Below are 114,941 nucleotides of genomic sequence, written 5' to 3'. Positions count from 1 at the left end.
CACCTTGGCGTGCAGATCGAGGTCGCCGAGGTCGCGGGCCAGGATGGCCTCCGAGATCGACGAGTAGTAACGTCCCTCGCCGGCAGCGCCCTCAATGTGATCTGTCAGCGTGAACAGACCGATGACCATGTCCTGTGAGGGCAGGGTGACCGGGCGGCCGTCTGACGGCTTGAGGATGTTGTTGCTCGAGAGCATCAGGATGCGGGCCTCAGCCTGCGCCTCGACGCTCAGCGGCAGGTGCACGGCCATCTGGTCACCGTCGAAGTCGGCGTTGAAGGCCGAGCAGACGAGCGGGTGCAGCTGGATGGCCTTGCCCTCGACGAGCAGCGGCTCGAACGCCTGGATGCCCAGACGGTGCAGCGTAGGTGCGCGGTTCAGCAGCACCGGCCGATCTTTGATGATCTCTTCGAGAACATCCCAGACGTCGGGGTTCGAACGCTCGACTTTACGCTTGGCTGCCTTGATGTTCTGCGCGTAGCCCAGCTCGATCAGACGCTTGATGACGAACGGCTTGAACAGCTCGAGCGCCATCTCTTTCGGCAGACCGCACTGGTGCAGCTTCAGCTGCGGGCCGACCACGATGACCGAACGGCCCGAGTAGTCGACGCGCTTGCCCAGCAGGTTCTGACGGAAACGACCCTGCTTGCCCTTGAGCATGTCGCTCAGTGACTTGAGGGCGCGGTTGCCGGTGCCGGTGACCGGGCGGCCACGGCGGCCGTTGTCGAACAGTGCGTCGACGGCCTCCTGCAGCATGCGCTTCTCGTTGTTCACGATGATCTCGGGAGCACCGAGGTCGAGCAGACGACGCAGACGGTTGTTGCGGTTGATCACGCGACGGTAGAGGTCGTTGAGATCTGACGTCGCGAAGCGACCGCCGTCGAGCTGGACCATCGGACGCAGCTCCGGCGGGATCACCGGGACCACGTCGAGCACCATCGATGCGGGCGACGTGCCGGTGTGCAGGAACGAGCTGACCACCTTGAGTCGCTTGATGGCGCGGATCTTCTTCTGACCGCGGCCCTCTTCGATCTGCAGACGCAGGCTCTCTGCCTCGGACTCGAGGTCGAAGTCCTGCAGACGACGCTGGATCGCCTCGGCGCCCATGTGCCCCTCGAAGTACTCGCCGAAGCGGTCTTCGAGCTCGTGGTACACGGCGTCTTCGGGAAGGAGCTGACCGACCTTGAGGTTGCGGAAGACCTCCCAAGTCTGGTCGAGTCGAGCGATCTGCTCGTCGAACGACTTGCGGATGCGGGCGATGTCTTTCTCACCGGCATCACGCGTACGGCGCTTGGCGTCGGCCTTCGCGCCCGACTCCTCCTGTGCGGCGAGGTCGTTCTCGAGCTGCTTCATGCGCTCGGCGATCTCGGACTCACGAGCCTGTTCGAGCTCCTGAGCCTCGAGTCGAAGCTCGGCCTCAAGAGTGGCCTGGTCTTCGTGACGTCCCTCTTCGTCGATCGAGATGATCATGTAGGCGGCGAAGTAGATGACCTTCTCGAGGTCTTTCGGCGCCATATCGAGCAGGTAGCCGAGGCGTGAGGGCACGCCCTTGAAGTACCAGATGTGCGTGACGGGGGCGGCCAGATCGATGTGCCCCATGCGCTCACGGCGCACCGAGCTCTTCGTGACCTCGACGCCGCATCGCTCGCACACGACGCCCTTGTAGCGGATGCGCTTGTACTTGCCGCAGGCGCATTCGTAGTCTTTGGTCGGGCCGAAGATCTTCTCGCAGAAGAGGCCGTCTTTCTCAGGCTTCAGCGTGCGGTAGTTGATGGTCTCGGGCTTCTTGACCTCGCCGTGTGACCAGTGACGAATGTCGTCTGCGGTGGCCAGGCCGATCTTCAGCTCATCGAAAGTCGTAGTCTCGAGCACTTTGTCTCTCTTTCTGGAAGTCTCTGTGTGTCTGTTGATCAGCCGGGTCAGATCTCGTCGATCGGACCGTTCTCGAACTGCTTCGAGATGTTGATGCCGAGCTCTTCGACGGCGTTGTAGGCGTCATCCTCGCTGTCGCGCAGGCTGACGGCCTGGCCGGCCGAGTTCAGCACCTCGACGTTCAGGCACAGGGACTGCATCTCTTTGATGAGCACCTTGAACGACTCAGGAATACCGGGCTCCTGGATGTTCTCGCCCTTGACGATGGCCTCGTACGCCTTCACACGGCCGGTGACATCGTCGGACTTGATCGTGAGCATCTCCTGCAGCGCGTGCGCAGCGCCGTAGGCGTACAGCGCCCAGACCTCCATCTCGCCGAATCGCTGACCGCCGAACTGCGCCTTACCACCGAGCGGCTGCTGCGTGATCATCGAGTACGGGCCCGTCGAACGCGCGTGGATCTTGTCGTCGACCAGGTGGTGCAGCTTCAGGATGTACATGTAGCCCACCGACACCGGGTCGGGGAACGGCTCGCCGGAACGACCGTCGAACAGCTGAACCTTGCCGTTGTGGTCGATCAGACGATCGCCGTCGCGGTTCGGCAGCGTCGAATCGAGCAGGCCCGAGATCTCGTCTTCGGACGCACCGTCGAAGACCGGCGTGGCGACCTTCGTGTTCGGCTCGGCCTGACGGGCGCGCTCAGGGAGTTCCTTGGCCCACTCGGCGTTGTCGTCGACCTTCCAGCCCTGCTTGGCAGCCCACCCGAGGTGGAGCTCGAGCACCTGGCCGAAGTTCATTCGGCCGGGCACGCCCAGCGGGTTCAGGATGATGTCGACCGGCGTGCCGTCGGGCAGGAAGGGCATGTCTTCGGCGGGCACGATCTTCGAGATGACGCCCTTGTTGCCGTGACGGCCTGAGAGCTTGTCACCCTCGGTGATCTTGCGCTTCTGGGCGATGTACACGACCACGCGCTGGTTCACGCCGTTGCCGAGCTCGTCGTCGCCCTCTTCGGCGTCGAACAGACGAACGCCGATGACGGTGCCACGCTCGCCGTGCGGCACCTTCAGCGAGGTGTCGCGAACCTCACGGCTCTTCTCGTTGAAGATGGCGCGCAGCAGACGCTCTTCGGCGCTGAGCTCGGTCTCGCCCTTCGGCGTGACCTTGCCGACGAGGATGTCACCGGGGCGAACCTCGGCGCCGATGCGGATGATGCCGCGCTCGTCGAGATCGGCGAGCATGTCCTGCGAGACGTTCGGCAGGTCGCGAGTGATCTCTTCTTTGCCCAGCTTGGTGTCACGAGCGTCGACGTCGTACTCCTCGATGTGGATCGAGGTCAGCGTGTCGTTCTTGACCAGGTTCTGGTTGAGGATGATCGCATCCTCGTAGTTCAGACCCTCCCACGGCATGAACGCGACCAGCAGGTTCTTGCCGAGTGCGAGCTCGCCGCCCTGCGTGGCGGGGCCGTCGGCGATGACCTGACCGGCCTCGACGCGGTCGCCTTCGCGAACCAGCACGCGGTTGTTGAAGCAGGTGCCCTGGTTGGCACGATCGAACTTGCGCGTCGGGTAGCTGTCGATCCCGCCCTCGTCGTTCTCGACGACGACGAGGTCGGCCGAGACCTCGGTGACCACGCCGCCCTGTGCGGCGGTGATGACGTCACCGGAGTCGACCGCAGTGTAGGCCTCCATGCCGGTGCCGACCAGCGGGCTGTCGCTGCGCAGCAGCGGCACCGCCTGACGCTGCATGTTCGCACCCATGAGGGCGCGGTGCGCGTCGTCGTGCTCGAGGAACGGAATCAGTGACGTACCGACTGACACCATCTGACGCGGCGAGACGTCGATGTAGTCGACCTGATCGGCCGGCACCAGCTCGACGTCGCCGCCCTTGAGGCGCACCAGCACGCGGTCGCTGATGAAGTTGCCCTGCTCGTCGACGTTCGCGTTGGCCTGCGCGACCACGAACTCGTCTTCGTCGGATGCGGTGAGGTAGTCGATCTGGTCGGTCAGGCGACCGTTCTCGACCTTGCGGTACGGGGTCTCGATGAACCCGAACGAGTTAATGCGGGCGAAGGTCGCCATCGAGCCGATCAGACCGATGTTCGGGCCTTCAGGAGTCTCGATGGGGCACATACGGCCGTAGTGCGAGGGGTGCACGTCTCGCACCTCGACGCCGGCGCGCTCACGTGACAGACCGCCGGGGCCCAGCGCCGAAAGACGACGCTTGTGCGTGACGCCGGCCAGCGGGTTGTTCTGATCCATGAACTGCGACAGCTGGCTGGTTCCGAAGAACTCCTTGATCGCAGCGACGACGGGGCGCACGTTGATCAGAGTCTGCGGCGTGATCGCCTCGGCGTCCTGCGTGGTCATGCGCTCGCGAACGACGCGCTCCATGCGGCTGAGGCCGGTGCGCACCTGGTTCTGAATGAGCTCGCCGACGGCGCGGATGCGACGGTTGCCGAAGTGGTCGATGTCGTCGACGTCGACGGGAATCTCGACCTCTTTGCCCTCGCGCACACCCTCGACCGTCGCCTCACCGGCGTGCAGCGCGACGAGGTACTTGATGGTCTTGACGATGTCTTCGACGGTCAGCACCGACTGCTGGATCGGCGCATCGATGCCGAGTTTGCGGTCGATCTTGTAGCGACCGACCTTGGCGAGGTCGTAGCGCTTGTCGTTGAAGTAGAAGTTGTCGAGCAGGGCTCGGGCCGCCTCGGCGGCAACCTGCTCGCCCGGGCGCAGCTTGCGGTAGATGTCGCGCAGAGCCTCGTCTTTGGTGGCGATGGTGTCTTTCTCGAGTGTCGAGAGAATCGAGTCGTACCCGGCGAACTCGGCCTGGATGTCTTCGGCGGTCAGCCCCAGAGCCTTGAGGAACACCGTGACCGACTGCTTGCGCTTGCGGTCGATGCGCACGCCGACCTGATCACGCTTGTCGACCTCGAACTCGAGCCACGCGCCGCGGCTCGGAATCACACGAGCAGAGAAGACCTCTTTGTCTGAGTTCTTCTCGAACTGGCGCTCGAAGTACACACCGGGCGAACGCACCAGCTGCGAGACGACGACGCGCTCCGAGCCGTTGACGATGAAGGTGCCCTTGCGGGTCATCATCGGGAAGTTGCCCATGAAGACCGTCTGCGTCTTGATCTCGCCGGTCTCGTAGTTCATGAACTCGGCCTCGACGTAGAGCGGAGCCTCGTAGGTCTTGCCGCGCTCCTTGCACTCGTCGATGCTGTAGCGCACCGGCTCGAGCGTGGGGTTGGCGAAACTGAGGTGCATCTTCTCGAGGTTGTCCTCGATGGGCGAGATCTCTTCGAAGACCGCGTCCAGGCCGCTCTTGACCGGAACGTCGTGACGCCCCGCAGCCTGATCGTCGGCCAGACGCTTCTTCCACCCCTCGTTGCCGATCAGCCAGTCAAAGCTCTCGGTCTGCAGGGCGAGCAGATCGGGAACGTTGATCGGCTCGGTGATTTTGGCGAAGGAGAGGCGCTTGTAATTGCGGCCCTGAGAGTTGACGGTGGTGTTGGATGCGTTGCGCGCAGCAGCCAAGGGATTCCTCCAATAAAGCCTGGTGGGGCTTGTCGTTTCATTGACTTCGACCGCGACTCGCCAGCATCCACACCGATACGACACCTCGACCGGGGATACAATCTGTATCCGCAGCCGACGTGGATCGAGTGCAATGTGACCGCAATATGACACACCACCTGCCCACCGCCATATGCGGGCATGAAGAAGACACCGTCGAGCGCAGAGATTCAGCATACGTCATATAGCACGCGATGTCCAGACCTGCAACACAACCCCGTCTGCACACTCACCCGACGCCCCATCGCGGCTCTCACTGACCGACGTATACGACGCAGCAGATAAACATGTACGTGTTGTACGATTTCTGCAGCGAGCGCCGGGCACTGATGCGCCGGCCCTGCGAGACGGGGGAACGTCATGATCGCTCAAGCCGGGTTCGGCCATCGCATCCGTTCGCTGCTGCCCGGCAGGCAGGATCTCATCGACGCACGACGCAGCCCGGGCACCGACCTGCTGGCGGGCGCCACCGTCGCCGTCGTCGCGCTGCCCCTCGCACTCGCCTTCGGCGTCGCCTCGGGCGTCGGCGCCGCTGCGGGCATGACGACCGCCATCATCGCCGGCATCATCGCCGCGGTCTTCGGCGGCAGCAACCTGCAGGTCACCGGCCCCACAGGAGCGATGACCGTGGTGCTGCTGCCGATCGTGCACCAGCACGGCGTCGGCGGCGTGCTGACCGTCGGGCTGATGGCCGGCGTGATGCTCACAGTCGTCGCCTTCGCCCGCGTCGGACGCTACGTGCAGATGCTGCCCGCCTCGCTGCTCGAGGGCTTCACCGCGGGCATCGCGGTGGTCATCGCCCTGCAGCAGGTGCCCACTGCACTGGGGGTGCCGGCCGGACAGCATGAGCAGGTCTGGGCCGCCGCCGGAGAGGCGCTGATGCGCTGGGCCGCCGAACCGCACTGGCTCGAGCCGCTTGTCGCGCTGGGCACTGCGGCTGTGATCCTGATCGCCGGCCGACTGCGTCCCGGGCTGCCCTGGCCGCTGCTGCTGGTGGCGGTGGTGACGGCTCTCGCCTGGTGGCTGGGACTGCCCACGGCGCGCATCGGCGAGCTGCCGACCGGGCTTCCCGCCCCGAACCATGATTTTCTGCAGTGGGATGCGGTGGCCGGGCTGATCCCCAGCGCTCTGGCCGTCGCGGCGCTGGGAGCACTCGAGAGTCTGCTCAGCGCAAGTGTGGCCGACGGCATGACGGTCGGCGAACAGCACGACCCGGATCGCGAGCTCTTCGGTCAGGGCCTCGCCAACATCGTCGTGCCGTTCTTCGGCGGAGTTCCCGCCACGGCCGCCATCGCACGCACCGCGGTCAACGTTCGTTCCGGGGCACGGTCACGCACCTCGGCGGTGACGCACTCGCTGATTCTGCTCGGGGTCGTTCTGGTCGCCGGCACCGTCGTCGCTGCGATCCCGCTGGCCGTGCTGGCCGGTGTGCTGCTCGCGACGTGCGTGAACATGGTCTCACTGGGCAGCATCCGCAGCGTCGTGCGCGCGACCCGCGGAGACGCACTCGTCTTCTTCGCCACTTTCGCGACCACGGTGATCGTCGACGTGATCACGGCCGTCATCGTGGGCTTCGCGCTCGCCTCACTCGTCACGCTGAAGGCGGTGAGCGACGCGACGCAGGCGAAACAGGAGCCGCTCGATCCCGCCGATCACAGCGAGGCCGAACGGGATCTGCTCAGGCAGGCCATCGTGCCGTACCGGCTCGAAGGGGCGCTGTTCTTCGGCGTCGCTCAGCGCTTTCTGATCGACCTGACCGAGGTGAGCGAGGTGCGCGTGGTGATTCTGCGCATGGGGCACCTGAGCACGGTCGACGCCACCGGCGCGCAGGCGATCGGCACCGCTGTGCGACAGCTGCACGATCGAGACGTCGTCGTGCTGCTCTCGGCTGTGCGGCCCGAGCATGAGCAGGTGCTGCGCAGCGTCGACGAGCTCGACGCGCTGTGGGCCGACGGCGAGGTCTTCGCGACCACGCCTGAGGCCATCACCCGTGCCAAGGCACTGGTGGCCTGAGCCCGACTCGACGACGGCACTAGAGCGCCCGGTCTGGCCGCAGACACAGAGATGGCGTGGTCACGACATATCGTCACCACGCCACCCGCCTGCACGAGGCTCTGGCAGCGTCGGGCCTGCGCAGATTCAACCCACGCAGATGCCCGACCCCGCCAACGGCCTCGACCGAGTCGCTTTCGACTTAGTTGTAGAGCATGCCACCGTCGACCAGCAGGGTCTGGCCAGTGACGTAGTCAGCCTTGTCGCTCGCGAAGAACGACACCACACCGGCGACGTCTTCGGCAGTCTCGATGCGCCCGAGGGCGATCGACTCAACGTTGTCTTTCAGGTTCTCACCCTTGGCCTTGCCGTTGAGCTTGCCCAGCTCTTCATCGATGAGATCCCACATGCCCGTGCCGACGATGCCGGGAGCCCAGGCGTTCACGGTGATGTTCCGGGGAGCGAGCTCCTGTGCGGCGACCTGCGTCAGGCCGCGCACGGCGAACTTGGTCGCCGAGTAGGCGCCCAGAATCGGGAAGCCCTTGATACCGGCGATCGAAGAGGCGTTGATGATCTTGCCCTTCTCCTTGCCCAGCTCGGCGAACTTCTTCTCAGCAGCCTGGATGCCGTAGACAATGCTGAAGACGTTGATGTTGAAGATCTTCTCGAGGTCTTCGGTGGTCACGTCGCTCAGCGGCTTGATCTGTGCGATGCCCGCGTTGTTGGCGATGACGTCGAAGCTGCCGAGCTTCTCAGCTGCTGCGTCGACGGCGGCGAACACCTGGTCGCGCTTCGACACGTCAGCGGCGACGAAGAATGCCTTGCGGCCGAGCGCTTCAATCTCTTTGACGACGGCTTCTGCCTTCTCCTGCTGGAAATCCAGGTCGGCGACGGCGATGTCGAAGCCATCCTTGGCCAGCTGCAGTGCGATGCCGCGGCCGATTCCCTGCCCAGCGCCGGTAACGAGCGCAACCTTCTGATCACTCATGGGAGATCCTTCCTCTTCGCGATGTCGTGCAAATGACCTCGCGTCGAGGCCATCCTCCACACGCCTTCTTCTGGTGTGCGGTGCATCTGGCAGTCACTGTAAGTCAGGTGCGCGCTGTGAGTCAGCGTGTCAGATAAGGGAGACCTTGCCAACCGCGAGAACTCGCGCGAAAATACCTCATGCAACCGGACGCAACGGCTGGCCGCTTCGGGTCGCCGTTCGACGGCCAGAGACAATGAGGTGCACACGCGATGGCCAATGAGCTGGAATCGTCGTTCTCAACGGGGGAAGACCCCGTCGAATACGACCACCTGCTGCAGGAGGTCTTTCGGGCGACCTCACGAGGAGAACGGGCCCCGGCTCGACCTCGCCCGCTGATCAGCGCATCTTGGAAGCGCTCCCGCCGTGCCGGGCTCAAGCCCGATGTCTGCCGGTGCCCGATGCACTCGCCCGTGCGGGCACGCCGCGCACCAGCACGAACATCGACCACTCGCCAGCTGATCCCACTGCTCAAGCAGACGCTGCCGCAGCACGACAACGGCATGTTCGAGAACGGTAACTACCTCGTCGTACTCACCGACGCCGAGGCGCGCATCGTATGGCGCTACGGGTCGACCGAGGCACGGCAGCGCGCCGACCGCATCGGCTTCGTCAAAGGCGCCCTGTGGCGCGAGAGCACGGTGGGCACGAACGCGATCGGCACCGCGCTCGCCGTTCGGCACCCGGTGCAGGTGCATGGCGCCGAGCACTTCTGCCTCGCGCACCAGCAGTGGAGCTGCGCAGCCTCACCGATCATCGATCCGCGTTCGCGCGCCTGCCTGGGCATCGTCAACATCTCGTGCACTGTCGCCGAGGCACATCCGGCCATGCTCGCGCTGGCCTCACTGCTCGCGCACACCCTCGAGATGGAGCTCCATGAGGCTCACCAGCACGAGCTCGAACGACTGCGCACCATCAGCTGGCCGATGCAGCACACGCAGGGTGACGAACCGTGGGCAGTGACCGACCGTCTGGGCTGGGTCGCCGCGACCAACAGCGCCTCAGCGGGCAGCCGGTTCACGCTGCCTGAGCATCCTGATCGCGACCTGCTCTGGCTGCCCGAGTTCGGCAGCGCGAAGGCGGCCTCACTACCTGGCGGCTGGTTCATTCAGGGGCAGACCGTCGTCGAAGCCGAGCCGGGTGAGAACCGGCTGCAGATCACCCGCACGTCGACCGGTGCGCACGTGACGATGGATGCCGGAGACGTGCACTGGAGCGTCGAGATTCCGCCTCGGCAAGTCGATGTCATCGCTCAGATCAATGCTCACCAGGACGGCGTCAGCGCGGCGGATCTCTCAGAGGCGATCTTCGGCGACCGCACGCACACGGTCACCGTGCGTGCCGAGGTCAGTCGGATTCGGCGGGCGTTGGGGCCGGTGATCATTGCCGCGCCGTACCGCTTCGCGGAGGGCATGCGGGTCGAGATCGACTGACTGCTCTTCTGCGTGACGCAGGCGGGAAGGTGTCGGCGTCGGCCCCACTCAGCAGCTGACCGAGGCCAGCAGACGTTCGACCAGCACGCCGCGGTTGCCTTCGAGGTCGGAGAGCACACCCTGATCCCGGACCTCCTGCGGAGTGAGCCAGGCGAGCTCGAGGGCGTCTTGGCGTGGCTGGCAGGTGCCGGTGACCGGCACGACGTAGGCCAGCGAGACGGCATGCTGGCGGCCGTCGAACAGCTCGTTCGTGGTCGAGGGCACTGGAAAGTACTCGCCCACCGTCTGCGGCGACATCGACAGCGGCAGCTGTGGGAAGGCGATCGGGCCGAGGTCGTTCTCGAGATGGCGCAGCAGCGCTTCGCGCAGACTCTCGCCGAACCGCACACGGCCCGAGACGATGGTGCGGGTGATCGAGTCAGTGTCGCTGACGCGCATGAGCAGGCCGATCTGCGCGACTTTGCCACTGCCGGTCAGGCGCACAGGGAGTGCTTCGACGTAGAGCATGGGCAGGTGCCGCCTGGCCTCTTCCAGCTCGGAGTCGGTCAGCCAGCCGGAGTCGGCGCCACCGTTGCTGCCGATGACGTCATCGTCTGGATCCTGCGGGTCGGGCGTGCCAACGATGCTCATGGTCTGATTATGGCGCATTTGCCCGGGGCGGCGCAGACGACTCGGTACAATCGGTGCTCATGACCGCTTCACGCCCGAATGCCACCCCAGAGACCGCTTCGACCCGTTCGTCCGAAGCCGGTGGGACAGCGCAGCGTTCAGACGTGCAGGGCCGAGGATCGGTGCGGCCCAGCTACCGCTTCTACGCGGTGATCGTCGCGATCTTCGCCTCGCTGCTGCTGGTCTCGAACATCGCAGCGACACAGGGTGTGGTGTTCGGTCCGGTTTGGGGATTCCCGATAAATACTGACGGTGGGTTCCTGCTGTTCCCCCTGGCCTACGTGCTCGGCGATGTGCTGAGCGAGGTCTACGGGTTCAAGCGGACCCGTACGGCGACCATCGTGTCGTTCTGCATCGCCATCGGGGCCATGCTGTACTTCCAGTTCGTGATCGCCCTGCCGAAGTCGGAGGGCACCGACACGGAGTCGTTCAACGCACTGCTCGGTCTCAGCGTGCCGCAGATTCTGCTCGGGTCGGTGCTGGGCTTTCTCGTGGGTCAGACGCTCAACGCGTGGGTCGTGACGTGGATGAAGCGCCGCCGCCGCGACGAACGCCAGCTCTGGGCGAGACTGCTCGGATCGACCGTCGTCGGGGAGTTCGCCGATACCCTCATCTTCTGTCTGATCGCAGCGCCGGTGCTCGGGTTCACCGAGCCGGCCGACTTCGCCATCTACGTGGCGCTCGGGTTCGTATACAAGACCGCGGTCGAGGCCGCACTGCTTCCGTTCACCTACCGAGTGATCGCCTGGGTGAAGCGGCACGAGCCCGACTACCGCCCGGTGGGCGCCGGCGAGTCCGCCGCGAGCTGAGCGGGATTTCAGCGGGTTCTGCACTTTCGCGGGGCGCTCAGCGGTTTCTGCACACTCGAGGGGCGTCCGGCGGTACTCGACAGCGCATTCAGCGGGTTCTGCACACTCGAGGCGAAAGACGTTCAGCAGGTCCTGCATGATCGAGGTGCCGAGGCCCAGTGAGAACGCTCGTGAGCTTGCCCCACCCCCGAACACGACCGTACGCGAAAGCACAGAAGGCGCGACCATCAGAGACTGAAGCCCGCAAGTTCTGCACTTGCGCGGGGCGCTCAGCGGTTTCTGCACACTCGCGGGGTGTCCGGTGGTACTCGACAGCGCATTCAGCGGGTTCTGCGCACTCAAGGGGTGCACAACCGCATCTACTGACTTCCGCACACTGAACCTTCTCTCGACGAGGGCGGCTCAGCGGAGCCCGGCGTTCGACCAGGCGGTCACCCCGCACGCACCATGCGCACGAGTCCGACGATGATGCCGCCGAAGAGCAGCACCAAGCCGACGACGAACAGCGGCATCTGCGACGTGCCAGTGACGGTCAGCCGAAGAATGCCCCACATCAGAGCGCTGACGCCGAGCAGTGTGGTCCCCAGCAGCTGGGAAGCGATGCGGTAGAGCCGCTCGGCGTTCTGGCCAGTCACCTCGACCGGGTAGTTCGCCACATGCGGGTAACGCGCTAACCCTGCCACCAGCGCCGACAGCAGCAGCCAGACGAGACCGAGTCCGATGAGCGATCCACGAGGGCCCCACGCATCGGGCTCACCGTGTATCCCGAAATGCGTCGGAATGACCTCGGGCAGGCTCGGATACGAGACCAGCAGACAGATCAGTCCGGCCAGAGTCATCAGCAGACCGACGCCGATCAGCACGGCAGCGGCTGCGCCCATGCCCTCGGCCTTCGGTCGCTCTGATCTGCTCATACCTCTGCAGCGCCTGACTTCGCCCCACCACCGTAGTAGCGGCCCAAGAACTCCTCGCGGAGTTCGTCGAACGTGCCCTCCTGCATCGCGACGCGGATGTCGTCGACAAGACGCACGATGAATCGCTCGTTGTGGATGCTGCAGAGAGTCGCCGCATTCATCTCTTTCGCCTTGAAGAGGTGCCGCAGATACGCCCGTGTGTAGTGCGTGCAGGTGTAGCAGTCGCAGCCTTCGTCGATCGGCGAGAAGTCCATGCGGAACCTCGTCTGCTTCAGGTTGTAGCGCCCGTGGCGCGAGTACACGGCCGACGACCGTGCCACACGCGTCGGCGAGACGCAGTCGAAGGTGTCGGCCCCTGCTGCCACCGCGGCGAAGATGTCATCTGGTTCGCTGATGCCGAGCAGGTGACGCGGCCGATCCTCGGGAAGCTCCTCGGCCATCCACCCGATGATCTCGGCCATGCGCGGCTTCTCGAGCGCCCCACCGAGGCCGAACCCGTCGAAGCGCTGCCCGTCGATCTCCATGCTGCCGAGGTCGCGAGCAGCCTTGCGGCGCAGATCCTCATAGTTCGCGCCCTGCAGCACACCGAAGAGGGCCTGATACGGCTTGCCGACCCGTTCGTCGGTGAGGCGCCGATGCTCGGCGAGGCACCGCTCGGCCCACAGGCGGGTGCGCTCCAGCGAACGCTCTTGGTATCCGCGGGTGTTCATCAGCGTGGTGAGCTCGTCGAAGGCGAACATGATGTCGGCACCCAGCTGGTGCTGAATCTGCATCGACACCTCCGGGGTGAACCGATGCATGGTGCCGTCCAGATGCGACTTGAACGTGACACCGTCGTCGTCGACGTGAGCGAGCCGCTCTTTGCCCTTCGCGATCACGTCGTCGGACTGCCGCCCGCTGGTGTCCATCGCGAGCACCTTCTTGAACCCCACGCCCAGGCTCATCACCTGGAAGCCCCCGGAATCGGTGAACGTGGGCCCCGGCCAGTTCATGAAGCGACCGAGCCCGCCGGCGGCGTCGAGCACGTCGGGTCCCGGCTGCAGGTAGAGATGGTAGGCATTGGCGAGCAGCGCCTGTGACCCGAGATCGCTCATCGACTCGGGCAGCACCGCTTTGACGGCCGCCTTGGTGCCGACCGGAATGAACGCCGGGGTGCGAATGTCGCCGTGCGGCGTGTGGATGACCCCCGTGCGCCCGCCTCTCGGCTGATCGTCGAGTCGGGTGTCGATGTCGAAGCTGAAGTTCACCCGTCCATCTTGCCATCTGCCTGCGACTCAGGGTCTTCTGCGGGCATTCGTCGCAGAGCGTCACAATATGGCGTCTGGACTCCGGCGCAAATAAGCTGAACGCATGAAGCCATTCCTGTATCTGAGCGCGCGCACGAGTGACGAGGCCACTGCGGCCGAGCGCGCCTCGATGCTGGAGCACACCGGGCTGGGGTCAGACGCCCTCGTGCACCACCGACTCGACCGTGCACCGCTGCCCGAGATCGATCTCACCGAGCTCAGCGGAGTGCTGCTCGGTGGCAGCCCCTATGACTGGTCGGCCCCGCCCGAGCGCAAAGACCCGCTGCAGCGACGGGTCGAGCACGACGTGTTCGCCCTGGTGCGTCGCATTCTCGATGCCGATTTTCCGTTCTTCGGGGCCTGTTACGGAATGGGCGCGGTCGCCACGGTGCTTGAGACCCCGTTGGGTCCTGACTTCGCCGAGGATGCCGGAGCCGTCACCCTGCAGGTCACCTCCGCCGGCCGATCCGATCGTCTGCTGGATGACGCGCCTGCGCAGATCTCTTCGTTCGTCGGGCACCATGAGTCGTTGCTCGAGGTGCCGAAGGGCGCCGAACTGCTGCTGACCTCGGCGACTGCTCCGGTGCAGATGATCCGCGTCGGCGAGCGCGGCTACGCGACGCAGTTCCATCCCGAGCTTGACCGGTCTGCGTTCATTCGGCGTGCGACGCTCTACGACGGGCACGGCTACTACCCGGCCGGCCACATCGCAGCCATCGAGCAGGCGACGCTGGGCCTCGACACCACCCCGGCGCACCGTCTGCTGCGCCGCTTCGCGCTCGAGCACGGCCGTCGCTGAGCGGCCTGTGCTGCTCGTCGGGACGCGCCACGACCGGCGTGATCGTATCCCTCCGACAGGTGTCTGCGACCTGATCGACACTGCTGGCGCCAGCAGGCATACTGGATGGCATGGGCGACAACAATCTGCTTTCGATTCCACCGACGTTCCTCGATGAGGTGCCGGGTCTCGCTGACGCTCTCGCCGACGAGCCGCTCAACCGCGTGGCGGCCTCGTTCCCCGCAGCGTCACTGCCTTGGGCGCTGCTCGCACAGCAGGCTCGCACACACGGCAACTATGTGAACGCATACGCCTACGCTCGCACCGGCTATCACCGCGGCCTCGACGCTCTGCGCAGACACGGATGGAAGGGGCAGGGTCCGATTCCGTGGTCGCACGAGCCGAACCGTGGCTTTCTGCTCTCGCTCTTCGAGCTGGGCAAAGCCGCCGAGCTGATCGGCGAAGCCGACGAGGTCGATCGCGTGCACACGTTCCTCACCGACAGCGACCCGTCGGTCATCGACGCCATCCTGGCCGACGAAGCGGCGCACGCCCCGGGCACCGAGACGATCGTCATCCGCGGCATCAACTGATCGCTGCGGCGCATATCTTTCTTTGTTCCGACCGACCGTCTAGCATCAGGAAGCATGACTTCCACTGACCGTCAATCGGACGATCAGGCGCGGTACATCGAAGTGTGGAACGATTTGGTCTCTCCGCGAGACCTCACGTGGGCACTTCTGATCTGTGGTGGCACCACCGCAGCCGCGCTGCTGATCGCAACGCTGCTCTCGTTCAACGTCTTCTTCTGGGGACTCGGCGGCTCGGTCATCGGCTTCGTCATCAGCACCTTCGTCTTCACGCCGAAACGAGACGTGCGCATCGTGAGCGCCGACGACGGGCTCGAACACAGCATCCACATCAGGGCCGAAGCCGATGTCGCCGCAGACACCGACAAGGCCGGTGACCGCTGATGGACGTCTCGATCATCATTCAGATGCTGATCGCCGCCATCGGCGCGATCATGTTCTATTCGTTCATCGGGTTCATTCCCGGCACCGACGAGACCAGCGTGCTGGTGCCCGTCACCCTGGCGCTGGTGCTCGCGGGCGTCGCACCGATCGTGGTGCTCACCTTCTTCATCGCCGCGATCGTGACGCTCAATCTCACCAATGCGATTCCCACAGCCCTGGTCGGCCTGCCCGGGGGCGTGATGTCGACTCCGATGATGGAGCACTCGCTCTATCTCAAGAGCAAGGGACGCGCCGCCGAGACGATCAAGAAGATGGCAGCAGGCAGCGCCGTGGGCACGATCATCGCGATTCCGGTGAGCCTCGCCATCGCCACGGCGATCACGCCCTATGCCGAGACCCTGCGCCAGTACGGCTCACTGCTCTTCGTGTTCGGCGCCGTGCTGCTCGCGCTGCTCGGCAGCAATCGACTGCTCTCGCTCATCTCGATCATCCCGATGGCGCTGCTCTTCCAGGGCCTGCTCTCGCTCTACCGGACGCAGGAGGTGATACCCAAAGACGGCAACATCTCGGTCTCGTTCTTCTTGGGCATCACCATCGGCCCGCTGCTGGTCTCGATCCTGGGTCTGCTCAACAAGCGCAGCCGCGACAGTCTGCCCAGGTACGCGCCGACCACCGTCGAGATCTCGCGCAGAGATCTGAGCGGCCAGTCGCTCGCGCCCGGCCGCATCCTCACTCGTGACGAGATGGGTCGCACCGGCCTCGCCTCGCTGATCACCACCCCGCTGTTCTTCCTCAGCCCGGTCGGCCTGACCTTCCTGATCGGCGAGGCCTCTGCCGGTCGCAGCGGCGACAGGCTCAAGCACGCGAACCGCGCGGTGTCGAGCATGAACGGCGTCGCACACGCCGCCTACCTGTCTGGGGTGATCATCCCGCTGCTGGCCGTCGGCATTCCGCTCTCGCCGGTCGCGATCGGCCCGGCGCAGGCGCTGTTCAACGCACCACCGGTCTTCTCGCTCGACCACAACCTGCACCAGCTGCTGAGCACCGGCCAGTTCATCACCGCGGTGGTCGTCGGCGCTCTGCTCGCACTCGTGCTGACCTATGTGATCGCTGTGCGCTACTCGTACCAGATCACCTACTTCGTGATGCGCTACATCCCGCACGAGGCCGTGCTCGGGCTCTTCATCGGGTTCATTCTGCTGCTCGCCTATCTCGACGCCGGGGTGGCCAACATCTTCGGCGTGCTGCTCGTCGGCGTCGCCTGCGGTACCCTGAATAAGCTTGGCGTCAGCTACGGCGTGCAGTTCATGACGCTGTACGCCGCGCCATGGATCGTGCAGAACCTGCTCTGAGCGGCAGCGTTGTGCGTCGGTGCGCATGCACCGGGAAAGGCTTCTTCACTGTGCAGGTCGGCGACCCCTCCCCCTCAGACCGCTCATCGGTCGACACTCCGATGCACGCAGGCGTCGGTCAGACCGTCGCGAAGATCATCCTCTTCGGCGAGCACTCTGTCGTCTACGGCTACCCGGCGATCGCGATGCCGCTGCGCAATCTGCGCATGATCGCCCGCGTCGAACCGACCACACGCCCGTCAGAGCTGTCGAGCCTGGGCTGGGTCGGTCCGCTCGACGAGGCGCCGGCGAGGTTCGCAAGCATCGTTCGGGCGGTGGATGCGGCGCTCGAGTTCGCGGGGCATCCGAACGCCCGCCTGCGCATCGAGACGCACGCGGAGTTCCCGCCGGAACGGGGCCTTGGATCGTCCGCTGCAGCGGCCGGTGCGGTCATCCGGGCCGTGCTCAGCGCCTTCGACGTCGACGCCGAGCCAGAAGACCTCTTCGACCTGACGCAGATGGCCGAGCGCATCGCACACGGGCATCCGTCCGGGCTCGATGCGACCGCGACCTCGTCGCAGTCGCCGATCCATTTTCAGGCTGGCGCGACCACAGCCGTGCAGATCAATCTCTCAGCGTGGATCGTCGTGGCAGACTCCGGCATTCACGGCAGCACCCGCGAGACCGTCGGGCACATTCGCGAAGAGCACGAGCGCTGCCCCGAGGTCACCCGACCACGGCTGGCCGAGCTGGGGCGCATCACCGCCGAGGCGGTCGACGACGTGCGCGCCGGCGATGTCAGCGGGCTCGGCCAGAAGATGAACGACGCACACCGGCTGTTGGCCGAGCTGGGCGTGAGCAACGCACGCCTCGACCAGCTCACCGCCGCGGCGCGCAGTGCGGGCGCTGTCGGGGCGAAGCTCACCGGCGGGGGACGCGGCGGCTGCGTGATCGCCCTCGCCCGCACCAGCGCTGATGCGAAGCGCATCGCCGCTGCGCTCGGGATGGCTGGGGCCACCGGCACGTGGGTCTACGCACCGCACGCCTACGAGGTCGCCGCGTGACGGATCGCGCGAAACCGGTGGCAGCGGCTCCCGGCGTGGCCACTGCTGTGGCGCACGCGAACATCGCGCTGATCAAGTATTGGGGCAAAGCCGACGAACGGCTGATCCTGCCGCGCACCTCGAGCCTGTCACTGACCCTCGACGATCTGCACACGGTCACCACAGTGCGTTTCGTCGACGACGGCGCGGGTGACCGTGCCGTGCTCGACGGCCGGCCGCTGACCGGTCAGTCGCTGCGGCGCATCGCAGATTTTCTCGACATCGTGCGCGAGCGTGCTGGCATCACCTCCGCGGCCGATGTCGTCACACACAACACTGTGCCGACTGCGGCGGGGCTCGCGAGCTCTGCCAGCGGATTCGCCGCGCTGGCCGGGGCCGCCGCCGCAGCAGCAGGTCTCGAACTCGACGATCGCGGCCTCTCCAGGCTCGCACGACGGGGGTCGGGGTCGGCATCACGGTCGGTGTTCGGCGGCCTGGCCGTCTGGCATGCCGGCCATGACCACGAATCCTCGTATGCCGAGCCGCTTCCGAGCGATCTCGATCTGGCGATCGTCGTGCTCGTGATCGACTCAGGGCGCAAGGCGGTCTCGAGCCGCGAGGCCATGCGGCGAACCGTCGAGACATCGATCGAGTACGAGCCCTGGGTGCGGCGCAGCCACGAAGATCTGGCCGAGGCGCTCGACGCGATCGCACAGGCAGACCTGCCCCGGCTGGGCGAGGCAGCCGAGGCGAACGCCTTCGGCATGCACGCCACGATGCTCGCCGCAGAGCCTCGTGTGCAGTATCTGAACGCCTCCAGCATCGAAGCGCTGCAGGCCGTGCGCGAGGCCCGCGCAGCCGGCCTGCCGGCCTGGGCGACCATGGATGCCGGAGCCAACGTCAAGGTGCTCACCAGCGGTTCGGCATCTGAGCAGGTGCGATCCTGGCTGCGGCAGCGGCTGGAGCCGAGTGTGCCGGGCTTGCAGACCGTGGTGGCACGGTCAGGCCCGGGCCTGCAGGTCTGGCCGGGAGAGGTCGGCGTGCCCAGCACCTCAGTTCTCGACACCGCCACGACGAACCATGCAGGAGGTCTCTAGACATGTGCGCTGCCCATGACGTCGCCGTTCCGGCCCGCACCACCGTCGTGCGCGCGCCCGGCAAGCTCTACATCGCCGGCGAGTATGCCGTCGTCGAAGCCGGATACCCGGCGGTGCTGATCGCCGTCGACCGCTATGTGCAGGTGCGGGTGAGCCCCGCCCGCGACACCGGGCACATCACCTCAGACCAGTACGCGAGCCTCTCGCTCGAGTGGCATCGACGTGACAACGACATGGTGATCGAGCCTGACCAGACGCCCTTCGACTTCGTGCTCGCCGCCATCAGAGTGGTCGAGGAGGCCGCAGTCGGGCTCGGCGCGTCACTCGAGCTGTACGACCTCGACATCACGAGCGAGCTCGACGATGATGCCGGTCGAAAGTTCGGCCTCGGGTCGTCTGCCGCGGTCACGGTGGCCACAGTGCGGGCGCTCTGCGAGCACTATCGTCTCGATCTGACCCGTATGGAGCAGCTCAAACTGGCCCTGATCGCAAGCATCGAAGTGCAGCGCAGCGGCTCGGGCGGCGACGTGGCGGCGAGCATGTTCGGCGGCTGGATCGTATACCGGGCATTCGATCGGGAGTGGGTGCGCGCCGAGCGCGTCGCCCGATCGCTCACCGAGATGCTCGCCATCGACTGGCCGGGTCTCGAGGTGAGCCGCATCGTGCCGCCCGATCGTCTTCGCCTCGTCGTGGGATGGACTGGCTCGCCCGCCTCGACCGCTCGCCTGGTCAGCGGGGTGCAGGCCCGCAAAGGCCAGCGCAGCGTGCATTACAGCCGCTTCCTCGCGGAGAGCCGCTCGTGTGTGACCGAACTGGCCGAAGCGCTGGGACGCGACGACGGCGTCGGGATCGCCGCAGGCATCCGCCGCAACCGCGAACTGCTGCGCGGGCTGGGCGAGCACTCGGGCATCACCATCGAGACTCCGAAGCTGCAGCGCCTGATCGAGACGGCCGAGGCATGCGGCGGTGCGGCGAAGACCTCGGGTGCGGGTGGCGGAGACTGCGGCATCGTGCTGATCGATCGCGACGCCGACATCGACGGCATGCTCGCAGCGTGGGAGCGGGCCGACATCAGGCCGCTGAATCTGCGGGTGCACCAGCCGGAGGGCACGGTCGAGTAGGGCATGGCCCCGCAGGTCGCTCGGCGGGCGTCGTGCTCTGCGGTTCAAGCTCGAGACGGGATGTCGCAGACATGAAGGGACACAGAGCAGCATGAGCAGTGAGCGCAAAGACGAGCACGTTCGCCTCGCCGAGGAGCTTCGCGACGAACAGCGTGGTTCGGGTTTCGACGACGTGCGGTTTCTTCACCACACCTTCAACGAGCTGACGCGCGACGCGGTCGACATCAGCACGACCGTGGCCGGTCGGCGTTGGCCGGTGCCGTTCTACATCAACGCGATGACCGGCGGCAGCAAGATGACCGGAGCGCTCAACGCCGACCTCGCACGGGCTGCCGCGGCTGCAGGTGTGTCGATCGCCAGTGGTTCGGTGAGCCCTGCGCTGCGCGACCCGGGCCTGGAATCGACGTTTCGGGTGATCCGTGAGAACGCCCCTGAAGCATTCGTATTCGCGAATGTGAGCCCCGAGATGACCGTCGAGCAGGCGAAGCGAGCCGTCGGGATTCTCTCTGCCGACGCGCTGCAGATCCATGTGAACCCGGCCCAAGAGCTCGTGATGCCCGAGGGCGACCGCGACTTTCGCGGTTGGCTCGACCGGATCGAGCGGATTGTGGCCGACGTCGGCGTGCCGGTCGTGGTCAAAGAGGTCGGGTTCGGACTCAGCAGGCACAGCGTCGAGCAGCTGCTCGAACGCGGTGTGCGCACCGTCGACGTCAGCGGACGCGGCGGCACGAACTTCATCGCGATCGAGAACCGTCGGCGTCAGCGCAGCGAATACGACTACCTGTCGGGCTGGGGACAGTCCGCCGTCGAGTGCCTGCTCGATTCCCTGCACGCGGTGCCTGCGCTGCCGGTCGAGGCGATCGCCTCCGGCGGCGTACGCAATCCGCTGGATGTCGTACGCGCGCTCGCCTTGGGTGCTCGCGCCGTCGGGGTCAGCGGCCACTTTCTGCACGTGCTCGTCTCTGACGGGGTCGACGCTCTGACGGCCGAGCTGGAGGCATGGAAGGAGCAGGTGCAGACTCTGCTCACGCTGCTCGGAGCGGCCGACCTGGCGGCCCTTGCCTGCACTGATGTGCTCATCACCGGCCCGACCGCGGAGTTCGCTCGACTGCGGGGCATCGATCTCGCGGAACTGGCGCACCGCCGCTGAGATATGCCTGCAACCGCATATGTCGTGTTGGAGAACTCCTCGCGGACAATCCGCGACGCCCGCGCGATGTCCTTGACTTGTGCAGAGGAAAGCGGTTCACTGCAGATACCATGACGCAGCAGTACGAAGACTCCCAGGGCCCTCTGCCCCGCATCACCGATGCCGGCTTTCGTCTGCACTACGCGACTTCGCTCTTCGATCGCCTGATCGATGAGTACCTGCGTGCTGAATGGCAGCTTCCGGCCACTCAGTTCTATGCGCTGATGGCCCTTGCCGCAGCCGGCAAAGAGAAGCTCAGCGTTCGAGAGATCGCCGAGCAGCTCGGCATCTCCCGCGCAGCGGCCGCCACACGCACTCGAACGCTGGTCAAGGTCGGGTTCGCGTCGTTGTACCAAGACCCGAACGACCGTCGCACGCAGCGCGTCGCCCTCACCGAACGCGGTGCACGCCGACTGACCGAAGCGTGGCAGGGTCTCGACACCTTCGAGAACGCTCTACTGACCGGCATCGACGAACGCAGCCTGCTGCAGCGCATCAATGTGCTCATCGACAACGCCCGCGACGTCGCAGCAGCGCGGCAGGCCAGAGAAACTCGCTGAGCGGGCCGGCCCCGCGAAGAGTCTCGCTCAGACGTTCGGTACGACGACCGTCGGCACACGAAGATCGAGCAGCACGCCGTGCGATACCGAGCCGAACAGCGCACGTCCGAGCACCGTGCGCGAATGAGTGCCCAGCACCAGCATGCGTCGACCGGCCGCGGCCGCAGTCAGCTGAGACGCCGGAGCGCCTTCGATCGAGCGCCCGGTGACGTCGAGATCCTCGTTCTTCGTGCGCAGCTGCAGGGCGCGTGCGTCGAGCTGCTCCTGGAACTGGCGACCCACCGGAGCGAGTCCTCCGCCCATTGCCTCTGCCGGCCGGCTGATCACCGGCGGCAGCCCCCAGACAGAGACGAGCTCCAGCGGCTGATCCGTGGCCAGCGCCTGCGTGACGCCGAACTCGACCGCTTTTTCGCTGACGTTGTCCGGGCCCACGCCGACGACGATTCCGGATTCGGCGTGATCAGCGGCCGACGGCGTCCAGTCTGACGGGATCACCGCGGTCGGCACGTTCGTCGACACCGAGACGCGCAGGCCTTTGGCACCGCCGACCGCTTCGCCGAACGATGCTCCGTGGTGCGATCCCAGCACGATCAGATCACTCTGGTCGGCCGCGTCTACCAGCGCGTCGACGATGCCGCCGCGAGTGACCGATGCCGTGATGCCGAGGTCCGGATTCGACTCCGCGGCAGTGCGCTGCACTGAGGCGATCAGGTTCTCGGCAGCCTGCGTCGCATCCGTCTCGCTGACGCCAGTGCCCCGCAGCGCATGCGGGTCAACCACGGTCAGCAGGTGCAGCTGCGGGTCAGTGACGAAGTTGGCCTGAGCCAGTGCCCATGCGAGTGCGCGTTCACCGCGCACGGTGCCGTCGATGCCGACGAGGATGGTGGTCATTGTTACTCCTTGGTCCAACGGCCCAGGGCTGGGCTCGACAGAGTCGTCCCGGGTGCAGTCTGTGTGATGACGAGTCGTGTACGGCTCAGTGGAACTGCGGCACGATAAGCCACAGGGTGAAAAGTACGATGGCGACGCAGAGCGAAAAGCAGACCACTGATCCGGTGCGGGCGATCAAGTGTGCGTCGCCGGTGCTGTCGACCTGACCCGATTCCCAGAGCCGCAGTGCAGTGGCGTAGAGAGCACTGACGACGCTGGCGATCACGACTGCGACGACGAGGACGGTCAGAAAGCTGATGAGAGAAGGCATTGTTGTGTTCTGTTCCTTTCAGACTACGCAGCCGGAACAGTGGCCGGAACCGGCTCACCGGTGGTCTCGTGATTCACGTTGTCAGCGGTCACCGGGTTGCGATGCGACAGCCGGACGATGCCCCACACGATCGCGAGGGCGAGCACCGCGACGCCGAGGGTGCCGATCAGGCCGGTGTGAGCGAGCGCCGACGCCGCAGCCGACACCAGCGCCGCTGCGGGAAAGGTGACCAGCCAGGCGATGCCCATGCGGCCGGCGACTCCCCAGCTGACTCTGGCGCCTTTGCGTCCGAGCCCGGCACCGAGAATCGACCCGGAGCAGACCTGCGTGGTCGACAGTGCGAAACCGAGGTGGGAAGAGACCAGGATGGTGGTCGCCGAACTCGCCTCGGCGGCGAAGCCCTGTGGCGTGGTGATCTCGGTGATGCCCTTGCCCAGCGTGCGGATGACACGCCAGCCGCCGGTGTACGTACCCAGTGCGATGGCGAGACCGCAGGCCGCAATGACCCAGAACTCGGGACCGCTGCCGGTGGGCTGTATGCCCGCTGCGATGAGCGTCAGCGTAATGATGCCCATCGTCTTCTGCGCGTCGTTCGTGCCGTGCGAGAGGGCGACCAGCAGAGCGGTCGCGGTCTGGCCGTGGCGGAATCCGCTCTCGACTTTCTTCGCATCCATCTTGCGCACGATCGCTAGGATGATCTTGACCGCGCAGAACGCAGCCAGACCTGCGACCACCGGCGAGACGAACGCCGGCAGCAGCACCTTCGTGAACACGTTGAAGAAGTTCACGCCCGAGGTGCCGACCGCAACGATCACGGCACCGACGAGGCCACCGAAGAGCGCGTGCGATGAGCTGGAGGGCAGGCCCACCAGCCAGGTCAGCATGTTCCAGATGATGGCACCCACGAGACCGGCGAAGATGACCTCAGGTCCGATCACCACCCCGCCGTCGCCCTCGTTGATGATGCCGCCCGAAATCGTCTTGGCGACCTCGGTCGACAGGAAGGCGCCGATCAGATTGAGAATGCCAGCGGCGATGACTGCGGTCTTGGGCTTGAGCGCCCCAGTGGCAATTGAGGTGGCCATGGCGTTCGCCGTGTCATGGAACCCGTTCGTGAAGTCGAATGTCAGCGCCGTGGCGACGACCAGCACGACGACGATGATTGTGGAAGCATCCATCTGAGCTTCGTGGTTCCCTTCTGAGAGACCAATACATGATTGTCTCGACGAGGTCTCCGGGAACTTCCCCCGATATACGATTCGTCGACTGCAATTGCCGAGTCTGCGCCCCTAAGGTTACGGGAAGGAAAACCCCAAGCGGCCTTCAGGCAACCAACGTGCAACTACAGTCTAGATGCTGATATCGGGTCAGATACTTGTGGTCGGGTCTCAGCGTTTCGGCAGCACGAACCAGGCCGCCGCAGCCGCCGCCAGCATCAGCACCGCAGCGATGACCGACGTCATGGTGACGCCTCCTTCGAACGCAGCATTGGCCACGCGCATGAGCTCCGCGCCGAGATCGTTCGGCAGCGACGCAGCGACCTGCTCGGCGCCGGCGAGCGTCTCTCGGGCGCGTGCGCCGGCATCCGCATCGACTCCGCCAGGCACGACCAGCGCGCCGCGATAGTGCGCCGTGAGCAGCCCGCCGAGCAGCGCCGTGCCTAGCACGGCTCCGACTTCGTATGCCGTCTCTGAGAGTGCGGATGCCGCCCCGGCTCGGTCTTTGGGTGCGGCCGAGAGAATGAGGTCGTTCGAGAGCGTCTCGGCCATGCCGACGCCGACGCCGAGAATGACGAAGGCGATGAGGACGATCTGCCAGGCGGATCCGGCGCCGAACGCAGCCATGAGCACGTAGGCCGTTGCCGAGAGCAGCACCGATCCCGTGATGATGACGCGCGCCGTGACGCGCTTGGACAGCGGCACGACGGCGAATCCCGCGATGATCATCAGCACGATGCCCGGCAGCAGCACCACCCCTGCCGCCAGCGGGGTGAGGCCGACGACGATCTGCAGATGCTGGCTGACGAAGAAGAGAAAGCCGACCATCGAGACGACGCTGAGCAGGTTAACTGCGATGCTGCCGCTGAAGAGCGGGTTGCGGAACAGCGTGAGGTCCAGCAGCGGCACGGGGCGACGAAGCTGGCGGCGCACGAACCAGGCGCCGACGGCGAAGCCGACCACGATCGAGACGATCGGCTGCAGACCGAAGCCCTGAGCCGCGAACTCCTTGATGCCCAGCACGATGGCGACCAGCGCGACGATCGAAGCGAGCATTCCGGGCACGTCGATGGGGCCCGGATGCGGGTCGCGGGACTCTCTGACGAGCAGCGGCGTCAGGATGAACAGCGGCAGCAGCACAGGCAGTGCGATGAGGAAGATCGCGTTCCAGTGGAAGTGCTCCAGCACCACGCCGCCGACCAGCGGGCCTGCGGCTGAGCCCGCCGAGAAGCATCCTGCCCACACGGCGATCGCGACTCGGCGCTGGTTGCGGTCGCGGAAGATACCGCGGATCAGGGCAAGCGTCGATGGCATCAGCATGGCGCCGAAGACTCCCGTGAGGCCGCGCAGCAGGATCAGTTCCAGCGCGGTCGTCGCAAATGCGCTGGCAACAGAGAAGACGGCGAACCCGGCGGCCCCGATGAGCAGCAGGCGGCGACGGCCGATGCGGTCTCCCAGGCTGCCCATCGTGACGAGCAGGCCGGCGAGCACGATCGAGTAGGCGTCGATGATCCAGAGCTGCTGTGCGGCGTCCGGCTCAAGTGCCTCGGCGATGTGCGGAAGCGCGAGGCTCAGCACAGTGTTGTCGATCGAGACCAGCAGCACCGGGAGCATCAGCACCGCCAGCGCGATCCAGTCTCGAGCCGTCGCGAGCGGGGGCGTCTCGACCGATTCTGCCCGCAGACTGCCTGCGGCGCGGTGGTCGGTTTCTCTGACTGCTTCAGGGGATTCGTGCTGCCTCACACGAGATACTGTACCGTACGGACGGTATAGTTGCCATAGGGGCACAATGGAGTGAGCTGAGCAGACGACGACACTGGTGGCGAAACCGGCAACGACGCATACGACCGAGCCGATGACTCGCAGGACGTCGAGTATGACATCCACCAGACCGACCACAGGAGCGAAGATCAACGTGAGTGACAGACCGGCCCGCGAGCGGGTGCTCGACGCATACATCGACCTGCTGCTCGACTCCGGCGAGCGCGCTGCGACGCTTGAGGCCGTCGCCGAGCGCGCCGAGGTCTCGAAGGGCGGGCTGCTGTATCACTTCGCGTCGAAGAGCGACCTCGAGCGCGGGCTGCTCGAACGTCTCGACGCACTGATGGACGAAGACGTGCACAGCCTGGAGGGCACCGCGCTCGAGACCGTCGAGAACTTCTTGCGGACGTCGAACAACGCCGGCACTCCGCTCGATCGGGCTCTGCTCGCGACCGTTCGTCTTGCGCAGGGCAGCGAGGCGGCGCAGCAGGCCCTTCACGACGTCAACCAGCGATGGCTGACGCTGCTGCGCAACACGGTACACGACGAAGATCTCGCTCGCACGATTCTTCTGATCAGCGACGGCATCTACTATGGCTCGGCGCTCTCACAGGTGCCAGCCGCGCAGCAGCTCGCTCCGACCCAGCGCGACATGGAGTCGGCGATCGTCGTGGTGCGGCAGCTGATGCAGGCCGCTGAGGGCTGAGTACACTCACGCCGCCGGCCCGCTCAGCGTGATCGGTTCCGCCGGTGCAGCATCCACACGGGCCTGCAGCCCCTCACGCACCCGGGGCCAGTCGGCTGCGACGATCGAGAAGATCGCCGCATCACGCCAGCTGCCGTCAGCACGCGGCTGATCACGCCGCGAGATGCCCTCGAAGGTGGCGCCCAGCTTGAGGATCGCCCGCCGCGAATGCTCGTTGCGGGCGTCGGCCTGAATGCGCACTCGCCCGAAGCCGTGGTCGAACGCGAGGCTGAGCAGCAGCAGTTTCGTCTCGGCATTGACCGAGGTGCCCCAGACGTGCGGATGGTAGGCCGTCCAACCGAGGTGCAGGCGCTCCTTATGCAGCTCGAAGTCGGTCAGAGAGCTGGTGCCGATGACGTGCCCGTCGTCAGGGCCGTCGAGCACCCGCACGACGAACGGCAGCCCCACCCGCCACGGATAGTAACCTCGCGCCCACTCGATGAAACTCGGCAGGTCGGCATGATAGTTGGCTGCTCCCCCGCCATAGCCGTCTGCGAAGATCTCGGGGCGCCCGATCGCCGCGTGCAGGGCGGGCAGATCCTGTTCGGTGAGCGGGTCGAGGCGGATGCGGTGGCCGAGCAGGTGCTGCGGCAGCGGTGAGATGGCAGTCATGTGAGCACTGTACTCTGCCAAGGCGAACAGACGACGAAGGCCCCGCACCTAGTTAACACACTGGATACAGGGCCTTCGACCTGTGGCGGTGACGGCGGGATTTGAACCCGCGGTAGGTTGCCCTACACATCATTTCGAGTGATGCACTTTCGGCCGCTCAGACACGTCACCGCAAGCAAATATAGCGGAGTCGGGCCGACTCGCCAAATCGCCCAGAGGCACAGCCGACAGAGACGACGTCAGAATCCGAGCAGCAGCCGCAGCCCCAGCGCGAACATGATGACGGCGATACAGATGTCCAGGATCTGCCAGGCCCTCGGCTTCGCGAAGAGCGGCCGCAGCATCCGCGCACCGAACCCGAGCGCGTAGAACCAGATGAAGCTCGACAGGATCGCCCCGGCGGCCCACCACCACGGGTGCGTCTGGTGCTGCGCGAGCGAGCCGAGCAGCACCACGGTGTCGATGTAGACATGCGGGTTCAGCCAGGTGAACGCCAGCACGGTGAGCAGCACCGAGATTAGCGAGCGGCGACCGTGGGCTGCATCGGTCTCAGCATCGGTGTCGTCAGCACCTGTCACTGCCTCTGTCCCGGCATCGACGGCCATCGCCGTCGGCTTCAGCGCCCGCTTCGCCGCGAGCGCGCCGTACCCGATCAGGAACGCCGCACCGACCACGCGAATCACCGTCATCACCACCGGCAGCGACTGCACCAACGCGCCGACCCCGGCCACACCCGCGATGATCAGCACAGCATCCGACAGGGCGCACACGGTGACGACCGGCAGCATCACCGACCGACTCGCAGTCACCCCCAGCCGCAGCAGATAGGCGTTCTGACTGCCGATCGCGACGATCAGCGAGAGACCGGTCATTAAGCCGAGCGCCGACGAGAGCAGGAGTGAGTTTTGCATGCTTCGATCGTCACCCGAGTCGTAGATCAAGTCCAGCTAATCCATCTAAACCTGCATTAGATACTCTTCATACATGATGTCTTTTCAACTCGACCACGCCGCCACCCTCGTGGCTCTCGTCGACGAGGGCAGCTTCGAACGTGCGGCCCGCTCTCTGCATGTGACTCCCTCGGCAGTCTCGCAGCGCATCCACGCGATGGAAGAGGCCGTCGGCAGCGTGCTCGTCCAGCGCACCACGCCGGTCGAGCCGACGCAGGCTGGCCGCGTGGCTCTGCGCTACGCCCGTCAGCTGCTGCTGGTGAGCGCGGATGCAGCGCGTGCGCTCCGCCTCGACGGCGGCGGCCCGGCGGCGGCGCGGCGCGGCGACGGAGAAGCCGGGGATGCGGCCTCGAACCTGACGATCACCATTCCGATCGCAGCGAACGGAGACAGTCTCGCGACCTGGTTCCTTGGTGCGCTGGCCGCGACTCGCGATCGAATCGACGCGGTGTATGACATCCGCCGAGAAGACGAGGAGCTCGCCACTCGACTGCTGCGTCGAGGCGAGGTGATGGCGGCCATCACGACGACGGCGAAACCGGTGCAGGGCTGCACGAGCACACCTCTCGGAATGATGCGCTACCGGGCGGTGTCCTCGCCCGGCTTCTCCGAGCGATGGCGGCGAGATGCAGACGACACGACAGCCGACAGCCCGCGCGGCTGGCCTCTGCGCCGGCTCGCACCGATGATCAACTTCGACCGCTCCGACATGCTGCAGCAGCGCTATCTCGACTCAGTGCTGGGCAAGGCCGCCCAGCCACCGAGCCATTATGTTCCCGCCGCGCAGGACTTCGGCGACGCCATCGTGCTCGGTCTCGGCTGGGGCCTGCTCCCAGACCAGCAGGCCGACGAGTGGCTGCGCGCGGGCCGACTCGTCGAGCTCATGCCCGGTTCTGCAGTGCACGTGCCGCTGCACTGGCAGCGGTGGAAGCTGCCCTCCGACGCGCTGGAGCTGCTCAGCGAAACCGTCGTGGCACACGCCGCGCAGAGCCTGCTGCGCAACGAGTAGCGCAGGTGGGAACGCCCCAGCCCTCTCCATGTCAGTGGGGTCGCCTACTGTGGACGCATGGCGAAGAACACAATTGCTCCGTACCACTGCACAGAGTGCGGCTTCAAGGCGTCGAAGTGGGTCGGCCGATGCCCCGAATGCCAGGCTTGGGGCACCGTCGTCGAGGTCGGCACGCAGACCGGCATCGTCAGCGGCCGCCGCGGGTCGGTGCAGATGGTCGATGCGTTGGGCGCGCTGCCGACGCTCGACGCAGACCGCCTCGCCCGGCCGATCACTGAGCTCTCGTCGCATGATGCCACACACGTACCGACCGGCATCGGCGAGCTCGACCGTGTGCTCGGCGGCGGCATCGTCCCGGGTGCGGCCATTCTGCTCAGCGGTGAGCCCGGCGTCGGCAAGTCGACCCTGCTGCTCGAAGTCGCCGCACGCTGGGCTGCCGAAGAGCGAACCGTGCTCTATCTGACCGCCGAGGAGTCCACCGGGCAGGTGCGCCTGCGTGCCGAACGCACCGGAGCCGTGCACGAGCATCTGCTGCTCGCCGCCGAGACCGACCTCACGGCCGCGCTCGCGCAGGTCGAGGCGGCACAGCCGTCACTGGTCATCGTCGACTCGGTGCAGACGATCACCGATGCGAGCATCGAGGGCATCCCCGGCGGCACGGCTCAGGTGCGAGCCGTCGCGCACACCCTGACCCGTGCGGCGAAGCAGTGGGGCATCCCGCTGCTGCTCGTCGGCCACGTCACCAAAGACGGTTCGATCGCCGGCCCGCGTCTGCTCGAGCATCTCGTCGACGTCGTCTGCCAGTTCGAGGGCGACCCCCAGACCTCACTGCGATTTCTGCGTGCGCACAAGAACCGTTTCGGTTCGATCGACGAGGTGGGATGCTTCGAGATGGGAGGCGAAGGCATCCGTGAGGTGCCCGACCCCTCAGGGCTGTTCCTCACCCGAGGCAGCGACGTGCCGGGCACGATAGTCACCATCGCGATGGAGGGTCGCCGCGCGCTGCCGGTCGAGATTCAGGCACTGGTCGTGTCGTCGACTGCGCCGCAGCCACGTCGGGTCACCAACGGGCTCGACTCATCGCGCGTCTCGATGCTGATCGCCGTCCTCGAGCGTCGTGCGGGCATCACCGTGAGCAATATGGAGGTCTACGTCTCAACTGTGGGCGGGGTGAAGGTGACCGACCCGGCCGCCGACCTGCCCATCGCACTGGCCATCGCATCCGCCGCCACCGGGCGTGCGATCGACGAACACACCGTCGCCTACGGCGAGATCAGCCTCGCCGGTCAGGTGCGCCGCGCCGCGCAGTCGGCCCAGCGCGCCGACGAGGCCGTGCGCCTTGGATACGCCGCCCATCTCGATGACCGCAGCGTCTCAAGCCTGCACGAGGCACTGGCGAGAGCACTGCAGCCCCGCAGGGTGTGATGTGGGCGCCCTACTGCATGATGAACGCGTACTGCTCAGACGAGCGGCCGACGATCGTGGCCTGCACCCAGTAGGTGCCGGTCACTGACGCGTGACGGTCTTTCGAGCAGGCCGAGCCGTCATTCATCGAGAGGTCCCATGAGACCGTTCCGGTCAGCGGTTTGCCTGGTTCCAGCACGTTCATGGCGTCAGAGGGATTCGCGATGCACGGCGTCGACTTCCAGATCTCGGCTGGCCCGGAGCCCACGACCAGCTCCTGCTGCGACGTGCCGACATTGGCCGAACACGGCGCGGAGGTGATGTTCGAGACTTCGTACACGAAGACCGGCTGCTGTGAGAACGAATACTGGCCATTCTCGGTCTTCACGCTCACCGAGAGTTCGCCGGGGTCACAGGTCGGCACTGAGCCGGGATCTGCCGACGGCGTGGCCGAGGCAGCAGATTCGGTCTTCTGCGCATCTGCGCTCTTCGCTGCGTCGTCGCTCGTGGGGTCTGCAGATCCTGTGCTCTGCGGCTCGCTCGTCTGCGAGGTCTGTGCAGCCGAGTCTGCATCGTTGCTGCCATTCCTGCCACTGCTCGTGGCACAGCTCACCGCCCAGACGACGAGCAGAACGATGACGACCAGCAGAACGAGTGCTGCGAGACGCCTGCGACGATAGACCGCGGGGGAAGGACGTTTCGACGTGGCATGCATGGTTTCAGACTACCGATCGGCGGTGTCTTCGAATCGCCCCTGCTGGGCTGGCTCATCGCCGTTCGACGAGTCGTGGTCGAGGTGCAGGATCATGCGGGTGTTGCCCAAGGTGTTCTGCTTCACACGCTGCAGCTCGAGGAACTCTGCCACGCCTTCGTCGGGCGACCGCACGAGCTCGACGTAGGTGTCGGGGTCGACGCCGGGATCGAGCATGCGGGTGAAGCCGTTGCGCGTGAAGAAGTCGACCTCGAAGGTCAGGCAGAAGATGCGCCACACCCCGATCGTGCGGCCGCGCTCGATGAGCGCTGACACCAGCTTGTGACCGATGCCGTGCCCCTGCGCGGTGCGGTCGACGACGAGGGTGCGAATCTCGGCGAGATCCTCCCAAAAGATGTGCAGAGCGCCCGCGCCGACGACGCGGCCGTCGAGCTCGGCGACCAGAAACTCCTGCGTCGCCTCGTAGAGCACCACCAGCTCTTTGCCGAGCAGTACGCGTTCCTCGACGTACGGAGTGATCAGGTCGCGAATGGCCTGAATGTCACTGGTGCGGGCGGAGCGAATCAAAAGAGCCATGCCCCCCAGAATAACCCCTGGAGGGCATGGCTCCTCTGTTCTGCAGCACCGCGTCCCGTCTCAGAGACTCGGCATCGTGCGTCTAGAGCACCTGTGTCGCAGCGATCTTGCCCTGCTCCGGCTCAGGCCCTTCGCCATCGACGACCGTGAACGTGAAGTCGTTCTTGTCGTCGACGTCGACGTCGATCTTCTGCCCGGCCGAGATCTCGCCGCGCAGAATGCGTTCAGACAGCTGGTCTTCGATCTGCACCGAGATGGCACGACGCAGCGGGCGCGCACCGAGAGTGGGGTCGTAACCGATCTCGATGAGCTTCTCTTTGGCCGAGACGCTGAGCTCGAGGCGCAGGTCACGATCGTAGAGTCGGTCGTTGAGACGCTTGACGAACAGATCGACGATCTGCAGCAGCTCTTCTTTGTCGAGGGCGGGGAAGACGATGATGTCGTCGACGCGGTTCAGGAACTCGGGCTTGAAGTGCTTCTTCAGCTCGTCGTTGACCTTGCCCTTCATCATCTCGTAGCTGACGGTCTGGTCGTTCTCGACCTGGAAGCCCACGGGCCCGCCCGAGATCTCTTTCGACCCCAAGTTGGTCGTCATGATGATGACGGTGTTCTTGAAGTCGACGCTGCGGCCCTGGCCGTCGGTCAGGCGACCCTCTTCGAGAATCTGCAGCAGCGAGTTGAAGATGTCGGGGTGAGCCTTCTCGATCTCGTCGAACAGTACGACGCTGAACGGGTTGCGTCGCACCTTCTCGGTGAGCTGTCCGCCCTCTTCGAACCCCACGAAGCCCGGAGGGGCACCGAACAGACGTGAAACGGTGTGCTTCTCGCCGAACTCGGACATATCGAGAGAGATGAGCGCGTCTTCGTCGTCGAACAGGAACTTCGCGAGCGCCTTGGCCAGCTCGGTCTTGCCGACGCCGGTGGGCCCGGCGAAGATGAACGACCCGCTGGGGCGCTTCGGGTCTTTCAGACCGGCGCGCGTGCGGCGGATGCTGCGAGAGAGCGCCTTGATGGCCTCTTTCTGCCCGATGACGCGTTGGCCGAGCTCCTCTTCCATGAAGAGCAGTCGCGACGACTCCTCTTCGGTGAGTTTGAAGACGGGGATGCCGGTGGCCTGAGCCAGCACCTCGGCGATGAGCCCCTCGTCGACCTCGGCGTGCACCTCTTTGTCGCCCTTGCGCCATTCCTTCTCAGACTTCAGCCGCTCGCCGAGCAGCTTCTTCTCCTGGTCGCGCAGGCTGGCGGCCTTCTCGAAGTCTTGGTCTTCGATGGCCTGCTCTTTGGCAGCACGCACTTCGGTGATCTTCTCGTCGAACTCACGCAGCTGCGGCGGAGCGGAGAGCACGCTGAGGCGCAGACGAGCACCGGCCTCATCGATCAGGTCGATGGCCTTGTCAGGCAGGTGCCGATCTTGAATGTATCGGGCCGAGAGATTCACCGCGGCAACGATCGCACCGTCGGTGATCTTCACCTTGTGGTGCTTCTCGTAGCGCTCGCGCAGCCCCTTCAGAATCTGGATCGAGTGCTGCAGGCTCGGCTCGCGCACCTGCACCGACTGGAAACGGCGCTCGAGAGCGGCGTCTTTCTCGAAGTACTTGCGGTACTCGTCAGTGGTGGTGGCTCCAATGGTCTGCAGCTCGCCGCGGGCGAGCATCGGCTTGAGGATGCTGGCCGCGTCGATCGCGCCCTCTGCGGCACCAGCGCCGACGAGCGTGTGAATCTCGTCGATGAAGATGATGATGTCGCCGCGGTTCTTGATCTCTTTGAGCACCTTGCGCAGTCGCTCTTCGAAATCGCCACGATAGCGCGAACCCGCGATCAGCGCCGAGAGGTCGAGGGTGTAGAGCTGCTTGTCTTTCAGCGTCTCGGGCACTTCGCCCGAGACAATGGCCTGTGCGAGCCCCTCGACGACCGACGTCTTTCCGACGCCCGGCTCGCCGATGAGCACCGGGTTGTTCTTGGTGCGGCGGCTGAGCACCTGCATCACGCGCTCGATCTCGCGCTCGCGCCCGATGACCGGGTCGAGCTTGCCGTCGCGGGCCTTCTGAGTGAGGTTCTCGCCGAACTGGTCGAGCACCTGCGAGCCCTTGGCCTGCGTGCCTCCTTCGGCGCCCACGCCGGCGAGCTGCGCGTCTTTGCCGTTCTGGTAGCCCGCAAGCTGCTGCACGACGATCTGACGCAGCTGCGTCAGATCGACGCCGAGTTTGACGAGCACCTGGACGGCGACGCCCTCGCCCTCGCGGATCAGCCCGAGCAGGATGTGCTCGGTGCCGACGTAGTTGTGGCCGAGCTGCAGAGCCTCGCGGAATGAGAGCTCGAGAACCTTCTTGCCACGCGGGGTAAACGGAATGTGCCCCGTCGGAGGCTGCTGGCCGACGCCGATGATGTCTTCGACCTGCTCACGAGCTTCGTCGAGCGTGACGCCGACCTGCTCCAGCGACTTGGCTGCGACACCCTCGCCCTCGTGCAGCAGCCCGAGCAGCAGGTGCTCCGAGCCGATGTAATTGTGGTTGAGCATCTTGGCCTCTTCCTGGGCCAAGACCACCACGCGGCGGGCGCGGTCGGTGAAACGTTCGAACATGGCATCTCCTTCGCGGTTTGCCGGTTATGAACATCAAACCAGAAACCCGCCGCAGATCGGGGCGTGTTCGCCGTGGGCTAAGCGCACACCGGCGACTGCGTCTCCGCTCGCGTCCTGCTCGGCGACGAGAAGAGTCAGGTCAGCGGTCGGTGGCTGCGTCTGCGTCAGACGGATGCTTCGGCCGAGCCTGTGCGTCAGCCGACGAAGCGGGGCGCGCGACTGCGTTCGCCTGCCGATCGCTGTCCGGGAGCGCACCATAGCGCTCGGCAAACCGGGCCTCTTCCTGCTGTTCCACGCTCTTGCGCACCTTGCGCTCAGTGCGGTCGGCTCGCAGCACCGACCGAAAGGTGTACCAGAACAGCACGCCGACCAGCGCCGTGGGTGTGATCGCCCACAGGGCCGCCGTCATCCATTCCTGCGCACTCATCGCATCCCCTTTATCGCACCAGCGGGAACAGCACCGTCTCGCGGATGCCGAGGCCGGTCAGAGCCATCAGCAGGCGATCGATGCCCATGCCCATACCGCCTGCAGGCGGCATGCCGTACTCCATGGCGGTCAGAAAGTCTTCGTCGACCTGCATCGCCTCGGGGTCACCGGCTGCGGCCAGCAGTGACTGCTCGACGAAGCGCTGTCGCTGAATCACCGGATCGGCGAGCTCGGAGTAGCCGGTGGCGAGTTCGAACCCGCGCACGTAGAGATCCCACTTCTCGACGACACCGGGCTTCGAGCGGTGTGCGCGCGTGAGCGGGCTGGTGTCGAGCGGAAAGTCCATCACGAACGTCGGACGCGTCAGCCCCGGCTTCACGTAGTGCTCCCAGAGCTCTTCGACGAACTTGCCGTGCGTGGCGGTCTTCGGATCGAGCATGATGCCCACGGCGTCGGCCAGCGACGACAGCTCGGCGACCGAAGTCTCGACCGTGATCTGCGGAGCACTGCCGGTGCCGGCCCACTGAGCGGAGAGCTGCTCGTTGAGCGAGCCGTACAGGTCGATGCGATCCCAGTCACCCGAGTAGTCGTGCGCCGTGCCGTCGCTCCAGACCACCGTCTCGTCGCCGGTCGGGCTGGATGCCTTCGCCGCGTTCTGAATCAGCTCCTGCGTCAGATCGGCGATGCTGTTGTAGTCGCCGTAGGCCTCGTAGGCCTCCAGCATCGCGAACTCGGGGCTGTGCGTCGAATCGGCGCCCTCGTTGCGGAAGTTGCGGTTGATCTCGAACACGCGATCGATGCCGCCCACGAGGGCACGCTTGAGAAAGAGCTCGGGGGCGATGCGCAGGTAGAGATCCATGTCGAAGGCGTTCGAATGCGTGACGAACGGACGCGCCGAGGCACCGCCGTGCACCGTCTGGAGCATCGGCGTCTCGACCTCGACGAAGCCGTGTTCGGCGAAGGTATGGCGCAGCGAGGCATTGGTGTGCGCGCGGGTGAGCACCATCTCGCGGGCCGCGTCACGCGCGATCAGATCGAGGTAGCGGTTGCGCACGCGGAACTCTTCGCCGAGCTCGCTGTGCAGATTCGGCAGCGGGCGGATCGCCTTCGAGGCGATCTGCCAGCGGTCGACGAAGACCGACAGCTCGCCGCGCTTCGACGCGATCACCCTGCCGTGCACGAAGAGGTGATCGCCGAGATCGACCAGCTCTTTGAACGCGGTGAGTGACTCTTTGCCCACCTCGCCCTGGCTGAGCATCGCCTGGATGCGCTCCCCGTCGCCCGCCTGCAGCGCCACGAAGCACAGACGCCCGGTGTTGCGCACGTGGACGACGCGGCCGGCGATGCCGACGATGTCGTCTGTCTCTTCACCGGCCTCGAGATCGGCATGGCCCTCACGCACGGCATGGATGCTCGTGGTCACCGGCACACTCACCGGGTAGGCGTCGCCCTCGGCCAGCAGACGATCGCGCTTGGCCAGACGCACCTCGCGCTGCTCGTTCGAGTCAGCCGCCAACTGCTGTTCGGCGCTGAGCCCCTGCTCGCCGGTCACATCGTGTTCGGTCATGCGTTCTCCTCCGTTGATGGCCCGGCGATCTCTACCGCAGCGTTGTCGATAAGTCTCACCTGGCCGACACGTGCGGCCAGAATCACTCTGGCGGCGCCGGCGACATCGTCTGCGACCGGCACGAAAGTCTGTGGTTCTACGATCTCGAGATAGTCGACCTCGATGCCCGGCTGTGCCTCGAGCAGAGAGAGACCGACACGTTTGGCCTCGCTCGGCAGAGCCCCGTCGACGCACTGCCGCTGCACGGCGAGCACGGCCTTCGAGAGAAACAGCGCAGTGACACGTTCGGTCTCGCTGAGCCGGGCGTTGCGACTCGACAGCGCCAGACCGTCGGTGTCACGGCGAATCGGCACCGGCAGAATGCGCACGGGCAGGTTCAGATCGGCGACCATGTTCGTGACCAGCACGAGCTGCTGAAAGTCCTTCTCGCCGAAGGCGGCCACATCAGGCTGCACGATGTTCAGCAGCTTGTTGACCACTGTCAGTGCACCGGCGAAGTGCGTCGGTCGCGTCTTGCCTTCGAAATAGCGCCCCGGCAGACCAGGCAGGATGCTGGTGCGCAGCTCGCCCTGCGGGTACATCTCGGTGGGCGTGGGGGCGAACACCGCGTCGACTCCGACGGTGGCGAGCAGCTCGACATCGGCATCCAGCGTGCGCGGATAGGAGTCATAGTCGTCCCCCGGTGCGAACTGCGTGGGGTTGACGAAGATCGACACGATCACCGTGTCGACCTCCTGCTGCAGAGCATCGACGAGCGAGAGGTGACCCGCGTGGAGCGCACCCATGGTCGGTACGAGCCCGACCGTCAGCCCCTGTTCGCGCAGGGCGCTGACGTAGGCATGCATCTCGGCGAGACGGTGCATCACGACCGGCCCGAGCGGTCGGGCGACATCGGCGCTGACTGGATCCGCTGGGATCGAGGTGCCGGCTTCTTCGGGTGACGTGGACAAAACGCTCATCTCTCGTCTGGGCGGAGGTCGGTCAGACCGGGGTTCGAGTCTGGCCACTGGGATCGGTCGAGGGCCGCATCCACCGATGACTGAATCACCGAACGGATCAGCCTGGCAGGGTTCTGCACACCGATCTCGCGCAGCAGACCCGTCGACTGATCGACGATCGCACGCGAGAAATCGCCTGCGACCGCACGCGCTTCAGCATACACCGAGCGGTCTGCGTCACTGATCGGCACCGGGTCGCCGCCCATCTCTATCACCAGGGCCTGTGCGATCGGAGCCACCGCGGGAGGCGCCGACACCGCGAAGGCCGCGCCGTGCATCCGCTGCACATCGAGCCCGGTGTCGGTGAGCTGCACCGCCGGGCTCACCGCCAACGGAATCACGCCCTGCCGTGCGATCGGATCGAGCACGCGTTCGCCGAACTGCGGCGCAGTGTGCAGGGCGAGCTGCCCCGGACGCCACAGCTGCGCAGCGGCGGTGCCTTCGACGAAGACCGCGAGCTGATCACCGGGAAGGGCGAGCACGACCAGATCGGCCCGTTCAATCACCTGCGCCTCATCGACGACCGGCACCTGCGGCATCGCGGTCTCGAGACGATCACGATGCCGTTCTGACGAGGTCGAGACGGCAACGATGCGATGGCCGGCTCCGGCCAGGGCCAGCCCCAGCGCGATGCCGACCGCGCCTGCGCCGACCACACCGACGTCGAGTCTGGGCGCCTGGCTCACAGTCGGCTCCTGGTGCGCGCGGGCGCCGGATCGATCGGCCCGGTCGCCGGAGTGCCGGACTTCGGGGTGCCTCCGCGGCCCTGGTCGTCGCCGTCGCTCGGCGGCAGCCGACACCAGAGCTCGGCGACCACGCCGCAGATCGCGAGCACGAGCGATGCGCCCGCTGTGACGACCAGCGGCAGCACGATGCTCGCACTCGGCGTCGCCGGAGGAATGAGCGCGAAGATCAGCAGGCCCACGAACACCCCGCTCAGCCCAGAGGCGCTCACCGAGCTGGCTTTGGCCAGCAGCAGTGCGCGTGTGGCGAAGAACGGATCGATCGCCTCGACGTTCGAGCTGCCGTGCTCTCGCAGCTCGCGGTCACGGGCTCGGGTGCGAGACCGCACTCTCCAGGCCATGCCCAACACGACGAGCGCGATCACGATCAGCGCCCCCGGAAGGGTCCACGGTGGCAGCAGCTGACGCTGGCCGAGCTGCACGAGACTCGCCTGGCCGGCCCAGCCCAGCGCCGCGAAGATGCCGGCGATCAGGACCAGGGAGCGAATGCGGGTGGTGCCCATCAGCTCTCCTGTCCCTCAGACCGCACGCGGGCGAGCAGCTCGACGATCGGTGTGCCCGAGAGCGTGGCAGTGGGATCGATCTCGGCCCAAGGCGCGAGCACGAAGTCCCGTTCGGCCGCGCGTATGTGCGGCACGGTGAGCTCGGCGGTCTGCAGTCGCACCCCCGGGATGTCGACGATGTCGAGATCGAGCGTTCGATCGCCCCAGCGCACATCACGGCGTCGGTGGTGACGCTGCTCGATCGCCTGCAGCGCGTGCAGCAGCGGCAGTGGCTCAAGCGTCGTCGAGATGAGCGCCACTGCGTTCGCGAAGCGCGGGCGCGACGGATCGGGTCCGTCCAGCGAGACCGCGACCGTCTCATGGATGCGGGACATGCGTTCGACAGTGATGCCCGCCGTCGCGCCGAGATCGCGCACCGCCGCCTGCAGAGTCGCTCCGGTGTCGCCGAGATTGCTGCCCAGCGCGATCACCGCAGCACGGGACGCAGAAGGCTGCGAGTTCTCGTTCATCAGCGCTGCCTGCGAATGGTCAGAGTCACATCGCTGAATGCGACGGTGATCGGCGCCTGCGGTTTGTGCACCGTGATCTCGACCGCCTGCACCCCGCGCAGAGCCAAGAGATCGCCGGCGATCAGCTCGGCGAGGCGTTCGATCAGATCGACCGGCTCGCCGGTGATGCGTGCATTGATCAGCTCGGCGGCCACCCCGTAGTCGACTGTGTCATCGAGTCGGTCGCTGCGCCCCGCAGCACGTGTCGACACTTCGAGCACCGCATCGACCGTGAACCACTGCCCGTCTCTGCGCTCGGCAGGAAACACCCCGTGGCGTCCGCGGGCGCGCACGCCGCTCAGCCGGATGAGGTCTGGCGACTCCACCGCATTCGTCTGCGCTGACTCTGCATTCATCGGAGCTCCCCCTCTGTCGGGTCGAACAGGTCTGCCGCGGCCAACGCTGCGGCAGTCGATGCGACGTCATGCACGCGAAACCCCCACACTCCGCGGTGCGCCATCAACGCCGAGATCGCAGCCGTGGCAGCGTCCTTAGCCCGCAGCACCGCTGCAGGATCGGCATCTGGTTCACGCAGCGCCGCCGGCAGCAGCCGTCCGACGAACCGCTTGCGGCTCGCCCCGATCATCACCGGCAGTCCGAACGCGAGCAGTCGGTCGAACCCGTTGATGATCTGCCAGTTGTGCTCGGCGTTCTTGCTGAAGCCGAGACCCGGGTCAAGAATGAGCCGAGAGTCGTCGATGCCCGCGTCACGCGCCGCCTCGACGCGCTGCTCGAGCTCGGCGAGCACCTCGCCGACCACGTCGTCGTAGTGCGCGGGTGCGTGCCCCGGGCTGAGCAGGCCGCGCCAGTGAGACAGGATGAGCCTGGCGTCGGTGTCACTGACGGCATCGAGCATGTCAGGGTCGGCAAGACCGGCCGAGACGTCGTTGATGTAGCCGGCGCCTGCCCGAGCCGTCGCCAGGGCCGTCGCGGCGTTCATAGTGTCGATGCTGAGCGTGACGCCCGCCTCGACGAGCGGTCGCACCACTGGCAGGATGCGCTGCTGCTCGACCTCGACCGGCACGCGCTGGCTGCCGGGTCGGGTCGATTCGCCGCCCACATCGATCAGGTCGGCGCCCTGCGCCGTGAGGTCGAGGCCATGGCGCACCGCGTCTGCCGCCTCGAGCCAGCATCCGCCGTCGCTGAACGAGTCTGGAGTGACATTGAGCACACCCATGATTCTGGGACGGGCCGATTCAGACCTCACGGCGCTGGCCTTCCGTCGACAGATCGGACAGCGCTGCCAACGCCTGTGTCTGCCCTGCGGGCTCTCTGAGCTCGCCCCGTGCGGCGACGGTGATCGACACGGCCTCATGCTGACGGGCTCCGCGCGCGCTGACGCAGTCCTGGTGCAGACGCAAGGTGACGAGCGCACCGCGTGCGTCGATGCCGGTCATCAGCGCATCGGCGATCTGAGCGGTGAGCGTCTCCTGGACCTGCGGCCGCGAGGCCAGCAGATCGACCAGATGCGGCAGCGTGCTGAGCCCGACGATGCGCTCGTTCGGCAGATACGCGATCGAAGCCGTGCCATACATCGGCAGCAGGTGATGCGCGCACAGCGAGCGAACAGTGATGCCCGTCATCGCGACCAGATCATGCGACTGCGCGACGATGGTCTTCTCGAAGAGCACGGCGGGGTCTGCCGACACACCGGCGAACAGTTCGGTGGCTGCCTTGGCGACGCGCGCTGGCGTGTCGCGCAGCACGTCGTCGTCAGGGTCCAGCCCGACGGCGATGAGAAAGCTGCGCACCGCCTGCTGCGCGGCGACCTGGTCGACCATCACTTGCCTTCGGGCGACTGTCCTTCGCCGGGCTGGTCTGCGGCAGTCTGGTCATCGCTCTGAGCGCTCAGCTCGGTGTCGGCCTGCACCTTCTGCGGCACCGCGACCGGCGGCAGGGTCGACACCGGGCGATCGGTGTTCGACAGCCACTGCGGGCGCTCTGGCAGCTTCTGCACGTCGGCGAAGATCTCGGCGATCTCTTTCTCGTTCAGCGTCTCGCGCTCCAGCAGCTCGGTGGCGAGGCGGTCGAGCACGGCACGGTTCTGCGTCAGTGCCTTCCAGGCTTCGGTGTTGGCCGCATCGAGCAGCTGACGAACCTCGAGATCGATCTGTTCGGCGACGCCGTCTGAGTACTCGCGACCGCCGCCCATGCCTCGGCCCATGAAGACCTCGCCGTCGGGCTCGCCGAGTTTCACGGTGCCGAGCCTCGAGCTCATGCCGTACTCGGTGACCATCTTGCGAGCCGTGTCAGTCGCCTTGTCGATGTCGTTCGAGGCACCACTCGTCGGATCGTGGAACACGATCTCTTCGGCCACGCGGCCGCCCATGGCGTACGAGAGCTGATCGAGCAGCTCGTTGCGTGTGACCGAGTACTTGTCGTCCATGGGCAGCACCATGGTGTATCCCAGCGCGCGACCGCGCGGCAGGATCGTCACCTTGGTGACCGGGTCGGTGTGGTTCAGCGAGGCAGCGACCAGGGCGTGACCGCCCTCGTGGTAGGCGGTCACCAGACGCTCGTGGTCGCGCATCACGCGTGACCGCTTCTGCGGGCCGGCGATCACACGATCGATGGCCTCGTCCAGGGCTCGGTCGTCGATGATCTGGGCATTCGAGCGCGCTGTGAGCAGGGCGGCCTCGTTGAGCACGTTGGCGAGATCGGCTCCGGTGAAGCCCGGGGTGCGCTTGGCGACCAGGCCGAGGTCGACGTTGTCGGCCAGAGGCTTGTTCAGCGCGTGCACTTCGAGGATCTTCTTGCGGCCGGCGAGGTCGGGAGCCTCGACAGAGACCTGACGGTCGAAGCGACCGGGGCGCAGCAGCGCGGGGTCGAGAATGTCCGGGCGGTTCGTCGCCGCGATCAGGATGACGTTCTGGTTGGGATCGAAGCCGTCCATCTCGACCAGCAGCTGGTTCAGCGTCTGTTCGCGCTCGTCGTGGCCTCCGCCCATGCCTGCGCCGCGATGGCGGCCGACGGCGTCGATCTCGTCGATGAAGATGATCGCCGGGGCGTTCTCTTTGGCCTGCTCGAACAGGTCGCGCACACGCGAGGCGCCCACGCCGACGAACATCTCGACGAAGTCAGAACCCGAGATCGAGAAGAACGGCACGCCGGCCTCTCCGGCCACGGCCCGAGCGAGCAGGGTCTTACCGGTTCCGGGAGGGCCGTAGAGCAGCACGCCCTTGGGGATGCGCGCGCCGACTCGACGGAACTTCTCGGGCTCACGCAGAAAGTCTTTGATCTCTTCGAGCTCGGCGAGGGCCTCGTCGACGCCTGCGACGTCTTTGAACGTGACCTGCGGGTGGTCTTTGGTGACCATCTTCGCCTTCGACTTGCCGAAGTTCATCACACCGCCGCCGGCACCGCCCTGCATACGCGAGAGCAGGAACCAGAACACCACGCCGATCAGCAGGAACGGGATCAGCGTGATCAGCATGTTCGTGAAGATGTTCGGCTGCGTCACGGTGTCGTCGTAGCCGTCGCTCAGGTTCGCGTCGTTGACGGCCTTGACCACATCGCTGCCACGGGCCTGGGCGTAGTAGAACTGCACCTTCTTGCCGTGATCCTCGAAGTCATCGTTGAGGGTCATGTCGACGCGCTGCTCGGCGTCTTTGATCTCGACCTGACTGGCTTTGTTCTCTTGCAGCAGAGTGAGCCCCTGCGAGGTGGTGATCTTCTGATAGCCGCCGAACATGCTGGCGATGTTCATGCCGATCAGCACGATGATGAGAGCCGCCACAATCCAGAAGATCGGGCCCTTGGTCAACCGTTTCAAAGCGTTCATAGATTGCGGGCAGCCCCCGAATCCTTCCGTACGTTGGTGCGATAGAGCCTAATAGTACTTGAGGTGTTCTGCGGCGTTCTGCGTGTTCGCTGTGAGCACTCGCCCCGGTCGGCGTCTGAGCACCCCGGCGTTCGAGCCGCCTGCGTACGGCAGACGCAGAATCAGCTGTACACCTCGGGCTTGAGGATGCCCACGCCTTTGACGTTGCGGTAGCGCTCGTCGTAGTCGAGCCCATAGCCGACGACGAAGTCGACCGGGATGTCGAAGCCCACGTACTTCACGTCGATGTCGACCGCGAGCGCCTCGGGCTTGCGCAGCAGCGCGCAGATCTCGATCGACTCGGTGCCGCGCGAGCGCAGATTCTTCTGCAGCCACGAGAGCGTGAGCCCCGAGTCGATGACGTCTTCGACGATGAGCACGTGTTTGCCGTGCAGGTCGGTGTCCAGATCTTTGAGAATGCGCACCACACCCGACGACTTCGTGCCCGAACCGTATGACGAGACGGCCATCCAGTCCATCGTCACCGGCAGCTTCAGCTCGCGGGAGAGATCAGCCATGATCATCACCGCGCCCTTGAGCACGCCGACGAGCAGCACGTCCTTGCCCTGGTAGTCCTTTTCGATCTCGCGCGCCATCTCGGCAACCCGCGTGCTGATCTGCTCCGGGGTGAGCAGAACCTCTTTCAGATCGTTCTGGATGTCAGCAAGCTCCATGTGTGTTCGACTCCTCAGGGGTGTGATCGGGAAACGGGTCGGAACCCGTTCACCACTCTAGTGCGCACGAGCGCACGCCCGCACTTCGCCCTCTGCCCTCCACACGCGACCGCCAGGCACGTCGAGCGGCCCCTGCCCATGCCAATCGGTCGCCAGGCGCAGCGTCTCACGCACATGCCGACGTGCAGGAGCGCGCCCGGTGGCTCGTTCCAGCATCCCCTTGACGACCCGAGTCGCGAGGCCGGCCGGCAGGCCGCGCAGCATCTCGACCGGCAGCGCTCCCGGCTCGCACGCGTTCAGCCGGTCGATCGCCAGCGCATCGAGGACGGCTGTGTCTTCGTCGAGCAGGTCGGCTGTGCGGGCGAGCGCCGCGACGATACCCGGGCCGAGTTCGCGTTCGAGCACGGGCAGCACCCGGTCACGCACCCGCACCCGAGCGAATGAGGCGTCGTGGTTCTGCGGGTCGTCCCATGAGTCGATGCCCTGCGCCCGACACGAGGCACGTGTGGTCTCGCGACGCAGGCCGAGCAGCGGACGCCCCAGTCTTCCCGCCAGCGGGCGCATGCCTCGCAGCGAGGCGGCGCCCGAACCACGGGCGAGCCCGAGCAGCACCGTCTCGGCCTGATCGTCCATGGTGTGCGCCAGCAGGATCAGATCGCTCTGCGTGGCAACCCGCTCGCCTTCGAGTGCCGCATACCGGGCCCGACGAGCTGCGGCCTCGGGCCCGCCTGCGTCGCCGACCTCGGCTCGACTCACATGGGCGAAGGATGCCCCAAGGGCCAGCATCTCGGCCTGCGCCCGTCTCGCCACGGCTGCGCTGCCCTGCTGCAGCCCATGATCGACGGTGAGCGTTCCCCAGGCGATGTCCAGTCGTGGCGCCACGTGCGCGACGGCCGCCGCCAACGCCAGCGAGTCGGCCCCGCCGCTCACTCCGACGAGTACGCGCCCGATGCCAGCCGGCGCCGATGAGACAGACTGCTGCAGCATCCGCCGCACATCGTGTCGGATCGCAGCGGTGGCCGCGTCAAGCGACGGGCGACGCTCCATGGGGCGCTGTTCAGGCATGTGCACTAATCTAGTGCGGGGGTCGGAGCGACGCCGAGCGACTGCTGAGTCACGGTGTCGCACGCAGCATCGGCCACCGCTCGACATCCGAAAGACACGGGCGCTCGCCCCGACGCCGACAGCCGGCGCACCAGGGCACGCCGCACAAGGAGACAACCCATGGCAATCTACGACGCAATCATCGAGATCCCCGCTGGTTCACGCAACAAGTACGAGGTCGACCACGAGACCGGCCGCGTCTTTCTCGACCGCGTGCTCTTCACCAACTTCGTCTACCCCACCGACTACGGTTTCTTCGAGAACACGCTCGGTCAGGACGGCGATCCGGTCGACGTGCTGGTGCTCACCGAGATCCCGGTGTTCCCCGGGGTCGGCGTCAAGGTTCGTCCGGTCGGCATGCTGAACATGAAAGACGAGGCGGGCATCGACACCAAGGTCATCGCCGTGCCGAAGGATCCGCGTTTCGACCACATCCAGGACATCGACGATGTGCCCCAGGAGCTCAAGGATCGCATCGAGCACTTCTTCGCTCACTACAAGGACCTCGAGAAGGGCAAAGAGGTCACGCTGGGCGGCTGGGAGGGCGTCGAGGCCGCCGAGCGCGAGGTTCAGGAGGGCTTCGATCGGCTGAAGGCCGAAGAGGCGAAGTAGTCTGCCGCATCGCAAAGCTCAGGGCCCGACCGCCGTGTGAACTCACACGTGCGGTCGGGCCCTGAGTCATCTCATCGGCATGACGAGTTCGATCAGTGGCTGGCCATCCACGTCACCGGGTTGACCGTGTTGCCTGCGGTCTTCCACATGGGGCTGCCGTAGCCGATCGATCCGATATGTATCTCGAAGTGCAGATGCGCGCCGGTCGAGGCGCCCGTGTTGCCGCTGGCGCCCAGATTCTGCCCCTTGCTGACCCGCTGGCCGTTCGAGACGCCGATGCGGCTGAGATGGAAGTAGCGCGCGATGATGGTCTGCCCACCGACCACTGAGCGCACGTCGACGTAGTTGCCCATCGACGAGCCGAACCCTGCGCCAACGATCGTGCCGTCGGCAATGGCGAGAATCGGAGTGCCCTGCGGCACGGCGAAGTCAGTGCCGTAGTGGAACCGCGGCTCGTGATAGATCGGGTGCATGCGCATGCCGTAGCCGCTGGAGCCCTTCAGATACGGCAGTGGGAAGCCGATCGCGCTGCTGGGGCTCGGAGCGGGCGAGCCTCCACCGCCGCCGCCCGACGGACGGGAGCCGCCTGCCGGCGCCGGCGCGTACGAACCATCGGAGTCGTTTCCTCCCGAGGCCGCAGCCGCTGCAGCCGCCTGCGCAGCTGCAATCGCCTTCGCACGAGCCTCGGCCTCGGCCTGCACCCCGGCAGCCCGCTGCTGCTGCAGCTCTGCGGTCTCTCCCTGCAGCGCCGAGAGCTGAGCCGTCAGTTCGCCAGCGTGCGTCTGCTGCTCTTTCAGCATGCTGTCGACCTGCTGCTGCGCCTGTTGGGCCTGCTGCGACTTCGCAGCGGCGTCGTCGGCCAAATCCTGAAGCTGCGTGAGCGCGGCGTCAGACTGGTTCTTCAGCGATTCGGCGGTCTTCGCATCGGCGATCGCAGAACGGTATGTCTCATCGCTGCTCTCACCGAATCGCCCCATCACTCCGAGCTGATACAGCACTTCGTCGGCACCGTCGCCGGAGAGATAGATGTTCATGCTCGCATTGGTGCCGCCGCTGCGGTACAGCTGCGCGATGCTCGCCCCAGCAGCGCGCTTCGACTCGTCGGCGCGTGCCTGAGCGTTGAGCTGCTGCACTCGGAGCGTGTCGTACGTCGACTGCTGATCTGCCACCTGCTGCAGTGCGGCGTCTGCCGCGGCCTGAGCGGAGTCGACGGCGGCCTGAGCGGAGTCGAGCTGACCGTTCAGATCCGAGATGAGTCCCTGAACGCGAGCGATCTCACTCTGCTTCGCCTGTTCGTTGTTCTTAGCGTTGTTGATGTCATCCCACGACGGATAGTTCGCAGCCTGACTCGGAGCCACCGGGGCGACCAGACTCTGTCCCCCGACCAGAGCCACGGAAAGTGCCGTGCCGATGACGACTCGACGCAGTGCGCGCATCATGCTCCCTTCACGTAGACCTTCGCCAGCCTACACGGCACACCTGCGCGCGTCTGGGAGGCCACCACGATTCGTTCGCGCAATATCAGCGGTTCTAGACTGGTTACTCAGGAACCTATTGAGGAGCAGCATGCCGACCACAGGATCGAAACGGGCCGCGCGAGTCATCTCCTGGCTTCGCGAGCAGGTCACCAGCGGAGCATGGCCGATCGGCACGAAGATCCCCACCGAACCAGAGCTCACTGAGCAGCTCGGCGTCGGGCGCAGCACAGTCCGCGAGGCGGTGCGCGCGCTGGCCAGCCTGGGCATTCTCGAGACTGCTCCCGGCCGAGGCACCTTCGTCCGGTCGAGCAGCCCGGTAAGCGCCGTACTCACCGACTACTTGGGAGAGAAAGAGATCTCGGACGTGCTCGGCATCCGCCGCACTCTCGAGATCGAGGCGGCCCGAAAGGCCGCCCTCGACCTGAGCGACGAGCACATCGACGCCCTGCGCCGCGCCCTCGAGGAGGAGCGCGAACACGTTCAAAGCGGCCACACCGAGGCACTCGACCCACCGGGGCCGTTTCATGTCGCGCTGGTGCAGGCCAGCGGCAACCCACTGCTGACCGAGCTCTATCAGGGGCTCGCACATGCGGTGAAGCTCGGCATCCGCGACGGCAAAGTCAAGTCATCGCCTGCAGACGAGAAGCTGCGCGATCACGAGCGCATCTTCGAAGCAGTGGTGAAGCACGATCTCGTCGAGGCGGTTCACGCGGCCAACGATCACGGTGATCGAGATCTCGTCGTGGTTCCCAGCGACGGCGAGACGAGTGACAACGGCAGCTCTGCGGCCTCGCCCGCCGAGCCCCCTGCTGTGTATCGGCGCATCGACACCCGCCGAGGCGGCTCGCTCTCGCCGGTGCGCATCTTCCGCGCTCCGGACGATGCACGCTAGGCTCGCGACACACCCCGCCGACGAATCCGTTTTGCACTCGGCGTCGGAATTCCGTAATGTATGACGTCGGTACTGCGGGTTCGGAAACATCAGAAACGCCAGAACAAGCGGCCCCATCGTCTAGTGGCCTAGGACACTGCCCTTTCACGGCGGTAACACGGGTTCGAATCCCGTTGGGGTCACAAAGCGGTGCCGGCAGCATGATATAGTTCCACAGGCAGTATCGGCAGTACACTGCATGGCCCTGTAGCGCAGTTGGTTAGCGCGCCGCCCTGTCACGGCGGAGGTCGCGGGTTCAAGTCCCGTCAGGGTCGCTTCGGCGACAGGAGCCCTTCCTTTTGGAAGGGCTCTTTCACCGATCGGGCCGTGTGAGCGCGCCCCGGCTCTGTAGCTCAGTTGGTAGAGCGCACGACTGAAAATCGTGAGGTCACGGGATCGACGCCCGTCGGAGCCACCACATTCCTCCTGCGCCTATATCTTCCTTTCACACCCTCATCGCGCGATCCCCTTCAGGGCCGCCCAGAATTCGTTGTAGCAGCAAGTTATGCTGCTACAATCGGCACATGACCGAACCTCGCTGGCTTTCCCCGATCGAGCTCAACGCGTGGATGCGTTTCGAGGCCGTCGTCGAGCTCATGCCCGGGGCACTCGACTCACAGCTGCAGCGCGACGCGCAGCTCACGCACTTCGACTACCTGGTGCTCGCCAAACTCTCTGAGCGCGACGATCGTGCCATGCGCATGACGCAGCTCGCTGCCTCGACGAACTCCACACTGCCCCGGCTCTCGCATGTGGTCTCGAGACTGGAGCGTCGCGGCTTCGTCGAGCGCTCCTCGTGCGACACCGATCGCCGTGTCACGATCGCCCGCCTGACCGACGCAGGGTGGGACAAAGTCGTCGCCTCGGCGCCCGGTCATGTCGAGAACGTGCGCGCGACGGTCTTCGATCAGCTCACTGCCGAGCAGGTCGTGCAGCTCGACCAGATCTGCTCGCGTCTGCTCGCCAAGCTCGACCCGGACAACCGACTCGAAGTGCAGCGCTGACCTGGGCATGAAAAAGCCCCGCACAGAGTGCGGGGCCAGGTCAGGTGCGCTCAGAGCGCCGACTGACGAATCTCAGATGGTGCGAATGTTCTCTGCCTGCAGCCCCTTGGGGCCCTGCACGACCTCGAACTCGACCTTCTGGTTCTCGTCGAGCGAGCGGAAGCCCTCAGACTGGATGTTCTTGTAGTGAGCGAACACGTCTGCGCTGCCGTCGTCAGGCGAGATGAATCCGTAGCCCTTTTCAGCGTTGAACCACTTCACGGTACCGGTTGCCATATCACTGCTCTTTCTTGCTGTTGCGCCGAGACTCTCACGACGACTTGTGCGGTGTTGCTTTGCACTCCGACAGAACAGTTGGGCCGGCGATGAGCAGCCCGACCTGCGGTACGGCGATCAAACAAAAACCTCGTGACCAAGTGTAGACGGATTCGCCGTCGACGCGCGGAGTTCGGTGACCGGCTGCCTCAGAGCTGTCGGTCGGGCACATCGAAGATCTGCAGGCATTTCTGCGGCCCCTGCTGCATGCCAGCCGTGAACCAGCGCTGACGCATCTCAGACGAGCCATGCGTCCAGGAATCCGGGTCGGCGTGGCCTTGTGCCTGCTCCTGGATGTGATCGTCGCCGACGGATGCTGCGGCGTTGAGCGCATCGGCCACCTGTGCCGAGGTGGGTGGCTCTAGATACGCCTGACCGTTCTCGTCTCGAGTCGTGGAGGCGGCTCCGACCCAGCTTCCGGCGAAGCAGTCGGCCTGCAGCTCAGTGCGCACCGAGCCTCCGGTTCTGCCGACGTCTTGTGTACGCTGCGAGGTCAGCAGGCCGCCCAGCTGCTGGATGTGGTGGCCCCACTCATGCGCCACGATGTAGAGCTGAGAGAGCGACCCCCCACTGGCGCCGTATTGCGAGCGCAGCACCTGGAAGAACGACGTGTCGATGTAGATCGTCTCGTCAGCGGGGCAGTAGAACGGCCCCGTCGACGACGTGGCACTGCCGCATCCCGTCGACGTCGCACCCGAGAAGAGCTGCATGTCAGGATCGTGATACGTGCCGCGCACATCCAACTGCGGGTACTCGTCTTTCCAGTACGCCGAGATGGAGCTCGCCGCACCGACCATGCGACAGTCGTCGCGCGCGTTGGCGTCGGCGCCGGTCAGACAGTCGTCGATCGGCGCCGAACTGCCGTCAGTCGTGCGAATCTGGCCGCCGTACTGGCCGGTGGCCGATTCGAGCGTGCCCGGGTCGATGCCGGTCAGCTGTGAGATCACGAACACCAGCAGCAGAACCACCAGCCCGCCTCCACCCGCGATGGCGGTGCCCCGAGCGCCCGACGATCGGCGCACATGAGACGGGTCGAGCTTGGCGTTGGGGTTGAAAGTCATGCCACCAGTCTAGGCAGGCGCACTCTCGGTCGAGGCCTCCGCCGACAGCCGTCGTGACCGCGCCCGGTCACGACGATCGCGGTGCCCTTCGACCGCCCAGTAGAGCACCGGCAGCACGATGAGCGTCAGCAGCGTCGACGACACCAGGCCGCCGATCACCACGAGCGCCAGCGGCTGCGAGATGAATCCGGCATGCCCGGTGATGCCGAGGGCCATGGGCACAAGTGCGAACACCGTGGCCGCAGCGGTCATCAGAATCGGCCGCAGACGACGAGAGGCGCCTTCGACGATCGCTTCGAGCGTGCCCACGCCCTTGGCCCTGAACTGGTTGACCAGGTCGATGAGCACAATCGCGTTGGTGACCACGATGCCCACAAGCATCAGCAGCCCGACCAGAGAGGCCGCCCCCAGCGGCGTGCCGCTGATCAGCAGGGCGGCAAGCGCGCCTGTCGCGGCGAACGGAATTGAGACCAGCAGCAGCAGCGGCTGTCGCAGCGATTTGAACGTCGCCACCATGATCACGTAGACGATGAGCACTGCGGCGAGCAGAGCGAGGCCCAGACTGCTGAACGCCGACGCCTGATCGCTGAGCACCCCGCCGATCGATGCGGTGACGCCAGCGGGCAGCTGGGTGTCATCCAGCAGCTTCGTCACTCCTGCAGAGACGGTGTTGAGCGACTCGCCTGCCGGGGTGATCGTCACCGTCGCCGAACGGCTGCCCCGCACCGAGCTGATCGACTGCGGCACCTGCTGCGTCTGCACGTCGGCGAGCGCGTCGAGGCGAACCGTGCCGGTGGGCGTCGTCACCGGCAGTGCCCGCAGTTCGTCTGCGGTCTTGGGCTGCTCGTCGCTGCGCACCACCACCGACACGTCTTTCGAGTCGATCGTCACCTTCGCAACCTGCTGGGGGTTCATCGCCGGGGCGAGGGTCTGGACGATCTGAGATTCGGTCATGCCGTGCTCCGCCGCACGCTGACGGTCGACGGCGACATGCAGCGTGTCAATCGTCGAACTCAGGCTGCTCGTGACCTCGGCCACGTCGTCGATTTCGCGTGCTCCCGAGACCAGCTGATTCGCAGCGTCCTCAAGGCGCTGGTCGTCAGGTGCCTCGACGTCGATCGCGATGTCGTTCGAGACTCCGGCGCCACCCGAGGTCGACAGCGAGAGATCGTCGGCGTCAGGCTGGGCGTTCAGCGCGTCACGCAGTTTCTGCTGCACCTTGGCGGCATCGGCCCCGTCGGCGAACGCCACTTGGAACAATGTGCTCTGCCCCGCACCGCCGCCGGCGAACGAGGCCATGCTGATACCGCCGGAGCTGCCGACAGTGGTCGAGACGGTCTGCACGCCGTCGACGTCGCGCAGCGCCTGCTCGACCGGCAGCGCACGCTGCGTCGCACTCTCGAGGCTCGTGCCCGGCCTGAGCGCCTGTGAGATGCTCGCCGTGTTCTGCCCCGAGTCGCCGATGAAGTTGGTCTGCATGAGCGGCGTCAGCGCCAGCGTGACGCCCAAGACGACGACCGCACCGACCAGCGTGAGCGCGGGATGCCGCAGCGTGCCGCGCAGCACCGGCTCGTACCAGCGTTGGAGGCGGGTGCGGGGCTCGTCTGCGAGCGCGTCGGTCGCTCCGAGCGTACGCTGACGACGCCGCGACTCCCCACGCGGCAGCGCGTCGCCTTCCCCTTCGCTCTCGCCCGTCGGGGCATCCGACTCTTTGGGCCCTCTGAGCAGCCAGTAGGCCAGCACCGGCACGATGGTCAGCGACACCAGCAGCGAGGCGATCAGTGCGATGACCACGGTGAACGCGAACGGTTTGAAGAGCTCGCCGACCAGGCCGGTGACGAACCCGACCGGCAGGAACACAGCCGCGGTGGTGAGCGTCGACGCGGTGATCGCGCCGGCCACCTCGCGCACACCGTGCAGGATCACCGCCGACTTGCGCTCGCCCCGTTCCAGGGCGAGATGACGGTTGATGTTCTCGATCACCACGATCGAGTCGTCGACGACTCGGCCGATCGCGATCGTCAGCGCGCCGAGCGTCAGCACGTTCAGCGAGTACCCGGCGGCTTCGATGCCGATGAACGTCACGAGCAGCGAGGTCGGGATCGAGATTGCGGTGACCAGCGTCGAGCGCACCGAGAGCAGGAAGAGCAGGATGACCACGATCGCGAAGGCCAGCCCCAGCAGCCCCTCGGTTGTCAGCGACTCGATCGACTGCTCGATCGACGGCGCCTGGTCGTACATCACTGAGAGGGTGATGTCGTTGCCGACCTTCGCCTGCAGCTCGTCCACCTGAGCGTTGATCTGCTTCGACACCTCGACGGTGTTGCCGGTCGGGCGCTTCGTCACCTGAATGGTCACGGCCGGCTGACCGTCGACTCTGCTGATGCCGGTGACCGGCGCCTCGGTCAGCGTGACCTGGGCGACGTCTCCCAGCCGCACGGGCGCAATCGCAGCGGACTGCGCCGCCCCACCGGCGGCAGTGGCGCCTTGGCTCGCACCAGCGCTGGCAGACTGACCAGCAGCACCGGCGGCAGACTGGCTCGCACCACCGGTGGCAGGCAGCAGCGGCAGCGCCGCCAGGTCGTCTGTCGAGGCGAACGAGTCGCCGACGCGCACTGAGAGATCTCGGTCTCCTTCAGTGATGCTGCCGGCACCGCCGACGGTGCCGTTGGCAGCGAGCGCCTGCGAGATCGAAGCTGCGGTCAGCCCGTGCTGGGCCAGCTTGGTCTGGTCGGGCACCACCCGAACCTCGCGACTGCCCCCGCCGACCACCGTGGCCGAGGCGACGCCGTCAACGTGTTCGAGATCGTTGGTCACTGTGGAGCGCAGCCGCTCAGCAATGTCGACCGGCGCAACCTGCGACGAGGCGGCCGAGAGCATGATCACCGGCAGATCGTCCGTCGAACCGGTCGCGATGATCGGATCAAGGTCTTTCGGCAGCTGGCTCGAGATGCGGTTGACCGCCTGCTGCACCTTCTGCTCGGCACCGACGCGATCGGTGCCGAAGGCGAACTTGGCCGTCACCATCGAAACCCCGGTGCTCGACGTCGACGACGTCGACTCGATGCCTTCGACGCTCTGCACCGCGGCTTCGATCGGTGCGCTGATCTGCGCATCGACCACATCTGGGGCGTCGCCCGGGCTCGACGACTGCACGACCACCATGGGCAGCTCGATGCTCGGCATGAGCTCCTGTCGAGCGCCGGTCATCGAGAACACGCCGAAGAAGGCGACCACGATGGTGATCAGCGCGATCAGCGCTCGGTTACGCATGCTGAGAGCAGTCAGTCGTGACATGTTTCCTTACCTGACGGGTTCCGGGAGTCGAGCCGCTTGGTGCATTGTTTCACACCTGTTTGAGAGGTTCGGCCAGGCCGCATCGGCCACAGCCGTGATAGACTTGCGGCCAGCATGTGCGCAATCCACGTGACAGTGGTCGTACGCGCCGTCTTAACGAATCATGACAGTGACAGGAGGTCTCGTTCATGGGACGCGGCCGCCAGAAGGCGAAACACACCAAAGTCGCCCGGGAACTCAAATACAACGTTCCTGCAACTGACTACGAGGCTCTCGAGCGAGAGCTGCGCAGCCGTGCTCATCACGACGAGGGCTCCAGCGAAGACTGGAGCGAGTACCACTACCCCGCCGACGACGAGCGCGACGAAGACGAACGCTGAGTTCCGAGCGCTGAGCAGAGCACTGCGCTCGCTCCTGCACACCCCTGTTCTCTCACACTCACACTGAGCGTCGAACGCTGCCAGAACGCGGCGTGGTGCAGGCGCCGAGCCGCGATGCTGCGTCGACAGCACGCGGCTCGCCCCGAGCTCAGCTGGCGAAGTCTCCGACGAGACGAACACCGCCCGCATGCACGCCCTTCGCACCGACGGTGAATCCGTCAGCCGCCAGATCGCGCTGGGCATCGCTGACCACACCGGCCTGCCAGGTCGGGATGCCCTGCTGAACGAAGGCCTGCTGCACGGCTTCGGCGCGATCGGCCTCGACCAAAGCCACCATGCCGATGCCCAGGTTCCAGGTGTCTTCGACCTCGCCCAGTGCGAAGCCTCCCAAATCGGCGAGCACGCGGAAGACCTGCGGAGGCTGCCAGGTCGAGCGATCGAGTTCGAGCCACAGACCGGCGGGCAGCACCCGGGCGATGTTCGCCGCGATGCCTCCACCGGTGATGTGGCTGAGCATGTGCACCGCACCCTTGGTCGTTGCGTTCTCGAGCACGCTCACCACCGGTCCGGCGTAGAGACGCGTGGGCTCCAGCAGCTCTTCGCCCACTGAGCGTGAGAAGTCTGCGATCGACGAGGTGTAGTCAAGCTCTGCATCGGCGAGCACGCGTCGAACGAGCGAGTAGCCGTTCGAGTGCAGGCCGCTCGAGGCCAGAGCGAGCACGACATCCCCCGAACGCACACGCGAAGGGTCGAGGCGCAGCTCGAAGTCGACCGCCCCCACGGCGGCGCCCGCAAGGTCGTACTCGTCGGGCCCCAGCAGATCGGGATGCTCCGCGACCTCCCCGCCGACCAGCGACGTGCCCGTCTCGGCACAGGCGCGCGCGATCGAGCCGACGATCTCGGCGATGCGCTCGGGAATCACCCGCCCGGTGGCGACGTAGTCGGTCATGAACAGCGGCTTCGCCCCGACCACGACGATGTCGTCGACCACCATGCCGACGAGATCCTGACCGATGGTGTCGTGCTTGTCGATCGCCTGAGCGATCGCGACCTTGGTGCCGACGCCGTCAGTCGACGTGGCCAGCACGGGATGGTCGAACTCTTTCAGCGCCGACACGTCGAACATGCCGGCGAAGCCGCCGACCCCGCCGATCACCTGAGGGCCGTGGGTTGCCTGAACCGCCGCCTTCATCAGTTCGACGGCGCGATCGCCGGCCTCGGTGTCGACTCCGGACTGCGCGTAGAGGCTCACAGGTTCTCCTTGGTGCTCTCGATGATGGGATCGCTGGTCGGTGCTGGGTGGTGCTGGGTGGTGTCGGTGCGGGATGCGGCGGGGCTCGATCGAGTCAGCGTTTCGGGGTCGAGAGCGCGCCGTGCGTAATGCCACTCTGCCCGCTCACCAGCCGGTCGAGCTCGGAGTCGGGGCCGGGATTGCAAGCCGCCGGGGCCTTCGCTCCTGCCTGCTCGAGCAGGTCTTTGCCCAACTCGTCGTCGCTCGGCAGCTCGATCGGGTACTGCCCGGTGAAGCACGCGGTGCACAGCTCGCTCTCGGGCTGCTGCGAGGCCTCGATCATGCCGTCTTTGCTCAGGTAGCCCAGTGAGTCGGCGCCGATCATGCTGCGGATCTCTTCGACCGAGGCGCCTGACGCGATCAGCTCGGCACGCGACGCGAAGTCGATGCCGTAGAAGCACGGCCAGGTGATCGGCGGAGACGAAATGCGCACGTGCACTTCGGCGGCACCGGCCTCGCGAAGCATCGCCACCAGCGCACGCTGGGTGTTGCCGCGCACGATCGAGTCGTCGATCACGACCAGACGCTTGCCTCGGATCACCTCGCGCAGAGGATTCAGCTTCAGACGGATGCCGCGCTGACGGATCGTCTGAGACGGCTGGATGAACGTGCGCCCGACATAGGCGTTCTTGACGAGACCCTGCCCATAGGGAATGCCCGACTGCTGCGAGTAGCCGATCGCCGCCGGCGTTCCCGAATCGGGAGTGGGAATCACGAGGTCGGCTTCGACAGGGTACTCACGCGCCAGCGCTTTGCCCATGTCGATGCGCGATGCGTTGACCGAGCGGCCGTGGATCGTGGTGTCGGGACGCGCCAGGTAGACGTATTCGAAGACGCATCCAGCTCGTTTCGTCTGCGCGAAGCGCTGACTGCGGATGCCGCTCTCGTTGATCGCGAGCAGCTCGCCCGGCTCGACCTCGCGCACGAACGAGGCGCCGACGATGTCGAGCGCGGCGGTCTCGCTGGCCACCACCCACCCGTGGTCGAGTCGGCCGAGCACCAGCGGGCGCACGCCCTGCGGGTCGCGTGCGGCGTAGAGCGTGTGCTCGTCCATGAAGGCGAGGCAGAACGCCCCGCGCACCTTTGGCAGAATCTGCATCGCGGTGGCTTCAAGAGTGTGGTCGGCGTCACCGCTGAGCAGTGCGGTGAGCACTGCGGTGTCGGTGGTGTTCCCATGCGAGAGCTCGCCGAACGTCTGGTCGGGATGCAGGTCGTGCAGCAGCCGAAGCAGCTCGGCGGTGTTCGTCAGGTTGCCGTTGTGGCCCAGTGCGATCGTGCCGTTGGCGGTCTTGCCGAGCGTCGGCTGAGCGTTCGCCCACGTCGAGCGGCCGGTCGTCGAGTATCGGTTGTGCCCGACCGCGATGTGCCCGGTGAGCGTGTTGAGCGATGACTCATCGAAGACCTGCGAGACCAGACCCATGTCTTTGTAGACCATGATCTGCTCGCCGTCGGAGGTCGCAATGCCCGCCGACTCGGTGCCGCGGTGCTGCAGGGCGAAGAGACCGAAGTACGTGAGCTTGGCCACCTCTTCGTCAGGCGCCCAGACTCCGAAGACACCGCATTCGTCCTGCGGACCCTTCTCGTTCGGCAGAAGGTCGTGGTTGAGCATGCCGTCACCGCGAGCCACGGTCACTCCTTGTCTTCTCCACCCGAGGCGGAGTTCGTGCGGTCTTCAGACGAGGCGTCGGCTCCCCCGTCAGACGCCTCAGCGTCAATTGTCGCACCGGCACCCCGGGCGAGGCCACCCCCAGCGGGAGATTCGGAGGCGGGCGCGGCCACGGCATCCGCCGCAGCCTCTTCGCCGTCACTCGTGAACTTCTCGTGCACAGCGCTGGCCAGGCGGGCCCGGCGCGCCATCACACGGTCGAGCACAAGGGCGATCACGAGCATGACCAAGGCGCAGACCACGGCGAGCGTCAGCCCCAGCAGCAGGAAGGCCTGCATCGGGCTGATCTGTCGCGTCGGGTCACCGTCGTCTGCCGGGTCACGCGGCTGTGCCATCGCGATCAGCGACACGACTGCAGAGATCACCAGGCCGATGACCGCTCCGAACATCGCGAACGTCAGATATTTGGGTGCCTGGCGCACCTGCACCTGCACCTCTTGGGTCTCTCGCCTCACCCAGACACCCTATCTCACTTGTTCGGCTGCCCTCTGCGCACCCGATGCAGCCCGGGAATCGGCAGCATGCCGTCGAGATGCGCCCGGGCACCGGAGGCATCGACCAGACCGGACGACAACGCCTCGGCCCAGAGCAGCCGGCCGCTCGCGAGCTCCAGCCAGGTCGCCGCATCGGTCTCGATGACGTTCGGAGGCGTGCCTCTCGTGTGCCGCGGCCCCTCGATGCACTGCACCGCGCCGTACGGCGGCACCCGCACCTCGACCGAATGGCCCGGGTGGTCGTCGGCGAGTGTCTGCAGCGTGAACCGCACGGCCGTCGCGATCGTCGCACGGGGAGCCGAGATCGTGCCCCGCTCGAGAGTGCCCTCGTCTGCGGGCTCGACCGGCGCATCCGCATCGCCCTCGCCCGCGCTCAGGCCGGCCAGCGCCGCATCGAACGCACTGATGCCGTCGCGTTCTTCGATTCTCTTCATCGCCACGGGGCGATTCTACGGGTCGGCTTCGGTAGGCTGGGCGAGTGAAGATTCTCGTACTCGGCTCGGGCGCGCGCGAGCACGCCATCATCCGTCGGCTGCTGGCCGACCAGACCACCCATGAGATCGTCGCGGCTCCCGGCAACGCCGGCATCGCGGCAGACGTGCCCGTCGTCGCCCTCGACGCCGCTGACGGTGCGGCCGTCGTCGCGCAGGTCGAGCGCGACCGACCTGATCTGGTCGTCGTCGGCCCCGAGGCGCCTCTGGTCGCGGGCGTGGCGGATGCCGTGCGCGCGCTGGGCGTGCCCGTGTTCGGCCCCGACCGTGACGCGGCTCGGCTCGAAGGCTCGAAGAGCTTCGCCAAGCAGGTCATGGAGGCCGCTGGGGTGCCCACCGGGCGCGCGGTTCGCGCCAGCACCCTGCCCGAGGCCGAGGCCGCGCTGGACGAATTCGGCGCCCCCTATGTGGTGAAGGCCGACGGTCTCGCCGCAGGCAAGGGCGTCATCGTCACCGACGACCGGGATGCGGCCGTCGCACACGCGAGCCGATGGATCGACCAGAGCGTGCTGATCGAGGAGTTTCTCAGCGGGCAGGAGGTCTCGCTCTTCTTTCTCGCCGACGGCACCCGGGTCGCACCGCTCTCTCCCGCGCAGGATTACAAACGCGTCGACGACGACGACCAGGGCGCGAACACCGGAGGCATGGGCGCCTATTCGCCGCTGCCCTGGGTGGGCGACGACTTCGTGGCGCAGGTGCGCGACACGGTGGCCCAGCCGACGATCACCCAGCTCGCGAAACAGGGCGACGAGTTTCGCGGTCTGCTCTACTGCGGTCTGATCATCACGCCGAAGGGCCTCCGCGTCATCGAGTTCAACGCTCGTTTCGGCGACCCCGAGACGCAGGTCGTGCTGCCTCGCCTCGAAGGCGAGTTCGGCGAGCTGCTGCTCGCCGCCGCCGAAGGCCGCCTCGACTCTGTGCCGGCACCTCGTTTCTCTCCCCAGCGCGCGATCACCGTGGTCATGGCCAGCGAGGGCTACCCCGAGCAGTCGCTCACCGGTCGGGTGATCACCGGCGTCGACGAGGCCGAGCAGCTGCCCGGTGTGAGCGTCATCCATGCGGCGACCGCCGATGAGAACGGCCATCTGATCGCCACCGGCGGCCGGGTGCTCAACGTTGTCGCGGTCGCCGACACCTTCGAGGCGGCTCGGGCCGCAGCGTATGCTGGCATCGAGCGCATCGGACTCGAAGGCGAGCACCATCGCGGCGACATCGCCGCTGCGAGCCGCACCCGCGCCGACCTTTTGACCGATCCGAACGCCTGACGACAACTGAACCACTGGAAAGGTGACCATGTCTTCGTCTGCCCTTGAGCTGCCCGGCTGGAAGCACGTCTACTCCGGCAAAGTGCGCGAGCTCTACATTCCTCTGAGCGCAGAGTCGCTCGACACCGCCACACAGGTGCTGATGGTGGCCTCAGATCGCGTCAGCGCCTTCGACCACATGCTCGAACCGCCCATCCCGGGCAAGGGCGAGCTGCTCAACCAGATGGCACTGTGGTGGTTCGAGAAGCTCGACTTCGCGAACCACGTGCTCAGCACCGACGTGCCAGACGCCGTCGCCGGTCGTGCGATCATCGCGAAACGGCTCAAGATGTACCCGCTCGAGGCGGTCGTTCGCGGCTACATCGCCGGATCAGGCTGGGAGGAGTACCAGCGCAGCGGCACCGTGTGCGGCATCGAGCTGCCCGCCGGACTCGAATTCGGAGACAAGCTGCCCGAACCGATCTACACTCCGGCGTTCAAGGCTCCTGCCGGCCAGCACGACGAGAACATCTCGTACGAGCAGAGCATCGATCTCGTTGGCGAAGAGGCGGCAAAGGCCATTCGGGACGCCTCGCTGAACCTCTACCAGCAGGGTGCGGCCATCGCCGAGCAGCACGACCTGATCATCGCCGACACGAAGTTCGAGTTCGGCAGCGACCTCGGCCGTCTGGTGCTGGCAGACGAAGTGCTCACCTCTGACTCGTCCCGCTACTGGAGTCGCGAGGCATGGGCCGAAGGCCGCCGCCGCGAGAGCTTCGACAAGCAGATCGTGCGCAACTGGCTGAGCGACAACTGGGACAAGACCGGGGTTCCGCCAGAGCTCCCCGCAGAGATCGTGCAGCAGACCGCAGCCCGCTACCGCGAGCTCTTCGAGAAGCTCACCGGCGAGAGCGCGCCGGCTGAGCGCTGACGGAGCAGCGCTCAGCCGACAGCACTCAGTTGAGCGGCAGGTCGAAGTTCTTCTTGTCGATCGTGCGGCCGTCGCTCGTCGGCTCGACATGCCTCGTTGCGATTCAATCAGCGTGACGCAGCCATTGATGCCAGGCTGAGCCCGACGTAGAGCACAATCAGTCCGGCGATGATGATCGCACTCGAGCTCATCACCGTGCGCAGCCGACGTCCGGGCTGAGACACATGCATGTGTCGAGTTGTCTGCTCCCCACGGGTCAGGGCAGCAGTCGGCCAGAGCCGCTCATCCCGCCATCTCTCCCAGCGCCGCACTCGGCGTTCCAGAACGCTTATTGCACCAGACAGCCGAACCCACGTCGCAGGATCCCGTGTCACGACATCGTACTTGCTGCGCAGCACGACGCGATCATCGATGAGTTCCACGTCAAAGCCGTGCACGTCATCCACTAACCAGGCCATAACGTCGGGGGTCATCAGATACAGCGCATCTCGCTCGTAACCGCTTGGACAGTACAAGTCGAAATGCCGGTCGAAATCGCCTTCAAGAGATAGCCGCTGAGTCTGAGCTGGTGCCAGAAATGACGAGAAGGCCGGCCATCCCCGGCGCCGACGTCGCAGCAGAACATTCGGCAGGCTAACTGAGGTGTGAACCTCGCAGATACCCCCAAACTGTCCCTGCCCATCGGTACCATCGCCGCTGCGCTCCGTGTTGGCGATCATCATCGGGCGGCCCCTGCGTCGGCGCAGCACACGAACCAGACGCAGATCGTCCCCGAGGGTTCGAAATCCTCGCGGGGAGTAATCGAATCCGTTGTCGTCGGCAAACCTGCCGTAGCGCATGTGATCGGCAACCGATGTGACCTGGCCACTCTGACGCGCGCTGAACGATGCAAAAAACACTCCTCCGACCGCAAGGAGCAAGGTGAACGCGCCCAAGCCCAACGTTTGAGACCCGAAGATCGGTTCGCCGTGTTTTACCACCTCCCCAGACAGAGTGACAAGCATGATGAGAACCACACATGGCACAGTCCACGCAAGACCGGTGAACGCGAGCTGGCGAACGCGCAACAGAGGTTCGAAGGTACTCGGGTGTTCACGTTTGGTCTGAGCGACTTCGGCCTGAGTCACTCGGCTCTGCAGCGCCTGCACATTGAAACGTATGGGGGTCGAATCGACTTCAGCTGGTTCAACGACATCGACATCGCGCCAGATCTTTCTCAGCAGCTGCGGACGCGTACCAGTCGATCGTTCACGCACATCGCTCAAACGCATACCGAAGTATGTGCTCGGCAAGACGATCAAAGCGGCACCGGCAATCGTGCCCAACCCGTCTGAATCATGACGCCCTGCATCTGAAGTTATCACCAGCCCGAAGACGAGCAGCGCGTCGAGAATCACCGGGCCAGCCCACAGCGTCAACATGCGCAACCACCCGTGCAACGGCCGGTAGCGCCACGCGAGTGCCCCACCATAGACGCACGGCAGCGAGAAGATCAGAATGACAGCGATCAAGTCGTCCAAGCCAATCGCCAAGACAGCTGCGACGATCCACAGCCCTGCCACTAAGTCTGCCATCCACATCGGCACGTCCGTGAGATGGAGCATATCCCGGTTCAAAGGCACCAGCCGAAGACCGCGGAAGGAACTCGTGTCAGAGTCAACGGCATCGTCGGGATCAGATTTGACACGGCGCAATGCTCGTCGTCGAAAAATGGTTCGTACCATGGGAGCAATGCCTCCCCCAGCAGAAAATACGACGGGCATCCAAGTGAGAACAGGCAGCCCCTTCACCCAAAGCACGATGACGAACACAACACTCAGGAGGCCAAATCCGATCTGAGCCATGACAGCAGCTTGCCGAGCAGCTGCTTTGTCTCGTTCATCACAGACAGTGGAGCCCAAGATGGCGCCGTTCAACGCAGATGTCATATGTTGCAGGGTACCGGCTCAGATGCGGGCTCCAGTCTGCTGAGACTAGAATTGATCTGTCTCATCAGGCGCAACAATCACTCACACGGTAAGGCGAGTATCAGTGTCGAAGATCATTGTCGAAATCATGCCCAAACCAGAGATTCTGGACCCTCAGGGCAAAGCGGTCGCCGGGGTGCTGCAGCGTCTCGGCCATGAGCAGATCACGGGCGTGCGCATCGGCAAACGCTTCGAGGTCGAGGTCGACGGCGAGGTCAGCGACGAGCTGCTCTCCAAGGTGGCCGAAGTGGCAGCCGACGTCTTCTCGAACCCTGTGATCGAAGACGTCGTCAGCGTCGCCGCCGCCAAGGAGGACTGATGGCCGACGCGACCACAGCATCCCCCGCACGGCCGGCGCGCATCGGCGTCGTGACCTTTCCCGGCACGCTCGACGACGGCGACGCCCGCCGCGCGGTGCGCTTCGCCGGGGCCGAGGCCGTCGCTCTCTGGCACGCCGACACCGACATCTCAGGCGTCGACGCCATCGTGCTGCCGGGTGGGTTCAGCTACGGCGACTACCTGCGGGCCGGCGCGCTCGCGACGCAGTCGCCGATCATGCGCTCGATCATCGAAGCGGCGAACGACGGTCTGCCCGTGCTCGGCATCTGCAACGGCTTTCAGGTGCTCACCGAGTCTCATCTGCTGCCCGGTGCGCTCGTGCGCAACGAGCACCTGCATTTCATTCGACATGATCAGAGCCTGCGCATCGAGTCGACCGAGACCGCGTGGACGAACGGCTACGAGCGCGGCCAAGAGGTCGTCATTCCACTGAAGAACGCCGAAGGCCGCTACGTGGCCGACGAGACGACGCTGCAGCAGCTCGAAGACGACGGCCGCATCATCGCACGCTACATCGACGGCAACCCCAACGGCTCGGCCCACGACATCGCCGGCATCACCAACGCCGCAGGCAACGTCGTCGGCCTCATGCCGCACCCCGAGCACGCGATCGTGCCCGGCTTCGGCCCCGACACCGCCGAGCGCATGCGCTCGGGCACCGACGGCCTGACCTTCTTCACCTCTGTGCTCACGCATCTGGGCATCGCACCCGTCGACGATGTGGTGCCCGCCTCACACGCACCAGAGCACCACACCGCAGACGCAGGGATTCGCGAATGACCACCACACAGAACCCAGCCGTGCCCCAGCCCGACAGCGTGCAGCACGCCGCCGAGACGCCCGACGTCGCACAGCCCTACGACCAGCTCGGCCTGACCGCCGACGAGTACCAGCGCATCCGTGACATTCTCGGGCGCCGCCCCACCTCAGGCGAGCTCGCAATGTACTCGGTGATGTGGAGCGAGCACTGCTCGTACAAGTCGAGCAAGAAGTACCTGCGACAGTTCGGCGACACCACTCCGGAGCAGCGCGAGCGCATGATGGTCGGCATCGGCGAGAACGCCGGCGTCGTCGACATCGGAGAGGGCTGGGCCGTCACGTTCAAGGTCGAGAGCCACAACCACCCGAGCTTCGTCGAGCCCTTCCAGGGTGCGGCCACCGGCGTGGGCGGCATCGTGCGCGACATCATCTCGATGGGCGCACGCCCGGTCGCGGTGATGGATCAGCTGCGCTTCGGCGCGATCGACGCTCCCGACACCCGCCGCGTCGTCGACGGAGTCGTGCGCGGCATCTCGGCCTACGCGAACAGCCTCGGCCTGCCGAACATCGGCGGCGAGACCGTCTTCGACAAGGTGTATCAGGCGAACCCGCTGGTGAACGCCCTCGCGGTGGGCGTGCTGCGCCACGACGAACTGCACCTGGCCAACGCCAAGGGCGCCGGAAACAAAGTCGTGCTCTTCGGTGCGCGCACCGGCGGCGACGGCATCGGCGGCGCGTCGATCCTCGCCTCTGACACATTCAGCGAAGGCGGGCCCACGAAGCGGCCGGCCGTGCAGGTCGGCGACCCCTTCGCCGAGAAGCTGCTCATCGAGATGTGCATCGAGCTGTTCAAGCACGATCTCGTCGAGGGCATCCAAGACCTGGGTGCGGCGGGCATCTCGTGTGCGACCAGCGAGCTGGCGGCCAACGGAGACGGCGGCATGACCGTCGAACTCGACAGCGTGCTGCTGCGCGACCCCACGCTCACCGCCGAAGAGATTCTGATGAGCGAGTCGCAGGAGCGCATGATGGCCGTGGTGCGGCCTGAGAAGCTCGATGCCTTCCTCGCCGTCGCCGAGAAGTGGGCCGTCGAGACCTCGGTCATCGGCGAGGTCACCGACGGCGACCGTCTGATCATCAACTGGCGTGGTGTCGAGATCGTGAACGTGCCGCCGCGCACGGTCGCCGTTGACGGGCCCGTCTACGACCGCCCGGTGCAGCATCCGGCATGGATCGACGACTTGCAGGCCGACACTGCGGCCGCACTGGAGCGCGACAACTCAGGCGAGGGTCTGGGCGACACACTGCTGTCGATCATCGCAAGCCCGAACCAGGCCGACACAGCGCTGATCACCGACCAGTACGACTACTACGTGCTGGGCAACACCGCGTTCTCGTTCCCCGAAGACGCCGGCATGATCCGCGTCGACGAGGAGACCGGTCTGGGCGTGGCTCTCGCGACCGACGCGAACGGACGCTACGCGCAGCTCGACCCGCGTGCCGGCGCCCGACTCGCGCTCGCAGAGGCCTACCGCAACGTCGCCGTGAGCGGCGCTGTGCCCGCCGCGGTGACTGACTGCCTGAACTTCGGCAGCCCCGAGAACCCCGAGGTCATGTGGCAGTTCTCCGAGGCAACCGCCGGGCTGGCCGCGGGCTGCCGCGAGCTGGGCATCCCGGTGACCGGCGGCAACGTGAGCTTCTACAACCAGACCGGTGACACTCCGATTCACCCGACGCCCGTCGTCGGCGTGCTCGGCATCATCGACGACGTCGCGCGCCGAGTGCCGAGCGGCTGGCAGGATGAGGGCCACAACCTGTATCTGCTCGGCACGACCTATGACGAGCTCGACGGTTCGGCCTGGGCTGAGACGGTCTACGACCACCTCGGCGGTGTGCCACCGACAGTCGATCTGGCGGCAGAGCGCAAGCTCGGCGAGATTCTCGCCTCGCTCGCCCGCGAGGGTCTGGTCACCTCGGCGCACGATCTGAGCGAGGGCGGCCTGGGCGTCGCGCTTGCCGAGGGCGTGATGCGCTTCGGCGTCGGTGCGCGGGTCTGGCTCGACGAGATCATGTCGCGCGATGAGGTGGATGCCACGGCTGCGCTGTTCTCTGAGTCGACGGGCCGCGTGCTGGTCTCGGTCGCTCGCGAAGACCAGGTTCGGTTCGAGGGCATGCTCTCGGCACGGGACTACCCGGTGATCCGCATCGGCGTGACCGACCAGACCGTGGGCCTCGAGGTGCAGGGGCTGTTCTCGATGGGCGTCGACGTGCTCCGGGCTGCGCATCAGGGCACGCTGCCCCGCTACTTCGGCTGAGAGGCTGCTGCGCTGCGACAGCGCCGACCGACGGGGCTTCCCGTTCGTCGGCGCTGTCGCTCGTTAACGAGTCACTGCGGTGACATCTCGCCGGCCGAGCTGCATCGTATAAGTTCGCTGGCTCTTCTGAACGACCATCACGTAGCGTGACGGCATGAGCGAGCACCAACAGCATCCACATGACGACGTCGACATCAGACACCTGCCCGACGAGCACGCCTTCGCTCTCTACGACGGCGACGCTCGTATCGGCCGCATCGACTATGCGCGCGACGGGACGGGGTCAGACAGCGTGATCGATCTGCATCACACCGAGGTCGACAAGGAGTACGGCGGTCGTGGGCTCGCCGGGCGGCTCGTGCGCACCGCAGCCGACCACTTCGCGGCTGAGGCCGACCAACCGCGACTGAAGGCCACGTGCCCGTATGCGCGCGGATGGCTGTCGCGGCACACCGATGACTACGGCAGGATCTTCGACCCCGAGTTCATGAAGAGACTGCAGGGTGAGGCGTCCGAGTAGCCGGTCAGGCAGGCTGCGAGCTGAGGTATGGTCTGATCAGTGCCAGAGCGTCGCGACCGCGACGTTGACGAGCGCGAGCCCGCCGACGGCATGCGCCAGGCCGACCGGCACGGTCTCACCGCGCACTGCCTTGCCGCGGCCCACGAACGCCGCAGCGGCGATCACGATTGCGAGCACCAGCTTCACGCCGATCTTGATGTAGTTGATCGTGTGCCCGTCCATTTCGGCAAGGCCCACCAGTGCGATGCCGCTGACCAGCTGCACGAGTGCGCCGATGAGCTGCCACTGCGTCACCGTCGGGGTCTTGAACGTTGCCAGCCACCCGCCGACGAGTGCCGCCGCGCCGAGAATGTGCAGAAAGACCAGGATGGAAGTGACGATGCTCATACGACCACGATATCCACGGTCGAGTCACAGCGCCCGCGAGCACCGCCTTGCCTGACCTACAGCCGATGTTTGCACAGCCGGAAGCGCCGGCGCAGCACGCCTTTCACGGCGCGAACGACGGACACAGCTGCGCGAGCGGACAGCTGGCGCACTCCGGCTTGCGCGCATGGCAGATGCGTCGCCCATGCCAGATGAGCTGGTGTGAGAGCTGAGTCCAGTCTTTCTTCGGGAACAGCTCCGCGATCTCGAACTCCACCTTGACGGGGTCTTTCTGCTTCGTCCAGCCGAAGCGCCGCACCAACCGCCCGAAATGGGTGTCCACAGTCAGCCCCGGCACTCCGAACGCATTGCCCAACACCACGTTGGCCGTTTTGCGCCCGACCCCGGGCAGCGTGACCAGCTCGTTCAGCCGATGCGGGATCTCCCCATGAAAGTTCTCGACGACGCCCTGTGCCATGCCGATGAGGTTGCGCGACTTGGCCCGGAAGAACCCGGTCGAGCGAATGATCGACTCGAGCTCGATCGGGTCGGCCTCGGCGAGCGCCTGCGGCGACGGATACCGGGCGAACAGCGCCGGGGTGACCATGTTCACCCGGGCGTCTGTGCACTGCGCCGAGAGAATCGTCGCCGCCGTCAGCTCGTACGGCGAGCGAAAGTCGAGCTCGCAGTGAGCCTCTGGATACGTCTCAGCGAGGATTCGCCCCATCTTTCGCGCACGGCGGGTGCGCGCGAGCGGCGTCTCGCGTTCGACGTCGGCCCAAGTGGTCATGCGGATGCCCGGGTCGGGTCAGTCGTGCAGCATGCTGTGACGCTCGATGATCGCGTCACGAGCAGCACCTGTGCCGATCACCGAGATGCGTGCGCCGGAGAGCTCTTCGAGATGCTCGACGTAGGCTTTGGCATTCGCTGGCAGATCGTCGAACTCGCGCGCGGTGGAGATGTCTTCGCTCCAGCCTGGGAAGTACTCGTAGATCGGCTTGGCGTGGTGGAAGTCGCTCTGATTGACGGGCATCTCGTCGAAGCGCGTGCCGTCGACGTCGTAGGCCACGGCCACAGGGATCTTCTCGATGCCGGTGAGCACGTCGAGCTTGGTGAGCACGAAGTCGGTGACCCCGTTGACTCGCGCGGCATAGCGCGACACCAGCGAGTCATACCAGCCGGTACGGCGCGGGCGCCCGGTGGTGACGCCGAACTCGAAGCCGGTCTTGCGCAGGTAGTCACCGCTCTCGTCGAAGAGCTCGGTCGGGAACGGCCCGGCTCCCACTCGTGTGACATAGGCCTTGGCCACGGCGATCACGCGGTCGATGCGGTTGGGGGCGACGCCCGAACCGGTCGCTGCACCGCCCGAGGTGGGATTCGACGAGGTGACGAAGGGATAGGTGCCATGGTCGACGTCGAGCATGGTCGCCTGACCGCCCTCGAAGAGCAGGGTCTTGCCAGCGTCGAGCGCCTGGTTCAGCTCGAGCGAGGTGTCATGCACCATCGGGCGCAGTCGGTCGGCATAGCCGAGCAGCTCGTCGACGATCTCTTCGGCGTCGATGGCGCGACGGTTGTAGAGCTTGACCAGCAGCTGGTTCTTCTGCTCGAGCGCACCCTCGACCTTCTGCCGAAGGATGTTCTCGTCGAAGAGATCCTGAACGCGCACGCCGACGCGGTTGATCTTGTCGGCGTAGGCGGGGCCGATGCCGCGACCGGTGGTGCCGATCTGGCGTTTGCCGAGAAAGCGCTCGCTCACACGGTCGAGCACACGGTGATACTGCGTGATGACATGCGCATTCGCGCTCACCCGAAGCTTCGAGGTGTCGACGCCGCGAGCCTCGATCGCGTCGAGCTCTTGAAAGAGCACTTCGATGTCGACCACCACACCGTTGGCGATGACCGGCACGACGCCGGGGCTGAGAATGCCCGAGGGCAGCAGGTGCAGGGCGTACTTCTCGTCGCCGATGACCACGGTGTGGCCGGCGTTGTTGCCGCCGTTGTACTTGACCACATAGTCGACGCTGGAACCGAGCAGGTCAGTGGCCTTGCCCTTTCCTTCGTCGCCCCATTGAGCTCCGACCAGAACGATGGCAGGCATTCGGCACCTCTCACTTGTTCGCTGTTGTGCGCCGTCGGCCTAGGAACATGGCGTTCGTCAGCAGGCACGACATTCCCAGTGTAGTGCACGGGTCTGACGGAGTCAGTAGCTCCGTGACCCCGACCCCGAAGACCGAGAGACCTGCTCGCCGATCGCCCGGCCGTAATCCTGGAGCACGCTGTCGAGACGGTCTTCGTCCTGCAGCCGCATGATTTTTCCAGAAATCGTGCTGGTGACGTCTGCCATGGTCGACAGCGGGCTGAAGTACCAGCCGCCCTGCTCTTTGACCGCGATGAACGAGAACTGGTCGATGCCCAGCTCGCCGGCCTGCGGAGGCTCCCCGAAGTCGATCGTGACCGGCCGGCCCTGCACGGTCATAGTCACCTTGAGCTGGCGGATCTCCAAGCGGACGTACTGGCCCGACATCGGAAAGTCCAAGACATAGCCGTCGGGCATCACGCGAGCCTGATCTCCGCTGACCGTGCTCGACCCAGGGGTCTGCCCCAATCGCACTTGGGGGCTCGAGCTCGGCCGGCCGAGTCGTTCTGCGAACGGCTGGCCGTACAGGCTGAACGCTCGTCGCTCAGCAGTCGGCAGGCTCTTGGCCACATCGTCGTAGCGACCGCTCTGCATCGCGTCGACCACAGCCTTGGTCGTCGTCGAGAGCGCCTCTTCTGGGCTGGACGCGCCGGGGGCCTCGGCCGCCGAGAGCACCCTCCCGCGCTGCACCTGAGCACTGGGATGCTGCTCGTTGTACGATCCGAGCGCTGCTTCGCCTGCGGTGAGCAGCGGGCTGAAGTACCACTTCCCAGACTCTTTGACGGTGACCATCGACAGCGGCAGGGTGCTGTGCTCGTCTGGTTTCGCCAGATCGATCGTCTGCGGCAGGTCGATCTGCCGCTGCATCTGCTCTGGTGTGGTCTGTCTTCCAGGCCTGCCCTGCATGGCGGCCACGCTGTTGCTGAGATCGGCCAGTCGCTGGGCCAGTGCGTCTTCGTCGGTGGTCGAGACTGTAAGCGTGCCTGACACGAACGTCACTTTGGAGACTTCGTCGTCTGCGATCGACTCCTGACGAGTCGAGACGTCTTTCTGCTCGACATCGATCAGCTGCACCACCTGCTGCAGGCTCTGGAGCACGTCTGTCGCCTCTGCGCCCAGACCGGAGTCGCTGGCGTGGGTTGCGGACTGCTGCACCAGCGGGGTGAGCACCGCGGCCTCGGATGGCGCCACCGATTCCAGCAGCTTCACCGGGTTCTTCGCGGAGAGCCCGTCGATCAGACTCACCGCGGCGGCTTCCGGAGACGAGTGGCCGCCTCCCACGATCGATCGAACCGCCCACCAGGCTCCCCCGCCGATCGCCAGTGCGATGACGACCACGATCGCAGTGATCCAGATCCAGCGACGCCCCTTCTTGGTGGCCGTGGGCGGCTCATCTGCTCCTGGCCGCTCTGGTGTCGTCGGCTGCGACGAGGACCACTCGGGCTGCGCTGGCTGCAGTGCGGATCCGGCTGGTGGGGTGTTGTGCGGCAGACGTGGCGGAGGCCCGCCTTCACCGGTGGCCGGTTTGGTCGCCAGATCTGCAGCCTGCCGGCCGGATGCCTCGGTCGAGCGAAGTCGAGCGACCTCTGCTCTGGCTCGCTGGTCGCCTTCGCTGCCCAGCCAGTCGAGAAGTCCGGGATAGACGTTCGGATGCCGAGCGATCAGCGACCCCAGGCCAGGTTCTGCCACGGCGATCTCGGCGAGTCTGGCAGCGCTGGTGGCAGGATCGCGCACCTCGTGTTCGAGCGCGGGATTCGTCATCGGGGTTCCCTTCGGCAGAGCGGAGCAGACCTGTGCGACCTGCCTCCACCCTACCGAATGTGTTTCGCCCGACCGGAGGTCACGCGATCAGTGATCGGCAGCCTCTTCGAGCTGCTGCTGCAGATCGCCCAGACGCTCGCGCAGCGCCACGGGCACGCGGGAGCCGAAGATCTTGAAATAGCTCTCGACGTCGTCGGTCTCGTGCAGCCAGGCCTTCGGATCGAGCGCGAAGAGCGCCTGCCAGTCTTCATCGGTGACGTCAGTGCCCTCCAGCGCGAACTCCTGCTGCCGGGGAATGACACCGAGAACATTGCTCTCGCCCTCAGCGTCACCGTCGAGGCGCTGAGCGATCCAGTCGATCACGCGCGAGTTGTCGCCGAAGCCCGGCCAGAGGAACGATCCGTCAGCGCTGCGACGGAACCAGTTGACGCCGAAGATGCGCGGAGCACCCTCACCGAGCGTCTCGCCTATCTCAAGCCAGTGCCCCCAGTAGTCGGCCATGTTGTAGCCGCAGAACGGCAGCATCGCGAAGGGGTCTCGGCGCAGCTGCCCCACGGTGCCCTCAGCGGCGGCGGTCTGCTCACTGGCCATGGTGGCCCCGATGTAGACGCCGTCACGCCACGAGTTCGACTCGACCACGAGTGGGGTGTTGGTACGACGGCGACCACCGAAGAGAATCGCATCGACCGGCACGCCTTCCGGGGCATCCCAGTCATCAGCGAGCGACGGCGCCTGGTCGGCACGCACCGTGAAGCGGGAGTTCGGGTGCGCGGCAGTCGTCTCGCTGGCCGGAGTCCACTCGCGACCGCGCCAGTCGGTGAGGTGCTCGGGCACCTCTTCGGTGAGCCCCTCCCACCACACGTCGCCGTCGTCTGTCAGTGCGACGTTGGTGAAGATGACGTTCTCGCTGAGCGCTTCGATCGCATTTGGATTCGTCGTGACGCCAGTGCCCGGAGCAACGCCGAAGAACCCGTTCTCAGGGTTGATCGCGTACAGGCGACCGTCTGCCTTGGGGCGCATCCAGACGATGTCGTCACCGAGCGTCTCGACCTTCCAGCCGGGCAGCGTCGGGCGCATCATCGCGAAGTTCGTCTTGCCGCAGGCAGAGGGGAACGCCGCGGTGATGTGGTAGCTGCGGCCTGCCGGGCTGGTGGCGCGAATCAGCAGCATGTGCTCGGCGAGCCAGCCCTGATCGCGCCCCATCGCCGAGGCGATGCGCAGCGCGTAGCACTTCTTGCCGAGCAGGGCGTTGCCGCCGTAGCCCGAGCCGAACGACCAGATCTCGCGGGTCTCGGGAAACTGAACGATGTACTTCTTCTTGCTGCACGGCCACGGCACGTCGGCGATCTCGTTGCCCGCCTCGTCGCGCAGCGGGTGACCGACCGAGTGCACAGCCGGAACCCACTCGGCACCGGCGTTGATCTGCTCGGCGACCTTGTCGTTGTCGACGCGAGTCATCAGGTGCATGCTCACCACGACGTAGGGAGAGTCGGTGAGCTGGATGCCGACCTTCGAGATGTCGCCGCCGAAAGGGCCCATCGAGAAGGGGATGACGTACATGGTGCGGCCGCGCATGGCACCGGTGAACGCCTCTTTGAGCTCTGCGCGCATCTCGTCGGGGTCACGCCAGTTGTTAGTCGGCCCGGCGTCTGCCTCGCGCTTCGAGCAGATGAAGGTGCGGTCTTCGACGCGTGCCACGTCGGTGGGGTCGGTGCGAGCGAGAAAGCTGTTCGGACGCTTCTCGGGGTTCAGCCGAATGAAGGTGCCGTCGTCGACGAGCTGCTGGGTCAGGCGATCCCATTCCTCCTGCGAGCCGTCAGCCCACTCAATGCGATCAGGCTGCAGAATCTCTGCGAACTGATCGACCCACTGGCGTACGGACTCATTGTGCTGAACCATGGAATTCGACTCTCTTCATTGATAGCTGAGGTGTTTCAGGGGGACGCCGTTGGCCCTGCAAGACCTACACTATACCGGCAATATATTTTGTGCGAACCGGTGACCGACCGAGCGTCCGCTCCACGTCAGAGACCAGACACGCGCTGTGAGACGCACCGTGAGACGAGGGGCGCGCGCCGCGCACGGCATCCGCGTGATCTCAGTGTGCCGAAGCGGCCGTTCCCGGGATCACGGCGTGCTCCCGCACCCAGTCATGCATGATCACCGCAGCCGCCGCCGACGCGTTGATCGACCGGGTCGACCCGAACTGCGTGATCTTGACGATCTCGTCCGACGCCTCGATCGCAGCCTCGCTGAGCCCGGGGCCCTCCTGCCCGAACAGGAACACACACCGCTCAGGCAGGTGCAGCCCCTCGACCGGCACTGACCCCGGCACATTGTCGACGCCGATGATCGGCAGCTCAAGGCGATGCGCCCAGGCGACGAACTCCTCGATCGTCGCGTGGTGGTCGACGTGCTGGTAGCGATCGGTGACCATCGCACCGCGCTTGTTCCAGCGTCGGTTGCCGATGATGTGCACGCGCTCGGCCAGAAACGCGTTGGCGCTGCGCACGATCGAGCCGATGTTCATGTCGTGCTGCCAGTTCTCGATCGCCACATGGAACGGATGCCGCTGCTGATCGAGATCGGCGACGATGGCCGCCATATTCCAGTACCGGTAGCGGTCGATCACGTTGCGCGAGTCGCCGTGCTCGAGCAGCTCAGGGTCGTAGCGCGGGTCGTCGGGCCAGCTGGCTTGACCGCCGGGCCACGGGCCGACACCGTGCGTGGTGCGTTCCGGGGATGCCGTGCGCGGCTCAGACTGCTGCGCGTCAGGTCGGCTGTCGGTTGCGTTGCTCTGCTCGTTCACCCGACGAGTGTAGCGCCGCAGGCCGTCAGATCAGGTCTGACACTGAGTCGAGCACTTCGTCGGGACGGAACGGGTAGCGCTCGACCTCGGCACGGTCTGAGATTCCGGTGAGCACGAGCACGGTGTGCAGGCCGGCCTCGATGCCGGCGACCACGTCGGTGTCCATGCGATCGCCGATCATGCCGGTGGTCTGCGAGTGGGCGCCGATGCGCGTCATCGCCGAGCGGAACATCATCGGGTTCGGCTTGCCCACGATATAGGGCTCGTGACCGCCCGTGGCCTTCGAGATCAGTGCGGCGATCGCGCCGGTGGCGGGCAGCGGCCCTTCAGGGCCGGGTCCGGTCGGATCGGGGTTCGTGCTGATGAAACGAGCGCCGCCGAGAATCAGCCTGATCGCCTTGGCGATCGCCTCGAACGAATAGGTGCGGGTCTCGCCCACGACCACGTAGTCGGGGTCACGATCGGTCATGACGAACCCGGCCTCGTAGAGCGCCGTAGTCAGCCCCGCTTCGCCGACCACATAGGCGCTGCCGCCGGGCATCTGCGATTTCAGAAAGTGCGCGGTGGCGAGCGCCGAGGTCCAGATCTCGTCTTCGGCGACGTCGATGCCCATCGAGTGCAGCCGTGCGCTCAGGTCACGCGGCGTGTAGATCGAATTGTTGGTGAGCACCAAGAAGCGTCGACCGGCCGCTCGCCAGCTGCGGATCAGCTCACCCGCGCCAGGCAGGGCGCGCCCCTCCTTGACCAGCACGCCATCCATGTCGGTCAGCCACGAGACGATGCGCGAGCGCCGTTCCGGCTCGACGGGTGACTCGGGCTGCAGGTCTTCGCTCATGACTCCAGAATGCCACAGACGCGCGAGGGTGACGGGCGCGTTCAGCGTCTGTTCAGCTCGCCGTGCGCAGGCCTCTGGGCAGACGCCGGATCCGGCGATGCGGCAGAAGACGACGCCAGACCTGAGATCTCAGACGTCGAGTTCGTCGACGCTGATCGCAGCCAGATACGGGATGCCCTCGGCCTCGATGGCCTCTTTCGCACCGGTATGGCGGTCGACGACCACGGCCACCGCGGCGATCTCTGCGCCGACCTTCTTCAGGGCCTCGATTGCCTTCAGCGGCGACCCTCCGGTCGTCGAGGTGTCTTCGACCACGATCACGCGCTTGCCCGTGAGGTCAGGACCCTCGACCTGACGGCCGCGGCCGTGGTCTTTGGGCTCTTTGCGCACGACGAAGGCGTGATAGTGCTGCCCCGCCGCGACGCCCTGATGCAGAATCGAGGTGGCGATGGGGTCTGCCCCGAGGGTCAGCCCGCCCACCGCATAGATGTCTGGCACGTCTTTGATCAGATCGACCATGACCTGGCCGATCAGCGGTGACACTCGGTAGTCGAGGCTCACCTTGCGCATGTCGACGTAGTAGGTCGCATGCTTACCGCTGACCAAGGTGAAGTCACCATGGAACACCGCGTCGGAGTTGATGTACGAGATGAGCTGACGGCGAACGTCGTCGATTGCGGGCGCAGAAGTCATGCCGCCATTCTACGTGTGCGCGGCGAGTGGCTCTGGCGCTGATGGCCAGCGGGGCGTGCGCCCCCCCGGCGGGGCCCTGCACACCCGACCAGCGCGCGGCTCGCAGCCCCAGCGCGCCTCCGGCATCCCCCGACGTTGATAAAGTGACCCCGTGCGCATCGCAACTTGGAACGTGAACTCGATCAGGGCCCGCATCGATCGGGTCGTCGAATGGCTCGACGAGAACGACGTCGACGTGCTCGCCCTGCAGGAGATCAAGTGCAAGGAGTCGCAGTTCCCGTTCGGTCGCTTCGAGGAGCTCGGCTACGAGGTGCACATGCACGGCCTCAACCAGTGGAACGGCGTGGCGCTGGTCAGCCGCATTCCTGCCGAGGACGTCGAGCGCGGCTTCGCCGGGCAGCCGGAGTTCCGCGATGTGGTCGAGGCTCGGGCGATCGGCGCGACCTTCGACGGTGTTCGCGTGTGGAGCCTCTATGTGCCGAACGGCCGCGAGCTCGACGACCCGCACTACGCCTACAAGCTCGCCTGGCTGCGTCAGCTGCATGCGGATGCCGTGGGCTGGCTTGCCGACGACCCTGACGCCCGCATCGCGCTGGTCGGCGACTGGAACATCGCTCCGCGCGACACGGATGTGTGGGACATGAAGGCGTTCGCGGGCAAGACGCACGTCTCGCAGCCGGAGCGCGACGCCTTCGCCTCGTTCGAACGCGCGGGGTTCTCTGACGTCGTGCGCCCCTACGCGCCCGGGTACACGTATTGGGACTACAAGCAGCTGCGCTTCATCCGCGACGAAGGCATGCGCATCGACTTCGTGATGGGGTCGCCCGCGTTTGCCGCGGGCGTCGAGAACGCGTTCGTCGACCGCGGTGCACGCGAGGGTGTGCAGCCCAGCGACCATGTACCCGTGGTCGTCGACATCGATGTGCCCGGCACCTTCGACGACGACCGGCCGATGGCGTTCTGAGCGCGGCACACTGACGGAGATTGCAGGCTGTCTACCGCGATTGCTCAGAATCGCCCGTATTCTGCCAATTCGTGGCGGCGAGGTGAAATCCCCGCAGGCACACTGGGTCAACCGCGCAAGCTGGGCTGTGTGCGAAAGCCTGCCGGCGGGGTCGTCTCATAAAGCGCTCAGACGGAGTGCGAGGCGTAGAGCACGTGACAGATTCTCCACTTTGGGTTCTCCACATTGGGCAGGCAGACCCGGAATTCTCCACAACGGCGAAACGCCCCTATAGCGAGCTGCCATTTGCTGCGAGCATCAGAGCCATGCCGTTACCGCACAGATTCTCACCGTTCGGCGTCTGCACGACTGCGACGCTCGCCCGTGCAGGCATCTCACGGTGGCAGATCAGAAGCCTGCACGCCGACGGCACGCTCACAACGGTGCGGACAGGCTGGCATGCCGAACGCAACGCAGAGAGCGCCGTTCTGGCAGCGGTTCAGGCCGGCGGGGTGCTGAGCGGACTCCACCGTCTCAAACTCCTCGCCGACGGTATCTGGCTGCCGCCCAACTCACCACCTCACATGTACACGCACCACCCTGCTCACGCCCAGGGATGGGTTGGCCACCGCTGGCCCCGACTGTGCAGTCCAGACGTGCAGTTCGGCGTGGTCCCGACGATCATCGCGCTGCGTCATGGGCTGTCGGATCAGCCGCTTGAACAGGCGGTCGCGGTCGTCGACTCACCGGCTCGATTCTGCACGCTGGCGAAGCCCCAGCGCAACCGACAGTCCCTCACGCTCAGCCCCACCGATCTGTTCGCAGAGCTCTCGCGTACGCCTTTCGGACGTCGAGTCATCGCGTATTCCGACTCGGCTGCCGAGTCGGGGCTCGAGAGCATCGTACGAGTGCTGCTGACCTTAGCCGGCCACCATGTTGAGACTCAGGTGGTCATCGCACGCAGTCAGCGCATCGATTTGGTGGTCGACGAAATCCTGGCGATCGAAGTCGATGGGCGTACACACGATGGGCACCAGCGCACGCTGCAGGATCGCGCGAAAGAGGCGGACATCCGCGCTGCCGGCTACCGTCTGGCCAGATACAGCTATCCGCAGATCATGCAGAACTGGGCTGGTGTCTATGCCGACATTCTGCGACTGCTCACCATGCACTGACACGTCTGCAGCTCCTGTTGTATGAGCTGCCCGAGCGCGACGCCACCCGAATTCGCACGCTGTACACCTCGATTGGCCAGAATCCCCCATATTTTCGCCAATCCGTGGCGGCCAGCTGCAATCCGCGCAGGTGCGCGCTCTGCAGGAGCAGGCCGGTGCGGATGTTGAGGCGGGCAGGCAGGTGCTGAGTGGTGGGCAGGTGGCTGATGGGCTGGGGCGGGGTGAAGTAGGGCTGGCAGGAGCAGACAGGTGCAGATACTGGTGAGCAGGCCGGCGGGGTGAGGCTCAGTAGAGCAGCGCGACGATGCCAGCGACGACCGGCACCGAGATCAGCGTGCTGGTGAACGCGGTGTCTCGCGCAAGCGTCTGCCCCACACCATAGGTCGTCGCGTAGTTGTACGTGTTCTGCGCCGTCGGCAGCGCGGCCATCACCACGGCCACCATGAGCGCATGCCCCGACAGACCGAAGAGATGCACGGCGAGCACCCACCCGATCGCCGGCTGCACGAAGCTCTTGACCAGCACGGCCACCGTGATGCGCCCGATCGGGCTGCCTGCTGAGAACGGACGCTTCGCGGCCAGTGACATGCCGAAGTTGATCAGCATCGTCGGCACCGAGATGCCGGCGATCAGGTGAACGGGCTCATAGATCACATCGGGAACCGGAATGCCGATCGTCACCACCGCGATGGCCACGACACTCGCGATCAGCACCGGGTTCAGCAGCACGTGTTTGAGGGTGGGCCACAAGCCGTCTCCTCCGCCGGTCACGACGTCGAGACAGATCATCGCGATCGGCGTGTAGAGCGCCATCTGGAAGAGCATGATCGGAGCGATCTGCGAGGAGTCGCCGAGCGCATATACCGCAATCGGAATACCGAGGTTGCCGATGTTGACGTATGACGCCGACATGACTCCGATCACCGTCTCGCCGCCCTTGGGGCGCCAGATCGGCACGACCACGGCGAGATAGGTCACGATCGCCGCGGCGACCGAGATCATCTGCACTCCGAGAGCCGGGGTGAGCAGATCCTGCGGCTGCGTCTTGACGATCAGGCTGAACAGCAGGCAGGGCTGAGCCACATAGAAGATCAGCTTCGACAGCACCGGCCGAGCCTCAGGCCCGAGCACCCCGCCACGCCCGAGACCGAAGCCGACGAGAATGATGACCGTGATGACGCCGAAGCCGACGAGCACCCCGCTCACGAGCTGATTCCCGGATGCATGGTCAGACGGCCTGCCGGAACGCGTCCGGCTGATCCGCCTTGTCTGCAAGGTGCTGCAGATGCGCAGGAATGGCACGCCCGCGCTTGCGCATGGTCTGCGCCCACAGCCGACCGGCCCGGTACGACGACCGCACCAACGGCCCGGAGAGCACCCCGGGGAAGCCGATCTGTTCGGCCTCGGCCTTGAGCTCGACGAACTCCTGCGGCTTGACCCAGCGATCGATCGGGTGGTGCAGCTTCGACGGCCGCAGGTACTGCGTGATGGTCAGAATGTCGCATCCGGCCTCATGCAGATCGTGCATGGCCTGCGAGATCTCCTCACGGGTCTCGCCCATGCCGAGAATGAGGTTGGACTTCGTGATCATGCCGGCAGCCCGCGCCTGGGTGAGCACATCGAGCGAGCGCTCATAGCGGAACGCCGGGCGAATGCGTTTGAAGATGCGCGGCACCGTCTCAAGGTTGTGCGCGAACACCTCGGGCTTCGCGTCGAACACCAGCTGCAGCCGCTCTGGCCTGCCGCTCAAGTCGTCGGCGAGCACCTCGACGCCGGTGCCCGGGTTCTGCTCGTGAATCTGGCGAATGGTCTCGGCATACAGCCAGGCGCCGTCGTCGGGCAGGTCGTCGCGGGTGACACCGGTGATCGTGGCATAGCGCAGATCCATGCGCGCGACCGACTCGCCGACACGACGCGGCTCGTCCATGTCGAGCGGCTCGGGCTTGCCCGACATGATGTCGCAGAAGTCACAGCGCCGAGTGCAGATCGCGCCGCCGATGAGGAACGTCGCCTCACGGTCTTCCCAGCATTCGAAGATGTTCGGGCAGCCGGCCTCCTGGCAGACCGTGTGCAGCCCCTCGTTCTTCACCAGGCCGTGCAGCTGCTGGTACTCGGGGCCCAAGTGCGCTCGCGTCTTGATCCACGAGGGCTTCTTCTCGATCGGCGTCTCGGCGTTGCGGCGCTCGACGCGGCGCAGCTTTCGCTCGCCGTCCTGTCTGAGGTTGCGCAGATTGCCACGCGACGGCCCCGCGGTGCGTGCCGGCATGGTGGGCATGCCGAGACTGGCCGGGCCGGCGGATGCGCTGGCACCGTGAGAGCCGCATCCGCAGCCGCCAGCGGCGTGGGCCGCGTCAGCATTCGACTCATTCGAGCCCCCGCAGGCGCAGCCGGCGTCCTGCGCCGCCGCGCCCGGCGCGGTCTCGACACGAGTTGCGAGCATTCGGGCGACATGATCGGGAACAGGCTGAGTCATGAGACGGCGACCTCCTCGATGAGCTTCTCAAGATGGGGGGTGACGATCGGCACCATGTCGGCGGGCGTCACGGTGCGGCCGAGCACCTGCGAGATGCTGGTCACACCGGCATCGGTGATGCCGCAGGGCACGAAGGTGTGGAAGACGGAGTTGTCAGTGCTGCAGTTCAGTGAGAAGCCGTGCGTGGTCACGCCGCGCGAGGCGTGGATGCCGATCTGCGCGATCTTCTCGTCGGTCGGCAGCCCTGTGTTGACCCAGACTCCTGACCGACCCTCGACGCGAAAGCCGTCGATGCCGATCTCGGCCAGCGAGTCGATGAGCGCCTGCTCGACCGACCGCACGTAGGGCACCAGTCGCAGGTGCTCGCGCAGTTCGAAGACGGGATAGCCGATCAGCTGGCCCGGCCCGTGCCAGGTCACTTTGCCGCCGCGGTTGATCGGCACGACGGGCGTGCCGTCTGTGGGGTAGTCTGCGGGGTCTGCACGACGACCTGCGGTGTAGACCGCCGGATGCTCGAGCAGAAAGACGTCGCCACGGCTGTCGCCCGCCTTCACGGCGGCCTCGGTTCGCTCCTGCAGGTCGAGGGCCTCGCGGTAGTCGACGAGGTCGGGGGCGAGCCCGACCACCTTAATGGGTATCCCGGTGGCAGTGCTGACGTTCACACCTGTCACACTATCCCATCTCGATGACACGAAATGACACCCGCCACTCGACCATAATGTGAGGCATGCAGACCTTCACGCCGCCAGACGGTCGCTGGCACCCGGATGTGCTCGGCGACGACTTCGAACAGCGCACCCTGCCGTTGGGCGTCGACGCAGAAGGCGACGTCTTCGCAACCCTGGTCAGATATCGGACGAAGGATGCCGCCCGCAGCCCGCAGCCCGGACGTCTGCCCGCCGTCGGGCAGATCTTCGCCGGATGGGACGTGCTCTATGTGCACGGCTGGAACGACTACTTCTTCCATCCTCACGTCGCACGATGGTTCGCCGAACGCGGGGCGCGCTTCTATGCGCTCGACCTGCGCAAGTACGGCCGAAGCCTGCGTCCCGGGCAGACGCATGGGCTGATCTCGAATCTGAGCGAATACGACTATGACATCGCTGCGGCGCTCGAGGCGATGGCAGACGATCCGTTCGAGCCGACACGAGCCAGACGCCCGCTCGAAGAGATCGCGAGCCTGCTCACTCCCGCACGCAGCCACCACGCTCACAAGCGTCGACTGGCATTGTTCGGACATTCGACCGGCGGTCTGATCTTCAGCCTCTGGGCAGATCGGCATGCCGGTCAGGCAGACGCTCTGCTGCTCAACAGCCCCTGGCTCGAGCTGCAGGCGAAGGCCATCGGGCGACAGGTGATCGCGCCGATGCTCGAGCTGCAGTCCCGAGTCGATCCGCACAACACGCTGCCGTCGATCGACTTGGGCTACTACAACCGTTCGGTCAGCGCCGAGGGCCGAGGACAGTGGACGTTCAACGAAGAGTGGCGGCTGCCCCGCGGCTGCGACATGCCGGCGATCTGGCTGTCGGCGGTGCTCGCCGGGCACGCGCGCGTCGCCGCCGGGCTCGACGTACGCATCCCCATTCTCACCATGACCTCGGCGCACAGCACGCTGTCGACCACGTGGAACGATGCGATGCTTCGCACAGACAGCGTGCTCAACGTTCGCGACGTCGCCGAGCGAGCCCTCGGCCTGGGGCCGGAGGTCACAGTGGTGCGCATCGAAGACGCCCTGCACGACATCTTTCTGTCACGACCTCGGGTGCGGCAGGCCGCCTTCGACTCGATCGCCCGCTGGGCCGGCGGCTACCTGCGCTGAGGTGCCGCCGGCCTGATCATCGCGGCCGGACGAACCGGCGACTGCTCACTGCGTGAGCCGGTCGACGTATTCGCGGTTCTCGTCAGACCACTCGCGCACGGGACGCGTGTAGTCATTGCCGTCGACGCCGCTGTTGAACATCGCGTTCTCGAGCGAGGCGAGCGTCGCGGTATCCATCCGGAAGCCGCGCATCCAGCGCACCAGATCTGGGTCGTCGTCTTCGAGACCGGCCCGGGCGAAGCTGTGAATCTGCTCCGCCTGACCGAGTGTGCCCAGTGGATCCTCGAGATCGCGGATCGGGAACGCGTCGTACGCCCAATGCGGCTTCCACAGTGTGACCACGATGTTCTTGCCGCCACTGGTCGCGTTCTTCAGCTCGGTGAGCATCGCTGTGGTCGACGACGTCGTGTAGTCCATGCCCTGCAGACCGTACTGCGGGATCACCGCCTCTTTGGTGATGCGGGTGAGCCCGGCGCCCGGTTCGATGCCGATCAGGCGGTTGTCGAACGCGTCGGCGTTCGCCGCCAGTTCGGAGAGCGACGTGATCGGCGCATCCTCGTTGACGGCGATGGTCAGCTTGGCCTCGTCGTTCCAAGCTCCCAGGTCGATCATCTTGTCGCCGTACTGCTCGATGTAGTCGCGATGGGTCTCAGGCAGCCAGGTGTCGAGCACCAAGTCGAAGCTGCCCTGCGCGACACCGGTGTAGGCGGCGGCCGGGTCGACATTGGTCAGCTGCACCTTGTACCCCTTGCCTTCGAGCTCCTGCTTCCACAGCCACGAGGCCGCAATGCCCTCGTCCCAGCCGTTCATGACGGCGATGCGCACAGTCTTCTGCGTCGAGCCGAGCCCGGAGAGACCGCCGTTGAAGATGCTCGCCAGCACCAGCACCACGACCCCGCCCAACGCGATCAGCGTGTTGCGACGCGTGTGACTGGCAGCCGGGCTGACCGACTCCCCTGCGCCGGCATCCGCCGAAACGGGGCGCGCCGACGTCGAGACGCGACGCCCCATGGCCGAGGTCACGCGGTCGAGGTAGACGGCCAGGATCACGACCGACAGCCCGGCTTCGAAGCCGAGCGCCACGTCGATGCGGCTCAGGCTCTGCACGACCGGGCTGCCGAGCCCGTCGGCGCCCACCATGGCCGCGATGACGACCATCGAGAGGCTCAGCATGATCACCTGGTTCACACCGGCCATGATGGACGGCAGGGCGAGCGGCAGCTGAATCTGCTTGAGGATGCGCCAGGGCGAGGCTCCGAACGACCGCCCGGCCTCGACGACTTCGGCGTCGACGCCGCGGATGCCGAGCTCGGTGAGACGCACGCCGGGAGCGAGCGAGAAGATGATCGCGGCGACGATGCCCGGCACCACGCCGACCGAGAAGAGAATGATCGCGGGAATCAGGTAGACGAAGGCAGGCATCGTCTGCATGAAGTCAAGCACCGGTCTGATGATCTTCGAGGCGGTCTGCGACTTCGCCGCCAGAATGCCCAGCGGCACGGCGATGATCACGGCGATCAGACTCGCGACGATCACGAGCGCGAGCGTGTCCATCGCATTCGACCACTGATTCAGCGTGTAGACGAGGGTGAGCCCGACCAGTGAGAAAAGCCCCAGACGCCAGGTCGCGACCCACGTGGCCAGTGCGGCCAGCAGCAGGATCACCACCCAGAACGGCGGGGTGACGAGCAGCCAGGCGAGGCCGTCGTAGATGCCGCCGAAGCCGACGCCGATGCCGGTGAAGAACCAGCCGAGCACGTCGGTGATCCAGGAGATGAAGTCGGCGACCCAGTCACCGAGCGGAATGCGAACGATGGGATCCATCAGTTGGCCTCCTCTCGGTCGTCAGCCGCCGCTTCGGGCGCAGCCACGGCATCCGCCGTCGCACCGGTGCCGATGCTCACCGACTCGCGAGGCTCGCCTTCGCTGCCGATGGCGCCCTGCAGCGCTGCGTGCGCCTGTTCGGTCAGAGTGTCGCCCTCGGCCAGCGCCCGCACCTCCGGGGTGATCACGTCGATCGCCTGTGTCGTCGCCGGCACGCTGCCGAGCGAGGCCAGCAGCGTGGCGCGTGGGATGCCCCCGAGCAGCCGGCCGTGGTCGTCGACGACGCCGAGCGGAATCTTCGAGATGACCGACGGGCGCACCAGATCGGCCAGCAGCTCGTCGGGGCCGACGGTGATCGAGGGCTGCACGACCGAGCTGAGATCGGTGACGCCGTCTTTGATGAGACGGGTCGCGTCGCGGTCCGAGACCACTCCGCGGTATTTGCGGCCGCGGTCGAGCACGAACACGAAGGGGATCTGCTGCTCGCGCATCAGCCGAAGCGCGGTGCGCGGGCCCGAACCGATCTGCACCTGACCGAGGATCGGCTCCATCACACTGCGCGCGGTGAGCACGCGCGCTCGGTCGACGTCCTGCACGAACTGCGCGACATAGTCGTTCGCCGGGTCAGTGAGGATGTCTTCGGGCGTGCCGCTCTGCACGATGCGTCCGTCGCGCATCACCGCGACGCGGTCGCCGAGGAACATCGCCTCGTTCAGGTCGTGTGTGATGAACACGATGGTCTTCTTGAGGTCTTCCTGCAGGTCGAGCAGCTGCTCCTGCATCTCTCGGCGAATCAGCGGGTCGAGAGCCGAGAACGCCTCATCCATGAGCAGGATGTCGGTGTCGGCGGCGAGCGCACGCGCCAGCCCGACGCGCTGCTGCATGCCGCCCGAGAGCTCGCCGGGATACTTGCTCGCCCAGTCACGCAGCCCGACGCGTTCGAGCACCGTGATGGCCCGCTCGGTGCGTTCGGCCAGGTCGACGCCCTGCACCTCGAGGCCGTATGCGGCGTTCTCGAGCACGGTGCGGTTGGGCAGCAGGGCGAAGTGCTGGAAGACCATCGAGATGCGTTTGCGACGCAGCGCGCGCAGCTCTTTGGGATCGAGATCGCTCAAGTCATGGCCGAAGATGCTGACCGACCCTGCGGTCGGCTCGTTAAGCCCGTTCAGCATGCGGATCAGCGTGGACTTGCCCGAACCCGACAGCCCCATGACGACGAAGAACTCGCCGCGATCGACGGTGAAACTCGCATCGATGACCGCGGCTGTGCCGAGCTGGGTGAGCTCGCTGCGGTCGGCGCCCTCTTTGAGGCGCCGAATCACTTCTTGGGGTTTTCTGCCGAACACCTTGTACAGATGCTCGACTTCGATCACGGCAGACGTCATGCTCACCTCCGTGGCACGTCGTCGGGAGCTGGCGCTGCAATGCGTGGCGCTCAGACGTCGTGCCGAGTGTCGCGAACGGGTTGCCGCGGGTCTGAGACACTCACCGGATCAAGCCTGGCCTTCATGGCGGCGATCAGTGAGACTATACGTGCGCGGTTCGCACGCCCCTACGACAACCATACGAATGACCGCGGAGCAGAGCCCGTCGCGATCACGCGCGTTCTATTGTGCTCCAAGCAGTGTACGCCACTGCGCCGCGACTTCTTTACCTGGTGAAAGAGATATGGGGCCGAGCCCTCAGACTCGACCCCACATCCGCGACCCACGGCGCTGTCACCGCAGCGGTCTCACATCACCCTTCGACGACCCCCTCGGCATCGACTTCCAAGCCGTCTCCGTCAGGCTTCACCGTGACGCGCACGCTCTGCCCGTCCCGCACCTCGCCGGCCAACAGCTTCGTGGCGAGCTGGTCGTCGACCTGTTTCTGCACCAGACGACGCAGCGGGCGAGCCCCATAGACCGGGTCGTACCCCTTGTCGGCCAGCCAGGTCTTCGCCTCGGGCGAGACGACCAGGCGCAGCCGGCGCGACTCCAGGCGAACGCCGAGCCGTTTGATGTACAGATCGACGATCTTCGTGAGCTCCTCTTTGGTGAGCGAATCGAAGAGCACGATGTCATCGAGGCGGTTCAGGAACTCCGGCTTGAACGTCTGGTGCACGACCTGCATGACCTGCTCGCGCTTGACGTCGTCGGCGAGCGATGCGTCGATCAGGAACTGGCTGCCCAAGTTCGACGTGAGAATCAGAATCGTATTGCGGAAGTCGACCGTACGACCCTGGCCATCGGTCAGGCGACCGTCGTCGAGCACCTGCAGCAGCACGTCGAAGACGTCGGGATGAGCTTTCTCGACCTCATCGAGCAGCACCACTGAGTACGGGCGGCGCCGCACGGCCTCGGTCAGCTGGCCTCCCTGTTCGTAGCCCACGTAGCCCGGAGGAGCTCCGACGAGACGGGAGACCGTGTGCTTCTCTCCGTACTCCGACATGTCGATGCGCACGATCGCGCGTTCGTCGTCGAAGAGAAACTCGGCGAGCGCCTTCGCCAGCTCGGTCTTGCCCACACCGGTCGGCCCCAAGAACAGGAACGATCCGGTCGGACGATTCGGGTCGGCGATGCCTGCGCGGGTGCGCCGAACAGCCTCGGCGACCGCGTGAACGGCGGCCTTCTGCCCGATCAGACGCTTGCCCAGCTCGTCTTCGAGGTGCAGCAGCTTCTCGGTCTCGCCCTGCAGCAGCTTGCCGACGGGGATGCCGGTCCAAGCGGCCACGACTTCGGCGATGTCGTCTTCGGTCACCTCGGTGCTGACCATGCGCTCGCCATTGTGCTCGGCTGTCTGTTCGGCCTCTTCCGCCTGTTTCAGCTGGCCCTCGATGGCACGAAGCCTGCTCTCGATCTCAGACAGCTTCTTCCAGACGCCCGGATCGTTGCTGCCGCTGGCGAGCTGCTCGTTGAGCAGCCGCTCCTGCTGCTTCTCAAGGTCGGCTTTGCGTTCGCGCAGCTCTTTTGCGCCTTGGAAGACCTGGCGCTCCGACTCCCAGCGCGTCTTCAGCTCGTCGAGATCATGCTCGACCTTCGCTTTGTTCTTCTGCACGTCTTTCAGACGATCCTGGCTCGCCGCATCGGACTCCTTCTTCAGCGAGGCCTCGGCGATGTTCAGTCGTGCGAGCTCACGGTTGAGCGCGTCGATCTCTTCAGGTGAAGACTCCTGCTCCATCTTGAGTCGGCTGGCCGCTTCGTCCATCAGGTCGATAGCCTTGTCGGGCAGCTGACGATCGGGGATGTAGCGGTTCGACAGCTGTGCGGCGGCGACGAGTGCGCCGTCGGTGATGCGCACCCCGTGGAAGTTCACGTATGTGTCTTTCAGGCCGCGCAGGATCGCCACGGTGTCTTCGACACTGGGCTCGCCGACATAGACCTGCTGGAAGCGACGCTCCAGTGCGGAGTCTTTCTCGATGTACTCGCGATACTCGTTCAGGGTGGTCGCGCCGATCAGGCGCAGCTCGCCACGAGCCAGCATCGGCTTCAGCATGTTCGCGGCATCCTGCCCGTCACCGGCGCCCGCACCCACCAGCGTGTGGATCTCGTCGATGAAGGTGATGACCTGACCTTCGCTCGCCTTGATCTCGGCGAGCACCTTCTTCAGCCGCTCTTCGAACTCGCCGCGATACTTTGCACCGGCGACGAGTGCGCCCAGATCGAGCGAGATGAGCTTTTTGTCTTTCAGCGAGTCGGGAACGTCTCCCTTCACGATGCGCTGTGCGAGCCCTTCGACGACGGCCGTCTTGCCGACGCCGGGCTCGCCGATGAGCACCGGGTTGTTCTTCGTGCGACGGGTGAGCACCTGCGACACCCGACGAATCTCGGCGTCACGACCGATCACCGGGTCGAGCTTTCCGCTCTTCGCGATCTCGGTCAGATCGGTGCCGTACTGCTCGAGCGCCGACTTCTCCTCTTGCTGATTGGTCTGTTGGCCCTGTGGCTGCTGTGCCATGCTGTCTCCTTTCGTGCGGCGAGCCCTGTCGTCTCGTCCGCACCTGCGGTGAAACCTCAGTCAGACATGTGCGATACCTGGGGCCGCCACCGCGACCCCACTCTCACGTTCACATCTCTCACAACTCCTCACAACTTGAGTCTATTCCACTCAACTTTGATTCGCACAGCTGATGCGAAGCCCGGCGGTCGGCACCAGCAGCACAGCGCCCAAGAACACCTGCGCTGCGCAGGTCACCGGCGACATCCGCTGCGTCACCACTACAGTGATGCAGAGAGCGCAGCACCATTCAGTCGGTCACAGCGCCGCCGCGAAGTCGGCGCAGCCCGACGAGGAAAGGCCCCCATGTCGAGACAGCATGCCCAGTCCGTCAGCTTCGACGAGCTCGTCGGAGACGCCGAAGACGCCCCCACGCGGGAGCGCCGCAGCATCGGCTCACGCTGGGCGAGCTTCTTCTCGGGCCTGCTGCTGACCCTCGCCGTGCTGGCCTCGCCGCTGGCCATGGGAGGTTGGTGGCTCGAGCACGATCTGCTCGACACCGACGCGTTCGTGGCCCAGAACGCCGATCTGATCAACGATTCGAACGTTCGCGACGCCATCGTGACGAAAGCGACCAACACGATCAAGGCACGGGTCACCCTGCCCGCCGGGGCACAGGCCGTCATCGGCGACGCGGTGCAGAAAGATCTGCGAGCCGGGATCGACGCCGCCCTCGCCCCGGACACCATGCAGCAGACGTGGCGTGCCCTGCTCTCCGCGTCGCACCAGCAGAACGTCGCGGCCCTGCGCGGCGAGACGACTCCCACCGACGACTCGTTCACCCTGCAGCTCGGCCCCCTCGTCGACCAGGCACGCACCCAGCTGGCCACGATCAACGCACCGCTGGCCGCCATGCTGCCTGATGCCGACTTCACGATGTCCATCGGCCCGACCGGGTCGATCGACAAGGCCAAGCCCGTCGTGGCGATCGCCGATCAGTACGCCACTCCGCTGATCGCCGGTGTCGTCATCGCATTGGTCGCCGGCGTTGCGCTCGCGGCCGGCGGGCGGATGCGAGCGCTGAGTCGCGTGGCCACGTGGCTGGTGGTCGCGTGTGCGGCGACCTTCGCGCTCGCGCGTGCCGGTGCCTGGCTGATGGCGAATCTGCTGCAGCGCCAGCTGGGCGACGCCGCACAGCCGCTCTTCACCAGCGTGACGATGCCGTTGCAGACGCTGGCCACCGTCATCGGCGTGGTCTTCTTAGTGATTGCCCTGGTCAGCCGAACGATCTTCGTGATCGCTCGACGCCGCCGCGCCTGAGCGTCGCACGGTCGTTCGCTCGTCGATGAGGGCTCGATACCGTCGCAGCATCTGCTCGGTGAGCCGGCTCTGCAGCCAGCGCATGCGATCGACGTCGGTGACGCGCAGCTCACGGCCATCGGCTCGACTCTGAGCGATCGCGGCGACGGCCTCGTCGATCGCTCGCACGAGATCGGCGGTCGACGAGCCAGCCGTCACCCAGCTCGGCTGCACGTCGACCTCGTCGGCGATCGCACGATCACAGAACACCACCGGGGTGCCGAGTGCCGAGGCCTCGTACACGGTCATGCCCTGGGTCTCGAACCCCACGGAGGTCTGCAGCAGTGCGTCTGACCGCGCGATCGCGCGCAGCGCCTCAGGATGCGACACAGCGCCGTACAGCCGCACCCGAGAGCTGATGCCCAGTTCGTCGATGCGCCGTCGCACCATCGCTTCGAGCAGCCCGTGACCGTAGACGTGCAGCTCGGCCGAGGCTGCGGCTGCGCGCTCGCTTGCGGCGAACGCCTCGACGGCCTCGACGATGCGCTTCTCGCTGCTCATGCGTCCCAGCCAGACGAGCCGAACCGGCGCAGACTCCTGTGGCTCTGCCCCGGTCTGGGCCTGCGCGATCAGTCGGTCGTCGACGCCCGTCGGCATCACGATCGCTCCCTCGACCCCATGCTCGTGCAGCCGTCGGGCGAAGTGCGCGCTGGGAGAGATCACCACTCGGGCCGCGGCGGTGAGCTCGGCGAGATATCGCCACGCCCCCCGAGCGCGAGGTGACACGGGCAGCGAACGCCCCAGGAGCATCCGCCGCCAGGCACGCAGCGCGACGAACACCAGGCCTGCCAGCGGCGTGACTGCGCGCGTGCCGGAGTCGACGTCGTTGTGCAGCGTGTGCACCACCGGCGCGTGCAGCAGTCGTGCGATGCGGTAGCCGATCAGCGCGCCCCAGAAGTCGCCCTGCACGTGCACGATGTCGACCGGCGGAAGCTGGCCAAGGCGCTGCAGCAGAAATCGGTCGATGCGGCGCCCTGGCCAGGACATGCCGTACTCGCCGTCGCAGGTGATGCGCATCGAGGGCAGGTCGATGTCATGAGCGCGGGGCGGATGCGGCCGGTGCAGACGTGGGGCCACCACCGTGGCGAGATGGCCGGCGTCGGTCAGCGCCGCCTGCTGCTGCCGAATCGACACCTGCGCCCCGCCGAGGGAGTCGGCGTGCTGGTCGGTGACGATGAGCACATGCATGATCAGCGCGGTTCGTTCGATTCGTCCGCCGGCTGCGTCTTCGGGCGATGCCCGTGATAGAGCTGCTCGAAGACGTCGAGCGTGCGATCGATGTCGTGCACGCGAACGCCCTGCAGAGAGGCGCGCTGCATGCGCAGACGCTCAGCCTGACTCTGCCGCAGCACGGTGGTGAGCTTGGCCGTGAGGTCTGCGACGTCGCCGGCGCGAAAGAGGTAGCCGTTCTCACCGTCGTGCACCAGATGCGGCAGCGCCATCGCGTCTGCGGCGACGACGGGAAGCCCTGACGCCATGGCCTCCATCGTCGCGATCGACTGCAGTTCGGCGATCGAGGGCATCACGAAGACGCTGCCCTCAGAGAGCACACGGCGCAGGTGCTCGTCGGTCACCCGGCCGTGAAAGACCACGCTGTCGCTCACCCCCAGCACCACTGCCAGCCGCTTCAGACGGTCGAGCTGGTCGCCGCCGCCGACGATGTCGAAGCCCACGTGCAGCTCGGGCGGCAGTGAGGCGAGCGCCCGCAGCGCGACGTCGATCTGCTTCTCTTCGGTGACCCGGCCGACGAACACCAGCCGTTGATCGACGCCCGGGTCGTCCGCGACGAGCCGGGGCGTGTAGTCGCTGGCGCGAATGCCGCAGCTGACCGGCAGCACGTCGCGCAGGCCGGTGCACCGCTCGAGGTAGTCGGCGGCCCGCTGCGTCGGCGTCGTCACGAACTGCGCCAGCGCGAAGACTTTGCGGGCCTCGCGCCAGACCGCATCGATGAGCTTGCGATCGAGGTTCGCCGGCAGACCGGTGAACTCGACGCCGTTCTCGGGCATGAAGTGGTTGGTGCCGATCACCCTGATGCCCCGGGCGTGCGCCTCGATGGCCAGCCCGCGGCCCACGATGATGAACGACTGAAAGTGCACGACGTCGGGTTTGACCTCGTCGAGCAGCGCACGCGCCCGACGTCTGATCGTGAGCGGCCACACGAAACGCAGCCAGTCGTGTGGGTACCACCGCCACGACGGCCACCGGTGCACCGTCATCGGCACTCCCTCGATGACCTCGGTCGACGTGCCCGCGGTGCGACGGCTGGTGGCCGGGGCGACGATGTGCACGTCGTAGCCGCGCTGTTTGAGCCCTGCGGCCAGCCTCTCAGTGAATCTCGCCGCGCCGTTCACATCGGGTGAGAAGGTGTCGCAGCCGATGAGAATGCGGAGGGGTGGGTCGTGGGGCGTCTGAGTCACGCCCTCAAGAGTACCGAAGAGCGCCGAGACGATCAGCTGACGTGGCTCAGCACGGTCGAGAACTCGACGAATCCGTGGTCTTCGACGGCGACGAAGCCGAGATTCGGCGCCTGCACCCCGTAGTCGGCGAACACGATCGGAATCTGCCCGGCGACGCGCACACCGGTGCCATCAGAGGCGACGGTGGCATCCACAGTCACCGCCTGTCGAACGCCGTTGATCTCGAGATCGCCATGCAGTCGCACCGACTCCTGCCTGGCACCGCCTGCGTCGGCGATGTCGGCGGGCTGCGTCAGGGTGAACGTCGCTGTCGGATGCTGACTCACGTCGACGGCCTGCGTGCGAAAGTAGCGGTCGCGCGCATCGGCATCGCTCGCGATGGAGCCGACGTCGACGCTGAGCTGCGCTGCCGTGAGCTGCGTCGCCGTGATCTCGGCCGTGCCGGTGACCTGTTGGGTGCGTGCGGTCACGGTGACGTTCTCGCCCCGCAGCACCTCGTCGAGGCGGTAGCCGGCGTATGACCCGGATGCGACCGACCACTGCCCGGCTGCGACCGGCGAGGCCTGCACACCTGACGAATCGTTCTGCAGCTCGTCCATCGGGCTCTCGGCAGCTGGGGCGACGAATGCCGCCCGATAGACCGACGGACCCCAGATGAGTGCGGCGGCGGCGAGCACGACGACGACGCCGATCGTCCAGCCCCACACCCGGCGCCGACGTATGGGACTCGTCTTCGACTGGCCATCTGCTGAGGCCTCGTCGGATGCCGGAGTCGGTTCATGGGAGGAGGTGGCGGGCATCGTGTGCTCCTTCTGCTCGTCGGGCAGCAGCCTGATCATGTCTCGCTGTCTCAGACCGCGCATGCACGTTGTTTGTACCTGCAACTTTAGGGCGGCCGGCTGTGCCGCCACTGTGATCTGCGGGGCGAACCACTGTGACCTGCGGGGCGAGACAGTACCTCTGTCGACCCCTCACAGAGAACGCCCCGCAGCACCGGCATCATGTGATGCCGACGCCACGGGGCGTTCGGATGCGGCCGACTCAGATCAGCAGACGCGCACCGACTTCAGATTCGTGAACTCGCGGATGCCCTCTGCGGCGAGCTCGCGGCCGTAGCCCGACCGTTTCGTGCCGCCGAAGGGCAGCTCCTGGTACGAGATCGTCGAGCTGTTGATCACGACGCTACCTGCATCGAGCTCGGCGATGAAACGCTGCTGCTCGGCCTCGTCGTTGGTCCACGCCGCGGAGCCCAGACCGAAGGGCGTGTCGTTCGCCAGATCGATCGCCTCGTCGAGGTTCGAGACCTTGTAGACCGATGCCACTGGGCCGAACGCCTCTTCGTAGAACAGACGCGCCTTGGGAGTCAGGTCGGCGATCACCGTGGGCTCGACGAACCAGCCGTCGCCCTCGGGCACGCTGCCGCCGACGAGCACGCTGGCGCCGTTGGCTTTGGCATCCTCGATCAGCTCGACCAGGTCTTCGCGCCCCTGCTCGGTCGACACCGGACCGATGTCGGTGGCGGCGTCGAGCGGGTCGCCGAGACGCAGCTTGGAGAACGCGTCAACGAACTTCTCAAGGAACTCATGGTAGACATCGGCGTGCACGATGAAGCGCTTCGCGTTGATGCAGGCCTGGCCGTTGTTCGAGACGCGTGCGGTCACTGCACTCGCGACCGCCTGGTCGAGATCGGCCGACGGCATGACGACGAAGGGGTCAGAGCCGCCCAGTTCGAGCACGCTCTTCTTAACCTCGTCACTGGCGATGGAGGCGACCGAACGGCCCGCAGGCTCGCTGCCGGTCAGCGTGACAGCGGCGACGCGAGTGTCACGAATGACCTTCTCGACGCGGCGTGCCCCGATCAGCAGGGTCTGGAAGACGCCCTCGGGAAGGCCGGCGCGCAGGAAGAGCTCTTCGAGGTACACCGCGGTCTGCGGAACGTTCGATGCGTGCTTCAGCAGCCCGACATTGCCGGCCATGATGGCCGGAGCCGCGAATCGGATGACCTGCCAGACCGGGTAGTTCCACGGCATCACCGCAAGCACGGGGCCGATCGGCTGAAAGACCGAGAACGCCTGCTTGGCGTCGACGATCGACGGATCGTCGAGCGGTTCGGGGGCGAGGAACCCCTCGGCCTTCTCAGCGTAGAAGCGCAGCGCCTTGGCAGACTTGTGCACCTCGCCGACGGCCTGCGCCAGCGGCTTGCCCATCTCGACGGTGATGGTGCGGCCGAGCGTCTCGGCATCGGCGTCGAGCAGGTCGGCGGCCTTCAGCAGGAACGCCGAGCGCTCTGCGAACGTGGTCTTGCGATGAGCGAGCCAGGCGTCATGCGCGACCTGCAGGCGGCGTTCGAGCTCGGCGTCGTCGATCTCGTCGAACGACTTCTCGACGGCACCCGTGGTGGGGTTGACGGTTGCAATGGACATGTCTGGTGGGCCTCTCTTCTTCTCTGAACAGGTGACGCGGCGTGCGGGTGCTCATGCGACCGTGGCCGTGGATTCCCAGCAAAAAGATTATCGCTGCGATCGACGACCTTCCACCGGGTACGCTCACAGCGCACGGGCGTGGTGCCGAACGACGACCTGACGGGGTCGCCCGGTCACCACGTGTGCACACAGCGCTGAGGTGTCGAGGCCGCTGTCAGTACCCGACGGTGAAACGCTGACGGCTGTGCGCCGGATGCTCGATCTCGTCGACGAAGGCCTGTGCGTAGTCAGCACCCGAGATGAACGAGTGACCGTCGTCGGTGGTGAGCAGCACGTCGCCGCCGAGGCGGAACGTGCCGGTGTGCTCGCCGGGGTTGAACGAACCGTACTCGCCCGAAGGGCTCAGGTAGAACCAGTCGACGTCGTTCGGCTCTGTGCGCAGCAGATCGAGGACCTTCCCGTGGTTACCGGCCTCCTCTTTGAAGGCGTCCGGGAACTCCGGGGTGTCGAGCACCTTGGGGCCGCCCTCTGAGACGTTCAGCGACCCGGCGCCGCCGACGACGCCCAGACGCTTGCCTGCGGCGGCCACAGCCGCGGTCACCTCGGGAATCGCCTCGATGAGCTTGCGCCCGTCGATCTCGCGTGCCGGCAGCGCCACGACGACCACGTCGCTCGCATCGACTGCCGAGCGCACCACGGCCTCATCGAAGAGCGACCCGGTGCGGTAGTCGACGCCGTCTGTGCGAGCGTCGTCGGCCGGCAGGTGGCGAGAATACGAGATCACGCTGATGCCGCGTGATGCGGCTTCCTTCGCGATGTTTCCGCCGGTGTAGCCGGTTCCGCCGAAGATGCTGATGGTCGTCATGACGAGCCTTTCTGTCAGAAATTGTTGATGCTTCAAGAAATTGAACGAGTCGACGGCCCCGTTATTCCGTGGCCTTCGCAGGCCCGCTCGTGTTCACAGGAATCTGCTAGACGCGGGGCTGCCAGCCCAGACGCGGGCCGAGTTCGCCTGCGATGTCTTCAATCAACTGGTCGTAGTCGGCCTGTTCGAAGCTGAACGGCAGTGCGAATGCCACCTCGTCGACAAGTCGAAACGCCTGCAGTTCGTCCAACCGCTCGGCGATCTGCGCCGAGGTGCCGACCAGGTCGCGAGAGAAGAGTGTGTTCTTCGGACCGTGCCCAGAGGTCGTGCGCGGCAGTCGTCGCTCGACATACTCCTCGTACTTGCGCACCTGATCCGACGTCGCGTTGTCGGTGGGAATCACCACGAGCCCCTGCGACACACGGGGCGCCCCGGTTCCCTGGTAGTTCTCGCGGTAGACCTCGATCTGATGCCGCTGGTTCTCGTCGAAGTTGTCGCCGAGCTCGCCGCTGATCACGCTCGACGTGAGCAGATTGAGGCCGTGCTCGGCCGCCCAGCGCACCGAGCGCTCCGATCCGGCGCCGTACCAGAGCCGATCGACGAGCCCCGCGGCATGCGGCTGCACGTGATCAGAGTATTCTTCGACGATGCCGTCGGCGCCCGAGAACTCGCTGACGCGGTCGCCACGCACCGCCTCGATCAGTCGTTCGACGCGTCGATAGGTGAAGTCTTCATCGTCAAAGGTGTCTGGATAGAGCGCGTGCTTCCAGTCATCATAGTGAAACGGCCGCCCGACACTCACGCCGGGGTTCACCCGACCGCCCGACAGCACGTCGACGGTGGCCAAATCTTCGGCCAGACGCAGCGGGTTCTCTGCGCCGAGTGGGATGACCGCGGTGCCCAGCTCGATGCGCGAGGTGCGCTGCGTCGCAGCGGCCATGACCGCGACCGGCGACGAGATGCCGTACTGCAGATGACGCTGTCGCAGCCAGGCGCTGTCGTAGCCCAGCCGTTCGCCGCGCTCGATCACCTCAAGCGTGGTCTCATGCCCGCCGCGCGGGTTCTTCTCGTCGAAGAGCCCGATCGTGAGAAAGCCCAGGCGTCGCAGCGGTAGGTTGTCGGTCATGGTGTGTGGTCTCCTTTATGCTCGTCGAATGCGTTGAGTCACATGAGGATGCCATGGTCGCGTCGAGCAGACCGACTGATGCGAGCATCGCCCGTGCGACCCGGTCGTTATATCTGAAGCTCGGCGCGTTCGTGTCGGGGCGTGCGAAGGCGGCCGGCCGCCCCACGTCGGTGAACTCCCCCAGCGCCCACCGATTCGGCAGCGCGTGGCCATCTGCTGCGACCACACGGAACGACGCCGGCGCGACGACGAGTTTGCCGTTGGTCGCCGCACGACCGTCGACGCGCAGACGACGTTCGTGGCCGAGACCGGTGCGATGCAGGTCGCCGAGCGCCGGGTTCGCCGAGGCCGACACCGAGCACTGCGGCTGGTACGCCTCGATCAGCACGTCGGCCGTGCGTCGCTCGTCGAGCGTACGGCTGTGCACCTCATACCCGCCGGCGGTCGGCTGCACATCATCGATAGAGCCGAGGAACTCCAGCACGCCGGCGTCGGCAAGCGCCAGCAGCAGTTCAAGGCGTTCGCCGGGTGGGCCGCTCGCGATGAAGCTGAACAGGTTCTGCCAGAAGCCGGTGAACTGCGCCGCCTGCGCGGCGTCGCTCCAAGCCGGGTGGTCGAGCGTCTCGGCGAGCACGAAGGTGCAGCCGATGATCGCCTGCACCAGTGCGGTCTGTTCGCTGTGTTCGTCGGTCTCGTGTCTCCGCAGGTCGTCAAGCAGATACGTGCGCAGACGGGCGCCGAGCGCTTTGGGGCTCTCGGCCCGCACCTCTGCCAACGGATGCTGCAGCCGCGCCAGGTCGAGTCGGTCGTCGTCGTCGACCCGTGCACGCAGCCAGGCGTCGACAACCGGGGTGCCGACGCCGCCGGCCGCCTGCACGAGCTGTCGCAGCTCAGCCCAGCTGCCACGCACACGATCGGGATGACCGCTGAACAGCTCGCGGTAGTAGGCATACCCCAACTCGCCCTGCACCCATGGCCACACGTCGGCGACGAAGTCGACGCGCTGCCACGCTTCGAGGTGCGCATCGAGATGGTGTCGCAGCCACTCTGTGGTGAAGAACGTCGTCGCGAAGCCGTGATCCTCACCCTGCACCCGTGAGGTCGTCTTGGCATGATAGGGCACGCCTCGACGTGATCCGGTCAGGATGCGAGGCTCGCGACCGCTGGCGACGTAGGTCACCCGTTGGCCGAGCGGTTTGTCGGGATCGAACGCATAATGGCCGCCTCGATCGACGGTGAGCCTGACGACGAGGTCGATGAAGCTGAGCCCGGCGCCTCGCAGCAGCACCGTGTCGTGTGCGGTCAGGCCGTCGAGGTCGACGTCTGAGGCATAGCCGGGCGGTTGGTAGCGCAGCCCGTGTGCCGCGGCCTGCTGTGCAATCGCACGATGCCGAGGTGCAACCTGCGCGTCAACGTGGCCGATCGCGTAGAGCACCGCGTCTGCCGCGATCACGGAACGTACGTCTGCATCTCGACCAGTGCCCTCGGCAACTGTCACGTCGAGCTCGTGGCCGGCGCCGGCATCCGCATCATGCACGCCGACCACCGTGCCGCGATGCTCGATCACGCGCCAGCCGCTCGGCGCCCGGTCGCGCGCACGCTCGTAGAACCACCGCAGGTAGTGGCTCTGCAGTCGGCGGCTGGGAAAGCTGCGCGGAGTGATCCGTGCGATCTCGGCGCGCACACCGTCGTCTATGTCGGCGGTCAGCGCCGCCGACAGGCGAAGGGTTCCCGCATGCACCTGATGAGCCCACTCGTACAGGCTGGGGCCGGGGGCGATCGGCCCGGCGAAGGTCGACGAGCGGTCGCTGAAGAGCGAGACCTCGCCGGCGAGCGAGTTGAGACGCAGCTCGGCCGACTGCTCACGGCGCCAGATGCGCCCCGGACCGATGCGATACGGGTCGACGAGGTGCACGTCGAGCGTCGAGGCCGCGGCGTCACGGCGTCCGTTCTCGACCAGGCGTTCCAGAACGCCGATGGCTCGCGGGCCACCGCCGATCAGCACGAGCGTGCGATGTGCGCTCATGGGGCTCCCCTCTTTTCGACGCGCTCGCCGAGGGCGTCTGCGGCGAGAACAGCCCAAGGCTATGTGCGTCGAGCGGTGCTCCCCAGTCGAGACGACACGCAGCGTCACACGCCGAGTTCGAGGCCCGTCTGCCGTTTAGCATTCCCTGCATGACAGATGTGCAGACCGATCAGATCGTCGTCGTCTCGTTGGCCGACCCGATCTCGCAGCCTCTGCTCGACGAGCTCGACCACGAGTACTCGACGCGCTACGCCGACTATCATGGCTTCGATCAGCCCCGCGACGCACCCAGCGAGATCGAGCTGTACCCGCCGTTCGTCTTCGAACCGCCGCTCGGCCTCGCCCTGCTGATCGTGCGCAGCGGCGTGCCGGTCGCCGGCGGTGCGTTCATGCACCTCGATGACCGCACCGTCGAGTACAAACGCATCTGGACTTCGTCGGCGCACCGCCGACAGGGCCTGTCGCGACGTGTGCTCGCCGCGCTCGACGTCGAGGCCGCGGCACGCGGCTACTCCCGGGTCTACCTGACCACCGGGCCGCGACAGCCCGAGGCGAAGCAGCTCTACCTGCGCACCGGGTTCACCCCGCTGTTCGACGTCGACGAAGACCCTGAGAAGGTCGTGCATCTCGCCTTCGAGAAGCGCATCGTGCCGACGGGACCGCGGGTGCGTGATCTGAGCGAGAGCGATCGCGGCAGGCAGGCGAAGCAGCTGGAGCGCATCGTCTGGGCGCAGCAGTACCACCCGGCGCCGGCGGTGCGGCTCGACGACCTCGCTGCGACCGAGCCGACGCACTGAGCGACTCCCCGCAGCGAGCGGGCCGGCCGTCTCGATTTCGCGGGTGCCGCACAGAGCATTCGTGACTATCGTGAAGTCGATGAAGCCCTCTCAGCATGCCGTCGCGCATCATGACGCGAGCGAAACAGTCAGCGGGCACCACGACGGGCGCGACCGAGGCCTCCTCGCACCGCTCGCCGAGCTGCCCGATCACATCAGCGTGCGAGGCGCACGCGTGAACAACCTGCGCGACGTCGACGTCGACGTACCGCTGCACCAACTGATCGGCATCGCCGGCGTCTCGGGCTCGGGCAAGTCGTCGCTCGCGCTGGGCGTGCTCTACGCCGAAGGCTCACGTCGCTACATCGAGGCCCTCTCGACCTACACGCGGCGGCGCATGTCGCAGGCCCCGCGAGCGGCCGTCGACGCAGTCGACCACGTGCCCGCCGCGCTCGCGCTGCGACAGCGTCCCGGCGTTCCCGGCGTGCGCTCGACTTTCGGCACCTCCAGCGAGCTGCTCAACGTACTGCGACTGATGTTCTCGCGTCTTGCCAGTCACGTCTGCCCCAACGGCCACCACGTGCCGCCGACCATCGACGTCGCGGCTGAACGGCCGATCGTCTGCCCCGTGTGCGGCGCGACCGTCCAGGCTCCAGGTGCCGAGGCGCTCGCCTTCAATTCGGCTGGAGCCTGCCCGCGCTGCCAGGGCACCGGCGTCGTGCGCGACGTCGACGACCATGCTCTGGTGCCAGACCCCGGCAAGACCCTTGATGAGGGTGCCGTGGTGCCGTGGAACATGTTCGGCTTCAACGTGCAGCCTGCGATCGCCCGCGAATTCGGCGTGCGCACCGACGTGCCCTGGCGCGATCTGACCGACCACGAGCGCGAGATCGTGCTCACCGGCCCCGAAGAGAAGAAGCACATCACGGTCACCAGCCGCAAAGGCGTGCACGAGCTCGACTTCACTTTTCGCAACGCGCGTCTCACTGTCACCAAAGAGCTGGAACGGGCCAGCGACGAGCGCCGCCTCAAACGCGTCGCTCGCTTTCTCACCGAACGCACCTGCCCCGACTGCCACGGCACCCGACTGAGCGCGGCCGCACGGGCTCCGCGCATCGGCGAGCGCAACCTGGCCGAGGTCACCGGGATGACGCTGGCTGAGGTGCTCGACTGGGTGCCGAACGTGTTCGACACCCTGCCCGATGACATGCAGCCCATGGCGCACAGCCTGATCGACACCCTCGCCGAGATGGCGCAGCGCCTGATGCAGCTGGGCCTCGACTACCTCACGCTCGACCGGGCGGCGTCGACGCTCTCGACCGGCGAGCGCCAGCGCGTGCAGCTGGCTCGCGCCGTGCGCAATCGCACCACCGGCGTGCTGTACGTGCTCGACGAGCCGTCGATCGGGCTGCATCCCGCCAACGTCGAGGGTCTCGTCGGCGTGATGCACGATCTGCTCACCGACGGCAACTCGGTGGTGTTCGTCGATCACGACGTGCAGGTGCTGCGCGAAGCCTCGCAGCTGATCGAGATCGGGCCGGGCTCGGGCCGAGAGGGCGGTCGTGTGATCGCCCAGGGCAGCGTCGACGATCTGGTCGCCTCGCAGCGCCCCGAGGCGGCGACGACGGATGCCGCAGGCGGCCCGCATGACGACGACCAGCCGATCGGGCGTGGGTCTCGGCTCGCCGGCTTTCTGACCGGCGCCGAGCCGGTCGTCGTGCGCGAGCGACCGGCCGCCGGCGACGTCTTCGCCCTCGGCGCCATCGAGATGGCCACTGAGGCGGTCCACACCGTGCATCCTCTCCAGGTGCGCATTCCGCGCGGGCGACTCACCGCCGTCACCGGGGTCTCGGGGTCGGGAAAGACGACACTGGTGCTCGAGTCGCTGGTGCCGGCGATCGCGGCCTCGACCGCCGGAACCAGGCTGCCGGCGCATGTGCGCGCGATCTCGGCGCCGGGCATCGCCACCGCACACGTCGTCGACGCGACGCCGATCGGCATCAACGTGCGCTCGACCGTGGCCACCTATTCCGGCGTGATGGACGAGCTGCGCAAGGCCTACGCCGCCACCGAGCGGGCGCAGGCGGACGGCCGCACCGCATCCGACTTCTCATACAACACCGGCTCGCTCGCCTGCCCGCGATGCGAGGGCACCGGTCAGGTGTCACTCGACGTGCAGTTTCTGCCCGACATCGACATCCCCTGCCCCGACTGCCACGGGTCGCGCTTCGCCCCGGCCGCCGACGGCTACCTGATCGACGGGCAGTCGCTGCCGCACCTCTTGGGTCTCACCATTCGCGAGGCCATCACGACGGTGACGAGTCTGCCGAAGGTCACCCGGCGACTGCGGGCGTTCGACGACCTCGGCCTGGGCTACCTCACGCTGGGCGAGGCGACGCCGGCGCTCTCGGGCGGCGAGGCGCAGCGGCTCAAGCTCGTCAACCAGCTGCACCGCGACCAGTCAGACGCCGTGTTCGTGCTCGACGAGCCGAGCGTCGGGCTGCACCCGCTCGACGTGCGCACGCTGCTGCACGTGCTGGACCGGCTGACCGCGCGCGGAGCCACGGTGATCGTCATCGAGCACGACCTCGACATGATCGCCAATGCCGACTTCGTGGTCGACATGGGGCCGGGCGGCGGCACGGCGGGCGGACGCATCGTCGCCTGCGGCACCGCCGACCAGATCGCACACGACCCTGACTCGCTCACTGGCCGATATCTCGCCAGGCACCTGGCGCCGCAGCCGAAACGCTGACGCGCTCTTCGAGCGCTGTGCCGTGCGGCTGTCGAGGAGCTCTCAGACCGCGACGAGCTCGGGTGCGAACTCGGGCGACAGCCCGAGATGCTCGCGCAGCGTGCTGCCGGCGTACTCAGACGGATAGACGCCGCGGCTCTGCAACTCGGGCACGAGTTTGTTGACGATGTCGTCGAGACCCGTCGGCGTGAGGTACGGCGTGATGTTGAAGCCTGCGACGATGCCGGTCTCGGCGTAACGCTGGAGGCTGTCGGCGATGGTCTGCACACTGCCCACGAAGCCGTTGTCGTCATTGCCTCGAGCCGTGTGCTGAATGACGAAGTCCCGGATGCTCCAGTCGTTCTCGTGGGCCTGCTTGCGCCACTCGGCAGCCACCTCTCGGGCTCGGGCGTTCTGGAAGCCCGCACCACGCGTCTCGTTCGAGACCTCGACGGCCGGGTCGAGCTCGGGCAGCGGCCCGTCCGGGTCGTAGGCACTCAGGTCGCGCCCCCAGAACTGCTCCAGATAGGCGATCGCCGTCTGCGGGGTGATCTGCGCAAGCCGCACCTCGCGGTACTTCTCTCTGGCCTCGGCGTCGGTGTCTCCGATCACGAACGTCGAACCGGGAAACGCACGCACGGCCCCGGCCGGCCGGCCGGCGGCCTCGACTCGGTGTGCGATGTCTGCGGCGAACGCCGTGGCGTCATGGAACTCAGGATGCGCCGAGAAGATGAGATCGGCATGTCGCGCGGCGAAGTCGCGGCCCTCTGGCGAGTCTCCGGCCTGAAAGAGCACCGGGCGACCGCCGCGGACCAGCGGCAGCGTGCGTTCGACCGTGATGTCGTAGAACTCGTCTCGGTAGCGAACCGGCACCGCATCGGGGTCGCCGCCGGCCCGCCAGATCGCTTTGACCGCACGCACGAACGACTCGGCGTGCCGGTAGCGGTCGGCACCGTCGAGGTAGCCGCCGCGGCGAAAGTTCTCACCGGTCCAGGCATTGTGCGTGGTGACGATGTTCCAGGCGTTGCGCCCACCGCTGAGTCTGTTCAGACTGGCCAGACGATAGGCGAGATCGGCGGGGTCGTTGAACGTCGTGCTCTGGGTCGCGACGAGACCGATGCGCTCAGTGACCGCGGCGAGCGCCGCGTCGAGCGTCTGTGCATCCGGGCGACCGGCGATGTCGAGATCATGCAGCCGACCGAGATGCTCGCGCAGACGAAGCCCCTCGCCGACGAAGAGTGCCGCGAAGTTGCCTCGCTCTGCGGTCTGCGCGACGCGGCGGAACGATTCGAAGGCGACCTGGTCGCCGCTCTCGGGCCAATGCCAGATGGTCGAGAAGTTCACGCCTTGAAAGAAGACGCCGAACTGGATCTGCTTGGTGGCAGGATGCCGTGTCGCCGTTGGTGCGATGCTGGTCATGGGTCAGTTCCTTCCCGCGAGCGCGGCACTGTCAGTGATGCGGATGTCGTCGCCGGCCAGATCGCCATCGCGTTCGACCGCGAATGCGTTATGAGCCGCCGGCAGACCAAAGATCTCGCGGAGCGTGGTGCCGACTGTGGGCGCACTGACCACTCCGCGCGCGATGAGCGCAGGCAGCACCGCGTAGCGCAGCTCGTCGAGATCGGCCCCGAGCTCGGCCGGGATCAGTCGCACCCCGTCGACCACGTGCGCCAGCTGCTCGATTCTCTCGATCAGCTCGTCTGCGGTGCCGGCGAAACGCGCGCCGTCCGGGTCGCCCCAGACGGCGGCGCCGTCGAGTCGCGCGAGTCGATCGGTGGCCGACTCGCCTCGGGAGTCGAGCACGACCTGCAGATCGGCGATGATCTGTGGCGCCGCGGATGCGGTGGCGGCCTGCTGGCGCAGCCGACGTGCCTGCTCGGCGAGGTCTCGCGAGGCGGGCAGCAGCACGGCATCCGCCGACACCGCGTGCTCCGTGCCGATCGCGGCACGTGCCGCCGGCACCAGCACGGGCAGCTGGCCCTGCGGCGGCCGCGGAACGATCGAAGCACCCCGCACACTGAACGAGGCACCGGCGAAATCGGCGTCGTGCACCTTGTCGCGATCAAGATAACGGCCTGTGGGCAGGTCCCGGATCACGGCGTCATCTTCCCAGGTGTCCCAGAGGCGCCGGCCGACGGCCACCACGTCGCGCAGCTCATGCTGCAGCTCAGACTCCCCCGTTGGCGTCGTCGCGTCGTCGAGCACGGTGCGGCCGAACTGCGCGGCCGCCTCGACGGAGTTCTCGGCCGAGACCAGCCAGCCGGCTCGGCCCCGAGAGGCGTAGTCGACGCTCGCCAGCTGTGTGGCGGTGTGGAACGGCTCGAGATACGTGACCGGAACCTGCGGAATCAGACCGATTCGCGAGGTCAGCGGCCCGGAGAACGCGGCCTGCTGCACCGCATCGATACGCCCGGTCGTCGCGGGCGCGCCCGGACCTGCGGGCGGCAGGTGCGAACCGGCGAAAGTCGCGTAGCTGAACCCGGCGGTCTCGGCACGATCGACGATCTGTGTCGCCCATCGTGCACTGAGGATGTCATGGCCGGCCTCCAGCGCGTCGGCGGCTGCAGCCGGGTGTGAACCGGCTCCGTCGATGTGCAGACCCACGGTGAACGTGCTGCTCATGGAGTGTGCTCCCTTTCGTCGTCTCTCGAATGCCTCCGGCGAGGCTAGACCAGGCTCACGACCGACCACCGACCTGTGGTCACACACCGCAACGACCGGTCACAGTGCGCAACAACCGGCAGGGTATCGTGAGATGTCATGAACGACTTCTCCGCCATGTCTCAGCAGTCGCTCGAGCTGCTGCAGCGTCTCGTCCGCAACGCCGCCGTGAACGACGGCACTCCCGACTCGGGCCAGGAGCTCACCAGCGTGCGCACGCTGCAGGCGTTTCTGCGCGACGCGCTCGAGCAGCCCGGCGTGGTCAGCGAAGTCGTCGAGCCGCACGCCGGTCGGGCCTCCCTCATCGCACGCATTCCCGGACGCGACCCAAACGCAAGATCGCTGTGTCTGCTCGGGCACATCGACGTCGTGCCGGCCGATGCCGAGCACTGGCAGCACGACCCGTTCGGGGGCGAGCTCATCGACGGCGAGGTCTGGGGTCGGGGTACCATCGATATGCTCACCCTGACCGCGGCGATGGCGACTGTCTTTCGGCACGCGGCCGACCCACGGCACCGCCCTGCAGGCGATCTGGTGCTCGCCGCCGTCGCCGACGAAGAGGCCGGCGGCAAGTACGGAGCCGAATGGATCAGCGAGCATCGGCCCGATCTGCTGCACGCCGACGAGGCGCTGACCGAGCAGGGCGGCGTGCTGCTGCGGCCGGAGAGCGCAGCCTCGGGCATCACCGTCGGCGTCGGAGAGAAGGGGCAGGCTGCACGTCGCCTGCTCATCACCGGTGTGCCCGGCCATGGCTCGGTGCCATGGGGATCACGCAACGCCGCCGGCATCGCCGCCGAGATCGTGCTCGAGCTGCTGCGCAACCCGGCGCCTCCGGTGGTACAGCCGCACTGGGCGAGTCTCGTACATGCTCTGCAGCTCGACGCCGATCTCACCGAGCGTCTGCTCGACCCGGCGCGCCTCGACGGTGCGCTGCCCGCGCTTGGCCCGCTGGCGCCCCTCGGTCACGCCCTGACCCGAGTGACGGTCTCGCCGAACATTCTGCGCGCCGGAGACAAGCACAATGTGATTCCGGGCACCGCGACAATCGATCTCGACATACGCGTGCTGCCGGGCCAGACGCCCGAAGACGTCGACGGGCTGCTCGAAAGGCTGCTGAAGCCGTGGGCAGACTGCGTGCGCATCACCGGCGACCAGTTCTCACCGGGCAACATCACTCCGACCGACACGCCAATGTACGCGCGCATCCTCGACGTCTTCCGTCGCCATTATCCGGATGCCGTGCCGGCGTCAGTCATCGGGCCGGGCGGCAGCGACGGCCGTTTTCTGCGGCCGACGGGCACGAACGTCTACGGGTTCGGGCTGTTCTCGAAGCAGATCGACGTCGCCGAGTTCCGGCGTCGGCTGCACGGCAACGACGAACGGGTCGACGTCGAATCGGTGCGTCTGACGACGACAGCGCTGGCCGAAGTGATCTTCGGCCAGCGCTGAGGAGTCTGTCATTTGGACTTTTTCGGTAACCCGGGCGGGTTGATCTGCGATGACTCGACGCTTTCGGCCTCCAGCCCCCAACGCTGCAGGATCTGCTGATACTGGCCGTCTTCTATCGCTTTGTTCAGCACGATGTTGACGGCCTTGATCAGGCCGTTGTCCTTCTTCGTTGCCGCGGCGATCTCTGCGGTGAGCGGCCAGCCGCCGTTCACCGTGCCGACCAGTTTGGTCTCGCCGGTCGACTTGGCTTTGAACGATCCCGTGGCGTTCGGCCCGAACGTGGCGTCAGCGCGACCAGACTGAATGGCCAGGGTGGCTGCTGAGTCGTCGTCATAATAGACGAGTTCGGCCGGGGCTTTGCCTTTGGATTCGAGCTCCTTATTCCAGGCGAGCAGCACTTCTTCTTGGTTGGTACCCGATCCGACCACGATCTTGAGACCAGAGATGTCGTCGGCTCCGTCGATCTTCTCGATGGGGCTGTCCGCTTTCACATAGAACCCCAGCAGATCTACTCGATAGGTGGCGAAGTCATAGACCTCTTTGCGTTCATCGGTGACGGTGACGTTCGACGTCACGAGGTCGTACTTTCCCGACTGAATGCCCAGCGGCCAGTCTGCCCACGAAGTCACGGCCTGCTGGTATTCCAGGCCGAGGCCTTGGGCGATGAGCGCACCGAAGTCCGCCTCACTGCCGATGCGCGTCGTGTTGTCGTCCGAAGCAGTCACGCCGAGTGGCGCACCGCCGGCTCCAGCGGTGCCGACCACAGTGAGTTTGCCTGCCTCGATCGGAGAGAAGCCGCTCTCTTTCAGCGCCGCGACGGCTTCGGGCACCGGGTCGATGTGCGGCCGCCCCTCGACATTCTTCGAGGTGAGGTCGAACTGCACTTTCTGGGCGACCTGCTCTTCTGTGGCGGTGTCGGAGTTGCTTCCCCGAGCCCCGCTGAGACCGATGCCGACGGCGACGCCCGCGACGGCGATGACGGCGACTGCGCCGAGCAGCACCCCGCCCTGTTTCTTGCTGAGAGCCATGATGTTGACCTTTCGTTTTCCGCAGAAGTGCGTTTGATGGAGTTGTGAGGGGCCATGCCGCTGCCGTGAGACAGACCGCTGGCCGAGTGCTGAACGGCTCAGAGAACGCGGTTGACGAATGCGCGAGTCCGAGGATTTCGTGGGTTGACGATCACCTCGTCCGGCGTTCCCGTCTCGACGATCTGCCCGTCTTCGAGAAAGACGACGCGATCAGAGATCTCGCGTGCGAACCCGATCTCGTGCGTGACGATGATGAGCGTGCGGCCCTGACTGGCGAGTCCTCGGATGACCTCGAGCACTTCGCCGACGAGCTCCGGGTCAAGAGCGCTCGTGGGCTCGTCGAAGAGCAGCACCTTGGGGTGCAGGGCAAGCGCTCGTGCGATCGCCACACGCTGCTGCTGGCCGCCAGAGAGCTGTCGGGGAAAGCGGTCACCCTTGTCGCCCAGTCCCACGCGTTCGAGAAGCTGATGTGCCTCCTGCTCTGCGGCGGCGCGATCGGCACGCTTCAGCGAAATCGGAGCGATGGTGATGTTCTCGAGAACGGTGAGGTTCGGAAACAGGTTGAAATCCTGGAACACGATGCCGACTTGCGTGCGTCGGCGCAGCACCTCGCGTTCCGGCAGCTCGTAGAGCAGACCGCTGCGACGCTCATAGCCGATGTACTGCCCGTCGACCGTGACCGACCCCCGATCGACGGTCTCAAGATGATTGATCGCCCGCAGCAAGGTAGATTTTCCCGAGCCGGAAGGCCCGATCAGCGAGACGACCTCGCCGGGGAGCACGGTCAGGCTGATGTCTCTGAGCACCTGCACTGATCCGTACGACTTCGAGACGCCGTCGATCTCGACCAATCCTTCGGTCGGCGCTCGGTCGACGCTCTGGCTGTCGTCGGTCTGGGCGGTGCCGCTCACTGCAGCAGATGAGGTGGTCATGCGGTCTCCTTCTGAGTCTTCGCGCTCGGGGTCTGACTGTCGCTGGCAGCGTCGTCACCGAGACGCCGCCAGAACTCAGTCACGCCTCGCCGGAGTCGTTGAATGGGTGTCGGCGGCAGCTCTCGCACTGTGCCCTTGGCGTAGTGACGTTCGACGTAGAACTGGACGATCGACAAGGCCGTCGTGATGATCGCGTACCAGACCACGGCCACGAGCAGCAGCGGAATCACCCGCTGGTTGCGCCCGTAGATGACCTGCACGGTGTAGAACAGCTCAGGCAGCGCCACGACGAAGGCCACGGATGTGCCCTTGACCTGCCCGATGACCTCGTTGAAGCCAGCCGGAATGATCGAACGCGCAGCCTGCGGCAGGATGATTCGGAAGAAGCGCACATGCGCGGGCAACCCCAGCGCGGCCGCAGCCTCAGTCTGTCCGCTGTCGACCGAAAGAATCCCTCCGCGGATGATCTCGGCAGAATAGGCCGCCTGGTGCAGCGTCAGCCCGATCGCCACAGCGGCGAACGCGGTCAGCAGTGTGGTGGTCGGAAACTCGACGATCCAGTAGTTGTCGGTGAACGGCGTTCCCAAGCCCAATGTCGGATAGAGGTAGCCGAGGTTGTACCACACCAGAATCTGCACCAGCAGCGGCACAGAGCGGAAGAACCAGATGTACCAGTAGCCGAATGCGTTCAGCAGCGGCGACTTGCTCAGGCGGAAGACCGCCAGCACGGTGCCGATGACGAAGCCGCCGACGATCGAGATCGCGGTCAGCCACAGTGTCAGCCACAGCCCTTTGATCACCGCATCGTTGAAGAAGTACTCGGCGAAGACATCCCAGCCGTACTGCCGGTTCGTGAACAGCGACCAGACGAACTGGGCGACCAGAAACAGGATCACCGCAGAGACGATCCATCGCCCCCAATGTCTGATCGGCACGACCCTCAGACTGTCTGCAGTGCCCGGGTCGCCCTGCGCACTGCGCTTCGCCGGTCGTTCGTCTCGCCTCTCGTCGTCGGGTTCCCGCCCACTCGGCGCTGACGGCTCTGTCTGCTGTTGCCGCGTCTTCTGTGATGTGACGGTCATCATGCGCCTCCTCTCTTCGTTTCCCTGCTGTCGGTCAGAGACCTTGCGTTGAATATGTAGGCCATGCTGACAGCGCGCCGAGGCCGACGGGTCAATCGAACGTTTTGTTGCCGAAGATGGCACCGCATGACGACTCTGCGACCTCCCGTGACATGACCACTGGACTCCGCAGCCGCCTGCCCGCAGAATGCGCGTGTGAACGCACTTTCCACGCCACAGCCCCCGGCCGCAGTCACTCCGCGCTCAGCGATCGAGATACGAACCGCCCGCCGCGACGAGTTGGAGGCGATCGGCCGACTGACCTTCGAAGGCTTCGGCCATGCCCTGCCCGGCGCGCGTCAGCCCGACGCGCAGCGCAGGCAGCTGCTGCTCGATGCGGCCGGCCGCGCCGCACAGGGCGACCTGCTGGTCGCCGACCGGAGACCGCACGGCGAGGTGCCCACATCGTCGACACCCGTGCGCGAGCAGCCCGCTCTGATCGGCACGGCGAGCCTGCTGCGCCCGGGCGCACGTCTGACGAGACAGGCGCGCACCGGCGAAGCGGAACTGCGCCTTCTGGCGGTTCTGCCAGAGGCCCGCGGCACCGGCGCGGGATGGTCGCTGATGTCTGAGGCTCTTCGTCGTGCACGAGCGTGGGGCGTGCAGGCTCTCGTGCTCGACACCGGGCCGACGAACTTCACGTCGCAGCGCCTGTACCACCGTCTCGGCTTCGAACGACGGCTCGAACGCGAGACCAAGCCGGCCTCGAACGGATGGCCGCTGGCCGTGTTCGTCTACGACTTCGCCTCGACGGATCCACTGCTCGTCAGACTCGCACGGCCGGAGGATTTCGGCGACGCGGCCGCGTTGTGGGCACAGTCTCCGACGGCAGACGATTCGGCTGCCGCGCACGCTCTCGCCCGTCTGGCCCACGAGCACGAGCTCTGGGTGGTCGAGCACCGCACCACCGGAAGGCTCGTCGGCGCGGTCCTGACGCATCGTCCCGTGCTGAGACAGAAGAAGACGGCATCCCCCGCACCGCTGCTGACTTCGCATCCCCGACCCGTCGTCGTCGCCGACGTTCCTGATCGGCTCTCGGTGTCGACACGGATAGAGGCACACCTCGAATGGCTTCGACAGGTGCGCGACCTGCTGCCGTTCCGCGCCTGAACCGGTCTGGCCCCAGTCAGGACTCCACAGCGGTGCCGGACGCGGCTGCGTGCTGCTCAGGCGCTGTTCTCAGTTGGAACGCCGATCCGAGTGCCAGCGCCCAGGCCGCAGCCGTGCCGCCCACGCCCACGGCCACTCCCAAAGTCAGGCCGAATGCGTCATCCCTGCTGAGCAGCAGTCCCGTGGCAAGCGCCACGAAGAACGTCGCTGCCAGGCGCTGCACCAGCTGCAGGAACGAAGCGGCCACGCCATGCGCCCACTCGGGAGCGTGATCGAGCGTGACCGCCCGAAGCACCGGTTCGGTGATGCCCGACCCGATGCCCGACAGCACGCCGAAGACGATCGTGGCCCAGATCAGTCTGGGCTCGGCGCTTCCAGGCCCTCCACCCCAGTCCCATGTCGCGACCAGCAGCAGCACGGCGGCGAACAGCTCGAGCCCCATCGACGCCGGCACGGCACGAGCCCCCAGTCTGCTGTAGGCACGAGAGCCGAAGTTCGCACTCCACAGGCGGGCCAGCGCCCCAGGCACGAACAGCAGAGCGACACCGATCGGGCTCAGCGAGGTCGTCGACAGCAGGTACAGCGTCAGCACGGTCGACTTGGCCAGAATCGCCCCGAACCAGAGCATCGCCACCACGCTGCCCCTGACATAGCCGGAAGAGCGCATCAGTTCGGGCACGAACAGCGGCAGACGCGAGGTCGCCGCATAGTGTCGCTCCCACAGCACCAGCGTCACGACCAGAACCGGCACGATCAGCAGCAGCCAGAGAGAATGTCGGCTCAGCACGGGATCGATCACCGGCAGCGTCAGAACGACCACGAGGGCTCCGAGCAGTCCGACCGCCGGCAGGTCGAGGCTGACCAGCCGAGGCGAGGGGTGCGGGCCAGTTGGCGCGGCCCGCGCATGCGACGACGTCGTCTCCGGCCGATAGAGGCAGGCGAGCACCAGCGTGGCCGCGACGAACGGCATGTTCAGCGCGAGAATGCCCCGCCATGACCACTCCGGCGGCAGCAGCTGCAGGGCGGCCGCTGAGAGCAGCGGCCCGGCGAACGCAGACGCAGCCGAAGCCATGCCGTAGGCCGACAGCGCACGGATGCGCGCCATCCCTCGAAACTCGTCTTGGATGATGCCGAGCACCTGCGCGCTGATGGTCCCCCCGCCGATCCCCTGCATCGCACGACCGGCCACACTCCACCAGACGCTGCCTGCGGCCACCGCGATCACGCCGCCGATCAGAAAGCACAGGAGGCCCAGGACGAGCGGAATCTTGCGGCCGCAGCGATCTCCGATGCGCCCTGCCGGAACGAGGCCCAGCCCGAACGTCAGAGAATACGCAGCGAGAAACCACTGAATCTGCTGCGTGCTCGCGCCCAGAGACGCCTGCACGCTGGGCACCGCGTAGTTGACCGACGACGAGTCGATGAGCGTGCCGAAGCCGGCGCCCAGACAGCAGCCCAAGACGACGAACTCGTGTCGGCCCCGTTCGCCTGTTCTCGTGCTCGCCCGATCGCCCTCTCGCACCACGTCAGCGGGTCGTCTGGCGGCGCTCTGCCCCTGCGGCGGCACCCGTCGGGGCATGTCCTGCCGTGACGCCCGTCGTCTGACCGACTCCGCCGGCGAACGCAGCCCGAGATGCCCACGGATCGTCAGCTCCCCACAGTGTGGTCGGAAACTCGTCGCGCACCACGGGAACGACCTCATGGGCGAAGCGTTCGAGAATGTCGAGCTGATGTTCGAACGGCACCGTGGTCGGCAGCGAGACCGACTGCAGGTCGTGCTGGAAGCCATCATGGAATCGACCGATCTTGTCGATGATCTGCTGCGGAGAGCCGACCAGCGCAGGGCCCTCAGCGATCGCGTGATCGATGTCTCGGAACGGCGTGTTGTTGCCAGGCACATTGATCGCTCTGACCAGAGCCTCGTACACGGGCCCATAGAGTTCCCTCGCCTGCTGCGTGGTATCTGCGATGAAGAGCGCGCCGGCACCGGCGCCGACATAGGCGAGTCTGGGGTCATGCCCGTGCCGAGCGTACTCGTCACGGTAGTGCCTGACCAGCACGGTGTAGTTCTTCAGCGGCTGAATGGCGTTGGCACTGATCAGCGGGTCGCCCCAGCGAGCGGCCAATGCGGCCGAGGTGAGCGTCGTCGCCGACCCGTGCCAGACGCGAGGTGTGCCGGCGAACGGTCGCGGCAGCGTCGTGGTGGGATGCGTCAGCGGCCGGGTGAGTGCTGACCCGGGCCACGTGACGTCTTCGTGCGACCAGAGCGTGCGCAGCAGCTCGTACTTCTCGGCGAGCAGATCCCACTGGTCGTCGATCTCGAGCCCGAAGAGCGGGTACTGCTGCACTTCGTTGCCCTTGCCGATCGTGATCTCGAGACGGCCGCGTGAGAGTTGGTCTACCGTGGCGTAGTCTTCGGCCACGCGAATCGGGTCGAGAATGCTGAGCACGGTGACTCCGGTGCTCAGACGGATGCGATTGGTCTCGGCTGCGATCACGCCCAAGAGCACGGTCGGCGACGACGACAGAAAATGACCGGCATGACGCTCGCCCACGGCGAAGGCGTCCAGGCCGAGCTGCTCGGATCGTCGTGCCGTCAGCAGCGTCTGCTCCAGCCGATCGGCAGGGGCCACGAAACGCCCGGTGACCGGGTTGACGCGATGCGGCACGATGTCGAGAATCTGAAATCTCATCGAGGTCAGCCCCTCTCGAGCGGCGTCTTCTCGCCCGCCTCGATGCCCACTGGCAGACGGTTGCCTGCGGGAGGCAGTGGGCAGGTCGCATGGTCGGTGTAGGCGCAGGGCAGGTTGACCGCCCGATTGAAGTCGAGCGTCACACGACCGGATGCATCCGGCGCATCGATGTGCAGACTCCGGTTGGCCGCATACGTCGTCAGCCCGCTGGTGGCGTCGGTGAAGAGCACGAGCAGACTGCCCGGTGTTCGGCCGTTGAACGCCGTGAGGGTGAACTCCTCGCCACGCAGCGAGAACTCGACGACTCCGGGAGCCTCGTAGACATGTTCGATCTCTGGAGACACCGACCCCACCGTGACAGGTTTCGGCTCGTCGAACGGCACGAATCTGCCGCTGGCTATCCACCGTGGGTTCGGCGGGTAGACCGGGGTGCCCCGATACTGCACAAGCAGGTCGTTGCGCGGATCACGTGGGCGTACGATGGTGCGGCCCCCACGAGTCGCGACCTCGATCTCGATGTCTCCGAACGTCAGCGTCAGGCCTGATCGTTCGGCGATTGGCCCGAGTCGGTACACGATCGTTCCCTGCGGCGTGATCTCTCGCTGGTGACCGCTCGGCACCTGCAGAGCGGCCGGCGAAGTCGTCTCCGACGTCGCGCTCTGCAGCAGGTCGTCGCCTTCGGCATCGATCTCGATGACCGTGCCGAGCGCAGTGGAGGCCCAGCGACCGGGCACTCCAGGAATGCGCTGTGGCTGCTCGTCGAGCCAGACGATCGTGGTCACAGCGAGAAAACCGTGGTCGTCTGATCGTCGGCTCTCCTGGCCGCGGTGCCAGGCCTCCCAGTCTGCGATGTACTGCGCTCGGTCAAGCGCAGGCGACTGCCTCTTCGTGATGGTCATGCGTGCAGCGTATGCTGCTCGTGCTCGGTGAACCCGCTCAGGCGCAACACGAGGTCATCTCTCGTCACATTGCGCCTGATCGCGGCCCACGAATGGCCGATCAGTCTTCCGGGTGCTCGACGAGGTCGATCACCCTCTCGTACTCCTCTTTCGCCTTCTCGAGCTTCTTTTCGGCCTCTGACACGGCGCGCCTCTTCAGACGGGTGGCCTCTGCCTTGAGCTTCGCGGCCGCCGCGTTGGCAGATTTGCTCTGTTCTTTCAGCTCGTCGGCATGGGCGCGTGCGACGCGGAACTCTTCGAGAACAACTTCATAAGTGCGGTCTGGATTCGCGGGTCTGCGTGCCATCTTCGGGTCTCTCATTCGTCGGGGGATACTGGTGAGTTTTCGGACACTGAACATCTTACGAGATCGTCTTCCCCCGCATCGCCATTCATTCGTCTCCGGGGCAGGGCCGATCATGATCTGATGTGCACAGAGTCCGCCGGATTCTTCTCGAAGGCTGAACGTCTGGTGCACCGGGCGATGCACTCGTTGAACCCCGTATGAGGACAGACTGTTGCACCCAAGGACCGCAGCATGTCAGCCGACCGGCAGGTCATGATAGGCCCTGCGCATGTGATCGAACCGCTCTCATCGCGACGCCGCTCGGGCAGATCGTGCAGTACGCTCTCTGATATGTCAGAGACCTCGCTGTCGCCCCGTTCCCTTGCCGACGATGCGACTCTTCGCGACGCCACACCCGCCGATGTTCTCGGCATTCTTGACCGCATCCGCGACCTTGCAGCGTATGAGAAAGAGCCGAACGCCGTTCGGACCACCGCAGAGCAGCTGCACGCCGCATTGTTCGAAGCCGACGCTCCGGCTCGTGCACAGGTGATCGAGAAGCACGGAGACGTAATCGGCATCGCGATCTGGTTCCGATCGTTCTCGACATGGACCGGCCTGACCGGAATCTGGCTCGAGGATTTGTTCGTCGTGCCCGAAGAACGCGGGCGGGGATACGGACTCGCCCTGCTGGTCCATCTCGCGCAGCTCGCCCAGCAGCGAGGATACGCCAGAGTGGAGTGGACTGTGCTCGACTGGAACGAACCGTCGATTCAGTTCTACCGTTCGCTCGGGGCGGTTCCGATGGATGAATGGACCACCCAGCGACTCGACGCGGCTGCGATATCTCGAGTCGCAGCGTTGTCGACGATCCCGTCGGCATAGTCACGGGGGCGTTCGCGTTCGATGAATGCGTCCTCCTGCGCACTCCATCGCGCCCAATGCGGCGCATACAGTTCACCGTCACGTCGCAGTGCCCGGATGCGTCGCTCGCTGGTCGGCGCCTCGACCCAGAACGCGACGTCTGCGAGACGACGTGATGCGCACGTGAGCGAGCCGACGCCCTCGACGATGAGCCGGACGTCAGCAGGCACCACATGGATCGGCCCGGGGCGGTTCGTCGCCCAGTCCCATTGTCTCCAGCGGCCTGGTCGACCTTGGGCACGGGGCTCGAGCAGGTCGGCGCGCACATGATCGCTGGCCCAGCGAAGGCCGTCCCACCCCGGATAGACGTCGTCGAGGTGCACGACCGAGCACACAGAGACCGGTGCGGCGCCCGCAGCGGAAGCATTCACGTCTGAGGCCACCCATGCAGCTCTCAGGGCGGCAGCGAACGAGGTCTTGCCACTGCCTGATCGACCGTCGACGAGCACCGTACGCATGCCGTGACGCACCAGACTGCGGGCCAGTCGCGAACACTCGTCGGGCATCCTGCTGCACTCCTCAGGCGAAGGGATTCTCGGCACCAGTCTACGAGGGACACCGAGCGGCCCGGAGACCGGTCACCGCGGCATCGCTGCCGTCAACGACAGACGGCCGTCGGCGCAGCTGCTGCTGCTGACCGACGGCCGTCTGCACCGTGCGAGCGCTTCGCTCAGTTCGCCTTGTAGGCGTTCACGAGCAGGTCGAGACGTGAGTCTGCCCCGAGCGAGACGCCATGCACGCTCTTCGTGGTGCCGAGCACCGTCGTGAGCTCGTGCACAGGAACGAAATGATGCTGCTCGATCAGCGCCTTCTGCAGCGACTTGATCTCAGCACTGCGCTGCGCCTGATCGCCGATGCTGACCTGGTCGAGCAGTCGCTGGTTGAGCTCAGCGTCGTCGACCGGCCAGTTGCTCGTGCCTGCGCTGCTGAAGTCGGTGCGCAGCACATCGCCGTCGACGCGGGAGAGGTTGCGCCAGGCCACCTCGTAGTCTCCTGACTTGATCGTCTCCTGGAACTCGGGCACGGTGCCGCTGATCTGCACCGAATCGATGCCGACGGCCTTCAGCTGCTGCTGCAGCAAGGCGATGCTGTCAGCGTTCGGGCCGAAGTTGTTGATGTACGAGATGCGGAATTTGAGCTTCTGCCCGTCTTTCTCACGGATCCCGTCGGAGCCCTCGGTCCAGCCGGCCTGTTCCAGCACCTGTTTGGCCTTCTCGGGGTCGTGTGCCGGGATCACCGACGAGGCGTCTTCGTGATCCTGTGTGGTCTGAGACAGCACGCTGTCAGCGACAGCGAAGTGGTCGTTCAGCGCTCCGTCGCGAATCTCCTGGGCGTCGACCGCGTAGCCGACGGCCTCTCGAACGCTCTCGTCGGCAATGACCGGCTGGTGTTCGTTGAAGTAG

At 66.1% G+C, this 114,941-nt stretch carries 102 protein-coding genes and 4 tRNA genes (2 of these 106 only partly in view); 37 read left to right on the top strand and 69 right to left on the bottom strand.

From position 1 onward, the window contains the following. Positions 1–1,869, bottom strand: the start of a protein-coding gene (locus tag F8O08_RS01475; protein ID WP_158038453.1) for a DNA-directed RNA polymerase subunit beta'. 2,004 nt of this gene lie to the left of the window's left edge; 1,869 of the gene's 3,873 nt are visible here — the first part of the coding sequence; its start codon is at positions 1,867–1,869; the stop codon falls past the left edge of the window. A 47-nt stretch (positions 1,870–1,916) separates the two neighbouring features. Then, the gene (locus F8O08_RS01470) at positions 1,917–5,411 is read right to left on the bottom strand and encodes a DNA-directed RNA polymerase subunit beta (RefSeq protein WP_158042363.1); all 3,495 of its coding nucleotides are present in this window, start codon (positions 5,409–5,411) and stop codon (positions 1,917–1,919) included. Between the two features lie 399 nt (positions 5,412–5,810). On the opposite strand from F8O08_RS01470, the gene F8O08_RS01465 reads away from it, so the two are divergent. Next, on the top strand, positions 5,811–7,463 hold the full coding sequence (locus tag F8O08_RS01465; RefSeq protein WP_158042362.1) for a SulP family inorganic anion transporter: 1,653 nt from the start codon (positions 5,811–5,813) through the stop codon (positions 7,461–7,463). A 181-nt stretch (positions 7,464–7,644) separates the two neighbouring features. Here F8O08_RS01465 and F8O08_RS01460 read toward each other — a convergent pair whose 3' ends face one another. Beyond that, positions 7,645–8,430, bottom strand: a complete 786-nt coding sequence (locus F8O08_RS01460; protein ID WP_158038456.1) for an acetoin reductase — start codon at positions 8,428–8,430, stop codon at positions 7,645–7,647. Between the two features lie 251 nt (positions 8,431–8,681). On the opposite strand from F8O08_RS01460, the gene F8O08_RS01455 reads away from it, so the two are divergent. Further along, positions 8,682–9,902 (top strand): GAF domain-containing protein, encoded by a 1,221-nt coding sequence (locus F8O08_RS01455; protein ID WP_158038457.1) that lies wholly within the window; start codon positions 8,682–8,684, stop codon positions 9,900–9,902. A 48-nt stretch (positions 9,903–9,950) separates the two neighbouring features. Here the strand turns inward: F8O08_RS01455 and F8O08_RS01450 are convergent, their stop codons facing one another. Continuing rightward, positions 9,951–10,532 carry a DUF4916 domain-containing protein gene (locus tag F8O08_RS01450; RefSeq protein WP_158038458.1) on the bottom strand — a complete coding sequence of 194 codons (582 nt, stop codon included), beginning with the start codon at positions 10,530–10,532 and terminating at the stop codon, positions 9,951–9,953. A gap of 59 nt (positions 10,533–10,591) precedes the next feature. Here F8O08_RS01450 and F8O08_RS01445 point away from each other — a divergent pair, with 59 nt between their 5' ends. After that, positions 10,592–11,380, top strand: coding sequence for a queuosine precursor transporter (locus F8O08_RS01445; RefSeq protein ID WP_158042361.1), 789 nt, complete (start codon positions 10,592–10,594; stop codon positions 11,378–11,380). Positions 11,381–11,811: 431 nt separating this feature from the next. Here the strand turns inward: F8O08_RS01445 and F8O08_RS01440 are convergent, their stop codons facing one another. Together F8O08_RS01440 and tgt are read right to left on the bottom strand one after the other, a co-directional pair. Next, positions 11,812–12,294, bottom strand: a complete 483-nt coding sequence (locus F8O08_RS01440) for a DUF1648 domain-containing protein (protein ID WP_158042360.1) — start codon at positions 12,292–12,294, stop codon at positions 11,812–11,814. Then, positions 12,291–13,541, bottom strand: coding sequence for a tRNA guanosine(34) transglycosylase Tgt (tgt, locus tag F8O08_RS01435; RefSeq protein WP_158038461.1), 1,251 nt, complete (start codon positions 13,539–13,541; stop codon positions 12,291–12,293). Before tgt ends, F8O08_RS01440 begins: the two co-directional genes overlap by 4 nt. Before the next feature lie 103 nt (positions 13,542–13,644). Here tgt and F8O08_RS01430 point away from each other — a divergent pair, with 103 nt between their 5' ends. From F8O08_RS01430 to F8O08_RS01390, 9 genes are all read left to right on the top strand, one after another. Next, entirely contained in the window at positions 13,645–14,379 is a 735-nt protein-coding gene (locus F8O08_RS01430) for a glutamine amidotransferase-related protein (protein WP_158042359.1), read from the top strand. Between the two features lie 110 nt (positions 14,380–14,489). Next, the gene (locus F8O08_RS01425; RefSeq protein WP_158030720.1) at positions 14,490–14,951 is read left to right on the top strand and encodes a DUF3151 domain-containing protein; all 462 of its coding nucleotides are present in this window, start codon (positions 14,490–14,492) and stop codon (positions 14,949–14,951) included. Positions 14,952–15,005: 54 nt separating this feature from the next. Then, positions 15,006–15,332 carry a hypothetical protein gene (locus F8O08_RS01420; RefSeq protein WP_192496918.1) on the top strand — a complete coding sequence of 109 codons (327 nt, stop codon included), beginning with the start codon at positions 15,006–15,008 and terminating at the stop codon, positions 15,330–15,332. Continuing rightward, a complete protein-coding gene (locus F8O08_RS01415) occupies positions 15,332–16,684 on the top strand; it encodes a tripartite tricarboxylate transporter permease (RefSeq protein ID WP_158038463.1) in 1,353 nt (450 codons plus the stop codon). Before F8O08_RS01420 ends, F8O08_RS01415 begins: the two co-directional genes overlap by 1 nt. 101 nt (positions 16,685–16,785) lie before the next feature. Next, positions 16,786–17,727 carry a mevalonate kinase gene (mvk, locus tag F8O08_RS01410; protein WP_158038679.1) on the top strand — a complete coding sequence of 314 codons (942 nt, stop codon included), beginning with the start codon at positions 16,786–16,788 and terminating at the stop codon, positions 17,725–17,727. Further along, entirely contained in the window at positions 17,724–18,803 is a 1,080-nt protein-coding gene (gene mvaD / locus F8O08_RS01405) for a diphosphomevalonate decarboxylase (RefSeq protein ID WP_225733471.1), read from the top strand. The genes mvk and mvaD overlap by 4 nt, the downstream gene beginning before the upstream one ends. Positions 18,804–18,805: 2 nt before the next feature. Continuing rightward, on the top strand, positions 18,806–19,924 hold the full coding sequence (locus tag F8O08_RS01400) for a phosphomevalonate kinase (protein ID WP_158042358.1): 1,119 nt from the start codon (positions 18,806–18,808) through the stop codon (positions 19,922–19,924). 91 nt (positions 19,925–20,015) lie between these two features. Continuing rightward, positions 20,016–21,074, top strand: coding sequence for a type 2 isopentenyl-diphosphate Delta-isomerase (gene fni / locus F8O08_RS01395; RefSeq protein ID WP_158038465.1), 1,059 nt, complete (start codon positions 20,016–20,018; stop codon positions 21,072–21,074). A gap of 110 nt (positions 21,075–21,184) precedes the next feature. Continuing rightward, positions 21,185–21,673 (top strand): MarR family winged helix-turn-helix transcriptional regulator, encoded by a 489-nt coding sequence (locus tag F8O08_RS01390; protein ID WP_158038466.1) that lies wholly within the window; start codon positions 21,185–21,187, stop codon positions 21,671–21,673. 27 nt (positions 21,674–21,700) lie between these two features. On the opposite strand, the gene F8O08_RS01385 is transcribed toward F8O08_RS01390, so the two are convergent. From F8O08_RS01385 to F8O08_RS01370, 4 genes are all read right to left on the bottom strand, one after another. Further along, complete coding sequence (locus F8O08_RS01385; RefSeq protein ID WP_158042357.1) at positions 21,701–22,564, bottom strand: universal stress protein; 864 nt, start codon at positions 22,562–22,564, stop codon at positions 21,701–21,703. An 85-nt stretch (positions 22,565–22,649) separates the two neighbouring features. After that, positions 22,650–22,874, bottom strand: coding sequence for a hypothetical protein (locus F8O08_RS01380; protein WP_158038468.1), 225 nt, complete (start codon positions 22,872–22,874; stop codon positions 22,650–22,652). A gap of 23 nt (positions 22,875–22,897) precedes the next feature. After that, entirely contained in the window at positions 22,898–24,052 is a 1,155-nt protein-coding gene (locus tag F8O08_RS01375) for an inorganic phosphate transporter (protein ID WP_158038469.1), read from the bottom strand. A 210-nt stretch (positions 24,053–24,262) separates the two neighbouring features. Then, complete coding sequence (locus F8O08_RS01370) at positions 24,263–25,774, bottom strand: MFS transporter (protein WP_225733494.1); 1,512 nt, start codon at positions 25,772–25,774, stop codon at positions 24,263–24,265. A 232-nt stretch (positions 25,775–26,006) separates the two neighbouring features. On the opposite strand from F8O08_RS01370, the gene F8O08_RS11075 reads away from it, so the two are divergent. After that, positions 26,007–26,558 carry a helix-turn-helix domain-containing protein gene (locus tag F8O08_RS11075; RefSeq protein ID WP_318655629.1) on the top strand — a complete coding sequence of 184 codons (552 nt, stop codon included), beginning with the start codon at positions 26,007–26,009 and terminating at the stop codon, positions 26,556–26,558. A 6-nt stretch (positions 26,559–26,564) separates the two neighbouring features. Here F8O08_RS11075 and F8O08_RS01360 read toward each other — a convergent pair whose 3' ends face one another. The 3 genes from F8O08_RS01360 to F8O08_RS01350 all read right to left on the bottom strand — a co-directional run bounded on the left by F8O08_RS01360 (position 26,565) and on the right by F8O08_RS01350 (position 28,120). Beyond that, entirely contained in the window at positions 26,565–27,209 is a 645-nt protein-coding gene (locus tag F8O08_RS01360; protein ID WP_158038471.1) for a GNAT family N-acetyltransferase, read from the bottom strand. A gap of 83 nt (positions 27,210–27,292) precedes the next feature. Next, a tRNA-Ser gene (locus F8O08_RS01355) sits at positions 27,293–27,380 on the bottom strand. 68 nt (positions 27,381–27,448) lie between these two features. Next, positions 27,449–28,120: a LysE/ArgO family amino acid transporter gene (locus F8O08_RS01350; RefSeq protein ID WP_158038472.1), complete on the bottom strand. Its 672-nt coding sequence runs from the start codon at positions 28,118–28,120 to the stop codon at positions 27,449–27,451. A 73-nt stretch (positions 28,121–28,193) separates the two neighbouring features. On the opposite strand from F8O08_RS01350, the gene F8O08_RS01345 reads away from it, so the two are divergent. Both F8O08_RS01345 and radA read left to right on the top strand, forming a co-directional pair. Continuing rightward, positions 28,194–29,168 carry a LysR family transcriptional regulator ArgP gene (locus F8O08_RS01345; protein WP_225733472.1) on the top strand — a complete coding sequence of 325 codons (975 nt, stop codon included), beginning with the start codon at positions 28,194–28,196 and terminating at the stop codon, positions 29,166–29,168. Positions 29,169–29,225: 57 nt separating this feature from the next. After that, a complete protein-coding gene (gene radA / locus F8O08_RS01340; RefSeq protein ID WP_158042356.1) occupies positions 29,226–30,593 on the top strand; it encodes a DNA repair protein RadA in 1,368 nt (455 codons plus the stop codon). A 10-nt stretch (positions 30,594–30,603) separates the two neighbouring features. Here radA and F8O08_RS01335 read toward each other — a convergent pair whose 3' ends face one another. From F8O08_RS01335 to tilS, 15 genes are all read right to left on the bottom strand, one after another. Then, the gene (locus F8O08_RS01335; RefSeq protein ID WP_158042355.1) at positions 30,604–31,287 is read right to left on the bottom strand and encodes a hypothetical protein; all 684 of its coding nucleotides are present in this window, start codon (positions 31,285–31,287) and stop codon (positions 30,604–30,606) included. A 9-nt stretch (positions 31,288–31,296) separates the two neighbouring features. Further along, positions 31,297–31,860 carry an amino-acid N-acetyltransferase gene (locus tag F8O08_RS01330; RefSeq protein WP_192496919.1) on the bottom strand — a complete coding sequence of 188 codons (564 nt, stop codon included), beginning with the start codon at positions 31,858–31,860 and terminating at the stop codon, positions 31,297–31,299. Positions 31,861–31,942: 82 nt separating this feature from the next. Continuing rightward, positions 31,943–34,441 (bottom strand): ATP-dependent Clp protease ATP-binding subunit, encoded by a 2,499-nt coding sequence (locus tag F8O08_RS01325; RefSeq protein ID WP_158030707.1) that lies wholly within the window; start codon positions 34,439–34,441, stop codon positions 31,943–31,945. A 139-nt stretch (positions 34,442–34,580) separates the two neighbouring features. Continuing rightward, complete coding sequence (locus F8O08_RS01320; RefSeq protein ID WP_158030706.1) at positions 34,581–34,868, bottom strand: hypothetical protein; 288 nt, start codon at positions 34,866–34,868, stop codon at positions 34,581–34,583. Between the two features lie 10 nt (positions 34,869–34,878). Then, complete coding sequence (gene lysS, locus F8O08_RS01315; RefSeq protein ID WP_158038475.1) at positions 34,879–36,435, bottom strand: lysine--tRNA ligase; 1,557 nt, start codon at positions 36,433–36,435, stop codon at positions 34,879–34,881. Beyond that, the gene (gene panC, locus F8O08_RS01310) at positions 36,432–37,394 is read right to left on the bottom strand and encodes a pantoate--beta-alanine ligase (protein ID WP_225733473.1); all 963 of its coding nucleotides are present in this window, start codon (positions 37,392–37,394) and stop codon (positions 36,432–36,434) included. The genes lysS and panC overlap by 4 nt, the downstream gene beginning before the upstream one ends. Next, entirely contained in the window at positions 37,391–38,119 is a 729-nt protein-coding gene (locus tag F8O08_RS01305; protein ID WP_158038476.1) for a DUF2520 domain-containing protein, read from the bottom strand. Before F8O08_RS01305 ends, panC begins: the two co-directional genes overlap by 4 nt. Beyond that, positions 38,116–38,679 carry a DUF3180 domain-containing protein gene (locus F8O08_RS01300; RefSeq protein ID WP_158042354.1) on the bottom strand — a complete coding sequence of 188 codons (564 nt, stop codon included), beginning with the start codon at positions 38,677–38,679 and terminating at the stop codon, positions 38,116–38,118. Before F8O08_RS01300 ends, F8O08_RS01305 begins: the two co-directional genes overlap by 4 nt. After that, complete coding sequence (gene folK, locus F8O08_RS01295; protein WP_158038478.1) at positions 38,679–39,188, bottom strand: 2-amino-4-hydroxy-6-hydroxymethyldihydropteridine diphosphokinase; 510 nt, start codon at positions 39,186–39,188, stop codon at positions 38,679–38,681. Before folK ends, F8O08_RS01300 begins: the two co-directional genes overlap by 1 nt. Continuing rightward, on the bottom strand, positions 39,188–39,583 hold the full coding sequence (folB, locus tag F8O08_RS01290) for a dihydroneopterin aldolase (protein WP_158038479.1): 396 nt from the start codon (positions 39,581–39,583) through the stop codon (positions 39,188–39,190). Before folB ends, folK begins: the two co-directional genes overlap by 1 nt. Further along, entirely contained in the window at positions 39,580–40,404 is an 825-nt protein-coding gene (gene folP / locus F8O08_RS01285; protein ID WP_158042660.1) for a dihydropteroate synthase, read from the bottom strand. The genes folB and folP overlap by 4 nt, the downstream gene beginning before the upstream one ends. Before the next feature lie 19 nt (positions 40,405–40,423). Beyond that, positions 40,424–41,008, bottom strand: coding sequence for a GTP cyclohydrolase I (folE, locus tag F8O08_RS01280; RefSeq protein ID WP_158038480.1), 585 nt, complete (start codon positions 41,006–41,008; stop codon positions 40,424–40,426). Beyond that, the gene (gene ftsH / locus F8O08_RS01275) at positions 41,008–43,008 is read right to left on the bottom strand and encodes an ATP-dependent zinc metalloprotease FtsH (protein WP_158042353.1); all 2,001 of its coding nucleotides are present in this window, start codon (positions 43,006–43,008) and stop codon (positions 41,008–41,010) included. The genes folE and ftsH overlap by 1 nt, the downstream gene beginning before the upstream one ends. Positions 43,009–43,169: 161 nt before the next feature. Further along, positions 43,170–43,721, bottom strand: a complete 552-nt coding sequence (gene hpt, locus F8O08_RS01270) for a hypoxanthine phosphoribosyltransferase (RefSeq protein WP_158030698.1) — start codon at positions 43,719–43,721, stop codon at positions 43,170–43,172. 57 nt (positions 43,722–43,778) lie between these two features. Beyond that, positions 43,779–44,786, bottom strand: coding sequence for a tRNA lysidine(34) synthetase TilS (tilS, locus tag F8O08_RS01265; protein WP_225733526.1), 1,008 nt, complete (start codon positions 44,784–44,786; stop codon positions 43,779–43,781). 159 nt (positions 44,787–44,945) lie between these two features. On the opposite strand from tilS, the gene ppa reads away from it, so the two are divergent. Next, positions 44,946–45,437, top strand: coding sequence for an inorganic diphosphatase (gene ppa / locus F8O08_RS01260; protein WP_158030697.1), 492 nt, complete (start codon positions 44,946–44,948; stop codon positions 45,435–45,437). Positions 45,438–45,529: 92 nt separating this feature from the next. On the opposite strand, the gene F8O08_RS01255 is transcribed toward ppa, so the two are convergent. Then, complete coding sequence (locus F8O08_RS01255) at positions 45,530–46,876, bottom strand: M23 family metallopeptidase (protein ID WP_158042352.1); 1,347 nt, start codon at positions 46,874–46,876, stop codon at positions 45,530–45,532. A 127-nt stretch (positions 46,877–47,003) separates the two neighbouring features. Here F8O08_RS01255 and F8O08_RS01250 point away from each other — a divergent pair, with 127 nt between their 5' ends. From F8O08_RS01250 to F8O08_RS01230, 5 genes are all read left to right on the top strand, one after another. Further along, the gene (locus F8O08_RS01250; protein ID WP_192496920.1) at positions 47,004–47,807 is read left to right on the top strand and encodes a FadR/GntR family transcriptional regulator; all 804 of its coding nucleotides are present in this window, start codon (positions 47,004–47,006) and stop codon (positions 47,805–47,807) included. 109 nt (positions 47,808–47,916) lie between these two features. Next, a tRNA-Glu gene (locus tag F8O08_RS01245) sits at positions 47,917–47,989 on the top strand. Positions 47,990–48,047: 58 nt separating this feature from the next. Further along, positions 48,048–48,121 (top strand) — tRNA-Asp (locus F8O08_RS01240). Between the two features lie 67 nt (positions 48,122–48,188). Further along, positions 48,189–48,264 (top strand) — tRNA-Phe (locus F8O08_RS01235). 106 nt (positions 48,265–48,370) lie between these two features. After that, positions 48,371–48,850: a MarR family winged helix-turn-helix transcriptional regulator gene (locus tag F8O08_RS01230; RefSeq protein WP_158042351.1), complete on the top strand. Its 480-nt coding sequence runs from the start codon at positions 48,371–48,373 to the stop codon at positions 48,848–48,850. Between the two features lie 72 nt (positions 48,851–48,922). Here the strand turns inward: F8O08_RS01230 and F8O08_RS01225 are convergent, their stop codons facing one another. The 3 genes from F8O08_RS01225 to F8O08_RS01215 form a co-directional block, all read right to left on the bottom strand. Beyond that, complete coding sequence (locus tag F8O08_RS01225) at positions 48,923–49,126, bottom strand: cold-shock protein (RefSeq protein ID WP_158038485.1); 204 nt, start codon at positions 49,124–49,126, stop codon at positions 48,923–48,925. A gap of 188 nt (positions 49,127–49,314) precedes the next feature. Beyond that, positions 49,315–50,226 (bottom strand): neutral zinc metallopeptidase, encoded by a 912-nt coding sequence (locus tag F8O08_RS01220; RefSeq protein ID WP_158038486.1) that lies wholly within the window; start codon positions 50,224–50,226, stop codon positions 49,315–49,317. Positions 50,227–50,235: 9 nt separating this feature from the next. Continuing rightward, the gene (locus tag F8O08_RS01215; protein ID WP_158042350.1) at positions 50,236–53,523 is read right to left on the bottom strand and encodes an efflux RND transporter permease subunit; all 3,288 of its coding nucleotides are present in this window, start codon (positions 53,521–53,523) and stop codon (positions 50,236–50,238) included. A 188-nt stretch (positions 53,524–53,711) separates the two neighbouring features. Here F8O08_RS01215 and F8O08_RS01210 point away from each other — a divergent pair, with 188 nt between their 5' ends. Then, a complete protein-coding gene (locus F8O08_RS01210; protein WP_158030690.1) occupies positions 53,712–53,903 on the top strand; it encodes a DUF3073 domain-containing protein in 192 nt (63 codons plus the stop codon). A 148-nt stretch (positions 53,904–54,051) separates the two neighbouring features. Here F8O08_RS01210 and purM read toward each other — a convergent pair whose 3' ends face one another. The 4 genes from purM to F8O08_RS01190 all read right to left on the bottom strand — a co-directional run bounded on the left by purM (position 54,052) and on the right by F8O08_RS01190 (position 57,788). After that, a complete protein-coding gene (gene purM / locus F8O08_RS01205) occupies positions 54,052–55,155 on the bottom strand; it encodes a phosphoribosylformylglycinamidine cyclo-ligase (RefSeq protein WP_158042349.1) in 1,104 nt (367 codons plus the stop codon). Between the two features lie 94 nt (positions 55,156–55,249). Further along, the gene (gene purF, locus F8O08_RS01200; RefSeq protein WP_158030688.1) at positions 55,250–56,821 is read right to left on the bottom strand and encodes an amidophosphoribosyltransferase; all 1,572 of its coding nucleotides are present in this window, start codon (positions 56,819–56,821) and stop codon (positions 55,250–55,252) included. Between the two features lie 2 nt (positions 56,822–56,823). Beyond that, positions 56,824–57,315: a hypothetical protein gene (locus F8O08_RS01195; protein ID WP_158038489.1), complete on the bottom strand. Its 492-nt coding sequence runs from the start codon at positions 57,313–57,315 to the stop codon at positions 56,824–56,826. A 14-nt stretch (positions 57,316–57,329) separates the two neighbouring features. Beyond that, a complete protein-coding gene (locus F8O08_RS01190) occupies positions 57,330–57,788 on the bottom strand; it encodes a sterol carrier family protein (RefSeq protein ID WP_192497712.1) in 459 nt (152 codons plus the stop codon). Positions 57,789–57,832: 44 nt separating this feature from the next. On the opposite strand from F8O08_RS01190, the gene purD reads away from it, so the two are divergent. Then, positions 57,833–59,110, top strand: a complete 1,278-nt coding sequence (purD, locus tag F8O08_RS01185) for a phosphoribosylamine--glycine ligase (RefSeq protein WP_158038490.1) — start codon at positions 57,833–57,835, stop codon at positions 59,108–59,110. 28 nt (positions 59,111–59,138) lie between these two features. Next, entirely contained in the window at positions 59,139–60,020 is an 882-nt protein-coding gene (locus tag F8O08_RS01180; RefSeq protein ID WP_158042348.1) for a phosphoribosylaminoimidazolesuccinocarboxamide synthase, read from the top strand. A gap of 107 nt (positions 60,021–60,127) precedes the next feature. Here the strand turns inward: F8O08_RS01180 and F8O08_RS01175 are convergent, their stop codons facing one another. Then, positions 60,128–61,864 carry a hypothetical protein gene (locus F8O08_RS01175; protein ID WP_158042347.1) on the bottom strand — a complete coding sequence of 579 codons (1,737 nt, stop codon included), beginning with the start codon at positions 61,862–61,864 and terminating at the stop codon, positions 60,128–60,130. 187 nt (positions 61,865–62,051) lie between these two features. Here F8O08_RS01175 and purS point away from each other — a divergent pair, with 187 nt between their 5' ends. The 4 genes from purS to F8O08_RS01155 all read left to right on the top strand — a co-directional run bounded on the left by purS (position 62,052) and on the right by F8O08_RS01155 (position 65,920). After that, on the top strand, positions 62,052–62,306 hold the full coding sequence (gene purS / locus F8O08_RS01170) for a phosphoribosylformylglycinamidine synthase subunit PurS (protein ID WP_158030684.1): 255 nt from the start codon (positions 62,052–62,054) through the stop codon (positions 62,304–62,306). Further along, positions 62,306–63,106, top strand: coding sequence for a phosphoribosylformylglycinamidine synthase subunit PurQ (gene purQ / locus F8O08_RS01165; protein WP_158042346.1), 801 nt, complete (start codon positions 62,306–62,308; stop codon positions 63,104–63,106). The genes purS and purQ overlap by 1 nt, the downstream gene beginning before the upstream one ends. After that, positions 63,103–65,400 (top strand): phosphoribosylformylglycinamidine synthase subunit PurL, encoded by a 2,298-nt coding sequence (gene purL, locus F8O08_RS01160; RefSeq protein ID WP_158038494.1) that lies wholly within the window; start codon positions 63,103–63,105, stop codon positions 65,398–65,400. Before purQ ends, purL begins: the two co-directional genes overlap by 4 nt. Positions 65,401–65,554: 154 nt before the next feature. Next, positions 65,555–65,920: a GNAT family N-acetyltransferase gene (locus F8O08_RS01155; protein ID WP_158038495.1), complete on the top strand. Its 366-nt coding sequence runs from the start codon at positions 65,555–65,557 to the stop codon at positions 65,918–65,920. Between the two features lie 36 nt (positions 65,921–65,956). Here F8O08_RS01155 and F8O08_RS01150 read toward each other — a convergent pair whose 3' ends face one another. From F8O08_RS01150 to pyrE, 8 genes are all read right to left on the bottom strand, one after another. After that, a complete protein-coding gene (locus F8O08_RS01150; RefSeq protein ID WP_158030680.1) occupies positions 65,957–66,307 on the bottom strand; it encodes a hypothetical protein in 351 nt (116 codons plus the stop codon). 103 nt (positions 66,308–66,410) lie between these two features. Further along, complete coding sequence (gene nth / locus F8O08_RS01145; protein ID WP_158030679.1) at positions 66,411–67,076, bottom strand: endonuclease III; 666 nt, start codon at positions 67,074–67,076, stop codon at positions 66,411–66,413. A gap of 18 nt (positions 67,077–67,094) precedes the next feature. Next, positions 67,095–68,384 carry an adenylosuccinate synthase gene (locus F8O08_RS01140; protein ID WP_158030678.1) on the bottom strand — a complete coding sequence of 430 codons (1,290 nt, stop codon included), beginning with the start codon at positions 68,382–68,384 and terminating at the stop codon, positions 67,095–67,097. A 102-nt stretch (positions 68,385–68,486) separates the two neighbouring features. Next, positions 68,487–70,184 (bottom strand): hypothetical protein, encoded by a 1,698-nt coding sequence (locus tag F8O08_RS01135; RefSeq protein WP_158038496.1) that lies wholly within the window; start codon positions 70,182–70,184, stop codon positions 68,487–68,489. Positions 70,185–70,271: 87 nt separating this feature from the next. Then, positions 70,272–72,083 carry a phosphoenolpyruvate carboxykinase (GTP) gene (locus F8O08_RS01130; RefSeq protein WP_158038497.1) on the bottom strand — a complete coding sequence of 604 codons (1,812 nt, stop codon included), beginning with the start codon at positions 72,081–72,083 and terminating at the stop codon, positions 70,272–70,274. Between the two features lie 199 nt (positions 72,084–72,282). Next, complete coding sequence (locus F8O08_RS01125) at positions 72,283–72,993, bottom strand: TrmH family RNA methyltransferase (RefSeq protein WP_158042345.1); 711 nt, start codon at positions 72,991–72,993, stop codon at positions 72,283–72,285. Positions 72,994–73,018: 25 nt separating this feature from the next. Beyond that, positions 73,019–73,828, bottom strand: coding sequence for an HAD-IIA family hydrolase (locus F8O08_RS01120; RefSeq protein ID WP_158030674.1), 810 nt, complete (start codon positions 73,826–73,828; stop codon positions 73,019–73,021). 129 nt (positions 73,829–73,957) lie between these two features. Continuing rightward, on the bottom strand, positions 73,958–74,521 hold the full coding sequence (pyrE, locus tag F8O08_RS01115; RefSeq protein ID WP_158030673.1) for an orotate phosphoribosyltransferase: 564 nt from the start codon (positions 74,519–74,521) through the stop codon (positions 73,958–73,960). Positions 74,522–74,672: 151 nt separating this feature from the next. On the opposite strand from pyrE, the gene F8O08_RS01110 reads away from it, so the two are divergent. Together F8O08_RS01110 and F8O08_RS01105 are read left to right on the top strand one after the other, a co-directional pair. Next, positions 74,673–75,485 carry an exodeoxyribonuclease III gene (locus F8O08_RS01110; protein WP_158038499.1) on the top strand — a complete coding sequence of 271 codons (813 nt, stop codon included), beginning with the start codon at positions 74,673–74,675 and terminating at the stop codon, positions 75,483–75,485. A gap of 305 nt (positions 75,486–75,790) precedes the next feature. Beyond that, positions 75,791–76,639, top strand: coding sequence for an endonuclease domain-containing protein (locus tag F8O08_RS01105; protein ID WP_158042344.1), 849 nt, complete (start codon positions 75,791–75,793; stop codon positions 76,637–76,639). Positions 76,640–76,924: 285 nt separating this feature from the next. On the opposite strand, the gene F8O08_RS01100 is transcribed toward F8O08_RS01105, so the two are convergent. From F8O08_RS01100 to lipB, 3 genes are all read right to left on the bottom strand, one after another. Next, entirely contained in the window at positions 76,925–77,845 is a 921-nt protein-coding gene (locus tag F8O08_RS01100) for an AEC family transporter (RefSeq protein ID WP_192496922.1), read from the bottom strand. Positions 77,846–77,867: 22 nt separating this feature from the next. Continuing rightward, positions 77,868–78,905 carry a lipoyl synthase gene (lipA, locus tag F8O08_RS01095; RefSeq protein ID WP_158038688.1) on the bottom strand — a complete coding sequence of 346 codons (1,038 nt, stop codon included), beginning with the start codon at positions 78,903–78,905 and terminating at the stop codon, positions 77,868–77,870. A gap of 203 nt (positions 78,906–79,108) precedes the next feature. After that, positions 79,109–79,774, bottom strand: a complete 666-nt coding sequence (gene lipB / locus F8O08_RS01090; protein ID WP_158042342.1) for a lipoyl(octanoyl) transferase LipB — start codon at positions 79,772–79,774, stop codon at positions 79,109–79,111. 65 nt (positions 79,775–79,839) lie between these two features. Here lipB and F8O08_RS01085 point away from each other — a divergent pair, with 65 nt between their 5' ends. Further along, positions 79,840–80,931, top strand: coding sequence for an alpha/beta hydrolase (locus tag F8O08_RS01085; protein WP_158038502.1), 1,092 nt, complete (start codon positions 79,840–79,842; stop codon positions 80,929–80,931). A gap of 45 nt (positions 80,932–80,976) precedes the next feature. Here F8O08_RS01085 and F8O08_RS11070 read toward each other — a convergent pair whose 3' ends face one another. The 3 genes from F8O08_RS11070 to F8O08_RS01070 form a co-directional block, all read right to left on the bottom strand. Beyond that, a complete protein-coding gene (locus F8O08_RS11070; protein WP_158038503.1) occupies positions 80,977–82,755 on the bottom strand; it encodes an ABC transporter permease/substrate binding protein in 1,779 nt (592 codons plus the stop codon). Continuing rightward, positions 82,755–84,140, bottom strand: a complete 1,386-nt coding sequence (locus tag F8O08_RS01075; RefSeq protein WP_158038504.1) for a quaternary amine ABC transporter ATP-binding protein — start codon at positions 84,138–84,140, stop codon at positions 82,755–82,757. The genes F8O08_RS11070 and F8O08_RS01075 overlap by 1 nt, the downstream gene beginning before the upstream one ends. A 352-nt stretch (positions 84,141–84,492) precedes the next feature. Beyond that, on the bottom strand, positions 84,493–86,691 hold the full coding sequence (locus F8O08_RS01070) for an ATP-dependent Clp protease ATP-binding subunit (RefSeq protein ID WP_158042341.1): 2,199 nt from the start codon (positions 86,689–86,691) through the stop codon (positions 84,493–84,495). Positions 86,692–87,036: 345 nt separating this feature from the next. Here F8O08_RS01070 and F8O08_RS01065 point away from each other — a divergent pair, with 345 nt between their 5' ends. After that, positions 87,037–87,990: a hypothetical protein gene (locus F8O08_RS01065; protein WP_158042340.1), complete on the top strand. Its 954-nt coding sequence runs from the start codon at positions 87,037–87,039 to the stop codon at positions 87,988–87,990. Here the strand turns inward: F8O08_RS01065 and F8O08_RS01060 are convergent. The 7 genes from F8O08_RS01060 to F8O08_RS01030 form a co-directional block, all read right to left on the bottom strand. Next, on the bottom strand, positions 87,931–89,217 hold the full coding sequence (locus tag F8O08_RS01060) for a glycosyltransferase (protein WP_158038507.1): 1,287 nt from the start codon (positions 89,215–89,217) through the stop codon (positions 87,931–87,933). The genes F8O08_RS01065 and F8O08_RS01060 overlap by 60 nt on opposite strands. A gap of 2 nt (positions 89,218–89,219) precedes the next feature. Next, the gene (locus F8O08_RS01055) at positions 89,220–90,446 is read right to left on the bottom strand and encodes a glycosyltransferase (protein WP_192496611.1); all 1,227 of its coding nucleotides are present in this window, start codon (positions 90,444–90,446) and stop codon (positions 89,220–89,222) included. Between the two features lie 32 nt (positions 90,447–90,478). Beyond that, positions 90,479–91,309, bottom strand: a complete 831-nt coding sequence (locus F8O08_RS01050; RefSeq protein ID WP_225733476.1) for a YceI family protein — start codon at positions 91,307–91,309, stop codon at positions 90,479–90,481. A 183-nt stretch (positions 91,310–91,492) separates the two neighbouring features. Next, positions 91,493–92,869 carry an aldehyde dehydrogenase family protein gene (locus F8O08_RS01045; protein ID WP_158038509.1) on the bottom strand — a complete coding sequence of 459 codons (1,377 nt, stop codon included), beginning with the start codon at positions 92,867–92,869 and terminating at the stop codon, positions 91,493–91,495. Between the two features lie 214 nt (positions 92,870–93,083). Next, a complete protein-coding gene (locus tag F8O08_RS01040; protein WP_158038510.1) occupies positions 93,084–93,734 on the bottom strand; it encodes an NAD(P)-dependent oxidoreductase in 651 nt (216 codons plus the stop codon). Between the two features lie 106 nt (positions 93,735–93,840). After that, positions 93,841–94,860 (bottom strand): LLM class flavin-dependent oxidoreductase, encoded by a 1,020-nt coding sequence (locus tag F8O08_RS01035; RefSeq protein WP_158038511.1) that lies wholly within the window; start codon positions 94,858–94,860, stop codon positions 93,841–93,843. Then, complete coding sequence (locus F8O08_RS01030) at positions 94,778–96,886, bottom strand: FAD/NAD(P)-binding protein (protein ID WP_158038512.1); 2,109 nt, start codon at positions 96,884–96,886, stop codon at positions 94,778–94,780. The genes F8O08_RS01035 and F8O08_RS01030 overlap by 83 nt, the downstream gene beginning before the upstream one ends. A gap of 149 nt (positions 96,887–97,035) precedes the next feature. Between F8O08_RS01030 and F8O08_RS01025 the strand changes: the two genes are divergently transcribed. Both F8O08_RS01025 and F8O08_RS01020 read left to right on the top strand, forming a co-directional pair. Next, entirely contained in the window at positions 97,036–97,683 is a 648-nt protein-coding gene (locus F8O08_RS01025; RefSeq protein ID WP_158038513.1) for a GNAT family N-acetyltransferase, read from the top strand. A 61-nt stretch (positions 97,684–97,744) separates the two neighbouring features. After that, positions 97,745–100,417: an excinuclease ABC subunit UvrA gene (locus F8O08_RS01020; protein ID WP_225733525.1), complete on the top strand. Its 2,673-nt coding sequence runs from the start codon at positions 97,745–97,747 to the stop codon at positions 100,415–100,417. Positions 100,418–100,459: 42 nt separating this feature from the next. Here F8O08_RS01020 and F8O08_RS01015 read toward each other — a convergent pair whose 3' ends face one another. Together F8O08_RS01015 and F8O08_RS01010 are read right to left on the bottom strand one after the other, a co-directional pair. After that, complete coding sequence (locus F8O08_RS01015) at positions 100,460–101,815, bottom strand: NtaA/DmoA family FMN-dependent monooxygenase (protein WP_158038514.1); 1,356 nt, start codon at positions 101,813–101,815, stop codon at positions 100,460–100,462. A gap of 3 nt (positions 101,816–101,818) precedes the next feature. Continuing rightward, positions 101,819–103,018: an LLM class flavin-dependent oxidoreductase gene (locus tag F8O08_RS01010; RefSeq protein WP_158042339.1), complete on the bottom strand. Its 1,200-nt coding sequence runs from the start codon at positions 103,016–103,018 to the stop codon at positions 101,819–101,821. Positions 103,019–103,156: 138 nt separating this feature from the next. Here F8O08_RS01010 and F8O08_RS01005 point away from each other — a divergent pair, with 138 nt between their 5' ends. Next, positions 103,157–104,506 carry a M20/M25/M40 family metallo-hydrolase gene (locus F8O08_RS01005; protein ID WP_158042338.1) on the top strand — a complete coding sequence of 450 codons (1,350 nt, stop codon included), beginning with the start codon at positions 103,157–103,159 and terminating at the stop codon, positions 104,504–104,506. 8 nt (positions 104,507–104,514) lie between these two features. On the opposite strand, the gene F8O08_RS01000 is transcribed toward F8O08_RS01005, so the two are convergent. The 3 genes from F8O08_RS01000 to F8O08_RS00990 form a co-directional block, all read right to left on the bottom strand. Then, entirely contained in the window at positions 104,515–105,534 is a 1,020-nt protein-coding gene (locus tag F8O08_RS01000; protein ID WP_158038517.1) for an ABC transporter substrate-binding protein, read from the bottom strand. Positions 105,535–105,632: 98 nt separating this feature from the next. After that, positions 105,633–106,466, bottom strand: a complete 834-nt coding sequence (locus F8O08_RS00995; protein ID WP_158038518.1) for an amino acid ABC transporter ATP-binding protein — start codon at positions 106,464–106,466, stop codon at positions 105,633–105,635. Then, positions 106,463–107,548, bottom strand: coding sequence for an amino acid ABC transporter permease (locus F8O08_RS00990; protein WP_158042337.1), 1,086 nt, complete (start codon positions 107,546–107,548; stop codon positions 106,463–106,465). Before F8O08_RS00990 ends, F8O08_RS00995 begins: the two co-directional genes overlap by 4 nt. 195 nt (positions 107,549–107,743) lie before the next feature. Here F8O08_RS00990 and F8O08_RS00985 point away from each other — a divergent pair, with 195 nt between their 5' ends. Beyond that, positions 107,744–108,697 carry a GNAT family N-acetyltransferase gene (locus tag F8O08_RS00985; protein WP_225733524.1) on the top strand — a complete coding sequence of 318 codons (954 nt, stop codon included), beginning with the start codon at positions 107,744–107,746 and terminating at the stop codon, positions 108,695–108,697. A gap of 16 nt (positions 108,698–108,713) precedes the next feature. Here the strand turns inward: F8O08_RS00985 and F8O08_RS00980 are convergent, their stop codons facing one another. From F8O08_RS00980 to F8O08_RS00965, 4 genes are all read right to left on the bottom strand, one after another. Continuing rightward, on the bottom strand, positions 108,714–110,276 hold the full coding sequence (locus F8O08_RS00980; protein WP_158042336.1) for an MFS transporter: 1,563 nt from the start codon (positions 110,274–110,276) through the stop codon (positions 108,714–108,716). Beyond that, on the bottom strand, positions 110,224–111,390 hold the full coding sequence (locus F8O08_RS00975) for an LLM class flavin-dependent oxidoreductase (protein ID WP_158042335.1): 1,167 nt from the start codon (positions 111,388–111,390) through the stop codon (positions 110,224–110,226). The genes F8O08_RS00980 and F8O08_RS00975 overlap by 53 nt, the downstream gene beginning before the upstream one ends. A 5-nt stretch (positions 111,391–111,395) precedes the next feature. Next, positions 111,396–112,289: a DUF1684 domain-containing protein gene (locus F8O08_RS00970; RefSeq protein WP_158038522.1), complete on the bottom strand. Its 894-nt coding sequence runs from the start codon at positions 112,287–112,289 to the stop codon at positions 111,396–111,398. A gap of 100 nt (positions 112,290–112,389) precedes the next feature. Then, positions 112,390–112,635 carry a hypothetical protein gene (locus F8O08_RS00965; RefSeq protein WP_158038523.1) on the bottom strand — a complete coding sequence of 82 codons (246 nt, stop codon included), beginning with the start codon at positions 112,633–112,635 and terminating at the stop codon, positions 112,390–112,392. A gap of 330 nt (positions 112,636–112,965) precedes the next feature. On the opposite strand from F8O08_RS00965, the gene F8O08_RS00960 reads away from it, so the two are divergent. Further along, positions 112,966–113,499, top strand: coding sequence for a GNAT family N-acetyltransferase (locus F8O08_RS00960; RefSeq protein WP_158038524.1), 534 nt, complete (start codon positions 112,966–112,968; stop codon positions 113,497–113,499). Here the strand turns inward: F8O08_RS00960 and F8O08_RS00955 are convergent. Together F8O08_RS00955 and F8O08_RS00950 are read right to left on the bottom strand one after the other, a co-directional pair. Then, entirely contained in the window at positions 113,394–114,044 is a 651-nt protein-coding gene (locus tag F8O08_RS00955; protein WP_158038525.1) for a hypothetical protein, read from the bottom strand. The two genes, F8O08_RS00960 and F8O08_RS00955, sit on opposite strands and share 106 nt — an antisense overlap. A gap of 164 nt (positions 114,045–114,208) precedes the next feature. Next, positions 114,209–114,941, bottom strand: partial view of an ABC transporter substrate-binding protein gene (locus F8O08_RS00950; RefSeq protein WP_158042334.1) — the 3' portion only. It continues 890 nt past the right edge of the window; 733 of the gene's 1,623 nt are visible here — the last part of the coding sequence; the start codon falls outside the window, past its right edge — the gene reads right to left on this strand; it ends in the stop codon at positions 114,209–114,211.

It is taken from the genome of Pseudoclavibacter sp. CFCC 13611 (genome assembly GCF_008831225.1).
Lineage (GTDB): Bacteria > Actinomycetota > Actinomycetes > Actinomycetales > Microbacteriaceae > Pseudoclavibacter_A.
This window is presented reverse-complemented; position numbering and strand designations above follow the sequence as displayed.

Bases quoted from the DNA above. Each gene is read 5' to 3' on its own strand.
- F8O08_RS01150 (WP_158030680.1), bottom strand. From the start codon at position 66,307: ATGAGCATCGTCACTTCCATCCTGGTCTTTCTGCACATTCTCGGCGCG.
- F8O08_RS01420 (WP_192496918.1), top strand. From the start codon at position 15,006: ATGACTTCCACTGACCGTCAATCGGACGATCAGGCGCGGTACATCGAA.
- F8O08_RS11070 (WP_158038503.1), bottom strand. From the start codon at position 82,755: ATGGATCCCATCGTTCGCATTCCGCTCGGTGACTGGGTCGCCGACTTC.
- pyrE (WP_158030673.1), bottom strand. From the start codon at position 74,521: ATGACTTCTGCGCCCGCAATCGACGACGTTCGCCGTCAGCTCATCTCG.
- folK (WP_158038478.1), bottom strand. From the start codon at position 39,188: ATGAACGAGAACTCGCAGCCTTCTGCGTCCCGTGCTGCGGTGATCGCG.
- radA (WP_158042356.1), top strand. From the start codon at position 29,226: ATGGCGAAGAACACAATTGCTCCGTACCACTGCACAGAGTGCGGCTTC.
- F8O08_RS01120 (WP_158030674.1), bottom strand. From the start codon at position 73,828: ATGAGCGAAGACCTGCAGCCCGAGTCACCCGTCGAGCCGGAACGGCGC.
- hpt (WP_158030698.1), bottom strand. From the start codon at position 43,721: ATGGAGCTTGCTGACATCCAGAACGATCTGAAAGAGGTTCTGCTCACC.
- F8O08_RS01190 (WP_192497712.1), bottom strand. From the start codon at position 57,788: ATGAAGAGAATCGAAGAACGCGACGGCATCAGTGCGTTCGATGCGGCG.
- F8O08_RS01060 (WP_158038507.1), bottom strand. From the start codon at position 89,217: ATGCATGTGCTCATCGTCACCGACCAGCACGCCGACTCCCTCGGCGGG.
- F8O08_RS01350 (WP_158038472.1), bottom strand. From the start codon at position 28,120: ATGCAAAACTCACTCCTGCTCTCGTCGGCGCTCGGCTTAATGACCGGT.
- F8O08_RS00970 (WP_158038522.1), bottom strand. From the start codon at position 112,289: ATGACCATCACGAAGAGGCAGTCGCCTGCGCTTGACCGAGCGCAGTAC.
- F8O08_RS01180 (WP_158042348.1), top strand. From the start codon at position 59,139: ATGTCTTCGTCTGCCCTTGAGCTGCCCGGCTGGAAGCACGTCTACTCC.
- F8O08_RS01220 (WP_158038486.1), bottom strand. From the start codon at position 50,226: ATGACTTTCAACCCCAACGCCAAGCTCGACCCGTCTCATGTGCGCCGA.
- F8O08_RS00980 (WP_158042336.1), bottom strand. From the start codon at position 110,276: ATGCCCCGACGGGTGCCGCCGCAGGGGCAGAGCGCCGCCAGACGACCC.
- F8O08_RS01335 (WP_158042355.1), bottom strand. From the start codon at position 31,287: ATGCATGCCACGTCGAAACGTCCTTCCCCCGCGGTCTATCGTCGCAGG.
- mvk (WP_158038679.1), top strand. From the start codon at position 16,786: ATGCACGCAGGCGTCGGTCAGACCGTCGCGAAGATCATCCTCTTCGGC.
- F8O08_RS01255 (WP_158042352.1), bottom strand. From the start codon at position 46,876: ATGATGCGCGCACTGCGTCGAGTCGTCATCGGCACGGCACTTTCCGTG.
- F8O08_RS01400 (WP_158042358.1), top strand. From the start codon at position 18,806: ATGTGCGCTGCCCATGACGTCGCCGTTCCGGCCCGCACCACCGTCGTG.
- F8O08_RS01455 (WP_158038457.1), top strand. From the start codon at position 8,682: ATGGCCAATGAGCTGGAATCGTCGTTCTCAACGGGGGAAGACCCCGTC.
- F8O08_RS01175 (WP_158042347.1), bottom strand. From the start codon at position 61,864: ATGGCTCAGATCGGATTTGGCCTCCTGAGTGTTGTGTTCGTCATCGTG.
- F8O08_RS01225 (WP_158038485.1), bottom strand. From the start codon at position 49,126: ATGGCAACCGGTACCGTGAAGTGGTTCAACGCTGAAAAGGGCTACGGA.
- F8O08_RS01415 (WP_158038463.1), top strand. From the start codon at position 15,332: ATGGACGTCTCGATCATCATTCAGATGCTGATCGCCGCCATCGGCGCG.
- F8O08_RS00990 (WP_158042337.1), bottom strand. From the start codon at position 107,548: ATGACCGTCACATCACAGAAGACGCGGCAACAGCAGACAGAGCCGTCA.
- F8O08_RS00995 (WP_158038518.1), bottom strand. From the start codon at position 106,466: ATGACCACCTCATCTGCTGCAGTGAGCGGCACCGCCCAGACCGACGAC.
- F8O08_RS01050 (WP_225733476.1), bottom strand. From the start codon at position 91,309: ATGCGCGGTCTGAGACAGCGAGACATGATCAGGCTGCTGCCCGACGAG.
- F8O08_RS01425 (WP_158030720.1), top strand. From the start codon at position 14,490: ATGGGCGACAACAATCTGCTTTCGATTCCACCGACGTTCCTCGATGAG.
- F8O08_RS01430 (WP_158042359.1), top strand. From the start codon at position 13,645: ATGAAGCCATTCCTGTATCTGAGCGCGCGCACGAGTGACGAGGCCACT.
- F8O08_RS01465 (WP_158042362.1), top strand. From the start codon at position 5,811: ATGATCGCTCAAGCCGGGTTCGGCCATCGCATCCGTTCGCTGCTGCCC.
- F8O08_RS00955 (WP_158038525.1), bottom strand. From the start codon at position 114,044: ATGCCCGACGAGTGTTCGCGACTGGCCCGCAGTCTGGTGCGTCACGGC.
- F8O08_RS01015 (WP_158038514.1), bottom strand. From the start codon at position 101,815: ATGACCAGCATCGCACCAACGGCGACACGGCATCCTGCCACCAAGCAG.
- F8O08_RS01445 (WP_158042361.1), top strand. From the start codon at position 10,592: ATGACCGCTTCACGCCCGAATGCCACCCCAGAGACCGCTTCGACCCGT.
- F8O08_RS01330 (WP_192496919.1), bottom strand. From the start codon at position 31,860: ATGGCTCTTTTGATTCGCTCCGCCCGCACCAGTGACATTCAGGCCATT.
- F8O08_RS01075 (WP_158038504.1), bottom strand. From the start codon at position 84,140: ATGACGTCTGCCGTGATCGAAGTCGAGCATCTGTACAAGGTGTTCGGC.
- F8O08_RS01045 (WP_158038509.1), bottom strand. From the start codon at position 92,869: ATGTCCATTGCAACCGTCAACCCCACCACGGGTGCCGTCGAGAAGTCG.
- F8O08_RS01385 (WP_158042357.1), bottom strand. From the start codon at position 22,564: ATGACCACCATCCTCGTCGGCATCGACGGCACCGTGCGCGGTGAACGC.
- F8O08_RS00965 (WP_158038523.1), bottom strand. From the start codon at position 112,635: ATGGCACGCAGACCCGCGAATCCAGACCGCACTTATGAAGTTGTTCTC.
- F8O08_RS01065 (WP_158042340.1), top strand. From the start codon at position 87,037: ATGTCGAGACAGCATGCCCAGTCCGTCAGCTTCGACGAGCTCGTCGGA.
- F8O08_RS01130 (WP_158038497.1), bottom strand. From the start codon at position 72,083: ATGGTTCAGCACAATGAGTCCGTACGCCAGTGGGTCGATCAGTTCGCA.
- purL (WP_158038494.1), top strand. From the start codon at position 63,103: ATGACCACCACACAGAACCCAGCCGTGCCCCAGCCCGACAGCGTGCAG.
- F8O08_RS01345 (WP_225733472.1), top strand. From the start codon at position 28,194: ATGATGTCTTTTCAACTCGACCACGCCGCCACCCTCGTGGCTCTCGTC.
- F8O08_RS01210 (WP_158030690.1), top strand. From the start codon at position 53,712: ATGGGACGCGGCCGCCAGAAGGCGAAACACACCAAAGTCGCCCGGGAA.
- tilS (WP_225733526.1), bottom strand. From the start codon at position 44,786: ATGCCTGAACAGCGCCCCATGGAGCGTCGCCCGTCGCTTGACGCGGCC.
- F8O08_RS01105 (WP_158042344.1), top strand. From the start codon at position 75,791: ATGCCGTTACCGCACAGATTCTCACCGTTCGGCGTCTGCACGACTGCG.
- ftsH (WP_158042353.1), bottom strand. From the start codon at position 43,008: ATGAACGCTTTGAAACGGTTGACCAAGGGCCCGATCTTCTGGATTGTG.
- F8O08_RS01325 (WP_158030707.1), bottom strand. From the start codon at position 34,441: ATGTTCGAACGTTTCACCGACCGCGCCCGCCGCGTGGTGGTCTTGGCC.
- F8O08_RS01460 (WP_158038456.1), bottom strand. From the start codon at position 8,430: ATGAGTGATCAGAAGGTTGCGCTCGTTACCGGCGCTGGGCAGGGAATC.
- F8O08_RS01135 (WP_158038496.1), bottom strand. From the start codon at position 70,184: ATGACGAATCCCGCGCTCGAACACGAGGTGCGCGATCCTGCCACCAGC.
- lipA (WP_158038688.1), bottom strand. From the start codon at position 78,905: ATGCCGGCACGCACCGCGGGGCCGTCGCGTGGCAATCTGCGCAACCTC.
- F8O08_RS01085 (WP_158038502.1), top strand. From the start codon at position 79,840: ATGCAGACCTTCACGCCGCCAGACGGTCGCTGGCACCCGGATGTGCTC.
- F8O08_RS01070 (WP_158042341.1), bottom strand. From the start codon at position 86,691: ATGGCACAGCAGCCACAGGGCCAACAGACCAATCAGCAAGAGGAGAAG.
- F8O08_RS01140 (WP_158030678.1), bottom strand. From the start codon at position 68,384: ATGCCTGCCATCGTTCTGGTCGGAGCTCAATGGGGCGACGAAGGAAAG.
- F8O08_RS01040 (WP_158038510.1), bottom strand. From the start codon at position 93,734: ATGACGACCATCAGCATCTTCGGCGGAACCGGCTACACCGGCGGAAAC.
- F8O08_RS01440 (WP_158042360.1), bottom strand. From the start codon at position 12,294: ATGAGCAGATCAGAGCGACCGAAGGCCGAGGGCATGGGCGCAGCCGCT.
- F8O08_RS01320 (WP_158030706.1), bottom strand. From the start codon at position 34,868: ATGAGTGCGCAGGAATGGATGACGGCGGCCCTGTGGGCGATCACACCC.
- F8O08_RS01025 (WP_158038513.1), top strand. From the start codon at position 97,036: ATGACAGATGTGCAGACCGATCAGATCGTCGTCGTCTCGTTGGCCGAC.
- folB (WP_158038479.1), bottom strand. From the start codon at position 39,583: ATGAATGCAGAGTCAGCGCAGACGAATGCGGTGGAGTCGCCAGACCTC.
- F8O08_RS01000 (WP_158038517.1), bottom strand. From the start codon at position 105,534: ATGGCTCTCAGCAAGAAACAGGGCGGGGTGCTGCTCGGCGCAGTCGCC.
- F8O08_RS01005 (WP_158042338.1), top strand. From the start codon at position 103,157: ATGAACGACTTCTCCGCCATGTCTCAGCAGTCGCTCGAGCTGCTGCAG.
- folE (WP_158038480.1), bottom strand. From the start codon at position 41,008: ATGGTCGACCAGGTCGCCGCGCAGCAGGCGGTGCGCAGCTTTCTCATC.
- F8O08_RS01215 (WP_158042350.1), bottom strand. From the start codon at position 53,523: ATGTCACGACTGACTGCTCTCAGCATGCGTAACCGAGCGCTGATCGCG.
- F8O08_RS01030 (WP_158038512.1), bottom strand. From the start codon at position 96,886: ATGAGCGCACATCGCACGCTCGTGCTGATCGGCGGTGGCCCGCGAGCC.
- purQ (WP_158042346.1), top strand. From the start codon at position 62,306: ATGGCCGACGCGACCACAGCATCCCCCGCACGGCCGGCGCGCATCGGC.
- F8O08_RS01375 (WP_158038469.1), bottom strand. From the start codon at position 24,052: ATGGATGCTTCCACAATCATCGTCGTCGTGCTGGTCGTCGCCACGGCG.
- F8O08_RS01360 (WP_158038471.1), bottom strand. From the start codon at position 27,209: ATGACTGCCATCTCACCGCTGCCGCAGCACCTGCTCGGCCACCGCATC.
- folP (WP_158042660.1), bottom strand. From the start codon at position 40,404: ATGGGTGTGCTCAATGTCACTCCAGACTCGTTCAGCGACGGCGGATGC.
- F8O08_RS01155 (WP_158038495.1), top strand. From the start codon at position 65,555: ATGAGCGAGCACCAACAGCATCCACATGACGACGTCGACATCAGACAC.
- F8O08_RS01010 (WP_158042339.1), bottom strand. From the start codon at position 103,018: ATGAGCAGCACGTTCACCGTGGGTCTGCACATCGACGGAGCCGGTTCA.
- ppa (WP_158030697.1), top strand. From the start codon at position 44,946: ATGGCAATCTACGACGCAATCATCGAGATCCCCGCTGGTTCACGCAAC.
- F8O08_RS00960 (WP_158038524.1), top strand. From the start codon at position 112,966: ATGTCAGAGACCTCGCTGTCGCCCCGTTCCCTTGCCGACGATGCGACT.
- nth (WP_158030679.1), bottom strand. From the start codon at position 67,076: ATGACCACTTGGGCCGACGTCGAACGCGAGACGCCGCTCGCGCGCACC.
- F8O08_RS01230 (WP_158042351.1), top strand. From the start codon at position 48,371: ATGACCGAACCTCGCTGGCTTTCCCCGATCGAGCTCAACGCGTGGATG.
- F8O08_RS01390 (WP_158038466.1), top strand. From the start codon at position 21,185: ATGACGCAGCAGTACGAAGACTCCCAGGGCCCTCTGCCCCGCATCACC.
- F8O08_RS01300 (WP_158042354.1), bottom strand. From the start codon at position 38,679: ATGGGCACCACCCGCATTCGCTCCCTGGTCCTGATCGCCGGCATCTTC.
- F8O08_RS01450 (WP_158038458.1), bottom strand. From the start codon at position 10,532: ATGAGCATCGTTGGCACGCCCGACCCGCAGGATCCAGACGATGACGTC.
- F8O08_RS00975 (WP_158042335.1), bottom strand. From the start codon at position 111,390: ATGAGATTTCAGATTCTCGACATCGTGCCGCATCGCGTCAACCCGGTC.
- lysS (WP_158038475.1), bottom strand. From the start codon at position 36,435: ATGACCGAACACGATGTGACCGGCGAGCAGGGGCTCAGCGCCGAACAG.
- F8O08_RS01380 (WP_158038468.1), bottom strand. From the start codon at position 22,874: ATGCCTTCTCTCATCAGCTTTCTGACCGTCCTCGTCGTCGCAGTCGTG.
- F8O08_RS01250 (WP_192496920.1), top strand. From the start codon at position 47,004: ATGCCGACCACAGGATCGAAACGGGCCGCGCGAGTCATCTCCTGGCTT.
- panC (WP_225733473.1), bottom strand. From the start codon at position 37,394: ATGAGCGTTTTGTCCACGTCACCCGAAGAAGCCGGCACCTCGATCCCA.
- fni (WP_158038465.1), top strand. From the start codon at position 20,016: ATGAGCAGTGAGCGCAAAGACGAGCACGTTCGCCTCGCCGAGGAGCTT.
- F8O08_RS01035 (WP_158038511.1), bottom strand. From the start codon at position 94,860: ATGACCGACAACCTACCGCTGCGACGCCTGGGCTTTCTCACGATCGGG.